Raw genomic sequence first — 111,720 nt, 5'->3', positions numbered from 1 at the left:
CCCTTGGTGAGCCTCTGGCCGACCGACAGCGCCGCATCGGTGAAGTTGTTGCTCTTCACGTCCGCGAGACTGATGTGTCCGGCAAACTGAGCAGCGTACTCACGCGCCAGAACTTCGCGGCCCTTCTTGCCGATGGTCAGAACCTTGACGGTCTTCCCTTCGGATTGAAGCTGCTGGATCTTCTGGCGGGCAAGCTTGGCCACATAGGCGTTGAAGCCGCCAGCGAGGCCGCGTTCCGCCGTCATGACCACGATCAGATGGGTCTGGTCGTTTCCGTTACCGGTCAGCAGTTTCGGGCCACCCTGGCCAGTCGTTGCGGCGAGGTTTGCGAGAACCGCGGCCAGACGCTCAGCATAGGGCCGCGCCGCCGCCGCGGCGTCCTGCGCGCGCTTCAGCTTGGCGGCAGCCACCAGCTGCATCGCCTTCGTGATCTTCTGCGTGGATTTCACGCTTCCGATCCGGTTCTTAAGGTCCTTCAAGCTGGGCATGTCAGGCCTTTACCGTCCTTGGTCCACTCAACAGATCAGGCGAATTTCGAAGTGAAATCGTCCAGCGCTTTCTTGATCTCGTCTTCGATCTCGCTGGTGAGTTCTTTCTTCTCACGAAGCTTGGCGAGAAGGTCTTTCTTCGCGCCGCGCATGTGGACGAGCAGTTCTCTCTCGTAGCGGGTCACATCTTTCAGATCGACCTTGTCGAGATAGCCGCGCGTACCGGCGTAGATGATGACGACCTGCTCTTCCATCAGCAGCGGCGAGTATTGCGGCTGTTTCAGGAGTTCCGTCAGGCGGGCACCGCGGTTCAGCAGGCGCTGGGTCGCAGCATCAAGGTCCGAACCGAACTTCGCGAAGGCAGCCATCTCGCGATACTGGGCGAGTTCACCCTTCATCGAGCCGGCAACTTTCTTCATCGCCTTCGTCTGAGCGGCCGAACCCACGCGGGACACCGACAGACCGACGTTCACGGCCGGGCGGATACCCGAGTTGAAGAGGTCGGTTTCGAGGAATATCTGACCATCGGTGATCGAGATCACGTTGGTCGGGATGTAGGCCGACACGTCGTTCGCCTGGGTCTCAATGACCGGCAGAGCCGTCAGCGAGCCATTGCCATTGTCGTCGTTCAGCTTCGCAGCGCGCTCGAGCAGGCGCGAGTGGAGGTAGAACACGTCGCCCGGATAGGCTTCGCGGCCTGGCGGGCGGCGCAGCAGCAGCGACATCTGACGATAAGCAACAGCCTGCTTGGAAAGGTCATCATAGATGATCAGGGCGTGCATGCCGTTATCGCGGAACCACTCACCCATGGCGCAGCCGGTGAACGGCGCGAGGTACTGAAGCGGAGCAGCTTCCGAAGCCGTTGCCGAAACAACGATCGTGTAGTCGAGCGCGCCGCGCTCTTCGAGCGCCTTCACAACCTGCGCAACGGTCGAACGCTTCTGACCGATAGCCACGTAGACGCAGAACAGCTTGTCCTTGTCGGATTTCGCCGCGTCGTTCGTCGGTTTCTGGTTCAGGATGGTGTCGATGCAGATCGCGGTCTTGCCGGTCTGACGGTCACCGATGATCAGCTCGCGCTGGCCACGGCCAACCGGGATCATGCCGTCGATCGCCTTGATACCCGTCATCATCGGCTCGTGAACCGATTTACGCGGGATGATGCCCGGCGCCTTCACGTCCACGCGGGCGCGGCTGGCAACGTCTTTCAGGGGGCCTTTGCCGTCGATCGGCTCACCCAGCGCGTTCACGACGCGGCCAAGGAGGCCTTTGCCAACGGGGGCAGCCACGATCTCGGACGTCCGCTTGACGGTGTCGCCCTCTTTAATGTTGCGGTCTTCGCCGAAGATCACGACGCCGACGTTATCTTTCTCGAGGTTCAGGGCCATGCCCTTGATGCCGCCATCGAACTCGACGAGTTCGCCGGCCTGCACGCTGTCGAGACCATAGATACGGGCGATACCGTCACCGACGGAAAGCACCTGGCCAACGTCCGAGACTTCAGCTTCGACGCCGAAATTCTCGATCTGAGACTTCAGGATGCCCGAAATTTCTGCAGGTGAAATGTCCATCGAGCTTCTTATGCTCCCTTCATCACGGTGTTCATGCGTTCAAGTTTCTTGGCGACGCTGGCGTCCACGAGCTTAGAGCCCAGGCGGAGCTGGATACCACCAATCAGCGAAGCATCCACTTCGCTTGTGAGTTCAACTTCGCCGCCAACCATCTTGGCAAGCAGCGATTCGATCCGGGACTTTTCAGCGCCGGTCATTTGTTGTGCGGTGCGAACAATCGCGCGCTGAACGCCGCGCTGTTTCGCATAGAATTGGTCAAAGGCGAATTCGGCGCCCAGAATGTCCCCGGCGCGGCCATTGGCGGCCATCGTGCCGAGGAACTTGCCGAAGAGAGCCGAATAGCCAGCTTTTTTGGCGATTTCTGCCAGCGCAGACACTTTCACGTCGCGGCCAAAAGCGGGGGAATCGAGCAGCTTGCGCAGATCATCCGAGGATTTGATGAGCGCGGCAAAAGCCCGGAAATCCTTGTGGACGGAGGCCAGGTCGCCCTTCTCCTGCGCCAGGTCAAAGAGCGCGCGAGCGTAGCGCTGGGCCGTTTCGCTTGTCTGGATCACGTTTGAGGCAGGCAAGGTCTTGAAATCCGTCTCAGTTAGGGGGCGGAAATGCCCTAATAAAAGTCAGGCGGGCGGCGCTCGCGAAACAGGCACCCCCCCAAGGTTGTGCGGCGCTTATCATTAGAAATTAGCGCTGACAACAGCCCCGCCGCTGACCCGTCATGCGGCGAAATGGCCGCAAACCGGAGCTCCCGCAGGGAAAGGCGCTTCAGAGAAAAGAATAAGGGTCGATATCGACCGAAATCCGAACCTGCGCCGGAAGTTTCAGGCGCGCTGTCCAGGCGGTCATATATGCCGAGAGATCCACGATTCTGGGGCTTTTGATCAGGAACCGCCGCCTGTGGCGCCCGCGCAGCACGGTGATGGGCGCCGGCGCCGGCCCGAACACCTCGATTCCCTCTCCATTGGGGGCAGCGGCAGCAATTTCGAGGGCGATTTTATCCACAAGTTCTGCCGACGGCGCAGACAGGATCATCGCGGCCAGGCGCCCGAAGGGAGGCAGCACCAATTCGGCGCGGACATCTTGTTCGATCTGGAGGAAACCGTCCCGGTCATTGGCGGCCAGCGCCTCCATGGCGGGGTTATCCGGCGCGTAAGTCTGCACCAGTGCCCGGCCCGGACGCTCCGCCCGCCCTGCCCGGCCCGCCACCTGGCTCAGTAGCTGATAGGTACGCTCGCCGGCGCGCAGATCGCCGCCCTTGAGGCCGCTATCGGCGTCAACCACGCCCACCAGCGTCAGATTCGGGAAGTTATGCCCCTTGGCGACGATCTGGGTGCCGATCATCACATCGATCTCGCCCTGCTCCATCCGCTCCACCAGGCTGCGGACAGCATCGCCGCCCTGCGCCGTATCTGAAGAAAAAATCTCGATCCGGGCGTTGGGCAGCAGAACGCGCACCTCTTCGGCGACCCGTTCCACACCGGGGCCGACGCCCATCAGCGAATCAGCTGCGCCGCAATGGGGGCATTTGGCAGGCTTCGGAATGGAATAGCCGGTAACGTGGCAAACCAGCCGGCCGGAATAGCGGTGCTCCGTCAGCCAATTTTCGGTGCCGGGTGTTTTCAGCCTTTCCCCGCAGGCTTTGCAGATGACGAGAGGGGCATAACCACGGCGGTTGAGAAACAGCAGGGATTGCTCGCCATTGGCGAGTGTCTGGATCAGCGCACGCTCCAGCACCGGCGACAGCCATTTGCCCTTTTCGGGCGGGGCCTTGCGCAGGTCTACGAGCTCAATATCCGGCAGGCGAGAAGCACCGGGCCGGGCCGACAGGCGCAGGCGCACATACCGGCCGGCCTCCGCATTTACAGCGGTTTCCAAGGCAGGTGTGGCCGAAGCGAGAATCACCTGCCCGCCTTCCGTCTTGGCCCGCATCACCGCCAGATCGCGGGCATGATAGGTAACGCCGTCTTCCTGTTTGAAGGAGGTGTCATGCTCCTCATCGACGATGATGAGGCGCAGCTTGCGGTAGGGCAGGAAAAGGGCCGAGCGGGCGCCGATCACGATGCGGGCGCGGCCATGGACAGCCTCACGCCAGGTGCGGCGGCGATCCTTGGGGTTCATGCCGGAATGCCAGGGCGCGGGCGCAGCGCCAAAACGCGCCTGAAAGCGGGCGAGGATCGCTTGCGTCAGCGCAATTTCCGGTAACAAAACAAGGATCTGCGCTTCAGGATCTGAGCGGAGTGTTTCGGCAATCGCCTCGAAATACACTTCCGTCTTGCCCGATCCCGTCACCCCATCGAGCAGGAAGGCGGAGAAACCACCCTGTTGGATAGCAGCGCGCAATTCCACCGCCGCAGTGGCCTGTTCGCCCGTCAGGCTGGCGCCAGGAAGATCCGGATCGGGGATCGCGAAGGGCGGGTCGCTGTCGATTTCCACAGGCTCCAGCGCGCCGGCCTCAACCATGCCTTTGACAACACCGGACGAGACGTTTGCCGCCGCGGCGATGTCAGCGGCGGCCAGCAGATGGTCGTTTCCGGACATTTCCGGGCAATTCCGGTAAACATCGAGCACCTTCTGGCGCGCGGGCGTCATCCGCTCGGGCAAAGTCCCTGTCAGCCGGTAGCGGGTCTCGACCGGGGACGGCAGAAGGCCGTCCCGCGCCCGCAGCGCCATTGCAAGCACCTGCCCCGGATGGGTGACGGTGTAGCGGGCGACCCATGCCAGGAACTCGCGCATCGGCGCGCCCATGGGCGGCGCCTCATAGACCGCCGTGACAGGCTTGAGCTTGCGACCGGAGCTCACCTCATCGCCCAGCACCTCAACCACCATGCCCAGCCGGTCATACGGGCCGACCGGGGCAGCGACATAGGCGCCTGGTTCCAGCCCCATCCCTTCCGGCACCGTGTAATCGAACGGTTCGGGCAGCGGCAGGGTGAAGAGGATTCGGGCAACGGCCATGCCCTCGGCTTATCGCTTTGGCCGGGGGGCGTCATCCCGTCTGCGCACCGGGAAGCTGGATCAGTTGGCGCAGGAAGTCTAAGGCGCGCGGATGATCGAGCTTGCCCCTGAACTGATTGCCTTTCTCGTGGTGGCCGCCGTGGCGGCCGGCTTCATCGACGCCATCGCGGGAGGCGGCGGGCTGATTACGCTTCCGGCGCTGCTAGCGGCTGGCATCAACCCGTTCTCGGCGCTGGCGACCAACAAGGTACAGAGCAGCTTCGGCACCGCCATGGCCACCTGGAGCTATTGGAAAGCCGGGCGGATCAACTTTGCCCTGATCCTTTGGCCACTCATCGCCACCTTCATCGGCGCGGGGCTCGGCACGGCTGCCGTGATGGTGGTGGACAGCAGCTGGCTAATGGTGGTGCTGCCGGGCCTGCTTGTGGCGATAGCGCTCTATTTCCTGTTCGGGCCGAAAGCGAGCGATGAGGATGCGCACGCCCGGATGACACCGCTGGCTTACAGCAGCGTTGCCGGCGGGATTGGCTTCTATGACGGTTTCTTCGGACCTGGCACGGGCTCGTTCTTTGCGCTCAGCCTGGTGACGCTGCTGGGGATGGGCCTGACGCGGGCAACGGCACATACAAAGGCACTGAACCTTGCCAGCAATGTCGTCTCGGTTGCCGTGTTTGCCCTGGGCGGACAGGTGCTCTGGGCGCTTGGCCTGACAATGGCGGCGGGCCAGGTGCTGGGCGGGTGGCTTGGCTCGAAGGCGGCAATGCGGTTTGGCCCGCGCCTGATCCGGCCGCTGCTGGTGATCATCTGTCTGGCGATGGTCGCGCGGCTGCTGTCCGACCCAGAAAACCCGTTGCGGGTGTGGGCGTCTTCCCTGCTCGGCTGAGGGGCGGCGCCTTACCCTAGCGTGAGCGCTTGCCAGCCTTCGCCCTGCCCCCTACCCCTTTGGCATGGCAAAAGACATGACTTCCGGCTACGAGCCGCTGACCTCGATCGAGGCGATTACCGCAGGGCTCGGCGAAGTGGGCTATATCTCCACCGCGCAGATTTCCACGGCTGTTTTCCTGGCCCATGGCCTGCGCAAGCCCATCCTGATCGAAGGCCCGGCGGGCGTTGGCAAGACGGACCTTGCCGCTTCGCTTGGCCGCTGGCTCGACCTGCCGATCATCCGCCTGCAGTGCTATGAGGGCCTCGATGAAGGCAAGGCGCTGTATGAATGGAAATACGGCAAGCAGCTGCTCTACACGCAGATCCTCAAGGAGAAGCTGAACGAGCTGATCGGGGAAGCCGACAATCTCTCCAAATCGCTGGGCAAGCTGGCCGACTTTGAAGACCTGTTCTTCTCCCCGCAATTCCTTGAGGCGCGCCCCCTGCTGAACGCCATGCAGCAGGACAAGGGCTCAATCCTGCTGATCGACGAAATCGACAAATCCGATGAGGCGTTCGAAGCCTTCCTGCTGGAAGTGCTGTCGGATTATCAGGTGTCCGTGCCCGAGATTGGCACGATACGGGCCAAGGTTCCGCCCATCGTGATCCTGACGTCGAATAATGTCCGCGAGCTGGGCGACGCGTTAAAGCGGCGCTGCCTGCACCTGCATATCGGCTTTCCTGATCATGTCCGTGAGCAGAGGATTGTGCGCGCGCGGGTGGATGGCATTTCCGATACCCTGCTCTCGCAACTCGTCCGCTTTGTTCAGTCGGTCCGCGAAGCCGACATCAAGAAGCGGCCTTCGATTGCCGAGACGGTGGATTGGGCGCGCACGCTGCTTCTGCTGCATTCCAGCAGCCTGGACGAACAATTCGTGCGCGATACGCTGAACGTGCTGCTCAAGCATGAGAGCGACATTGCGGCGATCTCTCCGCAGATCCCCAAAATGGTGCGCGAGGCGGTGGGCACCGATTCGGGCGGACGGACGGCTTCTGGCTATCCGGACCTCGGATAAGGTGGCGCGCGCATGGAGCGCCAGATCTCCAATTTCATCCGAGCACTGAGATCTGCTGATGTGAAGGTCTCAACCGGTGAAGCGCTGGACGCGGCGCGCACCGTGGCGATGATCGGCTATGGCGACCGGGGCCTGCTGAAGGATTCGCTCGCCTGCGTGTTGGCAAAATCCGAAGCGGAAAAGGACGTACACGACAAGCTGTTCGATCTTTACTTCGCCGCCAGCAACAAGCGTAGCAGCACGCAGAGCGAGGCGGAAAACCGCGACGATTGCTCAGGCGACAGCGAAAGCGGCGGGCAGGACACCGCCGACGCGGCCGAGCAGATGATCGCGCTGACCCAGCCCGGCAATGAACAGGCGCTTGCCACTGCCGTGGAACGCGCCGCAGAAGCCGCTGGCCTCAACGACATCCGCTTTTCCACGCAGACGGCCTACTACGCCCAGCAGATGGTAAAGGCCATGGGCGGAGAAGCTTTGCAGGCGCGTCTGCTGGACGCGCTGCAACGCTCTGGCGCAGAGGCTGATGCGGATGCGCAGCGCATGATCGATGCGCGCCGAGCCCTGACCATGGCCGCGCGCGAGCGGGCCGAGCGGGCATTTGAAGTGTTCGGCGCGGGCGAGACCGAAAAGTTCCGCGATGATGTGGCAGCCACCAAGCGCCTCACTGCGCTGGAAGCCCATGACATGGCACGGATGAAGCTGCTGATCGCGAAGATTGCCAAGCGGTTGGCCGTGAAGCACTCGCGCCGCCGCAAGAAAACGTCTCGCGGCATTCTGGACGTGCGCCGCACGATGCGCGCCAATGCCGGCTATGACGGCGTGCCGTTCAATGTGATCTGGCGGCAGAAGAAAAGAGACCGCCCAAAGATCGTTGCCGTTTGCGACGTATCCGGATCAGTGGCCGCCTATGTACGCTTCCTGCTGCTGCTGCTCTACTCCCTCAAGGAAGTGATCCCGGACCTGCACGCTTATGCGTTCTCCTACCGGCTGGGCGATGTCAGCGACATTCTGGAAGAGAATGAATTTGACGGCGCGATGAAGAAAATCCTGCGGGAGTTCGGCCTCGGCTCAACCAGCTATGGTCAGGCCTGGTCTGACTTCAAGACAGACCATGAAACCGTGATCGACCGGCGCACAACCATCATCGTGCTCGGCGACGGCCGCTCAAACTATGGTGATCCCCGGCTGGACCTGTTCAGCGGCTTTGCGGGCCGCGCCAAACAGACCATCTGGCTGAACCCGGAAGGCCCCGCCCTCTGGGGCACGGGCGACAGTGTGATCCCGCGCTATGCGCCCTATTGCAACCAGATGAGCCACGTGGCGACACTCAAGGATCTTGAGCGCGCCATTGACGAAATCCTGACAAGCTATTCGTGAACGGATGGCCTCAGGCGAGGCCCATCTCTTCGCGGTAACGCCGGCGCAGAAGGTCGATCGGCGCCAGGTCGCGCTTCTCGGTTTCGTAATGCCAGTAAGTCCAGCCATTGCAGGCGGGCGCCTGCTGCACCTGCGCGCCGAGGCGGTGGATGGAGCCGGTGATGGCGCCGGTGGTCAGCGAGCCGTCAACACGAATGCGCGCCTGGTGGCGGCGCTGGGGCGAGAAGAGACGGTCGCCGGGTTTCAGCCAACCGGTCTCGATCAACGCGCCGAAGGGCACGCGGGCGAGGGATTTCTTGCTGCGCTCGGTTTCCAGCACTTCCCCTTCCAGCGGCGTGATCGCCTTGATGCGGGCGCGGGAGAGGCGGGCATAGCTTTCTTCCCTCTCGATACCGATGAAATCCCGGCCAAGGCGCTTGGCGGCAGCCGCTGTGGTGCCCGTGCCGGAGAAAGGGTCGAGGATGAGATCGCCCGGATTGGAGGTGGCCAGCAGCACGCGGTGCAGCAGCGATTCCGGCTTCTGCGTCGGGTGCGCCTTGCGGCCGGCCTCATCCTTCAGGCGCTCGCCGCCCGTGCAGAGCGGGATCGTCCAGTCAGAGCGCATCTGCTTGTCTTCATTGAAAGTTTTCAGCGCGTCATAATTGAAGGTGACGCGGCTGTCCTTGGACTTGCCGGCCCAGATCAGCGTTTCATGGGCGTTTTGGAAGCGGGTGCCCTTGAAGTTCGGCATCGGATTGGATTTCAACCAGATCACGTCATTCTGGATCCAGAAGCCCTGATCCTGAAGCACCGTCCCGACACGGAAGATGTTGTGGTAGGAGCCGATAACCCAGATGGCGCCATCGTCCTTCAGGACACGGCGGCATTCTTCCAGCCATTGATGGGTAAACAGATCATAGTCGTCAAAGCTGGCGAACTTGTCCCATTCATCATCCACACCGTCGACCACGGACTGGTCCGGACGGGTCAGCCCGCCCCCAAGCTGGAGGTTATAGGGCGGATCAGCGAAGACGAGATCGACGGACTTGTCCGGAATGCGGGACAGGACCTCGATGCAATCGCCCTGGATGATCGTGTTACGCTGGATGGTCATGGATCGTTCGCCCCGCGACTCTACTGTGACTGTTACAGGCGACCCTGAATCGCGTCGGTTACCAGCGCGTGTACGAAAACCTTCCGGAAAGTTACCAACTGCCTTTTGTGGGTTAATGCGGGGTCCCTTGCCCCGCTGCCGCATTCGTCATTAGGTCAGTGGTTACAGAAGCGTGTCACCGGCGGCGCGCGAGGAGTGGATTTGCGATGATGCTGGCGCTGGAACTGCTTGGCGGAATTGGCCTGTTCCTGCTGGGCATGTCGATGCTGACAGAAGGGCTGAAGCTGGCCGCCGGAGACGGCCTGCGCGCCATCCTGCGGAACTGGACGCGCACACCGGCCCGCGGTCTCATCTCCGGCGCGCTGCTGACAGGCCTCGTCCAGTCTTCCAGCGCGGTGACCGTCGCCACCATCGGGTTCGTGAATGCCGGGCTGCTGACGCTTCGCCATGCCGTGTGGGTGATCTTCGGCGGCAATATCGGCACCACGATGACCGCCTGGCTGGTGGCGCTGGTGGGGCTGAAACTCGACATCGGCGCCTTTGCCCTGCCGATCATCGGCTTCGGGGTGCTGGCGCAGATGCTGGGCACGAAACGCCCGCGTGTTTCCGGAACCGGCCAGGCACTGGCCGGGTTTGGTCTTTTCTTCCTGGGCATCAGCATTCTGAAAGGCGCCTTCGAGACGCTGCTGCCCTGGTTCGAGACGCTTGATCTGTCGCAAGCGGGGTTTTTTGCACCTTTCGCTTTTCTTGTGTTCGGAATGGTGCTGGCCGCGCTCGCCCAATCTTCAAGCGCGGCGATTGCCATCATCCTGACGGCCACAGCCGGGGGCGGGTTGCCGCTGGAACTGGCCGCCGCCGGCATCATCGGCGCCAATATCGGCACGACCTCCACTGCCATCTTTGCCTCGGCAGGCGCCACCCCGGCGGCCAAGCGCGTTGCCCTCTCTCATATCGTGTTCAACATCTATTCTGGCGTCGCCGCCTTCCTGCTGCTCTACCCCCTGGTTGCCGCCAGCCATTGGCTCGCCGATCTTCTTCTGGTGGACAGCAAGGATGAGCCGCTGACGCTGGCGATCTTCAACACCCTGCTGAACGTGCTGGGCGTGGTGCTTATCTGGCCCTTCGCCGGGCGTCTCGTTGATTGGTTGCAGCACCGATATGTCGCCCCGGAGGAAAGCATCGGGCGCCCGGCGCATCTCGACCCGACGCTGGCCGCAGTGCCCGCACTCGCTCTGCGCGGCCTGGTGTTGGAAATCCAGCGGATGATGACGCTCGCCTTCGCGAGTACCGAAGCCCGCCTGTCTCCGGCAACGAAAAAACCCTTCAACGGAAATGGCGACGCAGGCATCCTGGCGCTTGGCCAATCCATCCGGGACTTTATCGCCGATCTCAGCCGCCAACCCCTGCCTTCCGATGTCGTCACCGCCCTGCCGGACCTGATCCGCTCCATCCACCATGTCGAGGAAACCGTGGCCGAGGGCGCCGCAATTTCTGAAGGGGCGCAGCCGCCCGAAGCCCTCACGAGCGGACCAGCCTGGGACCGGCTGAGAGCCGGCGTCCTGGCCACACTGGAAACAACGGCAGGGGACCCTGACGCCTTCAAGACTGAATTCGACACAGAAATGGATGAAGTCGATGAAGCGTATGAGGGCATCAAGAAAAACCTTCTGGCCAGTGCTGCCGCTGGGCGCATCAGTGTCGATGCGATGGAAGCGGCGCTCCTGCGGGCGCGGCGCATGCGGCGCGTGGCGGAAGCCGCGCTCAAGGCGGAGCGGCGCCTCTGCCCCTGGGCGCCGGTTGCTTCCGGCCGGGTGGAGACCGCGCCACCTGAGGAAACCTAGAAATCCAGGCTGAGCTGGCTGGAAGGCGCGCCGGGCGGACGGAAAAGATCGGTTCGCAAGGGCGGCCTTGGCTGGTTGAGCCCCAGCCGGGACGCAGCGCGGACAAACCGGTTACGGATCAATTCTGCCACCGGGCCACGCCCCGAGCCGCGCTCGAACCATTTGGCGTCATAATCCTTGCCACCGCGCATCTCCCGCAGCGTATTGATAACGCGCGCGGCCCGGTCGGGCGCATGCTGGGCCAGCCATTCATGGAAGAGATCCTTGATCTCGAAAGGCAGCCTCAGCACGACATATCCCACACCCCGCGCGCCGTGATCGGCGGCAGCCTGGATCAGGGTTTCGATCTCGTGATCATTGAGGCCGGGAATGATCGGCGCCGTCATCACAGCCACCGGAATGCCCGCCTCGGAGAGGGCCTTCACCGTTTCCAGGCGTCGCTCCGGCGTGGCGGCGCGCGGCTCCATCTTGCGGGCGAGTTTCCGGTCCATCGTGGTGATCGACACCCCCACCCGTGTCAGCCCCTTCTCCGCCATCGGTGCCAGAATATCGATGTCGCGCTGGATCAGGGCCGATTTAGTCAGGAGACTGACGGGGTGATTGTGCGCCGAAAGGATCTCCAGAAGCTGCCGGGTAAGGCCCTGCTCACGCTCGATCGGCTGGTAGGCATCGGTATTCATGCCCAGCGCAATGGGGCGCACAACATAGCCGGGGCGGGAAAGCTCCCGCACCAGCAGGTCCACCGCATTCGTCTTGCGGAACAGTTTGCTTTCAAAGTCCAGTCCAGCCGAGAGCCCGGACCAGGCATGGGTGGGCCGCGCAAAGCAATAGATGCAGCCATGCTCGCAGCCCCGATAGGGGTTCACCGTCCGGTCAAACGAAATGTCCGGCGACTTGTTGAAGGTAATGATGGAGCGGGCCACCTCGTCGAACACCTGCGTGTCCAGCCGCTCTGCCCCGTCCTCTATCGTGTCCCAGCCATCGTCAAAGGCGTGGCGCGTTTCCCGTTCATACCGTCCGGTCTGATTCGAGATGGCGCCACGCCCCCGATGCTCGAAACGCTCTGCCACGCCGTGTGTGTCGAGAAGCGTGACCCGTCCTGATTTCTTCAGTTTCTGTCCCGTACGCATACCGGCCACAAAGCCAGAGAAAAAAGAACAAATCAAGAACTTGTGAGATCACTTCCTGTGGGATTTGCCGCCGGATAGATAGGCCCCTCATCCGGAGAAGCCTTTGTTTTGCCGGAATAGAGGCTGATACTGCGCCTGCAAACACGGACACGCCTTTCATGCTCAGCATATTCAGGGTCTTCGCCGCCGGCTGCGCCGCCGTGCTGCTCGCGGGCTGTTTCCTTTCAGACAAGCCGCTGATCGGCGAAGGGGTCCACATCCATGACGGGCCTTTGACCTTTTGCCTCGATGCGAGTGAACCCTGCCATCAGACAACGCTTCAGGAAGATGTTTATCTGATCCTGCCCAATCCTGAGGATGGCGCGGACGAAAAGCCGATTGCCGTGCGCTTCCGCCCCCTGATGAAGGCGGGCGGTGAGACGATATGGCTGGGCGAGGCCGATCTGTCCGGTGAGGGCGATCAGGAGGCGTGGGGCTATGTGGTGGCCCGCAAGCTCAAGGATATCGATCTTGGCGTGCGGGAGTATGAAGTTGCCGTGCCCGATTGTAGCCAGGCGAGTTCCTCGCAGCTTATCCGCTATGGCCTGGAGAAAGAAGGCAGCTATTCCTGCCGCGTGACGGATATTGATGCCTTCGCCGAATACCTGCGCACGCGCCATGCAGAAGACTTTGCCAGCGATGCCTGGTGGGCAGAGGCGCGCTAGATCCAGCGATCCCATTTATGTGGCACGCCATGGGTGAGGCAGATGTCGCGCAGCCGGTCAGTGGCCTTGGGATCATTGGCAAGGAATTCGATGGACAGCGCCATCAGAAGCTGACCCCAGGCTTCCTTCGGCACAATCGTCCAGAACTCATAGTCGCTGTCGCCCCAGAATTCTTCGACGCTTTTGCCCATATCCTGCGTATCGATCACGAATTCGCCGTTCCGGAGCGAAGCGCGAACGGAGCGGAATTCCTCCCCATCCTGACGAAACAGCTCGATGGATTTTTCCGGGTCGCTCATCGGCCTTTTCCTTTCGCCGCAAACAGGGTGCGCCAATAACCACCGCCCGATGGCCGGGGGCGCTTCCAGCCAGACTTTTCCAGGTCTGCGGCGGAAACACGCGCCTGGGCGCTAAGCTGGATGAGCCGTTCCCTGCCCAGCCCGCGGACAAGGCCGGAGATGTCGACGGCGCTTCCGCCGGATAGTTCCTCATACAAATCTCGGGAGAGCAGCAGCCCCTGCTCCGGCAAAGGCTGGCCCAGCTTTTCCGAATAGCGGGCAGCGTCCTTTTCCAAGGCCCGGGCACGGCGGTCGTCTGATCTGTAGCGGAGTTCAAAGAAGGCCGCTTTGCCGGGGCGGGTGTCGATATGGTCGCCGGCGCGCTCGGTCCACTCCCGCGACAGGGCGGCGGTGGCCGGCAGGATCAGCAGCCAGTCGCCGCGCGCCTCTGCCACGCCCGCCCGGATCGGCTGATCTTTTGCGATGATCACGCGGGCGCCGGTGGCCTCGCCGATCTTCACCGTGGCGTCAGTCGAGCCCTGATCCACAACGATCACCTCACGGATCAGCGCTGCTTCGAGGCCGGGCATCAGGCTTTCCAGGCAAAGCGGCAGATCTGCTGCCGCGTCCAGAGCCGGAATGATGATGGAGAGCGGCGCAGGCATCAGGGTTTCCGGTGAGATTTTGAAAGGAGCGGAACGCAAGGGCCAGCTGAGGCGTTCATTCGGCAGTTTAGTCAAGGAGACCCCAGATGGCGACGATCTATGAAGAGCTGAAGTCTGATCATGACAAACATCGTAAACTGCTGGCGCAGCTGGAGGAAACCAGCGGTGATTCGGAAGAGCGGCGCGCGCTCTGGCAGACCTTTTATTACGACGTCGGCGCCCACGCGGCCGCTGAGGAAGTAAGCTTCTACAGCGGGCTGATCGCCAAATCTGACGGCCAGCCCGAAGGCCGCCATTCGGTGGCCGAGCATCACGAGCTGGACGAGATCCTCCAGGAGCTCAACGAAATGGATATGAGCTCCCCGGGCTGGCTGACGCGTTTCAAGACGCTGAAAGATCGCTACGAGCACCATATCGACGAGGAGGAAGAAGACATCTTCCCGGTGGCAAAGGATGTGATCGGCCCCGACAAGAGCGGTGAGATCGCCGCAGAATTCGTCCGGAGGAAAAAGCAGGAACGCAAGCTGGTGGACAAGAAAGCCGAAGAGGCGCTGGAGGACTAGGCTTCCAGCTCCCGCAGCCGCTTTTCAATCAACAGCAGGTCGCGCCAGGCGCGGCTCTTGTCCTGCGGGCGGCGCAGCAGATAGGCCGGGTGCAGCATTGGGATCAGCGCCGCGATGTAACCGCCAGGCGTACGGTAGGTGTATTCATTGCCCCGCAGCTTCATGATTCCGTCCCGGCTGTTCAGCAGGGAGACGGCGGGAACGCCGCCTGCGGCAACGATCAGCTTCGGGCGGGTAATCTCGATCATCCGGTCCACAAAGGGCCGGCAGACGGCCAGTTCATCCAGTTCCGGGTTCCGGTTGCCCGGCGGGCGCCAGTAATTGACGTTGGAAATCAGCGCATTTTCCGTGCGGCGGCGGCCGATCGCGGCCAGCATCTTGTCCAGCAGCTGGCCTGCCTTTCCCACGAAAGGCTTGGCCCTGCGGTCCTCTTCCGCGCCCGGCCCCTCCCCGATCACCATCAGGCTGGCGCCGGGGGTACCATCATAAACCACCGTATTCTCGCAGGTTGCCTTGAGCGGGCTGCCGCCAAAATCACCGACCGCGCGGGCCAGATCATCGATGGTGGCGCACTCTGCGGCCAGACGCTCAGCCTCCCGAATCCAGTCGGTAACACTGCGGGCGCCGCGGCGGCGCACCACCGGCACTTCGGCCTGCTGGACAGCCGCAGGGGTTTCCGCAACGGCAGGGGCCGCAGCTAGCAGAGCCTCCACCAAAGGCTCGTCGACAGCAACGCCCATTGCGGCCCACCATTCAGTGAGTGCAGTAATTGGCGCTCTTGACGCAGGGGATGACATTGCGGACAGGCTGGACCTTCGGGAAACAGGCTGTAAGTGCTACCCCGGATACAGATATAAAGCGCAAAGCGCAAACAAGGAGCAGCTTATGGCGGAGACCCCTGAGCGCGAGTCGATGGAGTTCGACCTGGTTATCGTTGGTGGCGGCCCGGCAGGCCTGTCCGCTGCGATCCGGTTCAAACAGCTCGCGAATGAAGCCGGTGAAGACCTTTCCGTGGTCGTTATCGAAAAAGGCGGCGAGATCGGCGCGCATATCCTGTCGGGCGTGGTCATGGACCCGGTTGGCCTCGATCAGCTGATTCCCGATTGGCGGACCCGCGATGACCGCCCGCTGAAAAGCGAAGTGACGGATGACAAGTTCATCTTCCTCGGCCCCAGCGGCAGCGCCGACATCTCGTGGCTGCCGATGCCCCCCTTCATGAAGAACCACGGCAACTTCACCGGTTCGCTGGCCAACGTCACCCGCTGGCTCGGCGCAGAGGCTGAAAAGCTGGGTGTGGAAGTATTCCCCGGCTTTGCCGCCTCCGAGCTCGTGTTTGACGACAAAGGCGCCGTCAAAGGCATCGTCGCCGGCGTCATGGGCATTGGCGCAGACGGCCAGCCGAAGGACGACTACCAGCCCGGCATGGAACTGCTCGGCAAATATGTCCTCTTCGCCGAAGGCGCCCGCGGCTCGCTGACCAAGCAGCTGATCCGGAAGTTCAATCTGGATGAAGGCCGCGACCCGCAGAAATACGGCATCGGCCTCAAAGAGGTCTGGTCTGTTCCGGAAGAGAATTTCAAGGAAGGCTATGTCCAGCACACGATGGGCTGGCCGCTCGACAACAAGACCGGCGGTGGCAGCTTCCTCTACCACTTCCGCGACAATGGCGAGCCGTTCATCACGGTCGGCTTCGTGGTTCACCTGAACTACGCCAACCCTTACATTTCGCCCTATGACGAGTTCCAGCGCTTCAAGCACCACGAGTCGGTCTCGCACTTCCTCAAAGGCGGCAAGCGCGTGGCCTATGGCGCGCGCGCGATCACCGAGGGTGGCTTCCAGTCGGTTCCCAAGCTCGCCTTCCCCGGCGGGGCGCTGATCGGCTGCGGCGCCGGTTTCGTCAACGTGCCGCGCATCAAGGGCAGCCACAACGCCATCCTCACCGGCATGATGGGCGCCGAAGCCGCCTTCGAAGCCATCCGTGAAGGCCGCGCGGGCGACACGCTCGACAATTACGAAGAGGCTTATGCCGGCTCCTCGGTTTACAAGGAGCTCAAGACCGTCCGGAACGTGAAGCCGCTCTGGTCGAAACTCGGCACCGCGCTCGGCATCCCGATGGGCGGGTTGGACATGTGGGTCAACAGCCTGTTCGGCTTCTCCTTCTTCGGCACGCTCAGCCACGGCAAGACCGATGCGGCTTCGCTGAAACCGGCGAAGAACTTCAAGCCGATAGAGTATCCGCGTCCGGACGGCGTGCTCAGCTTCGACAAACTGACCAACGTGTCCTTCACCAACACCTATCATGAGGAAGATCAGCCGGTTCACCTGAAAGTGGCTGACCTCGCCCTGCAGAAATCGTCCGAATACGACGTTTATGCAGGCCCTTCGGCGCGTTACTGCCCGGCCGGTGTTTATGAATGGGTGAAGGAAGACGGCGGCGCGATGCGCTTCCAGATCAACTCGCAGAACTGCATCCACTGCAAAACCTGCGACATCAAGGATCCCAACCTGAACATCAACTGGACGGTTCCGGAAGGTGGCGGTGGCCCCGCCTATTCCAACACCTGATCTGAAGAATTCCGCTGCGCCGCCTTCATTCGGGGCGGCGCAGTCACCTTACCGTCATTAGAGTTGCGCCCGCCTTGCTCTTGCCCCAAGGGACTGCTTGATTGAGCGTTCCCATTCAGGAGTGAGCGAATCCCCATGCTCGAAGCCTCCCGCGTCCCGGCCGGTATCCTTGCCGTTCTGCTGGCCCTGTCCCCAGCCGCCTGCGCCACCATCCCGCAACTGGCGCAACCGCAGCAGGATGAAGCGGCCGCTGACACGTCCGCGTCCGCCCGGCTTTCACCTGCCGCGCAAGCAACGGCCATCCCGGGCGCTGTATATGCCAGCGCTGAAGACGCGATCGGTGCAGGCGACACTGCGGGCCTGCTGACGCTGCTGGCGGCCATGCCTCAGGACGAGCGGGAGGTGGACAATTTCGCCAATGCCTATCTCGCGCTGGACCGCGCCGCAGATGGCGACTTTACCGGCGCCCGAAGCTATCTCGGCATTACGGGCGATCCGGAAGCCGAGGCGGACCTGCCCGGCTTTTATCTGTGGCTGGATGCCTGGCTGATTGCGCTGGAGGGCAATGGCGCCGCCGCCATCGAGCGCCACCGCGATGTGGCGGGCAGCATGCCCGGCATCACGGCAGACCTGTCGCTGGCCGCGCTGCTGGAAGCAGCCGGGCGCACAGACGAAGCCCTCGCCGTCTATGAAGCCCTCACCCCCTCCCGGATCGAAGCCCCCGAGCATGAGTTCGATCCGCGCAGCATCGTTTTCCAGCATGTCAGCACGGTCGTCGTGCGCCATGCGCTGCTGTTGCAGCGGCTGGGGCGCATTGATGAGGCCAAGGCCGTTTACGAACAGCTTGCTGCCGCGCAGCCTGAACAGGCCACCAGCTATGCCGCCGCCATAGAAAGCCTGGAAACCGGCAAGAACCTCGACAATCAGCCGCTCACCTTCGTGACCGGCTTTTCGCAGTCCCTCTCGGATGTTGCCACCGCGCTACAGCAGCAGCGCTACATCACCGCCGCGCTGGCCGGCCGCGACCTTGGCGGCTTGGACACTGAACGCGCCGGTTTTGATCTGGTCACTCTGGTGATTGACCCTTCCAATGAAGCTGTCCGCAGCGGCGTGGTCGATGCTCTCTATGAGCAGGCCCTGTTTGACGGCGCGGCCCATGTTGCGCTGGCCGCGCCGGAAACGACCCCTGCCCTGCAAATCTCGGCGGCCCAAGCGCTGATCATGTCTGATCATGAGGCAGAAGCGCGCGCCGCGATTTCCAAGGCGCTGAGCCTTTCCAATGACGATCAGAAGCTGCAGACCCTCTATGGCGCGCTGCAGCTCAGTGCCCTGCTGAACGACCGCGAGAAAGCGATGAAGCTGCTTCCCGAGCTGATGCAGCTGGCGGTCAATCCGGCTGAACTGGCCGCAGCCAACGGGCTTGCGAGCTCGCTCTACAACCATTTCGGGGAAATCCCGCAGGCCGTCAGCCATGCCGAAGAGGCGCGCCGGCTGGATGATACGCATGAGCGCCGGATGACGCTGGCAGACCTGCTCGGCCGCGAAGGCCGCGTCAATGACGCGCTGGTGATCCTGCGCAGCGAGCGGCTTGCCCGCCCGAATGATCCTTACACGCTGAATTCCCTCGGCTATTTCCTCGTCACACGGACAGACCGTACGGATGAGGGCTACAAGGTTCTGGCCCGCGCCATGCTGCTGGCCGACAGCGATCCCTACATCGCCGATTCGTTTGGCTGGGCGCTGTACCAGTATGGCGACCTCGACCGGGCCCAACGCCTGATCGAAGGCTCGCGGGAAGACCTTTTGCCCCACCGGCATTGGGAAATCGAAGACCATCTGGGCGACATCTACTGGCATCAGGGCAAACAGGATGAGGCGCGTGCTGCCTGGCAAGCCGCGCTGGACAATCATCCGCCCCAGCTCGAGCGGGATGCGATCGCCCAGAAGCTGGCCGATGGGCTGACGACACCGGCTCCCCAGAAGAAGCCGCTGCCGGAGATCCGCATCGATGATGGCGAGATCAACCGCCGCGACATCTGACACCGGCCCCTTTTGCCCGCCACCGGCGCGCCTTAGTATAGCCGGAAATGCGTGCGACCTCGCTCGCACGTAGAGTAGACTGTGGCCGCAGGTCCACGATTCGCCGCAAGGTTTGCAAATGACAGATGCCCCCCCAACCTTCCAACCCTCGCGGAAGCCTGATCCTTACCGCGAACCCGGCAAATATGCCGGCCTCTGGAAATGGCTCCGCCGCCTGGTCATTCTCGGCCTGGTGCTGGGGGTTATCGGCATCATTGTGGTCTGGGTGTATTTTGCGGCGCTGGGCCGGGACGTGCCCTCGATTGCCAAGCTGAAGCAATATGAACCGCCGATTACCTCGCGTGTTCACGGCGGCGATGGCGCGCTGATTGCCGAATTTGCCAGCCAGCACCGTGTGTTCGTGCCCTACGAATCGATTCCCGAGCATGTGATCCAGGCTTTCGTCGCCGCCGAAGACAAGAACTTCTTCACCCATGATGGCCTCGACTATGCCGGCATCGCCCGGGGCGGCATCAATACAGCCAAGAACAAGATCAGCGGTTCGGGCGGGATGCAGGGTGGCTCGACCATCACTCAGCAGGTCGCCAAGAACATGCTGCTGACGCGCGACCAGAATATCGAGCGCAAGGCCAAGGAAGCCATCGTCGCCCAGCGCATGGAGAAGGAGTTCACGAAGGAGCAGATCCTCGAACTCTATCTCAACGAAATCTATCTGGGCGGTCAGTCCTATGGCGTCGCCTCTGCCGCGCTGAACTACTTCAACAAGTCCCTGCCGGAACTCGACCTTTCAGAGGCAGCCATCCTGGCCTCACTGGCCAAGGCACCATCTGCCGTGAATCCCTACACCAACCCGGACCGCCTGTTGGAGCGCCGCAACTATGTGCTCGGCCGCATGGTCGAGGATGGCTACATCACACGGGAAGAGGCCAACGAGGCGCGCGAGCGTCCGCTGACCACCACCCGCCGCCTGCGCGGGCCGGAATATGCAGCCGCCACCTATTTCGTTCAGGAACTGCGCCGTGAACTGATCAAGACCTATGGCGAGGATACGCTGGAGCAGGGCGGCCTTTCGATCCGTACGACCATCGATACCCGCCTGCAGCTCGCTGCCCAGCAGGCGCTTCAGAACGGCTTGGTTGCCTATGACCGCCGCCATGGCTGGCGTGGGCCGCTGGCCACCCTGCCGGTCGATGAAAGCGCCGCAGCGGCGCTCAAGGAAGTCGAACTGCCCGGCGGCTACGGCGCCTGGGAAGCTGCGCTGGTCACATCCGTTTCGGCCAATGGTGCGGAGCTGTTGTTGACCGATGGCGCCAAGATCAAGATGCCCGCCGAAGAAGTGAAATGGGCCGCCACCTATAAACCCGCGGAGGGCAAACCTGGCCTTCAGGCAGGCTATGTCATCCTCGCGGAATTCAAGCGCGAAGCGTCCAAGGACGGCGCAACGGCTGTGGCCGAAGAAACTGCTGAAGGGGAAGGCGGCGAAGCTTCGGACGAAGCCGCACCGCCGCAGCCTGTCATGGTGCCCGTCGGCAATGCCACGCTGCGCCAGGTACCCGAAGTTGACGGCTCTCTCGTCGCGCTGGACCCGCATACGGGCCGCATCCTGGCAATGCAGGGGGGCTATTCCTTCTTCAAATCCAGCTTCAACCGCGTCACCCAGGCAAAGCGCCAGCCGGGCTCCAGCTTCAAACCCTTCGTCTACGCCGCTGCGCTGGAGAAAGGCTACACCCCCGCCAGCCGTATGCTGGACGCACCTTTCGTCTCGTTCGATGTGTCGACCCAGAAATACTGGACCCCGAAGAACTACACCGCCGGGCAGTCCTCCGGCATGGTGACGATGCGCGTGGCACTCGAGAAGTCGCTCAACATGGTCACCGCCCGTGTTGCGCAGGATATTGGCATGCCCGCCGTGTCCGACCTTTCCGAACGCCTCGGCGTCTATCAGAAACTGCCGCCCTACGCCGCCATGTCGCTGGGCGCAGGCGACACAACGATGCTCGATTTGACACGGGGCTACGCCGCCTTCGTCAATGGCGGGCGCCTCGTCACGCCAACCCTGCTGGACCGTGTGCAGGACCGTTATGGCCGCACCCTCTACAGGCATGACACACGCGCCTGCGAAGGTTGCAATGTGGACGACTGGAATGGTGGCGAGCCGCCTGCCCTGCCCGACACGCGCCAGCAGGTGCTCGATCCCATCGTGGCCTACCAGGTCACCCATATGCTCGAAGGCGTGGTTGAGCGCGGTACTGCCCGCCGGGCCCTGCGCGTTGGCAAGCCGCTCGCCGGCAAGACAGGCACCACGGATGACTATCGGGACGCCATTTTCGTCGGCTTCTCCCCGGATCTCGTTGTCGGTATCCGCATCGGCTTTGATGACAACCGCTCGCTCGGCGAAGGCGAAGCGGGTGGCTCCGTCGCCGTACCAATCTTCACAGATTTCATGGAGAAAGCGCTGGAGAAGGAACCGCCTACACCGTTCCGTATCCCGCCCGGCGTCCGCCTTGTGAAGATCGATGCGCGCACCGGCGCCCTGGCAACGCCCGGCACGGCAGTGGTCATCGACGAAGCCTTCCGCCCCGGCACCGAGCCAGGCCTGACAGCCTTCAACGGCGCCGACGATTGCCTGTCGATCTCCGGCTCCTGCGGCCCGTCGAGAGACCCGGTCTCCCCCCTCGAGGACGACACGGCCGACGCCGATCTCGGCGACGTCTTCTGACGTAGAAATCGCAGCTTTGACCCCATGCGGCAGCCCGGTTATAGGGTCTGCAAACGCTTGCTTCTTTCCATCAAAGGTTACACGAGGTTCATCATGTCCGCAGAAATTCGTTCGCTGATCGATCAGATTCGCCAGTCCGCCACTTTGCTACGGAGGCGTCTTTGACTGGGATACAGCCACAAAACGCCTTGATGAGCTGACCGCCCTTTCCGAGCGCCCCGACTTCTGGGACGATCCGCAGGAAGCCCAGGCCATGATGCGCGAGCGCCAGAAGCTCGCCGACGGCATCGCCTTGGTCCAGACGCTGGAAAAAGACATCGCCGATGCGCCCGAGCTGATGGAACTCGCCGAGGGTGATGCCGGAATGCTGGCCGATCTGGAATCCACCCTGCGCCGCTCTGCAGAGCGCGCCGCCGAAGCCGAACTCGCCGCCCTCCTTTCGGGCGAAGCCGATGGCAATGACTGCTACCTGCAGATCAACGCCGGCGAAGGCGGTACAGAAAGCCAGGACTGGGCCTCCATCCTGCGCCGCATGTATGTCCGCTGGGCCGAGAAGCGCGGCTATTCGGTGGAACTGCTGGACGAGCGCGAAGGAGAAGAGGCCGGCATCAAGTCCGCAACTCTCCAAATCAAGGGCGAGAATGCCTATGGCTGGCTAAAATCCGAACAGGGCGTCCACCGTCTGGTGCGCATTTCGCCCTTCGATTCCTCGGCCCGCCGGCACACCTCCTTCTCCTCGGTCGCGGTATCGCCCGTTATCGACGACAAGATCGATGTCGAGATCAACCCGTCGGACGTCCGTACAGATACATACCGCGCCTCTGGCGCCGGCGGTCAGCACGTCAACCGGACCGACTCTGCCGTCCGCCTGACCCACATTCCCACCAACACCGTGGTCCAGTGCCAGAGCGGCCGCTCCCAGCACCAGAACCGCGATGAAGCCTGGCGCATGCTGCGCTCGAAGCTCTACGAGCTAGAACTGCAGAAACGCAAAGCCGTCGCCGATGCTCAGTATGCAGACAAGAGCGCGATCGGCTTCGGCCACCAGATCCGCTCCTATGTGCTTCAGCCCTATCAGATGGTCAAAGACCTGCGCACGGAAGTTGAGACGTCTGATACGTCCGGCGTTCTCGATGGGGATATTGACCGCTTCCTGTCTGCCGCGCTCGCCGCGTCGGTCAACAAGGATCAGGATGCGTGACCAAGCCTGCGGAGCCTCCTTCCAGAAACAGCCAGCCCATCCGCCTGGAGGGCCGGCTTGTTCGCTGGAACGGAGACCGCGGATTCGGATTCCTCATCCCCGTAGCGGGCGGTCCTGACGCCTTCGCGCATATTCACGCTTTTGCGAAAGATGACCGTCACATCGAAGAGGGCCACCTCTATACCTATACTGCAACAACGGACGAGAAAGGCCGCGTGCGTGCCAGCGACATTCGCCCCGTGCGCCCCGATCCGCCGAAGGTTCCCCTCTGGAAAAAGATAGCTGGCCGCGGACCGCGCCTGATGGTCATTCCGGCCTTCCTTTTTATTGCCACGGCTGTTGCCCTCAGTACGCAGATATCCCCGCTGTGGTTTGCCGTTTACGGTATTGCCAGCGTGGTCACCTTCATCGGCTATGCCCTGGATAAACGGGCAGCCGAACAGAATGAGTGGCGCATCTCGGAAACGATCCTGCTGATGCTCGGGCTCGCCGGCGGGTGGCCCGGCGCCATCATCGCCCAGGAACTGTTCCGTCATAAGACGAAAAAACTGTCCTTCCGCACATTGTTCTGGATGAGCGTTGCAATCAACATCGCAGGCTTCGTGCAGATCGCAGCCTTTACCGGCGCCTGACCTTTCCGCCCGTTGCCAGCGCCAGCGCCTTGGCGAATACGGTCGGCAGGCCGGTTTCTTCCTCCGGATCAGCCCACATCCCCTCGCCTGCCGGATTGCGCGGCGTCTCCGCCTGCCAGACGCTGAGACGCAGGGTAAAATGCGTGAACACGTGGCGCACTTCGCCCAGCGCCTGCCAGTCGGCCTTTGAAGGCGGCACGGCTTCCGGCGCCTCTCCCTCCTGCCAGACCGCAGAGGGCAAAGCCAGCATCCCGCCCAGCAAGCCCTCCGGCGGGCGGCGCACCAGCCACACCTTGCCACGCCTGCGATATACCCAGGCATGACCATAGCGCACCGGCTTGGCCACCTTGGGAGGTTTCACGGGATAGCGCTCCGGCGCCCCCTCCGCCCGGGCCGCGCACATATCCGTCAGGGGACAGATCATGCAGTTGGGCGCCGCCGGCGTGCAGATCGTCGCGCCAAGGTCCATCAGCGCCTCGGCAAAATCTCCGGGCCGCTCATCGGGAACCAACCGGGCCACTTCTGCCGCGAGGCGCTTCTTCTCCTCGGCCCATTCCCCTTTCAGCGCCATCAGCCGGGCAAACACCCGGTCCACATTGCCGTCTACGGCGGCTGAGCGCTCGCCAAAGGCAATCGCCGCGATGGCGCCAGCGGTATAGGGGCCAATCCCCGGCAGCTCGCGCAGACCGGCGGATGTTCCCGGAAAACCGCCGCGCGCGGCCACTTCCCGCGCGCATTTCAGCAGGTTGCGGGCGCGGGCATAATAGCCAAGCCCGGCCCAGGCGCGCATCACGTCCTCTTCCGGCGCCGCTGCCAGGTCTTCCACGCGCGGCCAGCGCTGCGTGAATGCTTGGAAATAGGGCGCGGCATGGGGCACGGTTGTCTGCTGCAGCATGATCTCGGCCAGCCACACCCGGTAGGGGTCGCGCGCCACGCCAATCGGTGCCCGCCAAGGCAGCACGCGCGCATGCCGGTCAAACCAGGCAAGCAACCGGGCAGGCAGTTCACGGAAATCTGATCGCCGGGTCACGCGTGTAACTTCCCCTCACACCCGAAGCCGGGCAATGTGCCGCTCATGGTTCAGTTTATAAGCCTTGATCCCATTGCAGAAGCGCGCGCGCAGGTGAAGCTGCGTTATTCGCGCGCCCGGCCCGTGCGTGCGCCGATGAAGCCGCTGGGGCTGATGGCAGAGCGCGTGGGCCGCAAGGCGGGTACGGCCAAGCTTCCGCCCCTTAAGCAGATCCAGCTCAACTGGCGCCAGATCGTGGGTGAGCAGATCTGGCGCTGGTGCCAGCCGGAGAAGATCACCGCCTCCAAGGAGGGCCGTATCCTCACGCTGATGGTGGTGCCCCAGGCCGCTCCGATGATCCAGCATCAGTCGGAAATCATCCGCCAGCGCGTCTCCGTGGCCGCAGGCGGAGACATTACCGGCATCCGTCTTGTGCACGGCCAGATCCGCCGCACAGGCCCCAGTGAGTTCCGGCGCCGCTCGCGCACACTTACCCCGGCCGAGAAGGCCGAAGTCGCCGCCCATGCAGACCCTATCGACAATCCGCGTCTGCGCGCGGCAATTGTTGCGCTGGGCGAGGCTGTGCTATCCGCCACAGAGTAAACAGGATCGCCCCGGTCGGTTAACCCTTTTGAAACCGGCGCGACTCATTCCTTAACGCGAGGCTTATGATCATGCTCACCAATACCCGGCGTTTTGCAGCAGTGGCGTTCTCCGCCCTGGCACTGGTTGCCTGTGGCGCGGCGGGCGGGGGCACATCCTCCGCTGAAAACGCTGCCAGCGCCGTCAATGCAGATGGCGAACTCGGCCATGTGAAGGGCAATGTGGATGCTCCGATCACGATCATCGAATACGCCTCGCCCACCTGCCCGGCCTGCAAATACTTCCATGAAAATGTGAAGCCGGCCATCGAGGAGAAGTTCATCTCCACCGGCAAGGTGAAGTTCGTTTTCCGCGAATATCCGCTGAACGAGATCGACGTGGCCGCCTATGCCATGGCCCGCTGCGCCGGTGAGGACAAGTTCTTCGACGTGCTCGACGATCTCTTCGCGAATCAGGACGGCGTCCGCTACGCGGCCCAGAACGGCGTTGTGAAAACCACGCTCAGCGCCATCGGCCAGCGCCACGGCATCGCCGACAAGGCCGCGTTCGATGCCTGCCTCTCCAACAGCGACATCCGCAAACAGCTCGCAGATGTCTATGCCACGTCTGAAAAGTGGGGCGTCGAAGGCACGCCAACCTTCATCATCGATGGCGTGAAGCAGAATTTCCAGGGCGACTACACGACGGCTGAGGGCTTCGTGAAACAGATCGAGGCAAAGCTCGCCGCTAAAGGCGCGCAGTAGCCATGAGGGCCTGGCATGCAGATAACTGAACTCCGCATCGCCGGCTTCAAGTCGTTCGTTGACCCGCAGACTGTCCCGATCGAGCCGGGGCTGACAGGCATTGTCGGCCCCAATGGCTGCGGCAAGTCCAACCTGCTTGAAGCGCTGCGCTGGGCCATGGGGGCAAACTCCGCCAAGGCGATGCGCGGCGGCGAGATGGACGATCTCATCTTCTCCGGCTCCTCCACGCGGCCCGCGCGCGAAACCGCCGAAGTCATCCTTGTCCTGGATAATTCCAAGCGCACGGCTCCGCCCGAATTCAACGGCGCCGACCTCCTGGAGATTGAGCGCAAGCTGAAACGCGGCGCCGGTTCCAGCTACCGGATCAATGGCCGCACCGTACGCGGCAAGGACATCCAGCTCCTCTTCGCGGACGCCTCAACCGGGGCCAACTCACCCGCGCTCGTCCGCCAGGGCCAGATCTCCGAGCTGATCGGCTCAAAGCCCCAGAACCGCCGCCGCATCCTTGAGGAAGCCGCCGGCATCGCAGGCCTCAACACCCGCCGCCACGAAGCCGAACTGAAGCTGGACGCAGCCGAGGCCAACCTCCAGCGCCTCGCCGAAGTTTCCGCCGAGGTGGAACGCCAGCTCACCAGCCTCAAGCGCCAGGCCGGCAAGGCCCGCCGCTATCGCCGCCTGTCGGAAGAAATCCACGGCCTCGAAGCGCTGCTCGCCCATCTGCGCTGGGCCGATGCACGCCAGACCGCCGAAACCGGCCGGGCCCAGCTCGAAGTCTGCAAGCGCCAGGTCGAGGACCTCTCCCGTAAGGATGCCTTGTGTGAGCGCGCCCGCATCGAGGCCGGAGAAGGCGTCGGCCCGCTGCGGGAAGCGGAGATGGCCGCCGCCGGGCGCCTCTCGCAGACCCGCATCACGCTCGCAAAACTCGAAACTGAACACCGCATCGCCGCCGAAGCCGAGCAGCGCCTCGACGCCGAAGCTGCCCGCCTCGCGGAAGACCTTGAGCGCGAAACCGCCGCCCGCGCCGAGGCCGACGCCGCCCTCGCCCACGCCCGCGCCGAACTTTCCGCCCTTCCGGTGGAAGATGACGCCACCAACCAAGCACTCGAAACCGAGGCACAGCAGGCCCTCGCCGCCGCCCGTGCCCGGCTGTCGGCTGCCGAATCAGCTGCCGATGAAGCCCAGGCCCGCCTCTCCGAAGTGCGCGCCCGCCGCCGCGCTGCCGAGGAGACAGCCGCCCAGCAGGCCCGCCGCAAAACCCAACTCACCGCAGAGGTGGAGCGCCTGAAGAATGAGATGACCGGCCTTGAGGATGCCGCCATCCACGTGCTGCGCGTCCGCCAGGCCAAGAATGCCGAGGCCGAAGCCGAAGCCGCGCTGAATGATGCCGAGCGCACCGTGGAACTCGCCGAAGCCGAGATCCTGCGCGCCCGTGACTCTGAAGCCGCTGCCCAGCCGCCGCAGGAACAGGCGAGCCACAATGTCCGCGCCCTCGAAGCGGAGATTGCCGGCCTCGAAAAGCTGCTCCGCCGCGCCGATGCCGCCACCAGTGCCCCGCCCGTAGTCGAGCGCATCCGCACCCGCGATGGCTATGAAAAAGCCGTCGCCGCCGCCCTCGGCGACGAGATTGCAGCCTCGACGGACAAAGCCGCCGCGCTCTACTGGGGCGGCGCCCATGTGGCCGCCCTCAGCCTGCCCGCTGGCGCTGAAGCCCTCTCCGCCTATGTCGACGCGCCCGGCGAGCTTGCCGCCCGCCTCGCCCAGTGCGGCCTCGTCAGCGCAGCTGACGGACCGCGCCTGATGGGTCAGCTTCAACCGGGCCAGCGCCTTGTCTCCCGCGAGGGCCATCTCTGGCGCTGGGATGGTTTCACGCGCACGCCACAAGCCCCCGTCAGCGCCGCAGCACGCCTGGAGCAGCAGGCCCGCCTTGAAGCGGCCCGTGCCGACCTCGCGCCTCAGCAGGCAGAGCTGACGCGCTGCACCGAAACACTGGAGACCGCCCGCAAGGCCCGCCAGCAGGCTGAGGAGACCCTCCGCCATGTGCGCCAGCTGGTCGGCCCCGCCCAGAAAGCGCTGAGCGATGCCCGCGCCTTCGCTGCGGAGAAAGTTCAGGCCGCCGAACGCGCCAGCCTGCGCCGCGATACCGGCAATGATGCCCTCGCCCGCGCTGAAAGCGAACTTGCCGCGATTGCCGAGGCGATGTCTTTCGCCACCCCGCTCGCCGCCGGTGAGGAAGCCAGCCTCGAAGCCGCCCTCAGCGCCGCCCGCAATGAGTTGACCGCCGCCCGCGCCGCCGAAACCGAATCGCGTGGCCGCCTGACCGACCTCACCCGTGGCCGCGAACAGGCCGCTGCCCGCCGCGCCGCCTTGCAACGCGATCTCGACAGCTGGACGGCGCGCCTCGCCTCGGCTGATGAACGCCTCGCCCGGCTGACAGAGCGCCGCGCCGATGTTGCCGCCGCCGCCCTCAGCGCGCGGGAACGCCCAGCCGCTCTCACCGAAGAGATCGCCGGACTCTCCCGAGAGCTCGAAACCTTCGAGAATGAGCGCAAGGCTGCCGCAGACGCCCTCGCGGTGAAGGAAGCGGCCATCCGCGAGGCCGACACCGCCGCCCGCCGCGCCTCCGCCGCCGCTTCCCAGGCGCGCGAGGAACTCGCCGGCTGGAAGGTAAAGCTCGAAAACGCCGAAATCCGCTTGGCGGAGGCTGTTGAAGTCGCCCGCAACAACTTCCAGCGCACACCCGAAGGCCTGCTGGCGATTGCCGAGGCCAATCTTGATGCTGACACGCTGGGCGCCTTCACGCCCCGTGAGGCAGAAACACGCCTAGACGCCCTCCGCCGCGAGCGCGACCAGCTCGGCGGCGTCAACATGAATGCCGAGGAAGAAGCCGAGGAGCTCGAATCACGTCTCGGCGTCCAGCTCGCCGAGAAGGAAGACCTCACCGGCGCCATCGCCAAGCTGCGCCAGGGCGTCGAAGCCCTTAACGCCGAAGGCCGCGAGCGTCTGGTGAAGGCGTTCGAAGCCGTCAATGAGCATTTCAAGGCCCTGTTCACCGCCCTCTTTGGTGGCGGCAATGCCGAACTCCGCCTGATCGATGCCGACGATCCGCTGAATGCCGGTCTCGAAATCTTTGCCCAGCCACCCGGCAAGAAGCTCGGCACGCTCAATCTGATGTCCGGGGGCGAGCAGGCCCTGACCGCCTCGGCGCTGATCTTCGCCGTGTTCCTCTCCCGCCCCGCCCCCATCTGCGTGCTGGACGAGGTGGACGCCCCGCTGGACGACGCCAACGTCGACCGGTTCTGCAACATGCTCAACGAAATGCGCCAGCGGACCGACACCCGTTTCGTGGTCATTACCCACAACCCCGTCACCATGAGCCGGATGGACCGGCTGTTCGGCGTCACGATGCGGGAAAAGGGCGTCTCGAAGCTCGTCTCTGTAGACCTTGCTGCAGCCGAAGAACTCGTTGCGGCGGAGTAGCGCACCATGTGTGATATTTTTTCAAATAAAAACAAAGCAATATCTTTTGCCATTCCCCGTTGACTTGCCAAGGGGGCGCCCATAGTTTGCGCCGCAATCCGGGGGGCTACCCATCGGTGCGGATTCGCGTACACGGAGCGCTAAGGCCCATGTCGAGCGAGCAACCAGATGATCTGAGCGATCGTATCGCAAAGGCGCTGGAAGAACGTGAGGCAAAGGCTGCTGCGAAACGGCGAAAACAGGCATCTGATGATGTGAGCGTCTCGGCCGGAGCGTATGCGCTGCGTTTCGGGATCGAATTTGTCGCGAGTGTCTTTGTCGGGGGCTTTCTGGGCTTCTGGATCGACAAGTTCGCCGGCACCCACCCCTGGGGTCTCCTGGTGATGGGCATGTTTGGTCTCGCAGCCGGCATCCGCGCCGTCATCCGGGCCTATCATGAGCTGAATGCTCGGGCTCAAAAGATTTCACCGGGGCCGGACAAGGCCCCCGACGACGGAACGAAAGACGCATGAACCTGATGCCGGCCATCGCGCTTGACCCGATCCACCAGTTCGAAGTCACCAAATGGCTCGATCTGCGCCTGGGGAATATCGACATCTCGTTCACGAACGCTTCGGGCTTCATGCTCCTCGGCGTCGTGCTGGTCATTGCCTTCTTCGGCATGGCTTCCCGCAAGGGTGAACTCGTGCCCTCGCGCCTGCAATCGGTCGCAGAGATGGGCTATGGCTTCATCGCAGACATGGTGCGCAGCGCCGCCGGTGAAGAAGGTCTGAAATTCTTCCCCTTCGTCTTCACACTGTTCTTCTTCATCTTCTTCGCGAACATGATCGGCATGGTGCCGTATGCGTTCACCACCACCAGCCACATCATCGTCACCGGCGCCCTCGCGCTGACGGTTATCCTGATGGTCATCGTGGTGGGCCTGATGAAGAATGGCCTCGGATTCTTCAAGCTGTTCGCCCCTTCGGGCGCCCCCTGGTACATCTACATCATCCTGACGCCGATCGAGATCATCTCCTTCCTGGCGCGCCCGCTCACCCTTGGCCTGCGTCTCTTCGCAAATATGCTGGCTGGCCACATCATGCTGAAGCTGTTTGCCGGCTTCGTGGTGGCCCTGGTCGGCGCCGGCGCGGTGTATGTTCCGATTGCCGCTCTGGCCTTTGCGATGGGCGTTGCGCTCAACGCGCTGGAGTTCCTGGTCGCCGGCCTTCAGGCCTATGTCTTCGCCATTCTTACCTGCGTGTATCTCAATGATGCACTTCACGCGGACGCCCACTAGGGGGCCTCGCGGGAGTGCGTCACGATACCCCGCATCAAACTGCTTGACGGCGCTCAGCGAACACGCTTCACGGGCGTCAAAATACCCCTAACCCCTTTTCCCTCAAAGGAGATACCTGATGGAAGGTAACATCACAGACGGCCTGAAGTATGTCGGCGCTGGCCTTGCTACGCTCGGCATGATCGGTTCGGCACTCGGCGTGGGCAACATTTTCGCCAGCTTCCTGGACGCCGCCATGCGCAACCCGTCGGCTGCTCCGCAGCAGACCGGTAACCTCTTCATCGGTATGGCGCTCGCAGAAGCTCTGGGTATTTTCTCGGTGCTGATCGCCATCCTGATCCTGTTCGTCGCCTAATCATCCGCCGGATTCGGCTGGTTCTGACCGCGACGGAGATATTGCCATGATGATCGCTTTCCTTGCTGAGACTGCCGGCCACGGCGGCGAAGCGGCGGCCTTCCCGCCCTTCGAAACCTGGCACATGCCGTCCCAGCTGTTCTGGCTGGCGGTGCTGTTCACGGCGCTTTATCTCGCCCTGTCCCGGTTCATCCTGCCGAAGATGTCGGACACGATCGAGAAGCGCGCCAACCGCGTCGCTTCCGATCTCGACGAAGCAGCGCGCCTGAATAATCAGGCCGTTGAAGCCCAAAAGGCTCTGGAACTGCGCCTGGCGCAGGCCCGCGCCAAGGCCCGCGAAACGGCTGAAAAGGCCCGTGAAAAGACCGAGGCAGAACTCGCTTCGGAAACTGCACGGGTCGATGCCGATCTCGCCAAGAAGCTCGAAACCGCTGACGCCCGCATCTCCAAGCTGCGCGCCGATGCCATGACGAATGTCGAGCAGATCGCCGTGGACACCGCAGACGCCATGATCACACGTCTTGGCGTCAAGGCTTCCCCGGCAGACCTCAAGAAGGCCGTCTCGGCGGCTCTGGAACAGGCATGATGAAGAAGACAGCTTCTTTCCTGATCGCTGCCCTCGCTGCTGCGCCGCTCGCGCACGCTGCCGAAGGTGGCTTCGTCGGCGGCCTGGCATATGCCGCAAAGGATCCGGTGACGTTTGTTGCCTTCCTCTGCATGGTCACCTTCCTGCTGATCGCAGCCCGCATGGGGGCCTTCAAGGCCGTCCTGGGTGGGCTGGATAACCGGGCTGCGGCCATTCGCACCGAACTCGAGCAGGCTGCCAGCCTTCGCGAGCAGGCTGCTGAAGCCCTTGCGCTGGCCGAACGCCGCGCTCAGGACGCAGACAAGGAAGCCGAGGCCATCATCGAACAGGCCAAGCGCGACGCGAAGGAAATGCTCGAGGAGGCCCGCCGTGACCTCGCCGAGAAGATCTCCCGCCGGGAAGCTCAGGCTGCTGCGCGCATCTCCCGCGCAGAAGCAGACGCTGCCAGCGAGGTTCGCCGCGCTGCCGCTGACGCCGCCACTGCTGCTGCCCGCCGTATCCTCGCCGAGGAAAAGTCGGTCGACCAGTTTGAGGCTGCGGCCCGCGAAATCGAGCGCGCTCTGAGCTGATCTGCTCTGCGTCTCAAGGCCAAAAGAAAGCCGCCCTCAGGGGCGGCTTTTTTTTCTGGCCGGAAATGTCCGAAAGTGTCCGGATTTGTCCACGCCCTGTCCGCGCGTGTCATCATTCCGGCGTGTCTGTGCCCTCTTCTGGCGCGGTTGTGTCGTCGATAATCTGCGGCTGCGTGTCATCAATGATGGGCCCGGTTTCGAGCACCGAAAGCAATGACCGCGGCACCGTCCCGGCCGGGCACGTCACCGTCGCCATGCGGGAATTGGCAATGGCGTGGGAGGCCGCAGCCATCTCTGGGGAGCTTTCAGAACGGAATACCCAGGCCATCACCAGCATCCCCACAATCGCTGCAGAGACCGCCGCCACAGCGCCCCAGCCTGCCCCAAGTTCGGTCAGCGGATTTGGCTGCGCGCTCGCTACCGGCGCGGTCACCACCGGCATGACGGGCGCCTTGGTGCCATTGGTCTTCAGCGAGGCCGCGGCCAGAGCAGCGGCGCCGATAGCGTCGCGCGCCGGCGCGGGCTTGATGCCCAGATCCTTCTCCCGCTTCTTGCGGGCGTCTTCGGCAATCGGATCAGCCGGGTGGGCTGCAATCCAGTCGGCGCGCTTGTCATCATCCTTGGCACCGAAACTGAGCCACTGGCGCAGGTCGGTACGCCCATCCCGTCGGCCAAGTTCCTCAATTAACTGGAAAAATCCTTCTGGCGTCTTGCGGGACGTCATGCCCTCGATGGAGTACCGCTTCTCCTGCCGGAACGGCTCATAGGGGATCGTCTTGTCGATGGCCGCCTGGATAAGTGTGCCGGGACGGGAATTGCCCACAGACGCAGCTGCCCTCACCCAGTCGCTTTTCACGGCATTCTCGGACCACAATACCAGCACAGACTGCGAATTGGTCGCGTCACGGGCATCCTTGGGGTCAAAAGTCTCGTCCACCTGGCTCTGATTGAACGCCACGCGGAACTTCAGAGATCGCAAACGGCGCACCACCAGCTTGGCAATGTCCCGGTCTGCTACAGCAGACACCAGAAAGACGTCGTAACTCATCGTACTCTACCTCGCATAAGGCCTGATCGTAAGGATAGCTGCAGAACGCCTGAACACCAGTCCTGCTGCATCCTAGCGATTTTTGTGCCTGTTTTTCAGGAGCGAAAGGGGCTAAGGCGCCCTTTCAGGAATTTTAGAGGTATTCGCCCCATGGGCTTCAAATGCGGTATCGTTGGCCTGCCGAATGTTGGCAAGTCCACCCTTTTCAATGCTCTGACGCAGACGGCAGCCGCCCAGGCCGCCAACTACCCCTTCTGTACCATCGAGCCGAATGTGGGCGAAGTCGCCGTGCCAGAGCCACGCCTGACCAAGCTGGCGCAGGTTGCAGGCTCAAAAGAGATCATTCCGGCCCGCATGAACTTCGTGGACATCGCCGGCCTGGTGGAAGGCGCCAGCCAGGGCGAAGGCCTCGGCAACAAGTTCCTCGCCAATATTCGCGAGACGGACGCCGTCATCTATGTGTTGCGTTGCTTTGAGAATGACGACATCACCCATGTCCGCGGCAAGGTGGACCCGATTGCCGACTTCGAAGTGGTCGAAACCGAGCTGATGCTGGCCGATCTCGACAGCCTGGAAAAGCGCAAGGCCAACCTCATCAAGAAAGCCAATTCCGGCGACAAGGACGCCAAGGCGCAGGTCGCGCTGATGGATCTGGCGCTGAACGAGCTGAAGGAAGGCCGCCCTGCCCGCAAGGCCAAAGTGCCCGCTGACGATCTCAAAGCCTGGAACATGCTCCAGCTGCTGACGGCAAAGCCGATCCTGTTCGTGGCGAACGTGGACGAGGCGAGCGCGGCCACCGGCAATGCCTATTCCAAACAAGTCGAGGAACGCGCCAAGCAGGAAGGCGCCATCGCGGTGGTCATCTCCGCCCAGATCGAATCCGAACTGGCCATGCTGGATGATGCCGAGAGCAAGGAGTTCCTTGAAACCCTGGGCCTCGAGGAACCCGGCCTGACCCGCCTCATCCGCGCAGGCTACGAGCTGCTGGGGCTGCAAACCTATTTCACCGCCGGCCCGAAAGAGGCCCGCGCCTGGACAATCCACAAGGGCTGGACTGCCCCCAAGGCGGCCGGCGTCATCCATGGTGACTTTGAAAAGGGCTTCATCCGCGCCGAAACCATCGCGTTTGACGACTACGTGGCGTGCGGCGGCGAAGTCGGCGCCAAGGAAGCCGGCAAGATGCGCTCCGAAGGCAAGGAATACATCGTCCAGGACGGCGATGTGATGCTCTTCCGCTTCAACGTCTGAGACCCCATCACGCCCCATAAAAAAGGCCGGACCTTGCGAAGGGTCCGGCCTTTTTCTTTGTCCTGGATACCCGCCGGTTACGGCATTGCCTCAAAGCCGGGCGTGTCTTCCACCGGCTTGCGGTTGATGTCGACGCCCAGCATCAGGACGATTGCGGCAGCAAAGTAGATAGACGAATAGGTGCCGATCACGATACCCCAGATCATCGCGACGCTCATCCCCTGCAGCACCGGGCCGCCGAAAATCACGATCGCCAGAACGGCAATGATCGTCGTGCCGCCGGTCAGGAATGTGCGGGACAGTGTCTGGTTGGTGGCAATGTCGATCACCTCGGTCGCCGGCATCTGCTTGTATTTCCGCCGGATCTCGCGGATCCGGTCGAACACGACCACAGAGTCGTTCACTGAATAGCCGATGATCGTCAGCAAAGCCGCGATGGTCGTCAGGTCGAATTCCAGCTGCAGCAGCGAGAAAAGGCCAATGGTGCCGACCGCGTCGTGAACCAGCGCGGCAATGCCGCCCACGGCATAGGACCAAGTGTACCGGAAGGCGATGTAGAGGAACATCATGATTGTCGCCACACCGAGCGCAATCATCCCTTCCCGGAACAGCTCACCGGACACCTTCGGCCCCACCGAGTCATTGCGCAGGATGTCTGCATCGGTGAGATTGAATTCCTGCTTGAGCGCGTTGACGACATAGGTGTTGGACGCCGCAGACGCCCGGTCCGCCTTGTCCTCATCCGACAGCGCCTGGAATTCGGGGCCCAGCAGTGAGGGATCGAGGTCACCAAAGCGGATGACCACCAGTTCTCCATTGGCATTCGTCGCCGAGTTTACGGTCAGGCTGCCCTGAATGCGGCTACGCACTTCGGGCACCGTCACCTGCTCTGTCTGGCGCAGCTCGATCACCGAACCGCCGGCAAAGTCGACGCCGAGGTTGAGCCCTCTAGTCATCACCAGATAGACCGAGGCAATCATCATCAGAACCGACAGCACCACGCCGACATAGCGATAGCGCATGAAGGGAATTTTGGTCTCTTTAGGCCAGTATTTGATCAGCATCTGTCTGCTCCTACCCGCCTAAACCGCAAAGCTCTTGGTCTTGAATGTCTTCATCCAGAAGATCGTCAGCATCCGCGTGAACACGAAAGCGGTGAACACAGAGGTGACGATGCCGAAGGCCAGCGTCACGGCGAAGCCTTTCACTGGGCCCGAGCCGAGCGTGTAGAGGATCACCGCCGCAAACAGCGTTGTGACGTTGGCGTCCAGAATGGTGACCAGCGCGCGCTCATATCCTGCCTGAACGGATGTCCAGAGGGACCGGCCGTTGTTCTGTTCCTCGCGTATCCGCTCGAACACCAGCACGTTCGCATCCACCGCCATACCAATGGTAAGGATAATACCGGCGATGCCAGGCAAGGTCAGCGTGGCGCCAACCAGTGACAGCGCCGCGAAGATCAGGATCACGTTCGCCATAAGCGAAAACACTGCAAACATGCCCTGCAGGCCATAGGCCAACACCATGAACACGGCCACCAGTGCGAGGCCAACGATCGCCGCCCGGAAGCCGGACTCGATGGAGTCTTCCCCAAGCGTCGAGGAGACCACCCGTTGATCCAGGAACTGCACCTTGGCCGGCATCTCACCGGCCGCGATGATTGCGGCGAGATCCTGGGCCTGCTCGATGGTGAAAGAGCCGGTGATGCGCACATTGCCGCCGGGAATTGGCTCGTTGATACGCGGGGCTGACATGATCACATCATCAAGCACGATGGCGAACAGCTTGCCCGAATTGTTCCGCGTGGTTTCGTAGAACTTGCGCGCACCATTGGCGTTGAGGCGGAAGTTGATCTGCGGGCGGTTGGCCTCGTCATTGCCCTGGCTGGCCGTGGCAATGTCCGAGCCGACGACTTCAGGGATCTCGCGCACCAGCAGCGGCCCGGTCTCCGGTCCTTCCAGCAGGCGGAAGCCGGGCTTGAGAACGCCCGCCTGAGCCGAGGCGATCTCAGCGGGGCTGGATTCGACCAGGTTGAATGTCATCCGGCCGTCGCGGCTCAGAAGATCCTTCAGGCGTTCCGGGTCCGGCTCGCCCGGCGCTTCCAGAACGATGCGGTTGCTGCCCGAGGGCGTCAGCGAGATTTCGGCCACCCCGTCCGGGTCTACCCGGCGGCGCACGATGGTCATGGTCTTGTTCAGCGCGTCCTGCAGCATCGCCGTTTCGGACGCTGAGGAGACACCCACGAGGATGCTGTCCGGCCCTGCCCGGGAGATGTCGAACGTCTTCCCGCCGCCGAGACCGCCTTCAATCGGGCTGTTGATCCGGTCGAGGCGCCGCAGGGCATCCTCTACCGGAAAATTGCCGTCTGCATCGGGCCGGCTGAGCTTGATCAGCATAGTGCGGCCACGCAGTTCCGGCTGGAAGAAGATCGGATCGCGCTCCGATGTCCGCGCAAAGGCCGAGCGCACATCGCGCGCAAACACCTCAAGCCGGCTGCTGATCACCTCCGTCGCGGGGATCTCCATCTCGAGATACACGCCGCCGCGAAGATCGAGGCCAAGATTGACCGAATTCTTGGGCAGAAAGCCCGGCGCATTCGACATGTTCACGGCATTCGGAAGTGCCATGATCACACCCCAGACCAGCACCCCTAATACCAGCAGAACTTTCCACGCCGGGAATTGAAGCATTGCGCTATCCTATTGCTTGGAGAGGAGACCGGGCGATCAGTCGTTGGCGGGGACCGGCTCGGCCTTGTTGCGCACTTCGATCACCATCGACTTGATGACGCGAACGCGGACATTCTCTGCCAGATCGAGCGAAATTTCGCCCTCATTGACCTTGTTCACCTTGCCGATCAGGCCGCCGGAGGTGACCACGGTATCGCCGCGCTTGATATTGTTCACCATTTCGGTGTGCTTCTTGGCGCGCTGCTGCTGCGGGCGGATCAGCAGGAAGTAGAAGATCAGGATGAGCGGCAGGAACATCACCAGCTGCATCATCAGGCCGCCGCCGGGAGACGCGGGGGCGCCTTGCGCCATCGCAGGCATAGCCAGCGTGGCCGAAATGAAAGCGAGCGTCAGGAAGCGGGCGGACATGTCGGCATTCTCCAGATAGTTCTGCGGCGGGAAAAGGGAACTGAGGCGTATAGCGGGGCAGCCCCGCCTTGGCAAACTACCCCTGCAGGCGATTCCCTCTGCATTCAAAGCACTTGCGCGCGCCCTTCGAGAAGCCGGGGCATCCACTGAAAGAGAGGGTGGCGCCCGGCTACCTCGCCCGTTGCGGTAACGCTTACAAGGTTGGTCTGGGCTGGCCCTGCCGCCACAGGCACAACCAGCCGGCCATGGCGAGCGAGCTGCGCGGCCAGGCCTTCGGGAACGCTCTCAACCGCCCCCGCCAGCACGATGGCATCGAACGGCCCCTGCTCAGCCCAGCCATGGAGGCCGTCGCCATGGGCGATTGACACATTCGCGATGCCCAGCCGCGCCATCCGCGCGCGCCCTTCCTCAGCCAGCCGCCCGAACCGCTCCACCGCAAACACATGCCCGGCCAGCTGGGCCAGCAGCGCCGCCATATAGCCGGAGCCAAACCCCACCAGCAGCACGCGCGCATCCCTCTCCCGCTTCAGGCCCAGCGCCTGCAGCAGGTGCCCGGTCGCAGAAGGGCGCAGCATCACCTGCCCGCACGGGATGGGCAGCATCGCGTCCTCAAATGCCAGCGCCTCCAGCCCCGGCGCATCGACAAAAGCCGTCCGGCCGATGGTTTCCATCGCCGCCAGCACCAGAGGATCGGTCACCCCCTCCTGCCGCAGATGCAGGAGAAGCCGCGCAGCGCGGAAGGGGTCGGCGATCAGCTCTGCCATGACTCCTTCAGGGTTTTCAGGAACGGCTCGTGCGTCAAATCCACATGCAGCGGCGAGATGGAGACAAAGCCGTCATAGATCGCGCGGATGTCGGTGCCTTCGTCGGGCTTGGACAGCTTCCCGCGATAGCCGATCCAGTAATAGTCGTTGCCGCGCAGGTCTTCGCGCCGGTCGGTATGGATGATGGCCTCGTCGCGGAAGCCCTGCCGCGTGATCTGAATGCCGCGCACATCGCCGGGCTCAACATCCGGGAAGTTCACATTCATCACCACGTCATTGGGCCAACCCATCTCCAGCAGCGGGCGGATAGCCTTGGCGCCCCAGGCCTTGGCCGTCTCCCAGGAGAGGGAGCCGCGCTCGCGGAAGTTCTGCGCCTGGCTCAGCGCAATCGAGGGCACGCCAAGCTGCATGCCGAACATCGCCGCCGCGATGGTACCGGAAAAGCTCGTATCCTCGGCAATGTTCTGCCCGCGATTGACGCCGGAGAGCACAAGGTCGGGCATCTCCGGCATCAGGTCGCGCAGCGCCAGCAGAACCGCGTCCGAGGGCGATCCCGCAACCGCCCAGGCCTTCGCCCCCACCTTGCGCACCCGCACCGGCTGCGTCAGCGAAATCGCCCGCCCCTTGCCGGATTGTTCTTCCTCTGGCGCAGCAATCCAGATGTCGTCGGAAAGCTCCTTGGCAATCTCTTCGAGAACGGAGAGACCGGGCGCGTTGATGCCGTCGTCATTGGTCAGGAGAATTCTCATTTGATCTCCGTCACACCGCCCATATACGGCACCAGCGCTTTGGGCACCGTGATGGACCCGTCCGCGTTCTGATAATTCTCCAGCACCGCCACCAGCGTGCGGCCAACGGCCAGACCCGATCCGTTCAGCGTGTGGACATATTCGGGTTTCGCCTTGGGCTCGGGGCGATAACGCGCGTCCATGCGGCGGGCCTGGAAGTCGCCGCAGTAAGAGCAGGAGGAAATCTCGCGATAGGTGTTCTGCGAGGGCAGCCACACTTCAAGGTCATAGGTCTTGCGCGCGCCCGCGCCCATGTCGCCGGTGCAGAGCAGCATGCGGCGGAAGGGCAGCTCCAGGCGTTTGAGCACTTCCTCGGCACACCCCGTCATCCGTTCGAGTTCCTTCAGCCCCTCTTCCTCATTCGCCACAATGGAAACCAGCTCCACCTTGTTGAACTGGTGCTGGCGGATCATGCCCTTCGTGTCGCGCCCCGCGCTGCCCGCCTCGGAGCGGAAGCAGGGCGTGTGGGCGGTGAAGCGGAGGGGGAGTTGCGCAGATTCTATAATCTGCTCACGGACGAGGTTGGTCAGGGGAACTTCAGCGGTGGGAATAAGGTAATGCGCTGTCGATCGCACATTTTGTGATCCATCAAACTGAGTTTGAAACCATTTATGAGATTCTACCGTGCGTTCGAGCGACTCCGCAAACTCTTGATATATTCCTTTAGTCCAACTGGTGTCGGTGCCGTTGGTCCGCGCAGTATCCTCGGCCGTTACGAATGCTTTTAGAAGATTGTTTCGTTTTTCTGAAAGCGAAATGAACTCGTCGCTGGCGCGGCGAAGGCTATCCCGCAAAGCTGCAGATTGCATGTTGGTATGGAATAGATCCTCTTCAAACTTCGGCAACTGCCCGGTCCCCAACAGCGCCTGATCCCGCACCAGCAGCGGAGGGCTAACCTCCTCATACCCATGCTCTGTGGTCTGAAGGTCGAGCATGAAGTTGGCGAGCGCCCGCTCTAGCCGGGTCAGCTTGCCGCGCAGCGCCACGAAGCGCGCGCCGCTCATCCGGGCGGCGGCTTCAAAGTCCATCAGCGGAAATCCGCCCTGCCCTTTCAGCGCTTCGCCGAGGTCCGCATGGTCCTTCGGCGCGTTGATCCCCTTGGGGGTGCCCCATTTATGCTGCTCGACATTGCCATGCTCATCACTGCCCTCCGGCACTTCGTCCAGCGGCAGGTTCGGCAGGCCCATCAGCAGATCGTCGAGCGCCTTGCGCGCGGTCTCTTCCGCTTCGCTCGCCTGCTCGATAGTGGTCTTCGCCTCGGCCACCAGCGCCATCAGGCGCTCGGCCTCTGCCTCGTCCTTCTTGGCTTTCGCCTGGCCAATCAGCTTGGAATTGGCGTTGCGGGCGCTTTCGGCGTCCTGCTTGGCGGTGGTCGCCTCGCGCCAGGCCTTGTCCAGCTCCAGGATCTTCGCGACGGACGATGAGCCCAGACCTTCTTTCCGGCGGTTCCAGGCACGGATGAACAGGTCAGGGTTTTCGCGGATGGCGCGGATATCGAACATTGGGAAGCCTCAGGCTCTGGGGTCAGTGGGTAATGGGAAGGCTCTAATCCGCGCCGCCCCCTCCTGTCCACAGGTCACACCCGGCTGGTCATCCCCTCGGCCTCGGCGTCTTCGTCCTCGGGGTCCTCTTCGGGGGCCTCTTCTGCCGTATCCTCTACAGGATCGGGCAGGTCCACATCCTTCGCCGCCTCGGCCAGCAGCGCCAGCGGCGTGCGCTCACGCTCGCGCGGCAGCAGGCGGGCCTCGGGCTCATCATCCACCGGTGGGGGCGTCTTGGGTGTTGGCGGCGGCGCTTCTGCAGGCTCGCGCCACACAGTCTCCACCTTGTTCTTGCCCAGCGTGGTCACCTCGATGGCCGGCTGTATCTGCGACAGGCGGCGCATCATCGCGGCGAAGTTCTTGTGGCCAAACCAGGGGCGCAGGCCGGCCTGATAGGTGGGCGTGAATTCCTGAATGATGCTGAGCGCCCGCACGATCCGCGATTTCGACAGCGGCTGATCCGGCATCCGCTCGCCCAGCTCCTTGATGATCGCCGCGGCGCGCAGCAGCTCTGGCGGCGGCCCGTCCTTGGGCGCCTCGCTCGTCTCCAGCGCGGCGCGCACCCTGCCCATCAGCGGCGAGCGGCGCTCCCTCACCAGCGTCAGCGGCGCAATCTCCGGCGGCGGCGAGCGCAGGCGATACCATTTGCGCTTGGCGCGCTCATAGCTGAACGCTGCCTTCAGCGCGCCGATATGGATCGCGGCGTCGGCATACTGGCTGAACAGCTCATAGGTCGGGTCGGTTTCCTTGCCGCAGGCCACCACCCGCAGCTCGCCGGCCTGAACGCGGTTCACCACCGGCACAAAGTCTGAGTCGGTCGTCAGAATGACGAACTCCTCGACGTCCTCATTCACCAGCGCAATCTCGATCGCGTCCATCGTCAGCACGATGTCGGCCGAGCTTTTGCCCGCGCTGATCTTGCGCTTGGCCAGCGCCCGGCAATTGTAGGCAGAGAATCCCGCGCGCTCAAATTCCGGGCGATACTTGTCGAATTGCAGGTTCCAGTAGACGCGCTTGTCAATGAACCGGCGGCGGCGATTCTTCGGCGAGAAGGCGCCATCCTCCAGCCAGAGCAGCCAATTGGACAGTCCGCTGACAACCTCTTCACTGGTCGCGCCGTATATATTGTCGAAATCGACCAGCAGGACGCTTTTAACGCGCGACACTCGGGCAGGCTCCTCGTTTCTCGGGAGACGATGGGGTTTCTATCCGGCGCCTAGGTTCAACACCTCACCGCAAATTGCAACGCCGCCGCTGCAGGGAAAATCATTCGGCCGCTGCCGCCGCCTCTGCCTTTTCCGCATTCCGCTCGATCATGCGCACGCAGAAGATGGAAATCTCGTAGAGAAGGTAGACCGGCGCCGCCAGAAGAAGCTGTGAAATAGCGTCGGGCGGCGTGAACAGTGCGGCAAAGGCAAGGATGCCGACGATGGCGTATTTGCGGCCCTTGCCGAGGCCCGATGAGGATACAAGGCCAATCTTTCCCAGAAGGGTCAGGATCACCGGCAGCTGGAACGAAATGCCAAACGCCAGCATCAGCGCCATCACGAGAGACAGATAATCCCCCACGCGCGGCATCATCTTGATGGTCGTCTGCGCGGCGTCCACCTGCTCCATCGAAATAGTGAAGCGCGCCAGCATCGGCAGCATGATGAAATACACAAACGCCGCGCCCAGCGAGAAGAGGATCGGCGCGAAGACAAGATATGGCCAGAACGCCCCGCGCTCGGACTTGTAGAGCCCCGGTGCCACGAAGGCATAAATCTGCCAGGCGATCGCGGGGAAAGCCAGAAACACGCCGGCAAACAGCGCCAGCTTCAGCTTGGCGAAGAAGAATTCCATCGGCGCGGTGAAAATGAACTCCAGCTTCGAGCCGCGCACGTCTTCAGCAACCGAGGCAAACGGCGCCACCAGCAAATTGTAGATCAGGTCGGCAAAGAAGAAGGCGCCAATGGTCGCCACCCCCAGCGCCAGCAGCATCTTGATCAGCCGCCCGCGCAGCTCAATCAGATGGTCCAGCAGCGGCGCGCGGCTGGATTCCACCTCATCATCGAGGATTTCGGGTTGCTCGTCCTTGGGGGGGGCCTGGCTCATGCGGGGCCGCCCTTGCTGGCCGGTGCTGCATCCGGCAGCTCGTCCGGCTTGCTCTCCGGCTCTGCGGGCGGCGGCGGGGCTGCGGCCGGGTGTTCGCGCATGATGGCGGAGTTCACATCCGCCTCATAGGCGGCCAGGTCATCCTGCGCGGAGGTCAGCGTGTTGGATTTGCGCAGCTCCTGGATTTCCTTCTTCAGCTCGTCCAGCTCGCTCTGGCGGGCGATGTCGTCAAACGCCGCCTGGAACTCGCGCGCCATGCGCCGGCCCTTGCCCATGATCTGGCCAAGCTTGCGCATCATCATCGGCAGGTCCTTGGGACCAATGATGATCAGGGCCGCAAGGCCAATCAGCAATAATTCGGAAAACCCGATGCCGGGCAGCATGGCTATCCGCCCTCCGCTTGCGTCATCAGGACGATGTCTTCGTCTCGTCCTTCTTGGGCGTGATGTCGACCATCTCGTCCTTCGTCACCGGCTTGGCTTCCTCATCCTTGAGGCCCTTGCGGAAGGCGCCGATCCCCTTGGCCATGTCGCCCATGATGGATGAAATGCGTCCCCGGCCGCCGAACAACAGCAGGGCGATGACGACCACGATCAGAATTTGAATCCAGCTTGGCGCCATGAACGCGACTCCTCAGGTTTATGCGAGTATAGAGCCCGGCCGCTGCTGGAACAATGGCGCGAAGCTGCTTAAGAGGTTACCGCATGCGTATAGCGACCTGGAATGTCAATTCGATGAAAGCCCGCCTGCCGACTGTTCTGCAGGTGCTGAACGATATCAAGGCAGATGTGGTCTGCCTGCAGGAGTTGAAGTGCGAAACGGACGCCTTCCCCTATCTCGAAATCGAGGAAATGGGCTGGAACTGCGCCGTCCATGGCCAGAAAAGCTATAATGGCGTGGCCATCCTGTCGAAATTTCCCCTGCAAGATGTCACCCGCGAGATGTCCACCCTGAAGGACGATCAGGCCCGTTATATAGAGGCGACCGTCCTGGCAGAGCGGCCCGTGCGCGTCGGCGGGCTCTACCTGCCCAATGGCAACCCTGCGCCCGGCGAGAAATATGACTACAAGCTGGAATGGGTCGCCGCGCTGGAAGACCATGCCCGCAGCCTCCTGAAAGCGGAGGAGCCTTTCGTGCTCTGCGGGGACTATAACGCCATTCCCGCCCCGGAAGATTGCTGGGACGATACGGTCTGGAACACCGATGCGCTCGGCCTGCCGGAAACCCGCGCTGCCTGGCGCCAGCTCAAGCATCTTGGCCTCACCGATGCCTTCGAAGCCTGCGATGGCCGCGCCCACCAATACACCTTCTGGGATTATCAGGGCGGCGCGTTCCAGAAAGATCACGGCATCCGGATCGACCACATCCTCGCCTGCCCCCGCATGACAGACCGTCTCACAGGCGCCGAAATCTACCGGAAGGCCCGCGCCCTGGAGAAACCGTCAGACCATGTTCCGGTGATCGCCACGTTTGAAGACTGACCCTCGCCCGCTTTCCGGAGCCCCTCATGCCGCCGCATGTCCTGCCGATTGTCCTTCTGTCGATTTCCAACCTCTTCATGACCCTGGCCTGGTATGGTCACCTCAAATTCAAGACTGTACCGCTAATGCTGGTGATCCTCGCCAGCTGGGGCATTGCGCTGATCGAGTACATCTTCGCCGTGCCGGCCAACCGCTGGGGGCATTCGGTCTATTCGGCGGCGGAACTAAAAACGATTCAGGAGGTGATCACCCTGATCGTATTCGCCGGATTTTCGGTGTGGGTGCTGAAAGAGCCGCTCGGCTGGAACCACGCCATCGGGTTCGGCCTGATTGCGCTCGGCGCCTGGTTCATCTTCCAGGGCAAATAGGAACAGGCGGCAAGGCATCGCGCCCCGCCGCCTGCCGGAAGATCTTACTTCGTGATCTCTTCTTTGACTTCCTTGGCAGTCTCTTCAACCGCCTGGCCACCGGCCTTCACGTCTTTGCCAACGCCTTCAATCGTGTTGCAGGCTGCCAGCGCCGGCAGAGCAACGACTGCGATCAGAGCCATCATCACTTTTTTCATCTGATTTCTCCTGTGTGTGGTGAAAGGAAGATGGCCCGGAGCCGGCATTCGGGCAAGCCTCTTCCAATCCTTTCAACGCCTTATGTGGCTTTATTGCCTCACTGCGTGGGCCAGCGTCATTCCCGTTTCCAAACGCTCCGACTCTTTGCTAAAGAGCGCCCATGAAATCCGCTGTTATCGTCTTTCCCGGCTCGAACTGTGATCGTGACGCGCAAGTTGCGCTGGCCAAGCTGACCGGCAAAGCCCCGGCCATGGTCTGGCACAAGGATGGGGAGATCCCCGCAGGAACAGACCTTGTGATGGTGCCCGGCGGCTTCTCCTACGGCGACTATCTCCGCTGCGGCGCCATGGCGGGCAACTCGCCCATCATCTCGCAGCTGAAAGCCCATGCCGAGCGCGGCGGATACATCCTCGGCGTCTGCAACGGCTTCCAGATCCTCACCGAGACCGGCCTCCTGCCCGGCGCGCTGGTGCGTAATGCCTCGCTTCACTTCGTCTGCCGCCCGCAGAAACTGAAAGTCGAGAGCAGCAACACCGCCTTCACCAGCGCCTATATCGGCGGCAGCGAAGTCGTCATCCCGATCGCCCATGCCGAAGGCAACTTCTTTGCCGATGACGCGACGCTGGACCGCCTGGAAGGCGAAGGCCGGGTCGCCTTCCGCTATGCCGCAGGCGAAAATCCCAACGGCGCTGCGCGAGACATCGCCGGCATCCTCTCGGAAAACGGCCGCATCCTCGGCATGATGCCCCACCCCGAACGCGCCATCGGCGACCATGAAGGCGGCACCGACGGCATCGCCCTGTTCAAGAGCCTGATGGCGGCGGCGTGATCAGCCCCCTCTCCCCGGAGAGGTTGCAGGTTGTCTTTTGTCCATCTGCAGCGGGGATGCTGAAGCGTTGGGGCGACCTCTCAGGCATACGATTCCAGCACCTGCTGATCCTCGATCCGCTCATGGCGCAGGCCGGCCCTCTGCCCTTGCTTTATGCGGGGGAAGAAAGAACGGCATGGTGCCGGACATATGCGCCGGGATTGGAAGAGTTCGTTGCACTTGACGACGAACAACCGCGCTGCGAGACGCTTTTCCGGCAATATACGAACAAATGGGACGGACAGACGACAGTCTGGTACTGCGCGCGACGCATAAGCGAAATGTCCTCCTTGAGCGCGTTCCTTCACTCGGGGCCGGAGTTTCTAGGTGCTCAATTCATCGACACCGCACGGCAGGCGCCGGATGTGTCCGGGACGGGCGGGTTCGCGCCGGAGCTGGTGCCGGAACTGGGTACGCTTGCCAGTGAACTGGACCCGGCGCTCGCGCGGCACCTGTCGGACCTCTACGAGCTGTCCGCAAGGGACACAGCCTGTATACGGATATTCGAGGCCGGACGACTTGCAGAGCGTCCGGAAGACTGGCTGGACCCGGCAATATTGAATCATATCCCTATGTACTGGGAGAAGCTTGAGCGTCTCTTCGCGAACATATGGAACGAGTTCAACAAGGACGGCTGGCACATCGCTGATTACCACGTCCTGCTCTGGCGGCTGCGGGAACTGGCTCAATCCGGGCGCATTGCGTGGCAAGGCTTGGGCAGCGGTGCATTTTTTGACACCCATGCGGTGCCTGGAGAGCTTCGACGGCTATGCTGACCGGCGGCGGGCCTTCCTGACTCGCACCCATTGTGCCATGCTTGCAGAATGCAAACCGATCTGATCCAACGCCTACCCAAGGCTGAGCTTCACCTCCACATCGAAGGCAGCTTCGAGCCCGAACTGATGATGGCGCTGGCCGAGCGCAACAGGATCACCCTGCCCTTCAAGACGCTGGAAGACGCCAGGGCCGCCTACAACTTCTCCAACCTTCAAGAATTCCTCGACCTCTATTATCAGGGCATGCAGGTGCTGCGCACCGAGGAAGACTTCTTCGACCTGACCTGGGCCTATCTCCAGCGCGCGGAGGCCGACAATGTGCGCCATGTCGAGATGTTCTACGATCCTCAGGCTCATACCGAGCGCGGCGTGCCCTTTGGCGTCGTCACTGATGGTATCCTTGCCGCCATCAAAAAGGGCGAGCAGGAACTCGGCATCAGCTCCTATCTCATCATGAGTTTCCTGCGGCATCTCTCCGAAGAGGACGGCTTTGACCTTCTGGTTCAATCTGAACCCTGGCACGACAAGTTCATCGGCGTCGGTCTCGATTCCTCGGAAATGGGCCACCCGCCGCTGAAGTTCGAGCGCCTCTACCAGCGCTGCCGCGAGCTGGGCTTCAAGCTCTGCATGCATGCCGGCGAAGAAGGCCCGCCCTCCTATGTCCGCGAAGCCCTGCTCGACATCGGCGTGGACCGCATCGACCATGGCAACCGCTGCATGGAAGACCCCGAACTCGTCAGCATGATCCGTGAAATGCAGATCCCGCTGACCAATTGCCCCCTGTCAAACCTGTCGCTCTGCGTGATCGACGACCTGAAGCAGAGCCCCGTAAAAGCCCAGCTCGAAGCGGGCCTTCTCGTCACCGTCAATTCGGATGATCCGGCCTATTTCGGCGGCTATATCGGCCGCAACTATGAGCAGACTGCCGCCGCGCTTGGCCTCTCGGATCAGCAGCTCATCCAGCTTGCCCGCAACAGTTTCACCGCGAGCTTCCTTCCGGAGGCGAACAAACAGCGCCACCTTGCCGCAATAGAAACGGCCGCCTGATCCCAGACGGCCGTAATATTTGCGGATTGTCGCAGGCTTAGCTGTTGGGCTCGGCCTCTTCAGTTGGCTCACCGGGCGCATCTTCTGCCTCTTCCTCCGTCTCCGGAGCAGCGGCAAAGCCCGCCGCAAAGTCAGGGTAGCAATCGCGGATCACACTTTTCAGCATCGGGTCGGTCTCGAATACGATACCCCGCGCGCCAGACGTAACCTTGATTTCCCCGGCGCCGGAGGCCAGCACATAGGCCGGGTGGCTCACCGCTTCCGTAAGGCCCTCAGCCGTATCGGGCGTCATGCCGGGCGCAGCGGGAAGGCGGGCATTGCCGGCCGAAGTGAACATGTCGATGGCGCCCACCGTGTCCTCAGCGGAAACTGCCTTGATCTGCAGAATCCGGTCACCCATTTCGGTATCGGCCGTCATGCACGTCGCCGAGAAGAGTTCCTCACCGTCCGTAGACGTATAGGTCACGGTATCGCGGCCTGAGGTGGTGGCGCGGTCCCAGCTTCCCTGCGCTTCAACAACTACTGCTTCCGGCGGGGGCGGAGCTTCCTCTTCTTCCTCGGCCTGCTCGTCAACTTCTGCTTCAACCGCCTCAACCGGCTGAGGATCAGTGGCCTCCGGCTCAGTCTGGGCATAAGCAGCGCCTGCAATCAGCGCGGCGGGAATAAGGGCAATCAATGGGTTCCGCATGATTTAGCTCCTCTGGTGCGTCACTTGAAATTGCCAACGCATCAGAAAGCCGCAGGTTTCCCCCGCCGCAGAATTGCCCAGAAATGGCCTAGTTTGGCACCCAGGTCGAAAACGCCGCCCGCTCGGCCAGCGCCGCATGGCCATCAATCATGCGGGTCAATTCTTCCTCGCTCACATCCATCGAAAAATCCCCGCGCCCATGGCTGCCGCCAAGTACCAGACCTGTCTTGCGCGGGAACATGTAGAGCGCGCCGCCCGTCCCCGGCGCGGTATAGGAATAGTCAATCTCCGGCTGCGGCAGCAGATGTGACAGCTGCCCGCGGATCGGCATCAGCGTTTCATCGCCAAACAGTTTCGCGGCGCCCAGCCCCGTGCAGTTCGCCACCACCGGCTGCGGAAGGGCGAGAACTTCCTCAAGCGTTTCAAACCGCCGCGCAATAAACTTCGCCCCAGCAAGCTGGGCATCCTTCATCAGCATGTCGAGATAATAGTCCGGGTCGATCATCATCGCATGATAGCGTTCCTCATAGGGAAAGCCAAACCGCGTCTCCGTGGTGCGCACGTCAAGATCCGGATACAGATCATCCCCGCCCGGCAGCGCCCAGCGCGGATCCCGCACCCGGTTGGACACTTCCGAATGCTGCACCCAGCTGACGCCATAGCCCGGCCGGTTCACATAAGGCAGAAATCCGCGATGCGCCTCGCGCGTCACCTGCCAGTTGAGCCGCAGGAATTCCTCGCTCGCCACGTCCCGGTCATAGAGGCTTGAGGGCAGCCACAGCGCGCCGGCAATATTTGAGGTCGTGTTCGGATGCATCAGCTCGGCATACACCGTCACGGCGTGGCCCCGCCGCGCCAGGATCAGCGCGCTCGTCAGCCCCATGACCCCGCCGCCAAGGATCGCCACATCCAGCCGCCCGGTTTCCCCCGCCATCACGGCCGCGCGCTGGCTGGTGCCCCAGGAAAGGGTCACGCCGCAGCCGCCATGGCCGTAATTGTGGATCACGGTCTTGTCGCCAAAACGCTCCGCCTCCAGCCGGAACCCCTGAGGCCGGAACGGGCGCAGGCCCACCACCGTCCGCGTAATCCGGTCCCGCTGGGAAAGCACCTTCGGAAAGGGCCGCGCGAGCGGTAGCGCCGTCATCGTCACAGGCTGGCTGGCGCACGCAGCAAGCGCGCTTGCCCCCATACCCAGAAGAACAGTCCGGCGGGCAAGGTGTGGCATGGGGCACTCCGTGGTTGCCCGTCCTCTCTAGCCGTGCGCCGCGCCTTCCGCCAAGCCGCCGGAGCGTTACACTCCCGTCATCTGATCCAGCCACCACTGGTTCATCTGCCAGATCGATTTCTCCAGAGGGGATAGCCGCCCCTGCCCGGTCAGCGGCGCGCTCAGCCCGGCCCAGACGCTGTCATTGGCGGCGATGTCTTCCATATGGATGGCGGTGGCAAACTGCGCTGTGCCTTCAACGATTTCCTCAAACCCTTCGGCTTCCTGCAGCCAGAAGGGCAGGCAGATATGGATCTTGAGGCTCAGCCTGTCTGGGCCCTTGGGAAAGAGCTGATACCAGAGCACCGAGGCGCCCTGGATACCCAGCAGGAAATGCGGAAAGGCAACCGAGGCAAACAGATCTTTCGCCTGCCAATCCTCCAGCCCCGGCGGCGGCGGCAGAATGGAGGGCTCATCGGGATGGGCCGATGGCATGTGCAGGATAGACCATGGCCCATCGCTCTCCGGCACGCGGGAATCGCGGGCGTGGAAGGCCGGCTCAAACGTTTCCGGATGCACGCCGATATGGTGGTAAGCCTCCATGAAATTCTCGACCAGCACCTTCCAGTTCCAGCCATGCTCGAACTCCAGTGTCCGCGCCACGATCAGGTCAGACAGGCGGAAATTCTCGAAATAGCGCGTGTAGGTATCCACCTGCGGGGCAAAGGGTGGCGCTTCGGCGTCAAGATTGGCCAGAATGAACCCTTCCCAAATCTCGCTGCGGATTTCAGTCAGGTTGCAGGCGGCGCGGTCAAACCCTTCTGCGCCCTCCATAAGCGGCGCGCGCACCAGCGCCCCGCCCGTGTCATAGCTCCAGGAATGATAAGGGCAGGTGAAGAGTTTCCGGTTCCCCGCCCCTTCGGCCACCAGCGCCGCCCGGTGGCGGCAGACGCGCGACAGCACGCGCACTTTGCGATCATGCCCGTGCACCACCATCACCGGCTGCCCTGCCAGATCGAGCGAGAGGTAATCCCCCGGACTGCCCACCTGATCCAGCCGCGCCAGCGGCCACCAGCTGCGCCGGAAAATCCGCGCCTCCTCGCGTGCATATACCTCCCCGGAGGTGTACGCCGCCACCGGCAAGGTCCACGCCTGCGCCAACGGCGCGCGAACACGCGCGATCATCTCGCCCGCAAAGCCGGGCAAAGTTTCAACCATTTTCAATTCCTCCCGCCACAAAAGTGACGCATGCGTCACGTTTTGTCCACCCTGCCCCGCGCCGATGACACAACAAGGCTGGCCGAGCGCGCCGCCGCAGGTTAAAGCGCGCGGGTTGAACCCAGCCGCGAACCCGAATAGCGCTGCGCCAAATTTTACCTCACGGGCCAAACCGATGACTGATACCGCTGCCATTCTTTCCCATCTCAAAGCCGAGCAGGACGCCGCCTCCGGCGCCGGGCACGGCATCAAGGCCGATGAATGGGAGCGGCTGGTCAGCCGCCTGGGCCGCAATCCGAACCTTGTCGAGCTTGGCATCTATTCGGTCATGTGGTCGGAGCATTGCTCCTACAAATCCTCGCGCCGCCACCTGTCGAAATTCCCCACCAAAGGCCCGCGCGTCATCCAGGGGCCCGGCGAGAATGCCGGCGTGATCGACATCGGCGATGGCCAGGCCGCCATCTTCAAGATGGAGAGCCACAACCACCCCTCTTATATCGAGCCCTATCAGGGCGCAGCCACAGGCGTCGGCGGCATCCTGCGCGATGTGTTCACCATGGGCGCCCGCCCCGTGGCCCTCGTCAACGCCCTGCGTTTCGGTGATCCCAGCCACCCCAAGACCCGCCAGCTCGTCTCCGGCGTCGTGGCCGGCATCGGCGGCTATGGCAACTGCGTCGGCGTGCCCACAGTGGCCGGCGAAACCCAGTTCGACGAAGGCTATAACGGCAACATCCTGGTCAATGCGATGGCCGTCGGCCTCGCTGATCAGGACAAGATCTTCTACGCCCGCGGCGCGCTGCCCGGCCTGCCGATCCTCTATGTCGGCTCCAAGACCGGCCGCGACGGCATCCACGGCGCCACGATGGCCTCGGCCGAATTCACCGAAGGCGAGGAAGACAACCGCCCCACCGTTCAGGTCGGCGACCCCTTTACCGAAAAACTCCTGATCGAAGCCTGCCTTGAGTTGATGGCCACCGATGCGATCCAGTCCATCCAGGACATGGGCGCGGCCGGCCTCACCTCCTCTTCGGTGGAGATGGCCGACAAGGGCGGCGTCGGCATCGAGATGGACCTCGACAAGGTACCCCAGCGCGAAACCGGCATGACGGCCTATGAAATCATGCTGTCGGAAAGCCAGGAACGTATGCTGATGATCCTGAAGCCCGGCAAGGAAGCCGTGGCCAAGGCGATCTTCGACAAGTGGGATCTCGACGCCGAAGTGATCGGCATCACCACTGAAACCGGCCGCCTCGTGCTCAAGCAGTTCGGCGAAGTGGTGTGCGACATCCCCGTTGCGCCGCTCGGCGAAGATGCCCCGAACTATGACCGTCCGTGGACGGAGCCGCCAAAGCGTCCGGCTTTCGACATTGCAAAGCACCCCGCCCCCGCCAACTATGCAGATGTGCTGGTGAAGCTGATGTCGACACCGGACATGGCCTCCAAACGCTGGGTCTGGGAACAATATGATCGCCACGTCATGAACGACACGATCGACAGCTCCCAGTCGGGCGGCGACGCGGCAATCGTCCGCGTTCACGGCACCAACAAGGCGCTCGCCATCTGTTCGGACTGCAACCCGCATTATGTCTCCGCCGATCCCTATGAAGGCGGCAAGCAGGCCGTGGCCGAAGCCTACCGCAACCTTTCCTCGGTCGGCGCCACGCCCATCGCCATCACCGATAACCTGAACTTCGGTAACCCCGAAAAGCCCGCCACGATGGGCTATATCGTCAAGGCCATCGAAGGCATGGCCGAAGCCTGCCGTGTGCTGAACTTCCCCGTCGTTTCCGGCAACGTGTCGCTGTATAACGAGACCGATGGCAAGGCCATCCCGCCCACGCCCGTCGTCGGCGGCGTCGGCCTGATCGAAGACCTGTCAAAAATCGCCACCCTGAAAGGCGCGCAGCCGGGCGATGCCCTCGTGCTGATCGGTGAAACCGAGGCGGATTTCGGCGCCTCGCTCTATGCCCGCAAATGGCTCGGCCTGAAGGGGGACGATCTCGGCCCGCCCCCGCCGGTGGATCTGGAAACGGAAATCGCCAACGCCGCCGCCGTGCGCACCCTCATCTCCAGCGGCGCCGTCCATGCCGTCCACGATGTCAGCGATGGCGGTCTTGCCGCTGCGGCGGCCGAGATGGCCCTGGCCGGCAATGTCGGCGTCACGCTGGACCTGGGCGACCGGCTTGCGCGCATCGGCGCCCTCGCTGCCCTCTTCAGCGAAAGCCAGGGCCGCTACCTCGTCGCCGCCAAGAGCGAAGATGCCGTTTTCGATCTGATCGGCGACGTGCCTGCACTTTATGTCGGCAGCGTTGACAATACCGGCGCGATCACGCTTCTCCATGATGTCCGCAAGGGCGAGAAAACCGTCCTGCCACTGAAAACCCTGCGCGAAGTGCATGAGGGCTGGCTGCCTGGCTATATGAACGCCGTAGACTGAACGGGCCCCGCGCGATGACCCTGGCAGATCGGCTATCCCGTCTTCCTGCCTTCGGCTTCGGTGTCAGCGGCCCGCTTGCTACGCCTCTGATGCCGGATCACGCCTGTGACGCGCTCATCCATCAGATGTTGGAAGGTGGCGGCGCCATCTTCGACACCGGCCCATCCTATGGCGGCGGCCTTGGCGAAATCCGGCTGGGCCGGGCGCTGGCCCGCCGCGCGGATGCGTTCGTTATGACCAAAGCGGGTCTTCTCTCCAGCGGCCTGAAAAAACGTTCCAGAGATTTCTCGTCAGCAGGTCTGCGCGCCTCCATTGAAGGCTCGCTCCAGCGTCTCGGGCGCCCCGCCATTGACCTTCTATGGCTTCACGGGCCTGCGCGAAGCGAGATCACGGCAGAGGTCATCGGCCTACTGATGGAGCTGCGCACAAGCGGCTTGGTCCATCATTTCGGAATTGCGGGGCGCACGGAAGATGCGCTCACCGCTCTGGAGGATCCCATTTTCGAAGCCGTCATGCTGCCGTTGAACAGGATACCCGGAAATCCCGGTCCGGAATTGGCGCAGCGCGCAAGGGCTGGAGGCCGGGCGGTCTTTGCCATAGAAATACTGGGCGGCCTGCGCCCCCATGGAAAGATGACGCGCGGGCAGTTATGGCGGACCGCAAAACGCCTTGCGATGCGCGGCCCTGCGCCGAAACACGTCACCGCAAGCACACCAGATGAGGCGCTCAACTGGGCCTATGACGAAGCGGGCGCAGACATCTTGCTGATGACCACCACTTCCTCAACCCATCTGGCGGCAAACATCAACACCCTGCGCCACCGGCAGTTTCGCCCCACCTGAACGGGCAACGCCCTTTCCCAGGGAAGTGGGAAAGGGCGCCCTCGCCTGGAGTATCAGGCTACTGTTCTGATCAGAACTTGTAGCCGACACCCAGCATCACACCGCTCGTATCCGTGCTGTCGAACGAGTAATAGGTGTAGTCACCTTTGAGGTAGAGGTTGTCGGTGAGGTCATAGCTCATGCCGGCACCGAAAGCAGGACCATCGGCAGAATCTTCCACATTGATAAAATTCCCGCCGGGCGTCTCCAGTGAGGCATCAAGGTCGACATAGGCATAGCCTGCGCGTGCATAAGCGTTCAGGCGTTCCGTCAGCGGAAGATTTGCCTTGCCATAGATGCCAATAAGGTAGTTGAGGCCAATGTCGCCGGACGCCGCAATCACATCGCTGAGATCGCCATCATTGTTGTCGTCGAAATTGAACTCATCTTCATCCACATTGAAGTCAAACTCACCGTCGTCGATGCCTGTGGCGAGTTCGGTTTCAAGGCTGAAGATATTGTTGAAACGATACCCGGCGCGCGCCGCGATACCATGGGTGTCAACGCCGCTTTCTGCGCCGCCTGGCTTGATGTCGAAATACTGGTATCCGCCTTCCAGATAAGGGCCGGCTTCCTGTGCATGAGCAGCGGCGGCCAGGCCAGTCGCAGCCGTCGCGATAAGCAGGGATCTGAACATGTTTTCTCCTTCAAGAACGCTACCTGAGTTTGATGCACGCCATTCGGGCGAAGCACGCAAACAACGGCGCCGGCTGGAAAGAAGTTCCAGTGAATGTTTCGAAATCTGCAGCTGTTGCAACAGCGTCACGGTTCCTCAGAAACCTCCGATTTTATGCTATTTTCCGCGTCAGCCTTGTATCAAAACGGAAAACGGCGAACCTTTCGGCCCGCCGCTTCACAATCTGTATAATCCGCAATCTGATTAATTACGCAAACGTCACTCAACCGGCACGAGATAGTCCCGTTTCCCGATGTTCAGCCCCTGCGACCGCAGCAATGCGTAGGCAATCGCCGCATGAAAATGCAGGTTGGTGAGGATGAAGCCCGAAAGGTAGGCCTTGCCTTCCATGGGCATGGTGTTGGCGCCCATCGGGATCTGCAGGGTGACATTGGTATTGGCGTCGATCTTTGCGCTGTCCACACCGTTCACATAGGCAATCGCCTTGTCACAGCGCGCCATCAACTCGCCGAAGGTCTGTTCCGTATCGGGGAATGATGGCATCTCCAGCCCCGCCAGCCGCGCAGCGCCCCGCGTTACGGTATCGCAGGCAATCTGTACCTGGCGCGTCAGGTCAAACATGTCCGGATAAAGACGATGGGAAAGCAGCACGCTGTCCTCGACATTCAGCTGGCGGGCATAGGCCTCACCCTTGATCAGAATGCCCTTCAGGGCGCCAATGGTCTGGTGGGTCGAAGCCTTGAGGATATGGGAGACCGTGGTGGTGGTCATTGTGCGTTTCCTTCCGTTTGAAGCGTTTCGCCAGCCGGGTCCCGGCGCAGCGTGAATATCTCTGCCAGTCTTGCGTCCACCGCCCGGGCCGCCATCACCAGCGTGTCCGCCGCGCGCACGAAGAAGTCGAGCGTCAGGTTTTCGAAATCGTCTGACGGATTGTGGTAACCCGGATGATCCTCGACCCCGAAATAGAGGATCGGGATGCCCATCTGGTGAAATACCCCGTGATCTGACTGCAGCGTCCAGTCGTTAGGCCCATCCTCCGGCCGGTCATGCCCCATCAGCAGGGTCACCGGCGCATCGGTGGCAATCTCCGAAATGATCCCGGCCAGATCCGGCGTGTGATAGGTGCCCGCCACATAAAGCTCGCCGGCTTCTGAGCGGCCCACCATGTCGAAATTGAGGTTCAGCGCCACGCGCGAATGATCAAACCCCTCCATCCGCGCCAGCGCTCGCGCGCCCAGAAGGCCGATCTCTTCGGCGTCCAGCGCGGCGATCACCATGTCATGCTCTGGCCGGTGCAGCGCGAAATACTCCGCCACCGCCACCAGCGCCGAGGCGCCCGAGGCATTGTCATCCGCCCCGTTATAGATCTCCCCCTCGCGCACGCCGAGATGATCATAATGCGCCGTCACCAGCAGCGCCGGGCCCGCGCCCGGTGTCTTGCCCGGAATATAGCCGATCAGATTTGCCCCCACGATCGGCGCCGCGTCCGCCTCGCGCGGCACGATCGGAAAGGTATGCGTGTAAGCTGTAAAACCCGGCAGCGGCAGCAGGCCGATCTCCTCGAACCGCTTGTGGATGAAGCCGCGCGCCGCTTCGTTCCCCGCCGTGCCGCTCGCCCGGCCCTCCAGCGCGTCGGAGGACAGCACCTGCGCCAGATGCAGCATCTCCCCGGCATCCACATAGACAGGCCGGTAGGTCACGCCGGGCAGGTCATCCCCGCCTTTCGGCCAGAGCAGCCAGCCGCCAAGCAGGATGGCAATCGCCAGAACGGCGCCTATCAGCAGGTTTCGAGGGGAAAAAGGCCCGTGAGGTGTCGCAGGTTTCGTGTCGCTCATGCCTTGACCCATAAGGTGTGCCGCCGCATGTGCCTAGTCACCTGAATGACCCGGAGACCTGCCATGGGCATGAGCCGCGATACGCTGATGAAATACCTGACCGAAGCGTTCCCCGACGCCGAAATCACCCTCACCGACCTCGCCGGCGACGACAATCACTGGCAGGCTGAGATCGTCAGCACCGCTTTTGCCGGGGTGCCCCGCGTCCGCCAGCATCAGATGGTCTATGATGCCCTGAAGGGGGACATGGGCGGCGTTCTTCACGCCCTGGCCCTGAAAACACGGGCGCCCTGAAGCCCGCAACAGAGACAATTGACGTAAGGGCCGGTTCGCGGTCTGCTGCCGCCAGCATTGCCTGGGAGGGCTTCGTCAATGATGCGTCAATTCCTCAAACCTGCCGCCATATCCGCCAGCCTGCTGGCCCTCGCGGCTGCGCTGGCGGCCTGCGGCCCCGCGAAAACGCGGATCGACCCCGCCGCCATCGCGATGGAAGAACGTGCCATCGAGGCCCGCGCCTTCCTCAAGGATGCCGAAAGCCAGATCGCCGCGAAAAGCCATCTGGCCGCCCAGGCCTATTGGGAGCAGGCCACCAACATCACCCCGGAAACCAATGCCGCGGCCGCCCAGCAGGGCGCCGAGATGACCAAGCTGGTCGTCAGCCTCGCCAATGCCTCCAAACGGTTCGATGTGAAGACGCTGCCTCCCGAGGAAGCCCGTAAGATCCAGATCCTGCGCAGCGGCATCACCCTGCCTGCCCCCTCCCGCGAAGGCGCTGCCGAGGAACTCGCCGACATCACGACAAAGCTCGACGCGACCTATTCTACCGGCAAGTTCATGTTCCAGGGCCGCGAGATCGACCTGCTGGAAGCCTCCCGCATCATCGAGAAATCCCGCAACCCGGCCGAGCTGCAGGCCGTCTGGGAGGGCTGGCATTCCATCGCCGCTCCCATGGCGCCGGACTATGCGCGCATGGTCACCATTGCGAATGAAGGCGCCCGCGAGCTGGGCTATCCCAGCCTCGACCAGATGTGGCTGTCTAATTACGACATGAAACCCGCGCAGATGGAGGCTGAGGTCCAGCGCCTGTGGACGCAGGTGGAGCCCCTCTACAAGGAACTGCACTGCTATGCGCGTGGCCGTCTCAACACCTATTATGGCGACGCGGTCCAGCCCGCCACCGGCCCCATCCGCGCAGACCTCCTCGGCAATATGTGGGCCCAGCAATGGTCGGGCGTCTACGACATTCTGAAAACCGACACGCCCAGCCCGGCCTACGATCTCACCACCCGCCTGAACGAGCAGGGCTACACACCCTTGAAAATGGTCCAGACCGGCGAAGCCTTCTTTACCTCGCTTGGCCTGCAATCGCTCCCGCAAACCTTCTGGGAGCGTTCGATGATCACGAAGCCAGAGGGCCGTGAGGTCGTCTGCCATGCTTCGGCCTGGGATCTCGACGACTATGAAGATGTCCGTATCAAGATGTGTACGCAGGTGAACGCAGAAGACTTCCAGACCGTCCACCACGAACTGGGCCATAACTATTACCAGCTCGCCTACCGCCATCAGGATCACCTCTACAAGAACGGCGCTCATGATGGCTTCCACGAAGCCATCGGGGATTTCATCGCCCTTTCCATCACGCCGGAATATCTCGAACAGCTCGGCCTGATCTCGGCGGCCGAAAAGCCCGGCGCGGAGGCCGATACCGCGCTACTGCTGCAAACCGCGCTCGACAAGATCGCCTTCCTGCCCTTCGCCCTGTCGGTGGACAGCTGGCGCTGGGGGGTCCTCTCGGGGGAAACCCCGCCGGATCAGTATAACCAGTCGTGGACGGACATTCGCCTGAAGAACCAGGGCATCATCCCGCCCGCGCCCCGCCCGGCTGATGCATTTGATCCGGGTGCGAAATATCACATTCCGGGTAACACGCCTTACCTGCGCTATTTCCTCAGCTTCATCATGCAGTTCCAGTTCCACAAGGCCGCCTGCGAGCAGGCCGGCTGGGAAGGACCGCTCCACCGCTGCTCCATCTATGGCAACAAGGAAGTTGGGCGCCGCTTCGAGGAAATGATGGAAGCTGGCATGTCCCAGCCCTGGCCCGACACGCTGGAAAAATTCACCGGCACCCGCGAAATGGACGGCAGCGCCATCATCGAATACTTCGACCCGCTGATGGTGTATCTGAAGGACCAGAACGCCGGGCAAAGCTGCGGCTGGTAACGGCCGCAAGGTTGGATAGGCCCCCGCCCTATCCAAGGTCCCGGATCGGCCCTGCAGGCCGTCCGGGATGACACGCGGAAAGTGGAACTTATCCAACCGGGTCCCCCACCCACGCAAACTCCATGCATCCTCCCCACAGGAGCCGCGCCGGTATCGTTCGGTTTGGGGGGAGGTCGCCCGAGGATGGGAGCGGCTGGGGCTAACGGCCCACTGCATCTCTAATGACGTTGATCCGGGCAAACCAGCCCAAAACCGGATGGCACCGCCAGTCCGGATACGGCCGCATGTGCCGCCCTCTTGACCCCGCCGCCCCGCCGCCTCACATGAACGAGAAACGCGGAGACACTCTCATGACCGACCAGGCCACCCTCGACGCCATCGACAAGGCCGTCAAAAGCAACGACGTTGTCCTCTTCATGAAAGGCACGCCGACTTTCCCGCAATGCGGCTTCTCCTCGGTCGTGGTCCAGATTCTGGACTATCTGGGCGTCGAATATGTCTCCACCAACGTGCTTGAAGACCAGGCCGTCCGCGAAGGCATCAAGGCCTACACCAACTGGCCGACCATCCCGCAGCTCTACGTGAAGGGCGAGTTCGTCGGCGGCTGCGACATCCTCAAAGAGATGTTCGAAAACGGCGAACTGCGCGACCTGATGGCCGAAAAAGGCATCGAACTGGCTGATTGATGCCCCCGCGCGCAAATAATTGTGCGCGCTGCCTGACCTGAATTGAACCGAAATCGCGCCTCTCCTTGTAGGGTCACAAGGAGCCTCCGCGATGTATTTCACTGCCCCCTCCAGCGCGAAACAGGGCGACCGCATCCTCATCACCGTCAACGGGCTCCCCAACGGAACCGAAACCGTCAAATTCATCGCCGCTGGCAATTCCGGCATCGATATCGTCAATGCCTCAGGCGGCAGCGCAAATTTCATGATCTCGCTGGACCTCTCCGGCACCACGTCCATTGAGGCCATCGCCCAGGACAAGTTCGGCGGCACTCTCGCCAGCGCCAGCCACTCAATCTCGGTCCAAAGCACCGCCTTCGATAGCCCCCGCCTCGGCATGGGCGGCTCTCTCAGCGGCATCACCCAGGCAATCGTCGGCACGATGACCGACATCATCGCCCAGGGTTATGGAGAGAGCGAACAGGTCGAGTTCTCCGCGTCCAACGCCGATATGGGCTGGATGATGCCCCAGCCGATCGCGATCGGCGGGTCCATCGCCGCCTCGGTACGTCTGACAACGGAAGGCCTCGCCACCATCACCGCCACGTTCAAGGACAAGCTCGGCAATATTTTGGGCAATGCGTCCCATTCAATCCAGGTCACCGCCGATCCCGCCAAACGCCCCGCCGCCTCCGGCCCCCGCCTCGGCATGGGCGGCTCCCTCAGCGGCATCACCGAGGCCATCGTCGGCGCCATGGCCGACATTCAGGCCACCGGATATGGTGAAACCACACAGGTGGAGTTCTCCGCCTCCAACGCCGAAATGGGCTGGATGATGCCGGCACGGATATCGCCCGGCGGCTCAACCAGTGCCTCCGTCAAGCTCACCGCCGAAGGCGTCGCCACCGTATTCGCCACCTTCAAGGACAGTCTCGGCACCATCCTCGGCCAGGCCCAGCACTCCATCCGCGTGACGGCAGATCCGGCCCGCAAGCCGGGGCCCACAGACATGGCCAGCCTGATGAACGCCCGCGCTGCAGAGATCATGAAACGCATGGGCAACAAGTCCTGATCGAAGCCCAGTGCGGCAATGCCTTCCCTGAAACGCTGTTTCGCGATAGCAGGGCGCCATGACGCTCAATCTCGACCGCCCAGCGCCCGTGCGCCCGAAGACCCAGCCGAAAGTCGGCATCGTATCGCTTGGCTGCCCCAAGGCGCTGGTCGATTCCGAACGCATCATCACGCGCCTGCGGGCCGAAGGCTACCAGATCGCCCCCGATTATGCGGGCGCAGACCTCGTGCTCGTCAACACGTGCGGCTTCCTCGACTCCGCCCGCGATGAAAGCCTTTCGGCCATCGGCGAAGCCATCGAAGCCAACGGCCGTGTCATTGTCACCGGCTGCCTCGGCGCGGAGCCTGAAGTGATCGAGAAGGCTCACCCCAAGGTGCTCGCCGTCACCGGCCCCCACCAGTATGAGGCGGTGATGGAGGCGGTCCACACCCACCTCACCCCGCCGCACAATCCGCATCTGGATCTCGTGCCGGAAAGCGGCCTGCGGCTCACGCCCCGCCACTACGCCTATCTGAAAATCTCCGAAGGCTGCAACAATCGCTGCAGCTTCTGCATCATCCCGAAACTGCGCGGCGATCTCGTCTCCCGCCCCATCCATCATGTGCTGATGGAGGCGGAAAAGCTGGTCGCCGCCGGCGTGAAGGAACTCCTGGTCATCAGCCAGGACACCTCCGCCTACGGATTGGACATCAAATACAAGCCGGAAACCTGGCGCGGCAGCGAATATCAGACCCGCTTCCTCGATCTCGCCAAGGGCCTCGGCAGCCTCGGCGTCTGGACACGGATGCACTATGTCTACCCCTACCCCCACGTGGATAACGTCATCCCGCTGATGGCTGACGGCCTGATCACGCCCTATCTCGACATCCCGTTCCAGCATGCCTCCGCCAACGTCCTCAAAGCCATGAAGCGCCCCGGCAATCAGGACAAGGTATTGAGCCGCATCCAGAAATGGCGCGAACTGGTGCCAGACCTCGCGATCCGCTCCACATTCATTGTCGGCTTCCCCGGTGAGACCGAAGAAGACTTCCAGATCCTGCTGGACTTCATCCGTGAAGCTAAGATCGACCGGGCTGGCTGTTTCAAATACGAAAACGTCGCCCATGCCGAAAGCGGCAAGCTGGCAGGTCACGTTCCCGAAGAGGTGAAGGAAGATCGCTGGCACCGCTTCATGGCAGCCCAGGCAGAAGTCTCCGCCGCCCGCGCCGAAGCGCAGGTCGGTCGCACGCTGGACGTCATCATCGATGGCCCCGGCGAAGAGGCCAGCGAGATGATCGCCCGCACGCAGGCCGACGCCCCGGAAGTTGACGCCGTGGTCTATCTGGAAAATGCCAGTCATTTGAAAGCAGGCGACATCATCCGCGCAGAGATCACCGGCGCCGACGATTACGACCTTTACGGCACGCCTGCCTAGGCGTTGACGCGAGCTCGCATCCGGGCGCCTGCCTCCTGCGCCTCGGCCACGCGCCGCGCCATCGCGCCATCCATGGTTCCAGCGACCCTGGCCAGGGTCTCGCCGTCAGCCAGTTCCGGGCGCCCGCCCCTGAAAGGCGGCGCGGGCGCATATTCCAGGCCCAGCGTCAGCGCCTTGGCATAGGCCTCGCCCGCAATCTCGGCCATCATGGTGAAGGCAAAGTCGATGCCCGCCGTCACGCCGCCGCCCGTGAACACATTGCCATCGCGCACCACGCGCCCCTCATCCGGGATCGCGTCGAACTCCGGTAACAGGCCCCGCCAGGCCCAGTGGCAGGCCGCGCGCTTGCCCTGCAGCAATCCTGCAGCCCCCAGGATCAGCGACCCGGTGCAGACAGACGTGATATATTTGGCCCCCAGCGCCAGGCGGCGAACTTCGGACACAAACGCCTCGTCCAGCGCAACCGTCGTAGCGGTCATCCCGCCGGGCACGCAGATCAGATCGCACCGCTCAATGTCGGACAACTTCCGTGTGCGGCCGATGACAAGCCCGCCTTCCGCCACTATTTCCCCGCCCTCGCGGCTGGCGATGATCGTCTCTGCCCCCGGTAACCGGCACAGCACCTGATGCGGACCGGTGAAATCAAGGTGCGTAAGGTCAGGGTATATCGCGAAAACAGTTGTGAAGCGTTTCTGGCTCATCGGCGGCCTCCTTGCTGACAGGGCTTTTGTGGCGTAAAGCGGGCTTGGCAGAAAGGACAATGTTCCCATGATTTCAGCCAACCGCTCGGCCCGCGCCATCGGCATTCTGATTTTCGATGGATTCCAGTTGCTCGACGCCGCCGGCCCGATCAGCGTGTTCGAAATGCCCTCGCGCGGCCTGTCGCCGCCGCCCTACAGCCTGACGGTCTATTCGCTGACGGGCGGCGCGGTGCGCGCGTCCTCCGGCGTGCAGATGCATTCGGAAAAACTTCCCGCAGGCCTCACCCTGGATACGCTGATCGTCTCCGGCGGCGAAGGCACGCGCGCCGCAATGGCAGACGCCGCCATGTTGAGCGCCATTCGCGATCTCTCAGACCGCACGCGGCGGACCTGCTCGGTCTGCTCCGGCTCCTTCCTGCTCGCCGCCGCCGGCCTGCTGGATGGGCGCCGCGCCACAACCCATTGGCGCCGCTCGGAAGGTTTCCAGCGGCTGTTTCCGGCCATCAAACTCGATGCGGACCGCATCTATGTGCGTGATGGAAAATACTGGACCTCGGCCGGTATCACGGCAGGCATCGATCTTTCTCTGGCGCTTGTCGCCGATGACCTTGGTGATGACGTCGCCCAGGCCGCTGCGCGGGAACTCGTGGTCCACCATCGCCGCCATGGCGGGCAATCGCAGTTTTCCGTAATGCAGGACCTGAAACTGGCATCCGGCAGGTTTGATGCCCTGATCGGCTGGATACGGACGAACCTGGCAGACGACATCAATGTCGAGACCATGGCCGAAAGGGCCGGGATGAGCGCCCGCAACTTCGCGCGCGTCTTCCGCGCCGAAACGGGTACAACGCCGGCAAGGCTGGTGGAGAAGCTGCGCCTGGAAGCAGCCCGCCAATACGTCGAAACAACGGCGCTCTCTATCCAGCAAGTGGCGGAAAAGACCGGATTTTCCGATCCGGAAAGAATGCGCGTGGCCTTCGTGAAGGCCTATGGCCAACCCCCTATGGTCCTGAGACGTCAGCGGCAGGCCTCCTGAAAAATCGGATAATTATCGAAAAACAACGATTGACATATCGTATTTCGATAATCCATATGGTCTTCAACACGCTTCTAGCCCCCAAAGGAGGCCCCTATGCTGAAAACCATGACTGCGACGGCAATGATTGCCCTGCTCGCTTCCCCCCTCGCCTTCGCCGACACCAAGACCGTCAATGTCGGCGCTTTCGACCAGATTGAAGCCAAAGGCGCCATGAACGTCATCTACACCGCCGGCCCCGGCATCTCCGTGGTGATCGAAACTGACGGGAACGACTTCTCCGACGCCCAAGTGTCCGTAGACGGAGATACCCTCGTCATCACGCGCGTCAGCATCGATAAAAAGGGCATCTTCGGCAGTGGCGGCAATGTCCGGGTATCCGACGGCGGAAAAACCGTGCGCGTGAACGGCAAGAAAGTTCCCTATTACACCGTTCGCGTCACCAGCCCGAACCTGGAAGGCATCAAGGTTGCCCAATCTTCGACCGCCAACGCCAGCGGCATTGATGCGGCCTCATTCGAGGCCCGCACGTCTTCTTCCGGCAACCTCACCCTGTCCGGCCGCGCGGCCAACGCCAAGATCGACGTCTCCTCTTCGGGCGACATTGAAGCGGGCGCATTTGAAGCCGGCACACTGGACCTCAGCGCCTCATCATCCGGCGAAGTGAACGCCCTTGTGACAGGCACGGGCCCGACGAAGGTGTCGGCGTCCTCCTCCGGTGAAATCACTCTCCGCTCGCTTCGGGCAGCACAGTTCGACATCAGCGCCTCCAGCGGCGCCGATGTGGAAGCGGCCGGCGCCTGCGCCAGCGTCAGCATCAAGGCCTCCTCCGGCGCGGATGTCGATGCGGCCAAGCTGACATGCGAAACGGCAACCGTCAGCGCGTCGAGCGGCGCGGATGTCGATGCTTTCGCCTCGGTCTCCGCCAGTGCAAGCGCCTCAAGCGGCGCAGACATCTCGTTCGAAGGCCGCCCCGCGCAGCAGGATGTGAACAAATCCAGCGGCGGCGACGTGACCTTCAGATAACGGTCACGCCCCACCAGGGCCCGTCAGATATCGTAGGACCCCGGATCATGTCCGGGGTCTTTCCATTTGAGGTCCATATCTTCCAGCGCCCCGCGCACCAGACGGGCGATCATGGCATTGCGGCGCGTACGGCTGTCTGCCGGAATAACATACCAGGGCGCATGCCGCGTTGAGCAGCGGCTGACAGCGGTTTCATAGGCGCCCATGAATTGCGGCCAGAGGGACCGGTCGTCCAGGTCACCGGGATTGAACTTCCACAGCTTGTGCGGCTCCATCAGCCGCTCCTTGAGGCGGATGCCCTGCTCCGCATAGCCGATGTTCAGCATGCATTTGACGATGGTATAGCCGTTCTCGGTCAGGTGCTTCTCGAAGGCGTTGATCTGGTCATAGCGCTGCTCGATGGCTTCCGGCGGCGCAAAGCCGCGCACCTTGGCCACCAGCACATCCTCATAGTGCGAGCGGTCAAAGATACCGACATGCCCCCGGCGCGGCACGGCATTATGGACGCGCCAGAGATAGTCGCGGGCCAGTTCCTCGCCGCTCGGCGCCTTGAAGGCCTTCACCTCCATGCCCAGCGGCGTGGTGTCGGCGAACACAGATTTGATGGTGCCGGACTTGCCCGCCGTATCCATGCCCTGCAGCACCACCAGCAAGGCGCGGCGGCCCTCGGCATAGAGCATGTCCTTCATCTCGTTGATGCAGGCGGCGTCCTTCTTCAGGCTGGTCTCTGCCTCCTCCTTGTTGGGAAACAGCTCCCTGTCAGCCGTTGGCCGCTCATTCAGCGCGAACGGCTTGCCCGGGCGCGCGATCAGGGACTTGCGGACGGCAGCAATCGAAGGAATGGCCAAGAGGATCTCCCGGAAAATGAAAAGGCCGCACCAGTCTGGCGCGGCCTTCCCGAAAGTTCAAGAAATACAGGTGTCTTACGACGAGTAGAACTCGACCACCTGGGCCGGTTCCATTTTCACCGGATACGGCACGTCGGCCAGAGCCGGAACGCGCTTGTAAGTGGCGGTCATCGCTTTGGGGTCGACTTCCACATACTCCGGAATGTCACGCTCGGGGCTGCCGAGGGCTTCGAGCACCAGAGCCAGGTTACGCGACTTCTCGCGGACCTGAACCACATCGCCCGGCTTCAGGCGGGCAGAGCCGATATTGCAGCGGCGGCCGTTCACCATCACGTGACCGTGGTTGATGAACTGACGTGCTGCGAACACCGTCGGAACGAACTTGGCGCGGTAGACAACCGCGTCGAGACGCGATTCCAGCAGGCCAATCAGATTCTCAGCCGAGTTGCCCTTCATACGGGCAGCTTCGACGTAGGTTTTCGCAAACTGCTTCTCGGTGATGTCGCCGTAGTAAGCCTTCAGCTTCTGCTTCGCCATGAGCTGCATACCAAAGTCGGAGACCTTGTTACGGCGGTTCTGGCCGTGTTGGCCCGGCTTGTAGTTGCGCTTGTTGAAGGGAGACTTGGGGCGGCCCCAGATGTTTTCACCGACCCGGCGGTCGATCTTGTATTTCGCACTATGGCGACGAGACATATCAATGTCCTCTCACTCGACGCGGGCCGGTGGGCTAATGCTCAAGTATAAAGAGCCCACGATTACAACGGCGGCACCGCATCACCCCGTCATGAAGCGGCGGGTAAAACACCAATAATCCTCTCGCGTCAAGCGCAGCGGCTGCTAGTGTCCGCCGCAAAACAGGGAGGAATCAATGGCATCAGTTAAAGGTAAGGTGGCCATCGTCACAGGCGCAGCCAGCGGCATTGGCCGTTCCGCAGCGTTAATTCTGGCGCGTGAAGGCGCCGCAGTGATGGCAACTGACCTGGATGGCGCAGGCGCCAAGGCAGTGGCAAACGAGATCAACAAAGCTGGCGGCAAGGCCGCCTCCTGCCAGCAGGATGTGGTGGACGAAGCGGTCTGGGACAGCGTGTTTGCTGACACCAGGAACCTGCTCGGCACGCCATCCATCCTCGTCAACAACGCCGGGATCGCGATTGGCGGGGCCATCATGACCTATACCCTGGCCGATTGGCGCAAACAGATGGAGGTCAACACCGACAGCGTGTTCCTGGGCACCCGCGCTGCCATGCGCACGATGAAGGATACCGGCGGCTCGATCATCAACATCTCTTCCGTGGCTGGCCTGCGCGGAGCCTCAGGCGCCAGCGCCTATTGCGCCTCCAAGGGCGCTGTGCGGCTTTTCACCAAGGCAGCGGCCATGGAATGCGCCCAGCTTGGCCTCAAGATCCGGGTGAACTCGGTTCATCCCGGCATCATCGACACGCCGATCTGGCAGAAATCCCTGACCCGCATGACCGAGACGATGCAGAAGGAACAATCCGCGGCCATCACCGCCGCCTTTGGAGGCAATGGGCTGGACCCGGCCATTATTGCCGCCGGCAGCGCGCCGATGGGGCGCCCCGGCACGCCGGACGAAGTGGCTGAACTGATCCTGTTCCTGGCGTCGGATGCGTCCAGCTACATCACCGGCCAGGAGCATGTCGTCGATGGGGGCCTGACCGCGCGCTAGTAAGGCGTGCCATCCTTGCGGGTGTAGCGCGGTGGGGCATCTTCATACCGGCCGGTGTGCAAGTGCATGTCGATGTCGGGATAGTTGCACTCGTCGCGGTTGTCGCGGGAGCCGGCGATGAGCAGCTTCGCCGGCTGATCGCTTTCGTTGATGAAATGGTGCCCGTCACCAGACCCAGCCGCAAACCCGGCACAGTCACCGGCGCGCATCACTTCCCGTCCGGCATCGGTAATCATCACGACCTCTCCCTCCAGCACCCAGACGAACTCGTCTTCATGCGTGTGCCAGTGGCGCTGGGACGACCAGACACCGGGATCGAGCGTCAGCAGGTTCACACCGAACTGGGTGAGCCCGGCTGCATTGCCGAGCGCCCGCCAGCGGCGCTGCGCGCAGGGCACACCATGCGGAGAAGGATACCGCGTTCCTTGGCCTTCGGGAGCATTGGAGATGTCGATCTTCGGCATGACGGGCCCTCTTTTCTCAGACTATTCCGCTGGCGCGCAACTTGGCGACCTGTGCAGGCGAGAGATCCAGCAGCTCTGTCAGCACCTCTTCCGTATGCTGACCGATGGAGTCAGGCCCCGCCCAGCGGATTTGGCCCGGCGTGGCTGAAAGCTTCGGGAATACATTCTGCTGGCGCATGCCTGGCCAGCGCGGGCTGGGCACTTCGGTGAGGGACTGGCGCGCAGCATAGTGGGGATCAGACAGCATGTCCGCGGCGCGGTAAACCTTGCCGACGGGCACGCCATTCTCGATCATGATCTGCTCAATCTCATCAATAGGGCGCGTGGACGCCCAGGCCTGGATCAGATCATCCAGCTGCTGCTGATTGCGGCCGCGGGCGACATGCGTCTTGTAATCGGGATGGTCCTTCAGCTCCGGCCGGCCAATGGCAACGCAGAGGCGGGCGAACACCGTGTCCTGATTGGCAGCCACGATCACCATGCCGTCGCTGCCCTCATAGATGTTTGAGGGGGCAATGTTGGGCAGGATCGAGCCAGAGCGCTCGCGCGTGTATCCTTCGAACTGATATTCGGGAACGAGGGCCTCCATCACCGAGAGCACGGACTCGTAGATCGTCGCGTCGATCATCTGCCCTTCCCCCGTCTTCTCACGGTGATGCAGCGCGGCAAGAGCGCCAAGCGCTGCGTAGAGGCCCGCGAGGCTATCCCCCAGCGAGATGCCCGCGCGTGACGGGCGCCGGTCTGCCTCGCCCATCACATAGCGCAGCCCGCCCATCGCCTCGCCCACTGAAGCATAGCCCGCCCGGGAGGCATAAGGACCGGTCTGCCCATAGCCCGATACCCGGATCATGATCAGGCGCGGATTGATCTTCCGAAGGTCTTCATACCCCAGCCCCCACTTCTCCAGTGTGCCGGGGCGGAAATTCTCCAGCAGAAAGTCCGCCTGCGCCACAAGCTGGCGGACAATGTCCTGGCCTTCCTTCTCGCGCAGGTTCGCCGTGATGCAGCGCTTTCCGCGCGCAACCACCGACCACCAGAGGGGAAAGCCTTCCCGGCCCCAGTCGCGCAGCGGGTCGCCCTGGCCAGGCGGCTCCACCTTGATCACATCGGCGCCCATATCGGCAAAAATCTGTCCGCAGAAGGGCCCGGCGATCAGCTGGCCAAGTTCGATGACCCGCAGGTCCGTGAGCGGACCCGTACGGGGCTGCGATGATACCATGACATGTCTCCCGGATGCGGCCTGTTTCCAATCAGGAAATCAGGCATGCGGCAAGCCAGGGACAGATTATCAAGTGCCAACTTGCCGGGTAGGTTCGCTCGCGCTGTCGTTGGCGTGTGGTATACTCAGGCCCTCGCGCTGCCCGCGAGAACCGAACCGGCGGCGTATCGGAAGCGTCGTCACGATCGGCGCAGCCTCGCCTTCCGGAACGTCGCGGCAGAGCACCTTGTTCCTGCCGAGGCGTTTGACCTCGTAGAGGGCCCCATCCGCGCACTCGATGGCGGCATTCAACGGCGTTTCCGGCGCCATCATGCAAAGCCCGAAGCTGGCAGTAACCGACACTTCCTTGCCGGAAATCTCGATCACCGTCTCTTCGATGCGGCGGCGCAGACGTTCGCACACCAGCATCGCCTGCTCCCGGCTGACACTGCTGAGCAGAACAACGAACTCTTCCCCGCCCCAGCGGCCAAGGCGATCAAAAGGCCCGCGCAACTCGGAATGGGCAATGGCCGCAATTTCCTTCAATACCAGGTCACCCCCGGTATGGCCGTGGAGATCGTTCACCTCCTTGAAATGGTCGAGGTCGATCAGAACAATCGCAGCATTTTCCTTGGTGCGCCGCATCCGTGAGCGCTCTTCCTCGGCCGAATGCACGAAGAAACGTCGGTTCAGAAGGCCGGTCAGCGCATCGGTCCACGCCATTTCTTCAAGCCGGCGCTGATAGGCGCGCATATGGAAATCATGCAGCGAGGCGATGATCGCCGTCGGCAGCGCAACACAGCCGGAAACAAACAGGTTCAGACGAATATAAGCCCCGATATCGGCGGGCAGGCCCATCTTGTAAAAGAGCAGAGACACGCTGAACGACAGAGACAGGGCCGTTGCCGCCACAAGCACAAAGAAATTCACGGCGCTCCAGACGTCACGGCGGGAAAATGTCATGGATACCGGCTCCTGCGGACTTACCAATGCAAATCTATCGCAGGAGTTTTGAATTCGCGCTTTCACCGGACCATCAGTTGAGCAAAGCCGCGAAATCCAAAATTTACCAATGACATAGCGAAAACGCCCTGCGGCGGAGGCTGCAGAGCGATCAAAAGAGGCTGCCGGAGGCGATGGCGCCCATCCCCAGTACGCGCGTGGTCAGAAAAGGTTCATTTCGTCCCTGTTGACGACGGCAACGGGATTCCCTATCTCCGCCGCATCGTTAGCAGTCGGCTCGGGCGAGTGCTAACGATGCGCGCTTAACGCTGCGCTGGCGGAGGCCCCGTCACCTTATTCACCCGAGGAAGCTTTGATCGAAGAGGCACTGCAATGAAACTTCGTCCCCTCCACGACCGCGTTGTCGTGCGCCGCGTGAAAGAAGAAGAAAAAACCAAAGGCGGGATCATCATCCCTGATAACGCCAAGGAAAAGCCGCAGGAAGGCATCGTGGTTGCTGTCGGCAACGGCGCCATCGGCGACGACAATGAGCGCGTTCCGCTCGACGTCAAGAAAGGCGACCGCGTCCTGTTCGGCAAATGGTCCGGCACCGAAGTGAAGATCGACGGTGAAGACCTGCTGATCATGAAGGAAAGCGACATCATGGGCGTTCTGGACAAGTAAGTCCGCCCCAACCTGTCCTTCTGAACCCCAGACATAACACAAGAGGTAACTCACATGGCTGCAAAACACGTTGTTTTCGGCGCCGATGCCCGCGAGAAAATGCTCCGCGGCGTCGACATCCTCGCCAACGCAGTGAAAGTCACGCTCGGCCCGAAAGGCCGTAACGTGGTCATCGAAAAGTCTTTCGGCGCTCCGCGCACCACGAAAGACGGCGTCACCGTGGCGAAAGAGATCGAGCTGGAAGACAAGCTCGAGAATATGGGCGCCCAGATGCTGCGCGAAGTGGCATCGAAAGCCAACGACACCGCAGGTGACGGCACCACGACCGCAACGGTTCTGGCCCAGGCCATCGTCCGCGAAGGCATGAAGCGCGTTGCTGCCGGCATGAACCCGATGGACCTGAAGCGCGGCATCGACAAAGCCGTCGCTGAAGTCATCTCCGACCTCGCTCACCACTCCAAGAAGGTGAAGACGAACGAAGAGATCTCCCAGGTCGGCACCATCTCCGCCAACGGCGAGACCGAAATCGGCCAGATGATCGCTGAAGCCATGGCGAAAGTCGGCAATGAAGGCGTCATCACGGTTGAAGAAGCCAAAGCGCTCGAAACCGAACTCGACGTTGTCGAGGGCATGCAGTTCGACCGCGGCTATATTAGCCCCTACTTCATCACCAACCCGGACAAGATGATCGTCGAACTCGACGACGTCCTGATCCTGCTTCACGAAGCCAAGCTGTCGAGCCTTCAGCCGCTGCTCCCGATCCTCGAATCGGTTGTCCAGTCGCAGAAGCCGCTCCTCATCATCGCTGAAGACGTTGATGGCGAAGCGCTCGCCACCCTCGTCGTCAACAAGCTGCGCGGCGGCCTGAAAATCGCTGCCGTCAAAGCCCCTGGCTTCGGCGACCGCCGCAAGGCCATGCTGCAGGACATCGCTGTCCTCACCGGCGGCCAGGTCATCTCCGAAGACCTTGGCATCAAGCTTGAGAACGTCGGCATGGAAATGCTCGGCAAAGCCAAGCGCGTGTCGATCGACAAGGACAACACGACCATCGTCGACGGCGCCGGCAAGAAGAAAGAAATCGAAGCTCGCGTTTCGCAGATCCGCAAGCAGATCGAAGACACTTCTTCCGACTATGACCGTGAGAAACTGCAAGAGCGTCTGGCTAAACTCGCTGGCGGTGTTGCCGTGATCAAGGTTGGCGGCGCAACCGAAGTGGAAGTGAAAGAGCGTAAGGACCGCGTCGACGACGCCCTGAACGCAACCCGCGCCGCTGTTGAAGAAGGCATCGTTCCTGGCGGCGGCACCGCGCTCCTGCGTGCTTCGCGTCACATCGATGTTGTCGGCGCCAACGAAGACGAAAAAGCCGGCATCGACATCGTCCGCAAGGCCCTGGAAGCTCCGGCTCGCCAGATCGCCGAGAACGCAGGCGTTGAAGGTTCGGTGGTCGTCAACACGATCGTCAACAACAAGTCGCGCTCCTACGGCTTCAACGCCCAGACCGAAGAGTATGGTGACCTCGTCCAGATGGGCGTCATCGACCCGGTGAAGGTTGTCCGCTCGGCTCTGCAGAACGCTGCCTCGGTGGCTGGCCTGCTGATCACGACGGAAGCCGGTATCACCGAAGCTCCGAAGAAAGAGTCTGCTGGCGGCGGCATGCCGGGCGGCATGGGTGGCATGGGCGGTATGGACTTCTAAGTCCTTCCCCTTCGCATCCCAGCGAAGACATCAGACAGCCCTCCGGAGCGATCCGGGGGGCTGTTTACTTTGGGTCATGATTGCAGGCGCGCCGCCGCCTCCTTAGCATCACCAAAAAACAATGCTGCGGAGGAAACGGATGGACTGGAATTTCGGTGACATGCTCGATGCCGTGGGTGCGGCGCTCGGGCCAGATGACCTTGCCCTCGCCCATGGCGACCGCCGCATCTACTGGCCGGACTTTACCGCCCGGACCAACCGCCTGGCGCGCGCTCTGCTCAGCCTCGGCGCCGCACGCGGCGACAAGGCCGGCTTCTACATGCGCAACCAGCCCGAATACATGGAGGCGATGGCCGCCTGCTTCAAAGCCAGCCTCTCCCCGGTCAACGTCAACTACCGTTATCTGGACGATGAACTCGTCTACATCATCGACAATTCGGACTCGACAGTGGTGTTCTTCGACGCCGAGTTTCTGGCCGAAGTGGAGCGCGTGCGCGCCCGTCTGCCCCGCGTCACTGCCTGGGTGCAGATCGGTGGCGAGACAGTCGCTCCGTTCGCTCACGGATATGAGGCAATGGCCACTGAGGGCGACCCCTCCCCGCTGAAGGGCGAACGCTCAGGCGACGAGATTTTCCTGCTCTATACAGGTGGCACAACCGGTCTGCCAAAGGGCGTGATGTGGACGCATAACATCTGGCGCGAGGCCAGCATGGAAGGCGTCCGCAAGCTCGGCGGCCCGGTGCCCGAAACCATGGAAGAGCATGTCCAGAACGCGCTCACCGTGGGCCGTTTCTCCAGGCAGGTGCCCGCCTGCCCGCTGATGCACGGCACCGGCTGGTTCACGGCCATGGGCGCCATGCTGAATGGCGGCGCCGTTGTGACGCTGTCGGAGAAAACCAAATTCAGCCCGGAAAACCTCTGGGATACGGTTCACGCCAATGGCGTCACCTCCATGGCCATTGTGGGCGACGCTTTTGCAAAGCCGATGCTGCAGACGCTGGAAGAAAATCCCGGGCGCTGGAACCTTTCCAGCGTGCTGGCCATCATTTCTTCCGGCGTGATGTGGAGCGCGGAGGTGAAGCATGGCCTGCTCAAACACATGCCGCAGGCGGCGCTGAACGACAGCTTCGGCGCCTCTGAAGCTGTCGGCTTCGGCAGCTCCGTCACCACCGCCGATGGCGGCACACAGACTTCCAAATTCGAAATCGGCCCAAGCTGCAAGGTCTTCACGGAGGACGACCGCGAAGTGCAACCCGGCAGCGGCGAGCCCGGCTTCATCGCGCGCGGCGGCGCCGTGCCGCTGGGATACTACAAGGATCCAGAGAAAACGGCACGCACCTACAAGACCATCAACGGCATGCGCTACGCCATCCCTGGCGACTGGTGCACCGTCGAGAAGGACGGCACCATCACCCTGCTCGGCCGCGGCTCCAACTGCATCAATACGGCTGGCGAAAAAGTCTACCCCGAAGAGGTGGAGGAAGCGCTGAAATCCCACGCGGCCGTTACCGACGCGCTGGTCGTTGGCGTCCCGGATGACAAATGGGGACAAGCCGTGACCGCCGTGGTCTCGCTGAAAGGCAGCGCCACCGAAGACGAACTGCGCGCTTTCGTGCAGTCGAGGATCGCCCGCTACAAGGCGCCCAAACGTATTCTGTTCAAGGACAATCTGGGCCGCGCGCCCAATGGCAAGGCAGACTACAAATCCATCAAGGCATTCGCGCTGCAGGAACTGGGCCTTCCGGGCTGAAGCAGCCTGGCCGGAGCTTATTCGGCCTTGCGGCGCACCGTGCGGAACACTGCGCTGGCGCGTGCGGCAAGGCCCCCATCTTCCTTCACGATGTTCGCGCTGACATGAATGAAATCCCCGTCCACGGAGGAAACCTCCGGATGGGCTTCGATCCACTCGCCCTCGCGGGCTATCTCCATGAATTCCAGCGTCAGCCGGATCGTGACGGACATCTTGCCGGTCGCGCTCCACACAGCCCAGGCCAGCGCGCTGTCCGCAAAGGCTGACATCATCCCGCCATGCAGGAAGCCCATGCCGTTGCAGTGCCGGTCCAGCACCCAGAGACCAGTACGCATGTCGCCCGGCGCGGTCGCCCGATAGCTCGGCCCGTTATGGATCGTGAACTTCCCGCGCGAAGGCGTCAGCGCAAAGCCGTCACGCGGCAGCGGCTCTGCCGTTTGGCTATCAGCCACCGGTATTGCCGAAGAGCGGGTGAACAATCGTATCGCCCGGCTCGATACCAAGCTCCTTGGCGCGCCCGCCGGGGATCTCGAGCACAGCGCGCACCGGCACGCCGGGACCAATCGAGCGCAGAGAACCGGGCTGCGCATTGCGGGCAATCGCAATCACGCGGCCATCTTCCAGAATGAACAGCATATCCAGCGGGATGAGCGTATTCTTCATCCACATGCTGGCCTGACGGGTCATGCCGAAGTCAAACAGCATGCCGGCATCGGGGGCGAGTTCCTGGCGGAACATAAGGCCCTGCTGGATCTCTTCCGGCGTGACCGCCATCTCTACCGTAAAGGCGTGCGTTTCATCGCCCGACTTGATGCCGAGAGGTGAGGTTTCCAGCTGGGCGAAAGCGGCCTGAACGAACATGGCCGCAGCGAATACGAGGGTGAGGATGAAGCGCATCATGGCGCTGGTTTACCGGGGCCTTCTGCAGGCGGCAAGCGCCTAGCGCGGTTCTACCGGCGCTGTTTCACGAAGGAGACATGCTCGCCCTTAGCGCCAGCCTCGATCACCACCTCAATGCGCGTGCCCGGCTCGATCTCTTCATAGCCGGCCTTCCGGAGCGCCACGGCATGAACGAACACATCTGTATCGTCACCATCCCGCAGCACGAAGCCATACCCGCGCGCGCGGTTGAACCATTTCAGGGTTACCGTTTCGAAGTCCGGCCGCAGGCCATTCTCCTGAGCCAGCACGGCGCGGGGGCGTTCCATCTCGATGATATGCACCGTCTGCCAGCCACGCTCTTTGCGGACCGCATCACACACAATCTTGGCGCCTTCATCGGCATAGTTTTCGCCATAGTCCCGCAGGCAGGAGATGTGCACCATCACATCGCCCGTCATATCGGGATCAGAGCTGGATTCAGCCACGATGAAGCCATAGCCCTTCGCGCTGTCGAACCATTTGATATGGCCGATCACGCGGGCGGCAGGCTCGCTGGCAGTTGCCTCTGATTCGGTCTTGGCTGCAGTCTTAGTCATCAACCCAAATTCCCCAGCAGGGAAACCTAAAGCGAGAGGGCGCGCTTGTCACGCGATCTTAACCCGTAATGCGGGTTGGAAGTCACATGACCGTCCAGAAAGCGAGCAGTAAGGAGAAAGTCTGGTGGCAGTCCCTAGGGGAATCGAACCCCTCTTTTCAGGTTGAAAACCTGACGTCCTAACCGATAGACGAAGGGACCGCACCGGCTTGAGAACCGGGCATATAGCGGGTGATTTCTTACCCTGCAACCCGTTTCAAACGAAGTTCTGCAGAAGATTCACAGCATTGATGCATCAAGAATTTCGAGCTGCACGCGGCGGCGGCCATTCCACTGGTCAGATTTGAGGCGGCCAGCGAGGCCAAGACGCTGCCCAGTGCGTAGCAGGTCCCCTATAGGCTCGTCCGCAACACGCCAGGCAATGCATTCGATCCGGCCGGTATTGTTCTCCGCCGTAAAGCGCAGATGGTTGGCGCCGATCCGGCGCACCCCCGTTGGCATCACATCTGTCATGGCAAAAACGGGCTCCGGCGCGCCGGTGCCAAAGGGCCCGAGCGCTGCAACCTGATCATAAAGCGCGGTCGTTGCGCTGCCGGGCGAAAGAACGGCGTCAATGTGCAGGTCCAGCGCGGCGTCCCGCTCAGCCTTGAACTCCGCCATATGGGCGACCATCCAGTCGTCGAAGGCGGGGATCTGGTGCGGCTCCAGGCTGAGGCCGCCGGCCATCGCGTGGCCGCCGCCGGACAGGATCACACCTTCCCGTGCCGCCGCTGAAATCGCGTCGCCCAGGTTCACGCCGGTAACCGACCGGCCAGACCCTTTCGCCACCGGTCCGAGTCCCTCGCCCCAGCCGATAATGATGGTGGGCAGGTGGAACCTGTCCTTCAGGCGGCCCGCCACGATGCCGATGACGCCGGGGTGCCAGCCTTCGCCCGCGGCAATGATGATGCCGCGATCCGGATTGGCCGCCAGCGCGCGTTCTGCCTGCGCCGTCGCCTCTTCCTGTATGGCCGCCTCCACAGCGCGCCGCTCATCGTTCAGCGCATGCAGCCGCTCGGCCAGCGCGATGGCCTCCGCGCGATCATCCGTGGCGAGTAGCTTGGCCGCCAGCCAGGGATCGCCCACACGCCCCCCCGCATTGAGGCGCGGCCCCAGCAGGAAGGTCGCGTGATAGACGCTCTCGATCTGGCCAATCCCGCTGACATCGGCGAGCGCCCGCAAGCCGATATTCTCGCCGCGCGCCATGATGCTGAGGCCCTGACGCACAAAGGCGCGGTTCACGCCGGTCAGCGGAGACATGTCGCAGAGCGTGCCCAGCGCGCAGAGGTCGAGATAATGCAGAATATCCGGCAGCCCGCCTTTCGGGGCGAGATTGCGCTGACGCGCCAGCCGGTTCATCGCCGCGGCAAAGACGAACACCACGCCTGCCGCCGCCAGATGCCCATTGCCTGAAGGGCAGTCAGGCCGGTTCGGGTTCACCAGGGCCGCCGCCTCCGGCACATGGCCCGACATCAGGTGATGGTCGATCACCACGACCGGAAGATCAATCGCGCGGGCCTCGTCCAACGCACGCACCGCCGCCGCGCCGCAATCGACCGTGATCACAAGATCGTAGCCCTGCGCCTTCAGGAAACGGAATGCTTCCGGCGATGGGCCATAGCCCTCTTCCAGGCGGTCGGGCACATAGAGGCCGAGTTCCCTGCCCCAGGCGCGGAAATATTTCGCCAGGATGGCCGAAGACGTGCCGCCATCCACATCATAGTCGGCAAAGACGCAGACACGCTTTCCTTCCAGGATGGCATCCAGAATGAGGCCTGCTGCCTTGTCCATATCAGCAAAGCTGCTGGGATCGGGGAACAGCTCCCGCAGGGTCGGCGCCAGATAGTTTGGCGCGCTTTCCGGCGTTACGCCGCGCCCGGCCAGCAGGCGCGCAACCAGATCAGAGCCCGCCGCCACCGGCATCAGCCGCCGCACCAGCGCTTCGTCCACCTCAGCCAGCCGCCAGCGGCGCCCGCCGGCGGAGCGTTCCACGCCCAGAAACGGCGATCCGTGGACTATGGCGGGTTGGGACATGGGGCAGCCTTCGGAAGAATCAGCGCTCAGAGTAAACCAAGCCGGCCCTGGGGTGAAATCCATCGCTGCACAGGGCTGGCGAAACCCGGCCAACCGGCCTAGACGGCACGTCAGAGCACCACCCCGAAATACCACGAACGAGAGCGCACCATGATCCCCCGTTATACCCGCCCGGAAATGGCCGCCATCTGGACGCCCGAATCCCGCTTCCAGATCTGGCTCGACATTGAAACGCTGGCCGCAGAAGCCATGGAAGAGATGGGCCAGATCCCGAAGGGCACGACCGCCGCTGTCCGCGCCCGCGCCAAGTTCGAGCCCGAGCGCATCGACGAGATCGAGCGTGAAGTGAAGCATGACGTGATCGCCTTCCTCACCAACGTTGCCGAACATGTTGGCGATGAGGCGCGCTTCCTGCACATGGGCATGACTTCGTCCGACGTGCTCGACACCTGCCTCAACGTTCAGCTTGTGCGCGCCGCAGACCTGCTGCTTACGGGCATCGACCGGGTGCTGACCGCCCTCGAAAAGCGTGCCCGCGAGCACAAGTTCACCCCCACCATCGGCCGCAGCCATGGCATCCATGCCGAGCCGACCACCTTCGGCATCAAGCTCGCCACCTTCCATGCCGAGTTCCAGCGGGCGCGCCAGCGCCTGGTGATCGCGAAGGAAGAAGTGGCCACCTGCGCCATCTCCGGCGCCGTTGGCACCTTTGCGAATATCGACCCGAAGGTTGAGGAGCATGTCGCGGCCAAGCTTGGCCTGACGATTGAGCCAGTCTCCACACAGGTCATTCCGCGCGACCGCCACGCAATGTATTTCGCCGTCCTCGGCGTCATCGCCTCATCAGTCGAGCGCCTTGCCACCGAAGTGCGCCACCTGCAGCGCACGGAAGTGCTGGAAGCGGAAGAGTATTTCTCCGCCGGCCAGAAGGGCTCCTCCGCCATGCCGCACAAGCGCAATCCGGTGCTGACGGAAAACCTCACCGGCCTTGCCCGGCTCGTGCGCTCGGCGGTGACGCCGGCGCTCGAAAACGTCGCCCTCTGGCATGAGCGGGACATCTCCCACTCCTCCGTCGAGCGAGGCATCGGTCCGGACGCGACCATCCACCTCGATTTCGCGCTCCACCGCCTTGCCGGTGTTGTGGAAAACCTGGTCGTCTATCCGGAAAACATGCTGGCCACGATCAATTCGATGGGCGGCCTGCACAACTCCCAGCGCATCCTGCTGGCGCTTGTGGAGAAAGGCGTCAGCCGGGAGGACGCCTACCGTCTGGTGCAGCGCAACGCCATGCGCACCTGGAAAAAGGAAGGCCCGCTCAATGAGCTGCTGAAGGGCGACGCCGACGTTACAGCCCGCCTCTCCGGCGCGGAGATCGATGCCCTGTTCGACCTTGAATATCATTTCAAGCATGTCGACACGATTTTCGCCCGGGTTTTCGGCAAAGCCTGACGCAGGCACAACAGATCGGCTCAAATCAGGGCGGGCCTCCGGGCCTGCCCTTTCTTTGCAGGTTCTGCGGTTGACCCACGGCGCTGGCGGGTGAACATCCCGCAATCCTTGGACTCACATTGCGGGGCTTGATCGCATGAAGAAACTACTCCTGAGCGTGGCGCTGGGCGCCCTTCTGACGGCCTGCGCCCCTGATGCGCCGCAGACGGAGGGCGCCCCGCCCGCAAAGGCGGCTGAAGCTCCCGCGCGCTCTGCAAGTGACGAGATCCATTTCCGCGCGCTGGTGCTGGATACCCACCTCGACACCCCCGCCTATTTCCACACCCCCGATTACAACTTCTCCCAGCGCGGCGACTTTGATGTGGATGGCACGCATGTCGACCTGCCGCGGATGAACGAAGGCGGCCTGGATGGCGGCTTCTGGGTCATCTTCACGCCGCAGGGCCCGCTGGACGAGGCCTCCTATCTGGCCGCGCGCAACATGGCCATTCTGCGCCAGATGTCGATCCGCGAACTCGCGGCGAAATACCATGAGGATGTTGAGCTTGCCTTCTCCACCGCCGATGCGGAACGGATTGCGGCTGCGGGCAAGAAGATCGTCTTCCAGAGCATGGAAAACGCTTATCCGCTGGGCACGGACATCTCGATGCTCGACACCTTCTACATCGGCGGTCTGCGCATGATCGCGCCCGTGCATTTCCGCAACAGCCAGTTTGCCGACAGCGCGACGGATGTGAGCCCCGCTTATGGCGGCCTCAGCCCGCTTGGCGAAGCGCTGGTGCGGCGCGCCAACGAGCTGGGCCTGATCCTGGATGGCTCGCACGCTTCGGATGACACGGTGCGCGACATGCTGGAGCTGTCGACCACGCCAATCATCCTGTCCCACTCGGGCCCCAAGGCCGTCTATGATCATCCGCGCAACGTGCCGGACGACCTTCTGATCGCCATCGCGGAAGATGGCGGGGTCATCCAGATCAATGCCTACGGCTCTTATCTGGAGGCTCTGCTTGCAAGCCCCGAACGCCTCGCCGCGCTCGCCGAGCTTGAAGCGCAATATGGCCGTGACACCTCTACGATGGACGACGCGACCCGCGACGCTTACCGGGCCGCCTTCCAGGAGTTGAACAAGGCGTTTCCGCCGCCGCGCTCCACCTTCGAGAAGTTCATGGAGCACCTGCTCTATACGCTGGAGCTGGTTGGCCCCGATCATGTCGGCGTGGGCGCAGACTGGGATGGCGGCGGCGGTGTCGACGGAATGAAAGATATCGTGGACCTGCCGAAGGTGACAGCCCGCCTCGTGGAAGCTGGCTATTCCGAGGAAGACATTGTGAAAATCTGGGGCGGAAACGTTCTGCGCCTGATGTCGGAAGTGGAAGCGGCCCGCACCTCTGACCTGGCATCGCCGCAAGTCCTGAACTGAACGCGAGGGAAGATGCCCTCACCTCGCGGCAGGCAGCGGGTTTCTCTGTTGATGATGCCGGTGGCGTGAAACAAGCTCGCCGCCAGCATCAGAAACTGGAGGAACCCCGATGGCGCGCAACCTGTTCGACCTGACCGGCAAAGTGGCACTCGTAACCGGCGGCAGCCGCGGCCTTGGCTATCAGATGGTCAAGGCTTTCGCAGAGAACGGCGCCGACGTGATCATTGCCAGCCGCAAGCTGGATGCCTGCGAAGCCGCGGCCGAGGAAGTGCGCAAGATGGGCCGGAAGGCCTTTGCCTTTGCCGCTCATTGCGGCCGCTGGGATGATATCGATGCCCTCATCGAAGCATCCTATGCCCATTTCGGGCGCGTTGACGTGCTTGTGAACAATGCCGGCTCCGGCCCCCGTATGGCGAGCCATGAGGTGACGGAAAACCTGTTCGATTCCGTGCTGAACCTGAACTTCAAAGGCCCCTTCCGCCTGGCCAGCCAGGTAGCCAAGCGGATGGCCGATGGCGAGGGCGGCTCAATCATCAATATCTCGTCTTCGGGCAGCCTCGTGCCCCTGCCGCATGTGGTGCCGTATGGCTCTGCCAAGGCGGCGATCAATGCGATGAGCCTGTCGCTGGCGCATGAATATGCCCCGAAAGTACGGGTGAACACGATCTGTCCCGGCCCATTCCTGACCGACATTGCAAAGGCCTGGCCGGAGGAAATGCGCCAGTCTGCGGACAATGCGCTGGGCCGTCCTGGCTACCCCGAGGAGATCGTGACCGCCGCTCTCTATCTGGCCAGTCCGGCATCCAGCTTCACCACCGGATCGTTGCTGCGCGTGGATGGCAGCGCGGCCTGAACCTGGCTGAATAACAGCGACAGAAGGCGACAAAAGCCCGCCACTGGCGGGCTTTTTCCTGTCAAACGCGGACAATTGCCGGACAAATCCGGACAGGAATTGGACAGGGTGGGACAGTGACGCCCCTTGCGTGGAACTTTGCGCCCCGATATTGCAACATTATTACATTACTCAACCGTGAGCCTCCCAGATGAAATGCACGCTCCTGCTGACCGCGATCTCCGGTCACCTCCTCGCCGGCCTCGCCATCGCCCAGGAAACCGACTCGCCGCGCATCGAGGCGCCCATCATCGTCACCGCGCCTGGCCCCGCGCGCTCCAGCGACGAGCTGATCGGCAACGCCACCGCGCTCGACCGGGCTGACATCGTCGGCCGCCTCTCCGGCACGCTGGGTGACACGCTGTCGGGCGAGCCGGGCGTCTCCTCCACCTTCTTCGGCCAGGGCGCCAGCCGGCCTGTGCTGCGCGGCCTAGGCGCTGAACGCGTGCAGGTGCTGACCAATGGCATCGGCGTGATCGACGTCTCCGCCGCCAGCCCGGACCACCAGGTGGCCGCAGACGGCATCGATGCCGACAAGATCGAGATCCTGCGCGGCCCGGCCGCCCTTGCCTATGGCGGACAGGCGATTGGCGGCGTGGTGAACGTGATTGATGGCCTGATCGTGGACACCCTGCCCGAGCGCACGGTGAGCGGGGAAGCCTATGGCGCGTGGAACGGCGTCAACCGGGGCACCGAAGCAGGCGGCCGCGCCGCCTTCGTGGCCGGTCCGCTGGTTTTCACCCTCTCCGCCTCCCAGCGCGACTTTGGCGACTACAAGATCCCCGGCCTCGCCGAGTCCCGCCAGCTTCGCCACCGCGAGGAATTGGAGCATGAGGAGCACGATCACGACGACGAGGACGAAGATCACGATCACCATCACGAGGAAGAGGCCGCAGTTTCTGGCCGCCTTCCCAATTCCTTCCTCGATACCGAAACCTTTGGCGGCGGCGTCAGCTGGGTGGGTGAACGGGCCTTTGCAGGCTTTGCCGTGCGCCAGCAGACTTCGAAATACGGCCTGCCGGGGCATTCCCATGCGCATGAAGAACACCATGACGACGATGACCATGATGAGGACGATCACGACCATGATCACGATCATGACGACGAAGCCTCGCCCTATGTGGACCTGAAACAGACCCGCTATGACTTCCGCGCCGGGATCAACCTTGACGGCCCGATCCTCAAAGCCATCACCGGTACTCTGTCTTACTCCGACTACGAACATAGCGAGATCGAGGGCGATGAAGCCAGCTCCGTCTTCAAGACCGATGGCATCGAAGGCCGGATCGAACTTGACCATGCCCTTGCCGGATTTGAAGGCGCTGTGGGCGTTCAGTTCCTCGACAAATCCCTCGACGCGACCGGCGGCGAAGCCTTCCTGACACCGACCGATACGACCTCCTGGGCCCTGTTCCTCTATGAGACCCGCGACTGGGATAACGGCTTCGGCATCGAAGGCGGCCTGCGCGTCGAGCAACTGGAACATGACAATGCCGACGCGGGCAAGGTCGAGTTCGACCTCTACAGCGCCTCTGCCGGCGTTCACCAGCATTTCGGTGACGGATGGTTTGCCGGCGCGCAGATCGCCTATACCGAGCGCGGCCCGAACGAGAGCGAACTCTTCGCCTTCGGCCCCCACCTTGCCACGGAGCAGTTTGAAGTGGGCGACGCCTCCCTCAGCAAGGAAAAGGGCCTGAACCTGGAAGGCACCCTGCGCTGGCGGGGCGACCGGGCAAGCTTCGGCATGAACGTCTTCCACACAAGCTTCTCCGACTTCATCTATCTCGCCCCGGGCGCCATCGAGGAAGACGGCGAACTGGTGACCGAGGAAGACGGCCTGCCGGTTTTCGCCTTCGTTCAGGATGACGCAACCCTTTATGGCGGCGAAATCTATGGCGAATACTACATCAACCAGGGCCCGCTGGGCGCCAACTGGAAGTTCCGTTCCGGGATTGATTATGTTCGCGGCGAACTCGACAGCGGCGGCAACCTGCCCTTCGTTCCGCCCCTGCGCGTAACCGCCGGCGCGGATGCCGACTGGCAGCGCGTGATGGTAGGCGCGAGCGTGGAATGGGCGGACAATCAGCGCCGCGTCGGCGAAGGCCAACTGGGCACCAGCGACTATACGCTGATCAACCTCAAGACCGCCCTGAAACTCTCCGAATACGGAATTGGCCGCGAGGGCACACAGCTGTTCGTGGAAGTGCGCAATGTGACAGACGAAGAGGCGCGCCTCGCCACCTCCGTTCTGCGCGACACCGTGCCCCTGCCCGGCCGCAACGTCCGCGCGGGTCTGCGGTATACGTTCTGATCTCTCACCTGCCCTCAAACAAAAGCCGCCGCAGCAGAACGCTTCGGCGGCTTTTCATTGAACTTAGTTGAGGCTCATGGTGAGCGAAGTCGAACCACGAGCCGGGAAACACTTACGTGCACCACATTTCCGGCTCGCCCTTCGACTTCGCTCAGGGTGAGCCTGTGTCAGCGCTAGATTAAACGTGGATCACGCGGCCTTCCGCATCCAGCACCGCCTCATGCATCGTTTCTGATAGCGTGGGGTGCGGGAAGACGGTGTGGATGAGGTCTGCCTCGGTGAGCTCGCCTTGCCGGGCGATGACATAGCCCTGGATCAGCTCGGTAACTTCCGCGCCGATCATATGCGCGCCGAGAAGCTCGCCGGTCTTCTTGTCGAAGATGGTTTTCACCATCCCATTCTCCGCCCCCAGAGCAATCGCCTTGCCATTGCCGATAAAGGGGAAGCGGCCGACCTTGATGTCATAACCCTTGGTTTTTGCAGCTGCTTCCGTCAGGCCCACGCTGGCGACCTGCGGATGGGAATAGGTGCAGCCGGCAATGTTTGACGCGTCAAACGGCTCGGCATGGTTTTTTCCATGGATGCCTTCGACGCAAACGATGCCTTCATGGCTGGCCTTGTGGGCCAGCCAGGGCGGGCCGGTGAGATCGCCGATGGCATAGAGGCCGGGCACGCCCGTGCGGCCGAAGCCATCGACCACGACATGGGTTTTCTCGATTTTCACGCCGAGCGCTTCAAGGCCGAGATTCTCCACATTGCCGACAATGCCGACGGCGAGGATGGCGCGGTCGAATTCCTTCGTTTCCTTCTTGCCATCTTTTGTGGTGATTTCGGCGGTGAGCGTATCTTTTCCGGGCTTCAGGTTTTCCACCTTTGCGCCAGTGAGAATGTTCATGCCCTGCTTCTTGAAATCCTTCTCGGCGAGGCCGGAGATTTCGGCGTCCTCAACGGGAAGAATGCGCTCCATCACCTCGGCAACGGTCACTTCACTGCCCAGCTCGTTATAGAAGCTCGCAAACTCGATGCCGATGGCGCCCGAGCCGATGACCAGCAGGCGCTTAGGCATCACATCCGGCGTCATGGCTTCACGATACGTCCAGACGAGCTTGCCATCTGCCTTGAGGCCCGCCTGCGGAATATCTCGGGCGCGGGCGCCGGTCGCCAGCATGACATTCTTGGCCGTATACGGCGTATCCTTGCCATCCTTGCCCTTGACGATGACCTTGGGCGCGGGCGCCCCTTTTTCCAGACGGGCCGTGCCTTCGATGACGTCGATCTTGTTCTTCTTCATCAGGAACTTGACGCCGCCCGAAAGCTGCGCGGCCACACCGCGCGAGCGTTTCACCACCGCTTCCAGATCAAAAGACGGGTTCTCGATCTTCAGGCCGAAGGATTTGGCATGCTTGGCCAGATGCAGCACCTCGGCCGAGCGCAGCAGCGCTTTGGTGGGGATGCAGCCCCAGTTGAGACAGATGCCGCCGAGGCTTTCGCGCTCGACAATCGCTGTCTTCATGCCGAGCTGGCTGGCGCGGATCGCCGCGACATAGCCGCCGGGACCGGAGCCGATGACGATGAGATCGTATTGGGTGGACATTTGCATTCTCCTTGGCCTGACGGCTCATGGTGAGCGAAGTCGAACCATGGGGCGTCCGCGCATCCTTCGACTTCGCTCAGGATGAGCTACCCGATTACTTCACCAGCTAAAGCAGCATCGCCTCGGGCGTCTCCACATAGCGCTTGAACGCCGCGAGCCATTTGGCGCCCTCTGCCCCGCCGATGACGCGGTGGTCACAGGTCAGCGTGACGCTCATGACCGTCCGCACAACGACATTGCCCTTCTCGTCCACCACGGCGCGTTTCTCGCCGGTGCCCACCGAGAGGATCATGCCTTCGGGCGGGTTGATGATCGAGGCGAAGGATTTGATGCCGAACATGCCGAGGTTCGAGATGGAGAAGGTGCCGCCCATATATTCCTGAGGCTTCAGCTTGCGTTCGCGCGCGCGGGTGGCGAGGTCTTTCATCTCTTCGGAGATTTCAGCCAGGCCCTTCTGCTCCGCCTTGAAGATCACCGGTGTGATCAGGCCGCCCTCGACCGCGACGGCAACCGAGATATTGGCGTGCTTGTGATAGGCGATGCCTTTGTCCGTGAACGACGCATTGCAGTCGGGCTCATCGATCAGGGCGAGCGCGGCGGCCTTGATCAACAGGTCGTTGACCGAGACTTTCACGCCTTCGCGCGCGGCGTTGTTGATCGCCGTGCGGGAGGTCAGCAGATTGTCGAGCGTGATGTCCACATTCAGCGGGAAATGCGGCACCTGCATGAAGCTCTGCGTCAGGCGCCTCGCGACCGTCTTGCGCATCCCGTCGAGCGGTTTCAGCTCATAGGTATCGGGCGCGTAAACGCGGTCGTCGAGGATCTGCGGCAGGATGAGGCCATCGGGCGAGGCAGGTGCAGCGGAACCTGCCGAAGCGGCCTGGGCGCCGGGCTTGGCGGCTTCCACATCGCGCTTGATTATGCGGCCATGCGGGCCGGAGCCCTTGAGAGCCTTGAGATCAATGCCTTTGTTGGCCGCGATCCGCTTGGCCAGCGGCGAGGCCTTGAGGCGCGCGCCGTCATCAGATTTTGCCGGGGCGGCCGCTTTGGCGGGCTCTGGCTTTGCCTCTTCTTTTTTGGGCTCGGGCTTCTTCTCTTCGGCTTTCTTTTCGTCTGCCTTCGGAGCGTCTTCCTTTTTCTCTTCCTTCTTCGGCGCGGCGTCCGCCGACGGCGCCTTCACGGAGGCGGTGTCTTCACCGTCTTCGGCCAGAATGGCAATGACGGCGTTGACCTTCACGCCTTCAGAGCCCTCCGGCACGACGATCTTGGCAACCGTGCCTTCATCGACGGCTTCGACTTCCATCGTCGCCTTGTCGGTCTCGATCTCGGCAATGATGTCGCCGGACTTGACGCTGTCGCCTTCCTTGACGAGCCATTTGGCCAGCGTCCCCTCTTCCATCGTGGGGCTCAGCGCGGGCATGGTGATGTTGATGGCCATGCTAGTTGTCCTCCACAATCTTTGGTGCTCCATAGCACGCGAAGCGCAAATTCCATTCCCGAGCGTTAAGAACATACATCTCTAGTGAACGGATAGATTCTGTAATATCTGGAGCATTCTGCGCAATGTTCTCTACAAGCTGCTCCTTGCAAAAGGAGGAATCTGAAGACTGCCGCACAAACTCTTCAACATCGGCACCAAGTGCCTCAATCAACTCGTCAGCAAAGCTGAAATATATCGGGTTACAGCTAACACTTCTGATCGCCTCCCCACCGCTCTCCTGAAAGTCCATTGTCAACTCGTCGCCGTCAAACAGCCAACGCTTTGCCAGCCATAGCTTGTCCGCTGGCAGCACCGAACGAGCGTCTTGCAGGTTATCTACCTTGGCAAAGAGGCTATCCCACATAACACACCTTCTTCGCCGCCTCGACGATATCATCCGCATTCGGAAGGCTTAAGGCCTCAAGATTTGCGGCGTAGGGCAACGGGACGTCTTTCTGGTGGACGCGGACCGGGGGCGCGTCGAGATAGTCGAACGCTTCGGCGACCACGGTGGCGGCGATCTCTGCGCCGACGCCCATGAAGCGCCAGCCTTCTTCGCAGCAGACGAGGCGGTTGGTTTTCTTCACGCTCTCGACGACCGTGTCGGTGTCGAGCGGGCGCAGGGTGCGCAGGTCGATCACTTCGGCGCTGATGCCCTCTTCGGCGAGGCGCTCGGCCGCCTGCAGGGCAAAGCCGACCATGCGGGAATGGGCCACGAGGGTCACATCCGTGCCTTCCCGCTTCACCGCCGCCTTGCCGATGGGGACGATGTAATCCTCCACATCCGGCACCGGGAAGGTTTGGCCATAGAGCAGTTCATGCTCGAGGAAGACAACCGGGTTGGGATCGCGGATCGCGGCCTTCAGCAGGCCCTTGGCATCGGCCGCGTCATAGGGCGCGATGACTTTCAGGCCGGGGATTTGTGCGTACCAGGCCGAATAATCCTGGCTGTGCTGGGCGCCGACGCGGCTGGCCGCGCCATTGGGGCCCCGGAACACGATGGGGCAGCCCATCTGGCCGCCGGACATGTAAAGCGTCTTGGCGGCGGAGTTGATGATCTGGTCAATCGCCTGCATGGCGAAGTTGAAGGTCATGAATTCGACGATCGGCCGCAGGCCCGCAAAGGCGGCGCCCACGCCAAGGCCGGCAAAGCCATGCTCCGTGATCGGCGTATCGACCACGCGGCGATCCCCGAATTCCTGCAGCAATTCGCGGGTGACCTTGTAGGCGCCCTGATACTGCGCCACTTCCTCGCCCATCACGAAGACGCGCTCATCCTTGCGCATCTCCTCGGCCATCGCATCGCGCAGCGCGTCGCGCACCGTGGTGTCAGTGAAGGTAGTGCCTTCGGGCAGCGAGCTGTCTTTAACGATTGCCGCGCGCGGCTGTTCCGGCGCCTTGGGCCTGGGGTCTTCCTCTTCGGGAACGGCCTTTTTCGCCTCTTTCACTTCACCTTCTTCGGATTTGGCCTCGGCCTTGTCTTCCTTCGGCTTGGAGGGCGCAGCCTTCGACACGTCTTCACCGTCGGCGGCGAGCACCGCGATGACGGCGTTGACCTTCACCCCTTCGGTGCCTTCGGGCACGACGATCTTTGCCAGAACGCCTTCGTCCACGGCTTCGACTTCCATCGTCGCCTTGTCGGTTTCGATTTCGGCGATCACGTCACCAGACTTGATCGCATCGCCCTCTTTCTTCAGCCATTTGGAGAGCGTGCCCTCTTCCATGGTGGGCGACAGCGCAGGCATTAGGATGTCTACGGACATTAATTAACTCCGGAAAACGGAAGAACTTGAAGGAAAATCATCACGAGGCCCGCCGCGCCAACGCCATAGGCCAGCGAGCGCAGGACAGGTACGCCAAACCAGTAGAGCGGCGCGAACACGAGACGAGCGAAAAAGAAGATGGCGCAGCCCAGCGCAGTCCATTCATTGGCGCGGCCAGCCGTCTCCACGATCAGGACAAGCGGCACGAACAGGCACATCGCTTCGATCATATTGGCGGTGGCGCGCTTTGCCCTGCCATAAGCAGGGCCCGCCGGCGCCAGCGCGTCTCGCGGACCCAGCAGGTCCTTGAGCGCGTACTGACGGTTTCCGGTTACGACTTCGCCGAGAATGTAGACGAGGAAGAGCGCGACCGTGGCCGAAAGCCAGGAAAGCTCAACGCTCATCACACCGCCTCTTCGATCAGAACATCCGTCCACAGCTCGCTGGGATCGGGCTCCGGGCTCTCCAGGGAGAAGTCGGCAGCCTCTTTCACGATGGCCTTGATCTCGTTGTCGATCTTCTTGAGATCGTCCTCTGTGGCGTGGCCCAACTCGAGGATCTGGCCTTTCAGGCCCTCGATCGGATCGTGGTGCGAGCGGATGTCGTCCACCTCTTCCCGCTTGCGATACTTTGCCGGGTCCGACATCGAGTGGCCACGATAGCGGTAGGTCTTCATCTCGAGGATGTAGGGGCCCTTGCCGCTGCGCGCATGCTTGACGGCCTTCTCGCCCGCCTCACGCACCGCGAGCACGTCCATGCCGTCGACCTCTTCGCCTTCGATCTCGAAGGAGATGCCGCGCTTGAACAGTTCGGTCTCGGAGGCATGGCGCTCAACGCTCGTGCCCATCGCGTACATGTTGTTCTCGATGACGTAGACCACCGGGAGCTTCCACAGCGAGGCCATGTTGAACGCTTCGTAGACCTGGCCCTGGTTTGCCGCGCCATCGCCGAAATAGGCGAGGCTGACATTATCATTGCCGCGATACTTGTTGGCGAAGGCGAGGCCCGTGCCGAGCGGCACCTGCGCGCCGACGATGCCATGGCCGCCATAGAAGTTCTTCTCTTTCGAGAACATGTGCATGGAGCCGCCCTTGCCGCGGGAATAGCCGCCGACCCGTCCGGTCAGCTCTGCCATCACCCCATTAGGGTCCATGCCGCAGGCCAGCATATGGCCGTGGTCGCGGTAACCGGTGATGACCTGGTCACCTTCCTTCAGGCAGGCCTGCATGCCGGTAACGACTGCTTCCTGCCCGATATAGAGGTGGCAGAAGCCTGCGATCTTACCCATGCCGTAAAGCTGACCGGCCTTTTCCTCGAAACGCCGGATCAGCAGCATCTCCCGGTAGAAGGCAAGCATTTCTGCCTTGGTCGCCTTTATGGGTGCCTTTTTTGCACTCTTTGGTTTTGTTGCCATAACGATGTGCCTCCCAGAGGCCTTTATGTCGCCGCAATATTGCAACGACAAGTCAGAGCATCGTTGTCAATTTGCAGAGCTGCGCTCGGGTGTGAGGAGAACGATCTCTCCAGGATATACAAATGCAAGCTTATCACGGGCCAGCGCTTCTACATAATCAGGGTCTACCGACCCTGGCGTCAGCCGCCGGATATCGACGCGCAGGCGATCAATATCCTGTTGAATATCAGCCAGTTCCGTCTTCCGGGTTTCCAGTTCGATCTGGGCATCGGTCCAACGGCCCAGCCCCTTCTCCCCCGCGAAGGCGTGGAAGGCAAAGTAGAGCACAAGCAGACTGAGCCCGAGGGCCTGAAGCCGTGAAACCATGCCTCATCCATGCCGCGCGTTGGTTAAGGCTTGATGACCATTAATGCCGGAGCCGGTTCCATAAACAGTTCGGGGCCTCGCAGGGCCCCGAATATCAGGTGTTTTCAGGCCCGGATCAGCCGGCATTGATGCGCGCAAGGCCCGCATACATGGCGATGGGGCCGAGTTCTTCCTCGATCCGAATCAGCTGGTTGTACTTTGCGATCCGGTCAGACCGGCTGAGCGAGCCGGTTTTGATCTGGCCGCAATTGGTGGCCACGGCGAGGTCGGCAATCGTCGAATCCTCGGTTTCGCCCGAACGGTGGGACATGACGGCGGTGTAGCCATGCAGGTGGGCCAGTTCGACCGCGTCCAGCGTCTCGGAAAGCGTGCCGATCTGATTGACCTTCACGAGGATCGAGTTGGCCGCGCCGCGCTGCAGGCCGATGGCCAGGCGGTCCGGATTGGTCACGAACAGGTCATCGCCAACGAGCTGCACGCGGTCGCCCAGCATTTCGGTCAGCGCGATCCAGCCATCCCAGTCGTCTTCGGCCATGCCGTCCTCGATGGAGAGAATCGGATAGCGGCCGCAGAGATCGGCGAGATACTTGGCGAACTCGTCGGAAGAGAGCGACTTGCCCTCGCCGGCCAGCTCATACTTGCCGTTCTTGAAGAATTCGGTGGAGGCCGCATCGAGGGCGAGCGCAATGTCTTCGCCGGGGCGATAGCCTGCTTTTTCGATGGACTTCATGATGAAGCCGATGGCCTCGTCTGTGGAGGCAAGGTTGGGCGCAAAGCCGCCTTCATCGCCAACATTCGTGTTGTGGCCGGCGTCATGCAGGGTTTTCTTCAGCGCGTGGAACACTTCCGCGCCCATGCGCACGGCGTCCGAGATGCTCTCGGCGCTGACCGGCATGATCATGAATTCCTGGATGTCGATCGGGTTGTCGGCATGGGCGCCGCCATTGATGATGTTCATCATCGGGGTCGGCAGGATGCGGGCATTGGCGCCGCCGAGATAGCGATAGAGCGGCAGGGCGGACGATTCGGCCGCTGCCTTGGCCACGGCCAGCGACACGCCGAGAATCGCATTGGCGCCGAGGCGGGATTTGTTGTCCGTGCCGTCCAGATCGATCATCAGCGTGTCGATCAGGCGCTGGTCGGTCGCGTCCATGCCAGCCAGTTCGTTGCAGATCTCGCCATTGACGGCTTCAACCGCCTTCAGGACGCCCTTGCCGTTATAGCGGCTCTTATCGCCGTCGCGCTGCTCATGGGCCTCGTAGGCGCCCGTTGAAGCGCCCGAAGGCACAGCGGCGCGACCCGTCGAGCCGTCGTCCAGCGTGACATCGACTTCGACCGTCGGATTGCCGCGGCTGTCGAGAATTTCGCGGGCGTGAATGTCGATGATTTCGCTCATGGAGGAGGTCCCCTTACCGGCGTTTTACGTGCAAATGAAAAGCGCCCCCTGCGAGGTGCAGGAGGCGCCGGAACCCTTAGGCTGGTGCGCTTATCAGCGCAACCGGGGCGAACTAGATTTCGTCGCTCGGCTCGAGGATCTGTTTGCCGCGATACATGCCGGTTTTCAGGTCGATGTGGTGCGGACGGCGAAGTTCACCCGAGTTCGCGTCTTCGATGTAGGTGTTCATCGCCAGACGGTCATGCGAGCGGCGCATGCGGGTGCGCGATTTCGATTTCTTACTCTTGGGGACTGCCATGGCACTGCTTCCGGAATCTGGTGGGTCCGCGCCCAATTGGGACGGCGGGAAAGCGCGCCTGTTAACGCAGGCAAATGAGGATGGCAAGCACGAAACGGCATCAATTTCAGCGCCCGCTGGCTTATCCCCCGCAAATACAAAATGGCCGGCCAATAAGGCCGGCCAAGGTATGCAAGAAGGACGTCAGCCCTTTGCCCTGGCAATCTGCCGGATTGGCTCTGCGCTGACAGCTTCAGTTAATAAGGGATTGAGTCTGAATATTGGCGCAGCGGTGTTGTTATTTGGGGTTCACATTGGCGATCACTCGCCTGTGAGGGGCAAATGCAGCCGGTTGCCGGAGAATGGCCTGCAACCACCGGAACGGCCCGCGCAGCCATATCCCTCCGGCGCGCCCCCCGGCATCAGTCTTCCTCGGGGCGCGTGAAGATCGCCTCGAGACTGCGCAAATTCATTCCGTTTTTCAGGTAGTTGGCCGGCGTCAGGTTTACAGCCTTGATGACGCCGCGCTCCACTTCGATCCCCTGCCCGCTCTCGGCCGGCACCAGGTCGAAATCGAGAATGTTGATACAGCCGGTATCCTGCTCAAAACCGGCACTGGCGCCCAGCGGCGCGCCGATCACATCCGCCAGCAGCATCCGGTTCACGACTTCGTGTGCCACCACCAGCGCCGTCGCCCAGCCCGGCCGCAGCAGAAGCGCCGCCAGCCCCTCTCGGATGCGAATCAGTGCGTCGGCGAATCGCTCCCCGCCCGGCAGGAAGGCCGCCTCCGGCTCGCCCGCCTGCTCAAAGGTAAAGGTCATCACCGCGGCCAGATGCTCGGCTGAATGAAAATCCATGTAGCTGCCCGAGCGCAGCTCGCCGAAACGGGGGTCTTCCTCCAGCGGCGGCGCATTGGGATGCTCGGCCAGCACGAACTCCGCCGTCTGCCGCGTCCGCGCCAGGCCGGAGCAGAGGGCGAGGTCGAAATGCACTTCCGAGAGGGCAATCCCGGCGGCGCGCGCTTCCTCAATGCCGCGCTCGGTCAGCGTGGCCACCTTGGGGTCGCGCGCGGCGCGCACGGCAGCAGACGTGTAGTCCACAAAGCCGTGCCGCATCAGATAGATGCGCCGCCGCCCGGTGGTGCCGGGCAGCGCGCTCATCAACGCGAAACGCCCCAGTCTTTCAGGATCGCTTCCGTATGCTCACCCAGGCCCGGCGGGCGGCCCTGGATGGCCCCCGGCGTTTCGGAGAAGCGCGGCGCCGGCGCGGGCTGAACCACGCCTTCGATCTCGACGAAGGTACCGCGATCGACATTGTGCTTGTAGCTCGGCGCATCCGCCATCGAGAGCACGGGCGCGTAGCAGATGTCGGTGCCTTCCATGATGGCGTTCCACTCGGCCTGGGTCTTGGTCTTGATGACGGCCATGACCTTCTGCTTCAGCTCGGGCCATTTGGACTTGTCCATCTGGGCATCGAATGCCGGGTCTGTCAGGCCCGCCTTCTCGCGCAGGATCGCGTAGAATTGCGGCTCGATGGAGCCGATGGACACCCATTTGCCGTCCTTGGTTTCGTAGGTGTCGTAGAAGTGCGCCCCGCCATCGAGCATGTTGGCTTCGCGGTCGTCGGTCCACACGCCCATGGCGCGCATGCCCCAGAACATCGCCGTCAGCGACGCGGCGCCGTCAGACATCGCCACATCGATCACCTGGCCCTTGCCGCCATTCTTGACGTTGATGATCGCCGCCAGCACGCCCATCGCGAGATACAGCGCGCCGCCACCATAATCGCCGACAAGGTTGAGCGGCGGGCGCGGACGGCCATCGCCATCGCCCATCGCATGCAGAGCGCCGGTGATGGCGATATAGTTGAGGTCATGGCCGGCCGAATGGGAGAGCGCGCCGGTCTGGCCCCAGCCGGTCATGCGGCCGTAAACGAGCTTCGGATTGCGCGCGAGCGCCACATCCGGGCCCAGCCCGTTGCGCTCCATCACGCCGGGACGGAATCCCTCGATCAGGGCGTCAGCCTGCGCGATCAGCTTCAGGGCAACTTCCACGTCTGCCGGGTCTTTCAGATTCAGCCCGATCGAGCGGCGGCCACGGCCCACCACATCTTCGGCGCGGCCCGGCTTGCCATTGCCCGGACGGTCGATGCGGATCACATCCGCGCCCATATCCGACAGCAGCATACCGCAAAACGGCCCAGGCCCGATGCCGGCAAATTCCACAATTCTGACGCCCGCGAGCGGTCCCTGAGCCATGAGAGGTCTCCCTGATGTCCTGTTTGTAATGGTCGAGTTAGCGGAACTTTAAGGGGGCTCGGCGCAAAAGGAAGGGGTGCCGCAGCGTCGCTCGCGGCTATTGTGTACGAGTTTTCAGCAAGTATTCAGGCGCGTATCCGCATGCTGGATTTTTCCTTCTACGACCCGCCGATCGAGGTCGCTGCCACCAGCCCCCGTCTGGAGATGATCGTGTCGCGCCTGAAGTCCGCTGGCCTGCGTCCCTATACGGCCCCTGCCGATGTAGATTTCTCTGCGGCCGACCCGCTGCTGGTGGACATGGAAAGCGCTGCGCCGGAAACGCTGGAACGGCTGCGCCGCGCCGGAATGATCGGCGGCGTCCCGCGCCAGATCGTGCTGCTGAACACGTCCGGCCAGAGTACCCCCCGGATTGAGGGCGCCCTGCACCTGCGGCTCGACAAGGATCTCTCCACCTTGCGCAGCCGCCTCGCCGCGCTGGCTCGCCGCGCCAGTCGCCTGCGGGAAGCCGCCATCCGCCGGGCCACCGCCGAAGGGCTGGGGGCAAAGCTGCCACCGGCAGATGTCAATGCAGTGCCCGCGCTGCTCTATCTCGGCGATGGATCGCCTTTCTTCCTGTCGCTGCAGGGCGCCCTGCGTCATCGCGGCGTGGAGATCACCGCCGCCCTTTCCCGCCCCACCGCGCGCCAGCACATGACCAGCAAGCGCTTCGCCGCCGCGCTGATCGATCTCAGCATGGCGCATGAAGAAGCCAGTGGCATGGGCCGATGGATTTCCGAGGAAGACGGCCTTGCGGGCCTGCCACTGATCGTCATCAGCCGTCCGCAGGCGGAGTTTACCGAGCGTGAGCTTGCCCTGCTGAGCCACGCGACCGACATCATCGATCCGGCCACGGATGATGACGCTATCGTCACCGCAGTCGAGGCCCAATGCCACCGCCTGCACGCGAGCGCGCCGATGATGCCCCTGCCGGGCCTTTCTGCCCTGACGGTCACCGATCTTGCCACCGGCCTCTTCACGCGCGGTTTCTTCGATGCCCACCTGCCCCGCCAGATGCAGATTGCACACGAGCAGGCCGAGGCGCTTTCGGTTCTCACCATCCGCCTGGACGCCGAGGCGGCAAAATCCATTCCCGCGCAGAAAGCTGCCGGCGAAGTGATCGCCAGTCAGATCCGGGACACGGACTGCGCCGCCTTGGCAGAGCCTGGCGTATTCGTCATTTCGCTGCCCGCGACCCCCTATCGCGGCGGCGTGCGCCTTGCCGAACGCATCGGCGAAGCCATGGACCGTTCCGGAAACCCGGCAAATCTCAGCTGGCGCGTCACCGAACGGCGCAGCTACCACACGCCGCAAACGCTGATCTCAACGGCCCTGATCGGCCCTTTCGTGCGCACACGGATCGCTGCGTAAGCAGCTCGCCGCTCAGTCTTCGCTGAGCAGGCCGCTTTTCATCGGCTTCTTCCATTTGTCTTCCGGCGCGGCTGCCTGGCGTGAGGGCATGGCGGCCACGGCATCGGTCGAAGCGGGCGAGACAATGCCGCAGGCCGCTTCCAGTTCGCGCAGGAAGGCCTTGGCGCCGGAAAGCCGCCGCTCCGGCGTGCCGCCGAGGCCGGAATGTACCAGCTTGGAATCCGGGCGCAATTTCATCTGCGCGGGCCGTGTGCGGACAATCTGCATCAGCTTTTGCGGGTCCATCACGGTGTCCGGCCGGAAGGCGAACACCGCCCCCTTCTCCCCGGCATCCAGCTTGGAAATGCCGAGCGCCTTGCAGGAAACCTTGATCGCGGTGACGTCCAGCAACTGCCGCGTCTCATTCGGCAGCGGGCCAAACCGGTCAATCAGCTCCGCCGCAAAGGCTTCGCGGTCCTGCGCCGTCACGATGTCCGACAGGCGCCGGTAGAGCGACAGACGCACATTGAGATCATCCACATAATCTTCCGGGATCAGCACCGCGACGCCCAGATTGATCTGCGGTGACCAGTCGTCGGCCACATCCGCCTCATCCGTCGCCCCGGCGCGCAGCGCCTTGACCGCATCTTCCAGCATCGACTGGTAAAGCTCGACGCCCACCTCTTTCACCTGGCCCGACTGCTGATCGCCGAGCAGGTTACCTGCCCCGCGCATGTCAAGATCATGGCTCGCCAGCTGGAAGCCCGCACCAAGAGAATCGAGCGACTGCAGCACTTTGAGGCGCTTCTCCGCGCTCTCGGTGATCACCTTGTCCTTGGGCGTCGTAAAATACGCATACGCACGGAGTTTGGACCGGCCGACCCGCCCGCGCAGCTGATACAGCTGGGCAAGGCCAAACATGTCGGCGCGGTGGATGAGCAGCGTGTTCGCGCGCGGAATGTCCAGCCCGCTTTCCACAATCGTGGTCGACAGCAGCACATCATATTTGCCCTCATAGAAGGCAGTCATGATGTCTTCCAGTTCGCCCGCCGCCATCTGGCCATGCGCCACGATGAAGGACACCTCCGGCACATGCGTGCGCAGGAAATTTTCCAGCTTGTCGAGATCGGTGATGCGCGGCGCCACATAGAATGCCTGCCCGCCGCGATACTTCTCGCGCAGCAGTGCCTCGCGCAGCGTGACGGTATCTTCCTCGGTGATGTAGGTACGCACCGACAGCCGGTCCACGGGGGGCGTCGCGATGATCGAGAGATCGCGAATGCCGGTCAGCGCCATTTGCAGCGTACGCGGAATAGGCGTCGCCGAAAGCGTCAGAACGTGTACGTCCGATTTCAGCTCCTTCAGGCGTTCCTTGTGCTTCACGCCGAACCGCTGTTCCTCGTCCACGATCATCAGGCCGAGACGCTTGAACTTCATCTCCTTGGCAAGCACGGCATGGGTGCCGACCACCACATCCACGGTCCCTTCGGCAAGGCCATCGCGCGTCTCCGCCGCTTCCCGCGCGCTGACAAAGCGCGACAGCGGGCGCACATTCAGCGGCCAGCCGGCAAAGCGTTCCTGGAAGGTCTTGAAATGCTGCCGCGCGAGCAGCGTGGTCGGCGCAATCACGGCCACCTGTTTGCCATTCATCGCCGCCACGAACGCGGCGCGCAGCGCAACTTCCGTCTTGCCGAAACCTACATCGCCGCAGCCCAGCCGGTCCATCGGCTTGCCGGAGGAGAGGTCTGCCAGCACATCCTCGATGGCCGAAAGCTGGTCGTCGGTTTCCTCATAGGGGAAGCGCGCGGCAAACTCCTCATAGAGCCCCTGCCCGCCCTGCACGGCATCGGCGCGCTTCAGTTCCCGGGCCGCTGCGATCTGCATGAGCTCGGCGGCCATTTCCAGAATGCGCTTCTTGGCCTTGGCCTTGCGCGTCTGCCAGCCAGCCCCGCCCAGCTTGTCGAGGTGGCCCTCGGCATCTTCAGAGCCATACCGGCTGATAAGGTCGATATTCTCTACCGGGATGAAAATCATGTCGCCGCCGGAATATTCCAGCTGCAGACAGTCATGCGGCGCGCCGGTCACTTCCAGCGTCTTCAGGCCCACATATTTGCCCACGCCATGATCGACATGAACCACCAGATCGCCCGGCGTCAGAGAGGTGGCGTCCGTAATGAAGCTCGCCGACTTCCGCTTGCGGCGCGGAGCAGCCAGGCGATCCCCCAGCACGTCGGCCTCCGAAATCATCGCCAGATCCGGAAGGTTGAACCCCTCCTCGATGGGCACCTCAGCCACCGTGAAGTCGGTCTTCTTCGCCGCTTCCAGCGTATGCACCTGCGCCAGCCCCGTCAGCCCGTGATCGGTCAGCACATTGATCAGGCGGTCGGCAGAGCCGGTGGACCAGGCCGCAAACACAACGGGTTTGCCGCTGGCATAAAGCGCGCGCGCATGGGCGATCACGGTCTCGAAGATGTTTTCGTCCGTCCTCAGACGTTCAGGTGCAAAGTCGCGCCCCCGGCGCCCACCCATGTCAAACGTGTTGGGCGAAGGCTCTGCCGGCGAGAAACGCACAACGGCATGCGTTGCCAGCAAGTTGTCGAGTTCTTCAACGTCGAGATAAAGCCGCCCCGGCGGCAGAACGCGCGCCTTGCGGATGTCGCCGCCGCCCGCTTCCAGGCGCGCGGCGTAATAGTCGGCGGCCTGCGCCAGGCGCTCATGCGCCGCCTCGCTGGAAAGATGGCCCAGCGCGAAAAGGGCGCCCTCACCGACATAGTCAAACAGCGTATCAAGCCGCGGATGGAACAGCGCCAGCCAGGATTCCACGCCCTGCCGGCGGATCGAGGCGCGCGCGGCTTCATACATCTGATCGCCCGAAGGCGGCCCGAATGTTTCCAGAAACCGGTCGCGGAAGGCGGCCAGCACATTGTCATTGAACAGGATCTCGCTGACCGGCGCAAAGGTCACCGCCTCTGCCTTGCCGGTGGAGCGCTGGGTCTCAGTGTCGAAGGTGCGGATCGTTTCCAGCACATCGCCGAAAAAGTCGAGCCGGAAGGGCTCTCCGGCAGTCGGCGGAAAGATATCGATAATCCCTCCGCGCACGGCATATTCACCTTGTTCGCGCACCGTGCCGGCGCGGATATAGCCATTGAAGGCCAGGTATTCGGTCAGGTCATTCGCCTTCACCGTTTCGCCTGCGCGGATCGAGAGGGAGGCCTTTCTCAACGTCTCCACCGGAGCTGCCCGCTGCACCAGCGAGCCTGCCGTGGTGATCACCAGCAGGGGCCCCTGCGCCTTCTCATAGCGCGAAATACGGGCAAGCCCCGCGCAGCGCCGCGCAGCCACCGCCGGCGTGGGGCTGATCCGGTCATATGGCAGCACGTCCCAGCCCGGCAGGTCCACCTGCTCCAGCCGCGGCGCCGCAAACAGCGCCATCCGCCGCGCCGCCTGGGCGAGGCGGTCATCCCGCGCCACATAGACGCCGACCCCGCCACGCTTCTGCAGCGCCTCGCAGAATGTGATCAGGTCCGCGCCAAATGGCGCGCCAGCAAAAGCGGAAGGGCCGCTCGAGGATGAAAGGACATCAGCGGGGGTCATGGGCATCTCGTTCTGGGTGGCCGCCTGAAAGGGTCAACCACCTCTGGGGGCGTAGCGGAAGCCGATCAGCTGGTCCAGCACCGGACCCTTGTGTTTCTCAGGCACCGGCTCCTGCCCCACCAGCCAGGCAAAGATCTCCCAATCGGGCACGTCCAGCAGGCGCTCGAACTCATCGAGCCCCTCCTCGTTCATCGCGCCGAGCGCTTCGTCGGCAAAGCTGCCCATCAGAAGGTCCAGCTCCCGGAAGCCCCGTCTCCAGGCGCGGAATTTCAGCTTGCTGCGGCGGGTATCGTCCATGAAGCCTCTGGTCCTTCTGCAAGCCGGGCAAAACTCCAACGCCGTTGGAGTTTTGCTGGAGTTTTTGGCCCGCCCGTTGGAGGACGGTTGGAGTTTTTTTCGCGCCCTTATCCACGGGACAGGCGCGCGGCTATCCACCTAGTTTCGCTGCCCCCGAAAGGCAATTGAAGCGCGGCAGATTGTTCGCTGGCCCGGCGCCGCGTAAACTCTCCGGCGATGCGAGACGAGCGACTCTTTCCGCTGTTTGCCGGTCTTGAGACGCTTACGGGCGTCGGGCCCAAACTGACGCCCCTGCTGCAGAAGCTGGTGGGCGGCACGACCGTATGGGATCTGCTCCTCCACCTGCCCGACCGCTGGCTGGACCGGCGCGTGCGGGAGAGCTTTGCTGACACGGTGGCCGGCGAAATTGCCACCGTCCAGGGCGAGGTCCACGCTTACCATCAGCCCTTCAACGACCGTTCCCCGCACCGCGTCCAACTCGTTGATTCCAGTGGCTTTCTGACCCTCGCCTTCTTCCGCGCAGACCCGCGCTGGATGAAATCGCAATTCCCGGTGGGCGCCATGCGGATCGTTTCCGGCAAGGTCGAGGAGTATCGCGGCGAGCGCCAGATCACCCATCCGGACTTCGTAATCGACCCCGCCAAGGGCGAGGCCCCGCCTATCGTCGAGCCGATCTATCCGCTCACCGCCGGGCTCACCAATCGCCGCGTCCACACGCTGATCCTGCAGGCGCTGCAACACGTTCCGGCAGACCTGCCGGAATGGGCAGACAAGCATCTGGTGGCACAGAAAGGCTGGCCTGCCTTCCACGATGCCCTCGTCTGGCTGCATGACCCGCCCGCCTATGACGAAGACCGCTTCGCGCTGGCGCGGGAGCGGCTGGCCTATGACGAAGCCCTGGCGCGCGAGTCTGCTTTCGCCCTGGCCCAGGCCGCCCGCCGCCTGCGGCCTGCCCCGATCATCAAGGCGCCGCCCAGCGCGGTGAACCGCCTGATCGACGCGCTGCCCTATCGGCCCACGGGCGCCCAGATGCGCGCAGCCGCTGACATCAGCTCAGACATGACGCGCGGCTATCCGATGCGCCGCCTGCTGCAGGGCGATGTGGGCTCCGGCAAGACGCTGGTGGCCGCTTTTGCCGCTGTGGAGGCCGCCGCCGCAGGCTTCCAATCAGTCTTCATGGCGCCGACCGAAGTGCTCGCCCGCCAGCAGTTCGACACGCTCGATACCCTGCTTTCGCCCCTCGGCTACACGGTCGCCGCCCTCTCGGGCCGGGACCGCGGCGCCGCGCGGGAAGCGACTCTGATGGGCCTGGCTGACGGCTCCATCCAGATCGCGGCAGGTACCCACGCCCTCTTTCAGGAAGCGGTCAGCTTCCGCAATCTCGGCCTGATCATCGTCGATGAGCAGCACCGCTTCGGCGTGTCGGACCGGATGAAACTCGCCGGCAAGGCCGACAGCCCGCATATGCTGGTGATGAGCGCCACCCCCATTCCGCGCACGCTGGCGCAGGCTGTCCATGGGGACCTGGATGTGTCGATCCTCGACGAGAAGCCACCGGGGCGCAAACCTGTGGAAACCCGCGCGGTGCCGGATACGCGCCTGGAAGACGTGATAGAAGCCATTGGCCGCGCCCTGAAGCGCGGCGAGCGTGCCTTCTGGGTCTGCCCGCGTGTGGATGTGGACGACGATGATTCCTCTGCCGTGGCGCGCCATGCGGCGCTGGCAGATGAGCTGAACGTCAAGGCGGGCCTCGTCCATGGCCGCATGAAACCCGCCGAAAAGGATGCCGCGCTGGAAGATTTCCGCACCGGCAAAACCCGCATCCTTGTGGCCACGACCGTGATCGAGGTGGGCGTGGATGTTCCCGAGGCGACGATCATGGTGATCGAGCGTGCCGAAGGCTTCGGCCTTGCTCAGCTGCACCAGCTGCGCGGACGTGTCGGCCGCGGCGACAAGCCCGCCTTCTGCATCCTGCTCTACCGCCCGCCGCTGGGCGAGACCGCGCGCGAGCGGCTGGACACCCTGCGGCGCACCGAAGACGGCTTTGAAATTGCCGAGGCCGATTTCCGCCTGCGCGGCGCCGGTGACGTTCTCGGCGTGCGTCAGGCCGGCGCTACCGACTATCGTGTGATCGACCTCGCCAAACACGGGGCCTTGCTGGAGATTGCCCGCAAGGATGCCGAAGCGGTTCTGGCGGGCGATCCGGACCGGAAAGGCCAACGCTGGCAGGCGTTGCGGATCGCGCGGGAACTGCTGACCCCGAAACTGGCACAAGGGCCGGAAAGCAGCTCCTGACCTGTCTATTTCGCTGGCGCGGGCGACGGCCAGTCGGGCAAGACCAGACCATTCGAGATGATAGCCTTGGCCCCTTCTTCGAGGGTCATATCCAGCCGGATGACCTTGGATTCCGGAAGATAGATCAGGAACCCGCCCGTCGGGTTGGGCGTGGTGGGTACGAACACGCCGATATAATCGGACCCCAGCTTCGCCTCCAGTTCACCCCGGACCTTGCCGGCCACAAAGCCAATGCACCAGGCGCCTTCCTTGGGGTATTCGATCATCACGACTTCGCGGAACTGGCCGCTGGCATTCGTCTGGAAGACATCCCGGATCTGCTTGAACACCGAATAGATGGACCGCACGAAGGGCACGCGCGCCATCACCCTGTCGGTCGTATCGACCACATATTTGCCGAGGAAGTTTGTGGCGATTGCGCCCAGAAGCGTCAGGAAGACCAGCAGGATGATCAGGCCGAACCCTGGCACGGCATAATCAAGGTAGGTTTCAGGCCGCAGACCCGCCGGCAGGATCGGGACCACCCAGCTGTCGATCAGCTTGATGAAGAAATCGAGGATGGCAAAGGTCGCCACCATCGGCAGGGCAATCAGCATCCCCGCCACGAAACGCGCCCGCAGCCAGGCGAGCGGGCCTGGCTTGGGCGGCACGTTCACCACAACGATACCGTAGTCGGGCTTTTCGTTCTCTGACATCTTCTGACCCTGTGACGCTGCGGCCTTCCTCTGGGTTACCGCTTGGCGCGCCCCTTCTTCCGCGTAATTGTGGCGAAGATGGGAACCGCGAACGACATAGAAAAGGGCCTGAGTGATTGGGCCAGCGAGCATTATGGCGCAGCCGCTGCGATTGCCGGCCTGCGCCGGCTATCGGGAGGCGCCAGCCAGGAAACCTGGGCCTTTGAAGTGGAGGCCGGCGAGAAAAGCGAGCCGCTGATTCTGCGCCGCGCGCCCGGTGGCACGGCTGCAGCCCGCAGCTCCGAGGCCATCACGCTGGCGATCGAAGCGGCGCTGCTGGAAGCAACGGATAAGGCAGGCGTGCGGGTGCCTGGCGTGCGGCATGTATCGCCGCCCGGCTCTGCGCTCGGCGAAGCCTTCGTGATGAAGCGGGTGGCCGGCGAAACACTGGGCCGGAAGATCCTGCGGGACGCAGAGTTTGAAACAGCCCGCGCGCGGCTGACCCAGCAATGCGGTGAAGCGCTGGCACGCATCCATTCGGTGCCGCTGAGCGGCGTTCCCAAATTGCCCACCAGCCTCGGGCGAAACCAGATCGACAAGTACGAAGCCGTCTACCGCGAATTCAACCTGCCCCGTCCGGTCTTCGAACTCGCCTTCGCCTGGCTGAAGGATAATGAGCCCGAACCGGCTGATCCGGTTCTGGTGCACGGGGATTTCCGCCTGGGGAATCTCATCGTGGATGAAAACGGCCTCGCCGCCGTGCTCGACTGGGAACTCGCCCATATCGGCGATCCGCGCGAAGACATCGCCTGGCTCTGCGTCAATTCCTGGCGCTTTGGCCAGACGGAAAACCGCGTCGGCGGCTTTGGCCAGCTCGATGAGTTGCTGGATGCCTATGCTGCCGCCGGCGGCGCCCGCTATCGCCCGGCCGATATCGACTGGTGGGAAATCATGGGCAGCCTCAAATGGGGCGTCATGTGCATGACCATGTACGGCGCCTTCAAGACTGGCGCGGACCCCAGCGTCGAGCGCGCCGCCATTGGCCGCCGCGTGTCTGAAAACGAAATCGATCTCATCAACCTGTTTGAGGGACTTGGACGCCATGCATGACGCCCCCTCCGCCAAGGAACTGATCGAGGCGGTCAAGTCCTTCCTGGACAAGACCGCCATGGTCCAACTGCAGGGACACGCTGCCTTCCATGCCCGCGTCGCCTCCAACGCGCTCGCCACAGTGCTGCGCGAAATGGAGCAGCGGCCGGGCGCAGAGGCCCGCGAGCGGGATCGCCTGCAGGCGCTTTTGAAGTCGGATGAGACAGATGTCGGCGCGCTGAACCGCAAGCTCTGTGAGGAAATCCGGACCAAGCGGGTTGACCTAAGCACCCCGGGCCTGTTGACCCACCTAAAATCGACCACAATTGATCAATTGTCTGTCGATCAGCCGGGCTATTCGGGACTTCGTACCGCAGCCCGCTAACATGCGAGGTTGAGATGAATAAGTTTGTTCTGTTCGGTGGTGGCGCGCTCTTGCTGGCCGCAGGCGGCGTGGCCGCGTGGATGCTGATGTCTGCCCCGGAGCCGGAACCGGTTCATCTCGATCCCTACGATTATTCACAGGCCGAGAGCTGGGACGTGAAACCCGCCGAGCAGCCGCCCGCCGTCTGGGACAGTGGCTGGGCCATTGATGTGATACAGCTGGCAACAGATACCCGCCGCGACGCCGAAGACATCGCCGCTGCGCTGGACGCCATCGGCCCGGTCTATGCGCCCAAACTGCGCGCACCGAACTTCGCCGAGGACGCAGCCGCGGCGCTGCAGGAATATCTGGAAGTGAACAATAACGGCCGCGCCTTTGTCATTGCCAGCAACCAGCCCCTGCCTGCCAGTACGGTACCGGTCATCAATGCCGATCCCATGGTTCGCGCGCGCTTTGGCGGCTTGCTGCTGCTGGATGGCCAGGAAACCGCCTTTGCACCCGGCGTGAACCCCGCCAGCGTCTGCTCGGACCGGTTTGGCGCAGGCGAAGTCTGCGCCGCTCCGGTCGAAATCAAGCGGACGGATGGCGAATGGGTCATCGCTGGCGAGGGCCCGGCCGGCGGCGCCGTGATCGACGGCTTTGCCGACTGGCTGGACGGAAGCGCGCCAAAACTGGCCGAGCCGCTGGGCGATCTGGAGGAGGTGGAAATCATCGACATCCGCCGCCCCGGTCAGACAGACTAGGCTGGCCCGGCTAGCTCGCCTTGGCTGCAGGCTGGTTTTCCGGCGCGGCCAGCACGAAAGGCTCCAGTCCCCGGCACGCTGCATCAACTGCCAGAAGCCGCGGGAATGCGGCCAGGTCCACCTTGAACCGGCGGGCATTGGCCATCTGCGGGATGAGGGCGATTTCGGCAATGCCGGGCGCCTCGCCAAACAGGAAGTCCCTGCCCGCTGAGGCCTGCGCCATCTCCTCCAGCGCCCTGAACCCTCGGACGATCCATTCGGCATACCAGCGCGAAATGGCGGCCTCATCGGCCCCGAATTCCTTGCGCAGATAGGCAAGCGGGCTGAGATTGTTGAGCGGGTGGATATCGCAGGCGATGACATCAGCAAATGCCCGCGCCTGCAGCCGCGTCCACGGATCTTCCGGCAGCAGGGCCGGGCCTTCCAGCGCCTCGTCAATCCACTCGATGATCGCCATGGACTGCCCTGCGACCCGGCCATCTACCTCGATGGAAGGCACGCGCATCTGCGGATTCAGGCTGCGATATTCATCCGTAAGCTGTTCATCCACGCCGCCCAGAATGTTGATCGGCACAAGGTCGTAGGGCGCGCCCTTCAAATTGAGCGCAATGCGCACCCGGTAGGCGGCCGAGGAGCGCCAGTAATCATAAAGACGGATCATGCGATATCTTCCAGCTTAAGTACGCTCAGCAATTCCTCGCGGGCAATGCGGCATTCATCCGCGAATGCCGGATCAGCAAGATCAGCCGGGGACAGACGATCCCGATAGGTTTTCCGAATGACGTCCTGCAGATCGTCAATCAGTTCCTCATCGAGCAGCACGCCCGAATGGCATTCGGAGAGCTCGTCCTGCGTCATCACCACACGCAGGCGCAGGCAGGCCGGGCCGCCCCCGTTGCGCATCGACTGGCGCACATCCACGAACTCAACTCTGCCGATCGGGCCGTTGCCTGCCACCATCTGTTCACAGAAACGGCGGGTAGATTGCGTTTCCTGCGCTTCAATGGGTGCCACGAGCACCAGTCTGTCTTCGTCGGGGAACTGGAGCAGCTGGGAATTGAAGAGGTAAGACCGGATCGCGTCTTCCAGCGGCACTTCGGCTTCGGGCACCATGATGGGCTTCAACTCGAACAGGCCATCGCCTGCCCGGCGCAGCGCTTCCAGCGTGCCACGGGTATCCTCGAACGCCGCCTCATGGAAGAACAGCGTATCCAGCGCGCCGACGCAGACCACATCATTGTGAAACGCCCCCGCCTCAATCGCGCGTTTGGCCTGCCGGGCAAACACAGTCCGCCCTTCGTTCAGGCCATGCGACCGCGCGATGGACTGCGCCGCAAGCAGTGTCTGGCGGGCCGGAAAGCCGGAAACCATCTCGCCCGCTTCCCGGCCATACACAAACAGTTCCACGCCTGCGCCCCCATGCTCTGCACTCAAACGAACGTGATTTGCCGCGCCTTCGTCGGAGAAATCCGAATGGGACGGCAGGGCGCCATGAACGGCAAACCTGTGATCCCCGGAAAAGATCGAGATCAGCGTCGTCGTTGTGTCGGGATGCTCAAGGCTGCGATGGAGCATGGTGGAAAGGTTTGCGGGCGTGAAATGCAGCAAGCCATCTGCGGTGTCTGCCGAAGGCGATACTGTGGCGGCATTCGCCGTCCACATACTGCTCGCCGAATAGGCTGCTTTCAGAAGCCGCGGCGCGATCTTTCCGGCCGCCTCAATGATGTCAGCATCAGAACCGGAGAAACCGGCCGATACGAGCAGATCAAAATTCGGACGGGGCAAAGGCGGCAACACCCCCTGCACGAGCCCCGCCCGCACAAGAAAGCGCATCTTTTCCAAACCCTGGATCGCGGCCTCGCGCGGGTTTGAAACATCCCCCGCATTGCGCGAACTTGCCAGGTTTCCGTCTGACAGGCCGCCATAGTTATGGCTCGGCCCGATCAGCCCATCAAAGTTGACTTCAACCGCGAGCGTCATGCCTCAGCCTCTACAATCCAGGCTGCCGCCTTGAGCCGTGTACGGCCATCCTCTCCGGCAAGCTCCTTGAGCCGGGCGACAACAGCGCCTTTCACAACGTCCGGGTCGATCCCCTGCTCGGTAATGGCGCGCGACAGCGGCCCCATCTCCAGCATGAATTCCGCGGTATCCTCTGCTGAAGCGCCGGGCAGAACCAGATCACCGTCCCAGGGGGTAATCGAAATGTTGGACCAGCCGCTTTCCGTCAGTATACGGGTAACATAATCCGCTGCCCCAAACGCGAATGGGCCGGGGGTGCCCGGCTGAGGCGGCGCGGGCGGTGTATTCAGAAGGTGCATCGCGGCCTGCAGGGGCGCCAGGGCCCAGGTGTTTTCCGCAAGCGGCCGCCAACATGCAAACCGCAGGCGGCCTTTGGGTTTTACACCGGCGCGGATATTGGCAAACGCGGCCACCGGATCGGCAAAGAACATCACCCCGAACCGCGAGATGACCAGATCGACAGGCTGCGCCGGCCGCCACACTGCGGCATCTGCCACCACAAACTCGATCCCCGCGCCCACAGCGGCCGACCTCTGCTTGGCCAGCTCGATCAGCGGGGCGGACACGTCGACGCCGGTAACCGATACGTTCACGGCGCTGGCCGCCACATTCAACGAAAGCGCCCCCGCGCCGCAGCCGATATCGATGACGGCCTGCCCCGGCCCCGGCAGAACCGGCGAAATGATCACATCGACAAAGGGCGACAGCATCACATCCATTCTGTCTGCGTCGCGCACCCATTTGCGGCCTGCCGGGCCATTCCAGTACTCAATCTGCGAGGTGTTATCCATTTTCTTGTCTCCTCTCAGTCCGGGAAGCCCGGCGCAGTCATCCGCGCGGCCTTCGGGGCAAGTTGGCTCGCCTGCGGCCAGGCGCTGTAATCGGCAGCATAATACGCCCCCGGACGGAAATTCCCCGATAGCCCTGGCCCACCAAACGGCATGGCGCCGCTGGCCCCTGCAGTCGGCCGGTTTCTGTTGAGCACGCCCGCGCGCATCTCACTATAGGCCCGCGCCCATAGCGCGTCATCATCGCTGACAAGGCCGCCGGAGAGACCATATTTGGTGGCATTCGCGCGCAGAATGGCCTCATCGAAATTCGCCGCGCGGCTTACCTGGATCAACGGCCCGAAAAGCTCCTCATCCGGAATATCCTGAGTCTCAGTTACATCTACTATTCCCGGCGAAACAAAGCCCGTTCCCTGCGCGCCCGTTTCCAGCGGCAAGATAGCCCTGGCGCCCTTCGACAGGAGCATCTGGTAAAACTCGGCCGCCTGCGCAGCAGCCCGGTCAGAGACCAGCGGACCCATGAATATTCCGGGCTCATTCCAGGCGCCGGCGCGAATGCCCCTGGCCCGCGCGGCGACAGCGTCAATTACGGCATCCCCGAACGCGCCTTCCGGCAGGATCAGGCGGCGCGCGCAGGAGCAGCGTTGGCCGGTTGTGAGGTAGGCCGATTGAGCAGCGATATCAGCCGCTGCGTCCACATCCGCAGGATCCCAGACAATCAAAGGATTATTGCCGCCCATTTCCAGCGCCAGAATGACATCCGGCCGGCCCGCAAAATGCCGATGGAAGAACACGCCCGTGGCTGCAGACCCGGTGAACAGCAGCCCGTTGAGCGGCTGATCAATCAGCGCTGCGCCGGTGTCACGTCCTCCGTGGACGATGTTTATGCATCCTTCGGGAAGCCCGGCAGCGGCAAAGGCGTCTGCCATGATCTCGGCTACGGAAGGGGCCAGTTCAGACGGCTTGAAGACGCAGGTATTGCCCGCCAGCAATGCCGGCACGATATGCCCATTCGGCAGGTGGCCGGGGAAGTTGAAGGGTCCGAACACGGCCATCACGCCATGCGGGCGATGCGTCAGGCGGGATTGGCCAAAGGCTGCAGACTCATCCCGCTCTCCGGCGCGCTCTTTCAGAGCCGCCACGGAAACCCCGATCTTGGCTTTCATCGTGGCCGCTTCTGCCTGGGAATCCCAGAGCGCCTTGCCCATGTCGCGGCTGATCGCTTCGGCGATGCTTGCGGCGTGTTTGCCGATCTCTTCGGCGTATCGCTCCATGACGGCGATGCGCTCGTCCACCGGCGTCCTGGCCCAACCGGGAAAAGCCGCCCGCGCAGAGGCGACAGCGGCGACCACTTCGGCGGCGTCCGCCGAGCGCCCTTCCCAACTGACTTCGCCAGTCGCGGGGCAATGCTTGGTGAAGGCAGCGCCATTTCCGGGGCGCCACTTGCCATCAATATATACGCCGTTTTTCATTACTTGCTCCGTACCCAGAAGCGTGCGGGCATGCCGGGCTTCAGGTGCAATGCTTCTAGAATGTCTGCAGGCACAACCAGATTGCCTTCGCCCCGGCGCAGGAATTTTCCGATGGAAACGCGGAAATCGGGAAGCCTGTTGCTGGAAAGCAGCCCCTGACGCGCATCCGGATCGCCGTCAACGTCGCCAGCTTCCACCGTAACGACATGGCTTTCCTGAATTGTGCGGATGTGACGCCTTTGCGCCGCGACCAAGGGGCCGCCATCGAAGATGTCCACCGTCCGGTCAAACTCGAAGCCTTCCCACTGCAGCAGCTTGTAAGCCCCGACACCTTCCGAATGACACCGCCCGATTACCTCCCGGGCCTCCGGTGGCAGCAGGTCAACATACACCGGATAGCGCGGCATCAGGTCGACAATGAACTGATTATCCGTGATCGCGGAAAGCCTGTCTGCCTCGGCGAAATCCATCCGGAAAAAGTGCCGCCCGAGACACTCCCAGAAGGGCGACTCCCCGGTATCATCAACAACGCCGCGCAGCTCTGCCAGCACCTTGTCGCTGAAACGATCCGGGGCTGCGGCCATCAGAAGATAGCGCGACTGAGCCGCCAGGCGCCCGGCGCCGCCGCCCCGATGATCCGGCTTGAGGAATAATGTGCCAACTTCCGTGTAGCCGACATATTCGTTCGTCAGGACCAGTGCGTCCATGTCGAAGCGAAGGTTGCCGGCAGCGTGGCTCGCCTGCGCCAGTGTGATGATACGGTAGTTGAAGAAGGGCTGGTCGATACCCGTGCCAGCCTTGACCGCAGAACATCCGACGACCTTCCCGGTCGGCACATGCTCCATCATCATCAGATACTTTCCATACTGAAGATTTTTCTGGCGGCTGTGAAATGCCCGGTCGGATTTCTCGAGCCGCCCCATCAGGATCGGTTCATCCACCGGCAGGCTGGTAAATCCGGGTCCGGACAATTCAGCCAGCTCCATCAAGGCGTCGAGATCATCAAGCCTTGAGGGTCGCATTACATATTGAATGCTCATATTCAGCGCCCCATCAATTCCTTGATGCGCTTTCCATCCATCCGCCCATCGGCCAGCCGGTTCAGGATAAGCGCCGAGAGTGTCGCGCGCTCGGCAAAGCTGTCGACGATCACGAACTCTTCATCGGAATGGATCCGGCCCCCGCGCACACCCAGCGTATCGACGTTCGGAACGCCTGCCGCAAAGATGTTGTTTCCTTCGCAAACGCCGCCGGTATCGACGAATTCAAGTTCAAGACCGATCGCCTGGCCGGTGGCATGGATGGCATCGAACAGAGCCTGCTGCGCCGCGTTGCGGGGCTTGGGAGGGCGATAGAAACCGCCGTGCAGATGACCGTGAATGCCATCGCGCGCAGAGGCGCGCGCAAACAGGCGCTCGACCTCCCGGGTGGCCCAGGCTGAGGCCTCGGCATCGGGCGCGCGTGCGCCGAAACGAACAACGGCCAGATCCGGCACGATATTGACGGGGCTGCCGCCCTCGATGGCGCCGACATTGAAGGTTACCCCGTCGCGCTGGCCATTCAGCGCTTCCAGGCCGAGAACAAGCTCCGCCGCCGCTTCAATGGCACTGCGCCCCTCTTCCTTCGCCCGGCCAGCGTGCGCCGCTCGCCCATGCAGGACAATGTCAAATACGGCAGAGCCCTTGCGGCCGCCGGACATGGCGCCCGTTTCCATGGCAGGCTCATACGTCATGCCGATATGCGCGCCAGAACGGGCAGCCTCCGTCAGCGCCGCCGATGAGGCAAAGTTTCCGATTTCCTCATCCGGCGTGATCACGATCTGATAGCCGAGACGATCCTTGAACGGACCACTTTCAAAGGTCTTGAGCGCTTCGAGCATGAGGCTCAGGCCGCCCTTCATGTCTGCCATGCCGGGGCCATTGATCTGGCCATTACCCAGGTCTCGAATGGTTTCGAACGTGCCCGGCGGGAAAACCGTATCATAATGGCCGGACAGAACGACCTGTATCGAGGCGGCAGGCCGGGAGCTGACCTTGATAATCGGCCCGGTATGCATCTGCACCACCCGGCCATCCGCGCCGACATTGTCAAAGCCGGGCCCCTCCACAAGACGCACATCGGCCTCGAGCGCCGAGAAGGCATCTGCAAGCATGGGCGCCAGCGTTTTCAGGCCGGGGATATTGTAACTGCCGGTATTGACGGAGGACCAGGCGCGGGTCCGGGCAATCATGTCGGGGGCGGCTGCAGCGAGGCGCTCGCGCGCGGCCTCGTCTTCGCGGGAAAGGGAGCTGAGTTGGGTCATGGCCCCTTGGTTTCACAGGTGAAGGCACGCGGCAAGCCTCTGCCCTTCCCCCGGGAAAACAAAAAAACGGCCCAGCTTTCGCCGGGCCGTTTCCTTAGAGAAATCAATCGCCGTTACTGAACGATGATCGTGACTTCCGAGCGGCGGTTCAGCGGCTCGCGAACACCGTCAAGCGTTGCTTTGGCGAGGGCGGTTTCACCTTTACCGTCTTTCGCGATCAGCGTGTTGGCAATGCCGCGCTGGGTCAGAGCGGAAGCAACCACGTCAGCGCGGCGAACCGACAGACGCTGGTTGTAGTCAGCGTTACCCGAGGTGTCGGTGTGACCAACGATGGTCACCGAACCGGCCGAGCAGCCTTCAACCGAACGAATGTTGGCCACAGCCTGATCGATAACTGCCGAAGCCTGGCTCGTCAGATCCGAACGATCCCACTCGAAGTACACCACGAACTCCTGGCTGAGTGCAGAGCACTGCTGGGCCAGCGGCGGGGCGGTCTCTTCCGGCGG

106 protein-coding genes and 1 tRNA gene (1 of these 107 only partly in view) are annotated in these 111,720 nt (G+C 62.7%); 47 read left to right on the top strand and 60 right to left on the bottom strand.

Going from position 1 to position 111,720, the window contains the following annotated elements:
* The 4 genes from HPO_RS06745 to HPO_RS06730 form a co-directional block, all read right to left on the bottom strand.
* On the bottom strand, positions 1–488 hold the 5' portion of the coding sequence (locus HPO_RS06745; RefSeq protein WP_035596059.1) for a F0F1 ATP synthase subunit gamma. It extends 391 nt beyond the left edge of the window; the window shows 488 of its 879 coding nt (coding positions 1–488); its start codon is at positions 486–488; the stop codon falls past the left edge of the window.
* Positions 489–523: 35 nt separating this feature from the next.
* Positions 524–2,059: a F0F1 ATP synthase subunit alpha gene (gene atpA / locus HPO_RS06740; RefSeq protein WP_035596056.1), complete on the bottom strand. Its 1,536-nt coding sequence runs from the start codon at positions 2,057–2,059 to the stop codon at positions 524–526.
* A gap of 8 nt (positions 2,060–2,067) precedes the next feature.
* Positions 2,068–2,628: an ATP synthase F1 subunit delta gene (gene atpH, locus HPO_RS06735; protein WP_035596054.1), complete on the bottom strand. Its 561-nt coding sequence runs from the start codon at positions 2,626–2,628 to the stop codon at positions 2,068–2,070.
* Between the two features lie 193 nt (positions 2,629–2,821).
* Complete coding sequence (locus HPO_RS06730) at positions 2,822–5,011, bottom strand: primosomal protein N' (protein WP_035596051.1); 2,190 nt, start codon at positions 5,009–5,011, stop codon at positions 2,822–2,824.
* Between the two features lie 91 nt (positions 5,012–5,102).
* On the opposite strand from HPO_RS06730, the gene HPO_RS06725 reads away from it, so the two are divergent.
* From HPO_RS06725 to HPO_RS06715, 3 genes are all read left to right on the top strand, one after another.
* On the top strand, positions 5,103–5,894 hold the full coding sequence (locus HPO_RS06725; protein WP_035596048.1) for a TSUP family transporter: 792 nt from the start codon (positions 5,103–5,105) through the stop codon (positions 5,892–5,894).
* A 76-nt stretch (positions 5,895–5,970) separates the two neighbouring features.
* A complete protein-coding gene (locus HPO_RS06720) occupies positions 5,971–6,951 on the top strand; it encodes an AAA family ATPase (RefSeq protein ID WP_051612382.1) in 981 nt (326 codons plus the stop codon).
* Between the two features lie 12 nt (positions 6,952–6,963).
* Positions 6,964–8,328, top strand: coding sequence for a vWA domain-containing protein (locus HPO_RS06715; RefSeq protein ID WP_035596045.1), 1,365 nt, complete (start codon positions 6,964–6,966; stop codon positions 8,326–8,328).
* Between the two features lie 10 nt (positions 8,329–8,338).
* On the opposite strand, the gene HPO_RS06710 is transcribed toward HPO_RS06715, so the two are convergent.
* Complete coding sequence (locus tag HPO_RS06710; protein ID WP_035596042.1) at positions 8,339–9,421, bottom strand: site-specific DNA-methyltransferase; 1,083 nt, start codon at positions 9,419–9,421, stop codon at positions 8,339–8,341.
* A 206-nt stretch (positions 9,422–9,627) separates the two neighbouring features.
* Between HPO_RS06710 and HPO_RS06705 the strand changes: the two genes are divergently transcribed.
* Entirely contained in the window at positions 9,628–11,262 is a 1,635-nt protein-coding gene (locus tag HPO_RS06705) for a Na/Pi cotransporter family protein (protein WP_051612381.1), read from the top strand.
* Here HPO_RS06705 and HPO_RS06700 read toward each other — a convergent pair.
* Positions 11,259–12,392: a PA0069 family radical SAM protein gene (locus HPO_RS06700; protein ID WP_035596263.1), complete on the bottom strand. Its 1,134-nt coding sequence runs from the start codon at positions 12,390–12,392 to the stop codon at positions 11,259–11,261. The two genes, HPO_RS06705 and HPO_RS06700, sit on opposite strands and share 4 nt — an antisense overlap.
* Positions 12,393–12,550: 158 nt before the next feature.
* On the opposite strand from HPO_RS06700, the gene HPO_RS06695 reads away from it, so the two are divergent.
* Complete coding sequence (locus tag HPO_RS06695) at positions 12,551–13,096, top strand: hypothetical protein (protein ID WP_035596039.1); 546 nt, start codon at positions 12,551–12,553, stop codon at positions 13,094–13,096.
* Here HPO_RS06695 and HPO_RS06690 read toward each other — a convergent pair.
* Both HPO_RS06690 and HPO_RS06685 read right to left on the bottom strand, forming a co-directional pair.
* On the bottom strand, positions 13,093–13,395 hold the full coding sequence (locus tag HPO_RS06690) for a hypothetical protein (RefSeq protein WP_035596036.1): 303 nt from the start codon (positions 13,393–13,395) through the stop codon (positions 13,093–13,095). The two genes, HPO_RS06695 and HPO_RS06690, sit on opposite strands and share 4 nt — an antisense overlap.
* Positions 13,392–14,039 carry a glycosyltransferase gene (locus HPO_RS06685; protein ID WP_051612380.1) on the bottom strand — a complete coding sequence of 216 codons (648 nt, stop codon included), beginning with the start codon at positions 14,037–14,039 and terminating at the stop codon, positions 13,392–13,394. Before HPO_RS06685 ends, HPO_RS06690 begins: the two co-directional genes overlap by 4 nt.
* Before the next feature lie 86 nt (positions 14,040–14,125).
* Here HPO_RS06685 and HPO_RS06680 point away from each other — a divergent pair, with 86 nt between their 5' ends.
* The gene (locus HPO_RS06680) at positions 14,126–14,602 is read left to right on the top strand and encodes a hemerythrin domain-containing protein (RefSeq protein ID WP_035596033.1); all 477 of its coding nucleotides are present in this window, start codon (positions 14,126–14,128) and stop codon (positions 14,600–14,602) included.
* Here the strand turns inward: HPO_RS06680 and HPO_RS06675 are convergent.
* Positions 14,599–15,342, bottom strand: coding sequence for a uracil-DNA glycosylase (locus HPO_RS06675; RefSeq protein WP_084324204.1), 744 nt, complete (start codon positions 15,340–15,342; stop codon positions 14,599–14,601). The two genes, HPO_RS06680 and HPO_RS06675, sit on opposite strands and share 4 nt — an antisense overlap.
* A gap of 145 nt (positions 15,343–15,487) precedes the next feature.
* Here HPO_RS06675 and HPO_RS06670 point away from each other — a divergent pair, with 145 nt between their 5' ends.
* The 5 genes from HPO_RS06670 to HPO_RS06650 all read left to right on the top strand — a co-directional run bounded on the left by HPO_RS06670 (position 15,488) and on the right by HPO_RS06650 (position 23,759).
* A complete protein-coding gene (locus tag HPO_RS06670) occupies positions 15,488–17,167 on the top strand; it encodes an electron transfer flavoprotein-ubiquinone oxidoreductase (RefSeq protein ID WP_035596027.1) in 1,680 nt (559 codons plus the stop codon).
* A gap of 135 nt (positions 17,168–17,302) precedes the next feature.
* Positions 17,303–19,207 (top strand): tetratricopeptide repeat protein, encoded by a 1,905-nt coding sequence (locus tag HPO_RS06665; RefSeq protein WP_035596024.1) that lies wholly within the window; start codon positions 17,303–17,305, stop codon positions 19,205–19,207.
* A 118-nt stretch (positions 19,208–19,325) separates the two neighbouring features.
* Complete coding sequence (locus HPO_RS06660; protein ID WP_241767875.1) at positions 19,326–21,926, top strand: penicillin-binding protein 1A; 2,601 nt, start codon at positions 19,326–19,328, stop codon at positions 21,924–21,926.
* A 93-nt stretch (positions 21,927–22,019) separates the two neighbouring features.
* Positions 22,020–23,127 (top strand): peptide chain release factor 2 gene (prfB, locus tag HPO_RS06655; protein WP_114105685.1). Its coding sequence is split into 2 segments (ribosomal slippage): positions 22,020–22,088 and positions 22,090–23,127, totalling 1,107 coding nucleotides; the frame shifts between segments, so codons are not numbered across the junction.
* Positions 23,124–23,759 (top strand): DUF1294 domain-containing protein, encoded by a 636-nt coding sequence (locus HPO_RS06650; RefSeq protein WP_051612379.1) that lies wholly within the window; start codon positions 23,124–23,126, stop codon positions 23,757–23,759. The genes prfB and HPO_RS06650 overlap by 4 nt, the downstream gene beginning before the upstream one ends.
* On the opposite strand, the gene mutY is transcribed toward HPO_RS06650, so the two are convergent.
* Entirely contained in the window at positions 23,746–24,789 is a 1,044-nt protein-coding gene (mutY, locus tag HPO_RS06645; RefSeq protein ID WP_035596017.1) for an A/G-specific adenine glycosylase, read from the bottom strand. The two genes, HPO_RS06650 and mutY, sit on opposite strands and share 14 nt — an antisense overlap.
* A gap of 45 nt (positions 24,790–24,834) precedes the next feature.
* Here mutY and HPO_RS06640 point away from each other — a divergent pair, with 45 nt between their 5' ends.
* The 8 genes from HPO_RS06640 to HPO_RS06605 all read left to right on the top strand — a co-directional run bounded on the left by HPO_RS06640 (position 24,835) and on the right by HPO_RS06605 (position 32,380).
* Positions 24,835–25,371 carry a DUF721 domain-containing protein gene (locus HPO_RS06640; protein ID WP_035596015.1) on the top strand — a complete coding sequence of 179 codons (537 nt, stop codon included), beginning with the start codon at positions 24,835–24,837 and terminating at the stop codon, positions 25,369–25,371.
* Between the two features lie 71 nt (positions 25,372–25,442).
* Entirely contained in the window at positions 25,443–26,114 is a 672-nt protein-coding gene (locus HPO_RS06635; RefSeq protein ID WP_162174018.1) for a thioredoxin domain-containing protein, read from the top strand.
* Positions 26,115–26,129: 15 nt separating this feature from the next.
* Complete coding sequence (gene smc / locus HPO_RS06630; protein ID WP_035596013.1) at positions 26,130–29,591, top strand: chromosome segregation protein SMC; 3,462 nt, start codon at positions 26,130–26,132, stop codon at positions 29,589–29,591.
* A 149-nt stretch (positions 29,592–29,740) separates the two neighbouring features.
* Positions 29,741–30,103: an AtpZ/AtpI family protein gene (locus tag HPO_RS06625; protein ID WP_051612377.1), complete on the top strand. Its 363-nt coding sequence runs from the start codon at positions 29,741–29,743 to the stop codon at positions 30,101–30,103.
* Positions 30,104–30,108: 5 nt separating this feature from the next.
* Positions 30,109–30,870, top strand: coding sequence for a F0F1 ATP synthase subunit A (locus HPO_RS06620; RefSeq protein ID WP_035596250.1), 762 nt, complete (start codon positions 30,109–30,111; stop codon positions 30,868–30,870).
* A 118-nt stretch (positions 30,871–30,988) separates the two neighbouring features.
* On the top strand, positions 30,989–31,225 hold the full coding sequence (locus HPO_RS06615) for a F0F1 ATP synthase subunit C (RefSeq protein WP_011646921.1): 237 nt from the start codon (positions 30,989–30,991) through the stop codon (positions 31,223–31,225).
* A 46-nt stretch (positions 31,226–31,271) separates the two neighbouring features.
* The gene (locus HPO_RS06610) at positions 31,272–31,811 is read left to right on the top strand and encodes a F0F1 ATP synthase subunit B family protein (protein WP_035596011.1); all 540 of its coding nucleotides are present in this window, start codon (positions 31,272–31,274) and stop codon (positions 31,809–31,811) included.
* On the top strand, positions 31,808–32,380 hold the full coding sequence (locus HPO_RS06605) for a F0F1 ATP synthase subunit B family protein (protein ID WP_084324203.1): 573 nt from the start codon (positions 31,808–31,810) through the stop codon (positions 32,378–32,380). Before HPO_RS06610 ends, HPO_RS06605 begins: the two co-directional genes overlap by 4 nt.
* A 112-nt stretch (positions 32,381–32,492) precedes the next feature.
* On the opposite strand, the gene HPO_RS06600 is transcribed toward HPO_RS06605, so the two are convergent.
* Positions 32,493–33,428, bottom strand: coding sequence for a TIR domain-containing protein (locus HPO_RS06600; protein WP_035596009.1), 936 nt, complete (start codon positions 33,426–33,428; stop codon positions 32,493–32,495).
* A 150-nt stretch (positions 33,429–33,578) separates the two neighbouring features.
* On the opposite strand from HPO_RS06600, the gene ychF reads away from it, so the two are divergent.
* Entirely contained in the window at positions 33,579–34,676 is a 1,098-nt protein-coding gene (gene ychF / locus HPO_RS06595; RefSeq protein ID WP_035596007.1) for a redox-regulated ATPase YchF, read from the top strand.
* A gap of 77 nt (positions 34,677–34,753) precedes the next feature.
* On the opposite strand, the gene secF is transcribed toward ychF, so the two are convergent.
* The 10 genes from secF to tatA all read right to left on the bottom strand — a co-directional run bounded on the left by secF (position 34,754) and on the right by tatA (position 43,582).
* Positions 34,754–35,740 (bottom strand): protein translocase subunit SecF, encoded by a 987-nt coding sequence (gene secF / locus HPO_RS06590; RefSeq protein ID WP_035596005.1) that lies wholly within the window; start codon positions 35,738–35,740, stop codon positions 34,754–34,756.
* An 18-nt stretch (positions 35,741–35,758) separates the two neighbouring features.
* Positions 35,759–37,366 (bottom strand): protein translocase subunit SecD, encoded by a 1,608-nt coding sequence (gene secD, locus HPO_RS06585; RefSeq protein ID WP_035596004.1) that lies wholly within the window; start codon positions 37,364–37,366, stop codon positions 35,759–35,761.
* Positions 37,367–37,402: 36 nt separating this feature from the next.
* Positions 37,403–37,774, bottom strand: a complete 372-nt coding sequence (yajC, locus tag HPO_RS06580) for a preprotein translocase subunit YajC (RefSeq protein ID WP_084324202.1) — start codon at positions 37,772–37,774, stop codon at positions 37,403–37,405.
* 104 nt (positions 37,775–37,878) lie between these two features.
* A complete protein-coding gene (locus tag HPO_RS06575; protein WP_035596002.1) occupies positions 37,879–38,538 on the bottom strand; it encodes a protein-L-isoaspartate O-methyltransferase family protein in 660 nt (219 codons plus the stop codon).
* The gene (gene surE / locus HPO_RS06570; protein ID WP_035596000.1) at positions 38,526–39,287 is read right to left on the bottom strand and encodes a 5'/3'-nucleotidase SurE; all 762 of its coding nucleotides are present in this window, start codon (positions 39,285–39,287) and stop codon (positions 38,526–38,528) included. Before surE ends, HPO_RS06575 begins: the two co-directional genes overlap by 13 nt.
* Complete coding sequence (gene serS / locus HPO_RS20960) at positions 39,284–40,828, bottom strand: serine--tRNA ligase (protein WP_035595998.1); 1,545 nt, start codon at positions 40,826–40,828, stop codon at positions 39,284–39,286. Before serS ends, surE begins: the two co-directional genes overlap by 4 nt.
* A gap of 74 nt (positions 40,829–40,902) precedes the next feature.
* Positions 40,903–42,033, bottom strand: a complete 1,131-nt coding sequence (locus HPO_RS06560; protein WP_035595996.1) for an NYN domain-containing protein — start codon at positions 42,031–42,033, stop codon at positions 40,903–40,905.
* Between the two features lie 100 nt (positions 42,034–42,133).
* Positions 42,134–42,961 (bottom strand): twin-arginine translocase subunit TatC, encoded by an 828-nt coding sequence (tatC, locus tag HPO_RS06555; RefSeq protein WP_157532713.1) that lies wholly within the window; start codon positions 42,959–42,961, stop codon positions 42,134–42,136.
* Positions 42,958–43,344, bottom strand: coding sequence for a Sec-independent protein translocase protein TatB (gene tatB, locus HPO_RS19650; RefSeq protein WP_051612376.1), 387 nt, complete (start codon positions 43,342–43,344; stop codon positions 42,958–42,960). The genes tatC and tatB overlap by 4 nt, the downstream gene beginning before the upstream one ends.
* Before the next feature lie 25 nt (positions 43,345–43,369).
* Positions 43,370–43,582, bottom strand: coding sequence for a twin-arginine translocase TatA/TatE family subunit (tatA, locus tag HPO_RS06545; RefSeq protein ID WP_035595995.1), 213 nt, complete (start codon positions 43,580–43,582; stop codon positions 43,370–43,372).
* 83 nt (positions 43,583–43,665) lie between these two features.
* Here tatA and HPO_RS06540 point away from each other — a divergent pair, with 83 nt between their 5' ends.
* On the top strand, positions 43,666–44,442 hold the full coding sequence (locus HPO_RS06540; protein ID WP_035595993.1) for an exodeoxyribonuclease III: 777 nt from the start codon (positions 43,666–43,668) through the stop codon (positions 44,440–44,442).
* 26 nt (positions 44,443–44,468) lie between these two features.
* Entirely contained in the window at positions 44,469–44,810 is a 342-nt protein-coding gene (locus HPO_RS06535) for a DMT family protein (RefSeq protein ID WP_035595991.1), read from the top strand.
* A gap of 44 nt (positions 44,811–44,854) precedes the next feature.
* Here the strand turns inward: HPO_RS06535 and HPO_RS20215 are convergent, their stop codons facing one another.
* Complete coding sequence (locus HPO_RS20215; protein ID WP_084324201.1) at positions 44,855–45,007, bottom strand: entericidin A/B family lipoprotein; 153 nt, start codon at positions 45,005–45,007, stop codon at positions 44,855–44,857.
* Positions 45,008–45,168: 161 nt separating this feature from the next.
* Between HPO_RS20215 and purQ the strand changes: the two genes are divergently transcribed.
* Genes purQ through HPO_RS06520 form a run of 3 tightly spaced genes read left to right on the top strand, consistent with a single transcriptional unit; the run spans position 45,169 to position 47,699 of the window.
* Positions 45,169–45,837, top strand: a complete 669-nt coding sequence (purQ, locus tag HPO_RS06530; RefSeq protein ID WP_035595989.1) for a phosphoribosylformylglycinamidine synthase subunit PurQ — start codon at positions 45,169–45,171, stop codon at positions 45,835–45,837.
* Positions 45,838–45,893: 56 nt separating this feature from the next.
* On the top strand, positions 45,894–46,652 hold the full coding sequence (locus tag HPO_RS06525) for a DUF3658 domain-containing protein (RefSeq protein WP_035595987.1): 759 nt from the start codon (positions 45,894–45,896) through the stop codon (positions 46,650–46,652).
* Between the two features lie 48 nt (positions 46,653–46,700).
* Positions 46,701–47,699, top strand: a complete 999-nt coding sequence (locus tag HPO_RS06520; RefSeq protein ID WP_035595985.1) for an adenosine deaminase — start codon at positions 46,701–46,703, stop codon at positions 47,697–47,699.
* A 37-nt stretch (positions 47,700–47,736) separates the two neighbouring features.
* Here the strand turns inward: HPO_RS06520 and HPO_RS06515 are convergent, their stop codons facing one another.
* The 3 genes from HPO_RS06515 to HPO_RS19645 form a co-directional block, all read right to left on the bottom strand.
* The gene (locus HPO_RS06515; RefSeq protein ID WP_035595983.1) at positions 47,737–48,387 is read right to left on the bottom strand and encodes a hypothetical protein; all 651 of its coding nucleotides are present in this window, start codon (positions 48,385–48,387) and stop codon (positions 47,737–47,739) included.
* 88 nt (positions 48,388–48,475) lie between these two features.
* Positions 48,476–49,612: an FAD-dependent oxidoreductase gene (locus HPO_RS06510; RefSeq protein ID WP_035595981.1), complete on the bottom strand. Its 1,137-nt coding sequence runs from the start codon at positions 49,610–49,612 to the stop codon at positions 48,476–48,478.
* 66 nt (positions 49,613–49,678) lie between these two features.
* The gene (locus HPO_RS19645) at positions 49,679–50,809 is read right to left on the bottom strand and encodes an aromatic ring-hydroxylating oxygenase subunit alpha (RefSeq protein WP_051612375.1); all 1,131 of its coding nucleotides are present in this window, start codon (positions 50,807–50,809) and stop codon (positions 49,679–49,681) included.
* A gap of 175 nt (positions 50,810–50,984) precedes the next feature.
* Between HPO_RS19645 and purL the strand changes: the two genes are divergently transcribed.
* Positions 50,985–53,246, top strand: a complete 2,262-nt coding sequence (gene purL / locus HPO_RS06500; RefSeq protein ID WP_035595979.1) for a phosphoribosylformylglycinamidine synthase subunit PurL — start codon at positions 50,985–50,987, stop codon at positions 53,244–53,246.
* A 14-nt stretch (positions 53,247–53,260) separates the two neighbouring features.
* Complete coding sequence (locus HPO_RS06495) at positions 53,261–54,088, top strand: aldo/keto reductase (RefSeq protein WP_035595977.1); 828 nt, start codon at positions 53,261–53,263, stop codon at positions 54,086–54,088.
* A gap of 70 nt (positions 54,089–54,158) precedes the next feature.
* On the opposite strand, the gene HPO_RS06490 is transcribed toward HPO_RS06495, so the two are convergent.
* From HPO_RS06490 to HPO_RS06480, 3 genes are all read right to left on the bottom strand, one after another.
* A complete protein-coding gene (locus HPO_RS06490) occupies positions 54,159–54,764 on the bottom strand; it encodes a porin family protein (protein WP_035595975.1) in 606 nt (201 codons plus the stop codon).
* 258 nt (positions 54,765–55,022) lie between these two features.
* Positions 55,023–55,535, bottom strand: a complete 513-nt coding sequence (locus HPO_RS06485) for a DUF1993 domain-containing protein (RefSeq protein WP_035595973.1) — start codon at positions 55,533–55,535, stop codon at positions 55,023–55,025.
* Positions 55,532–56,599: a M28 family peptidase gene (locus HPO_RS06480; RefSeq protein WP_162174017.1), complete on the bottom strand. Its 1,068-nt coding sequence runs from the start codon at positions 56,597–56,599 to the stop codon at positions 55,532–55,534. Before HPO_RS06480 ends, HPO_RS06485 begins: the two co-directional genes overlap by 4 nt.
* A 63-nt stretch (positions 56,600–56,662) precedes the next feature.
* Here HPO_RS06480 and HPO_RS06475 point away from each other — a divergent pair, with 63 nt between their 5' ends.
* From HPO_RS06475 to rimO, 5 genes are all read left to right on the top strand, one after another.
* Positions 56,663–56,893 (top strand): BolA/IbaG family iron-sulfur metabolism protein, encoded by a 231-nt coding sequence (locus tag HPO_RS06475; RefSeq protein ID WP_035595971.1) that lies wholly within the window; start codon positions 56,663–56,665, stop codon positions 56,891–56,893.
* 78 nt (positions 56,894–56,971) lie between these two features.
* Positions 56,972–58,819, top strand: coding sequence for a M2 family metallopeptidase (locus HPO_RS06470; protein WP_035595969.1), 1,848 nt, complete (start codon positions 56,972–56,974; stop codon positions 58,817–58,819).
* Positions 58,820–59,169: 350 nt separating this feature from the next.
* Positions 59,170–59,505: a Grx4 family monothiol glutaredoxin gene (grxD, locus tag HPO_RS06465; protein WP_035595968.1), complete on the top strand. Its 336-nt coding sequence runs from the start codon at positions 59,170–59,172 to the stop codon at positions 59,503–59,505.
* A gap of 91 nt (positions 59,506–59,596) precedes the next feature.
* A complete protein-coding gene (locus HPO_RS06460; RefSeq protein ID WP_035595966.1) occupies positions 59,597–60,556 on the top strand; it encodes a hypothetical protein in 960 nt (319 codons plus the stop codon).
* Positions 60,557–60,614: 58 nt separating this feature from the next.
* Complete coding sequence (gene rimO, locus HPO_RS06455) at positions 60,615–61,970, top strand: 30S ribosomal protein S12 methylthiotransferase RimO (protein WP_035595964.1); 1,356 nt, start codon at positions 60,615–60,617, stop codon at positions 61,968–61,970.
* On the opposite strand, the gene HPO_RS06450 is transcribed toward rimO, so the two are convergent.
* The gene (locus HPO_RS06450) at positions 61,967–62,671 is read right to left on the bottom strand and encodes a DJ-1/PfpI family protein (protein WP_035595963.1); all 705 of its coding nucleotides are present in this window, start codon (positions 62,669–62,671) and stop codon (positions 61,967–61,969) included. The genes rimO and HPO_RS06450 overlap by 4 nt on opposite strands.
* A 67-nt stretch (positions 62,672–62,738) precedes the next feature.
* Between HPO_RS06450 and HPO_RS06445 the strand changes: the two genes are divergently transcribed.
* Positions 62,739–63,707, top strand: coding sequence for a GlxA family transcriptional regulator (locus tag HPO_RS06445; protein WP_035595962.1), 969 nt, complete (start codon positions 62,739–62,741; stop codon positions 63,705–63,707).
* A gap of 96 nt (positions 63,708–63,803) precedes the next feature.
* Positions 63,804–64,733, top strand: a complete 930-nt coding sequence (locus HPO_RS19640; protein ID WP_051612373.1) for a GIN domain-containing protein — start codon at positions 63,804–63,806, stop codon at positions 64,731–64,733.
* A gap of 23 nt (positions 64,734–64,756) precedes the next feature.
* On the opposite strand, the gene HPO_RS06435 is transcribed toward HPO_RS19640, so the two are convergent.
* A complete protein-coding gene (locus tag HPO_RS06435; RefSeq protein WP_035595961.1) occupies positions 64,757–65,581 on the bottom strand; it encodes a polyphosphate kinase 2 family protein in 825 nt (274 codons plus the stop codon).
* Positions 65,582–65,656: 75 nt separating this feature from the next.
* Entirely contained in the window at positions 65,657–66,274 is a 618-nt protein-coding gene (rpsD, locus tag HPO_RS06430; RefSeq protein ID WP_035595958.1) for a 30S ribosomal protein S4, read from the bottom strand.
* A 175-nt stretch (positions 66,275–66,449) separates the two neighbouring features.
* Between rpsD and HPO_RS06425 the strand changes: the two genes are divergently transcribed.
* Positions 66,450–67,268, top strand: coding sequence for an SDR family NAD(P)-dependent oxidoreductase (locus HPO_RS06425; RefSeq protein ID WP_035595956.1), 819 nt, complete (start codon positions 66,450–66,452; stop codon positions 67,266–67,268).
* Here HPO_RS06425 and HPO_RS06420 read toward each other — a convergent pair.
* From HPO_RS06420 to HPO_RS19635, 3 genes are all read right to left on the bottom strand, one after another.
* Positions 67,265–67,732: a cupin domain-containing protein gene (locus HPO_RS06420; RefSeq protein WP_035595954.1), complete on the bottom strand. Its 468-nt coding sequence runs from the start codon at positions 67,730–67,732 to the stop codon at positions 67,265–67,267. The genes HPO_RS06425 and HPO_RS06420 overlap by 4 nt on opposite strands.
* 16 nt (positions 67,733–67,748) lie before the next feature.
* Positions 67,749–68,951: a CaiB/BaiF CoA transferase family protein gene (locus tag HPO_RS06415; protein WP_035595952.1), complete on the bottom strand. Its 1,203-nt coding sequence runs from the start codon at positions 68,949–68,951 to the stop codon at positions 67,749–67,751.
* A gap of 69 nt (positions 68,952–69,020) precedes the next feature.
* On the bottom strand, positions 69,021–69,893 hold the full coding sequence (locus tag HPO_RS19635) for a GGDEF domain-containing protein (RefSeq protein WP_051612372.1): 873 nt from the start codon (positions 69,891–69,893) through the stop codon (positions 69,021–69,023).
* 372 nt (positions 69,894–70,265) lie between these two features.
* On the opposite strand from HPO_RS19635, the gene groES reads away from it, so the two are divergent.
* From groES to HPO_RS06395, 3 genes are all read left to right on the top strand, one after another.
* On the top strand, positions 70,266–70,556 hold the full coding sequence (gene groES / locus HPO_RS06405) for a co-chaperone GroES (protein WP_035595950.1): 291 nt from the start codon (positions 70,266–70,268) through the stop codon (positions 70,554–70,556).
* A gap of 54 nt (positions 70,557–70,610) precedes the next feature.
* Entirely contained in the window at positions 70,611–72,251 is a 1,641-nt protein-coding gene (groL, locus tag HPO_RS06400; protein WP_035595948.1) for a chaperonin GroEL, read from the top strand.
* A 139-nt stretch (positions 72,252–72,390) separates the two neighbouring features.
* Positions 72,391–74,001 carry an acyl-CoA synthetase gene (locus HPO_RS06395; RefSeq protein ID WP_035595946.1) on the top strand — a complete coding sequence of 537 codons (1,611 nt, stop codon included), beginning with the start codon at positions 72,391–72,393 and terminating at the stop codon, positions 73,999–74,001.
* Between the two features lie 17 nt (positions 74,002–74,018).
* On the opposite strand, the gene HPO_RS06390 is transcribed toward HPO_RS06395, so the two are convergent.
* The 5 genes from HPO_RS06390 to recJ form a co-directional block, all read right to left on the bottom strand.
* On the bottom strand, positions 74,019–74,453 hold the full coding sequence (locus HPO_RS06390; RefSeq protein WP_035595944.1) for a PaaI family thioesterase: 435 nt from the start codon (positions 74,451–74,453) through the stop codon (positions 74,019–74,021).
* Entirely contained in the window at positions 74,446–74,901 is a 456-nt protein-coding gene (locus HPO_RS06385; RefSeq protein WP_241767874.1) for a DUF192 domain-containing protein, read from the bottom strand. Before HPO_RS06385 ends, HPO_RS06390 begins: the two co-directional genes overlap by 8 nt.
* A 50-nt stretch (positions 74,902–74,951) precedes the next feature.
* Positions 74,952–75,479: a cold-shock protein gene (locus HPO_RS06380; protein WP_035595942.1), complete on the bottom strand. Its 528-nt coding sequence runs from the start codon at positions 75,477–75,479 to the stop codon at positions 74,952–74,954.
* A 125-nt stretch (positions 75,480–75,604) separates the two neighbouring features.
* Positions 75,605–75,679 (bottom strand) — tRNA-Glu (locus HPO_RS06375).
* 78 nt (positions 75,680–75,757) lie between these two features.
* On the bottom strand, positions 75,758–77,551 hold the full coding sequence (gene recJ / locus HPO_RS06370) for a single-stranded-DNA-specific exonuclease RecJ (protein ID WP_035595940.1): 1,794 nt from the start codon (positions 77,549–77,551) through the stop codon (positions 75,758–75,760).
* 150 nt (positions 77,552–77,701) lie between these two features.
* On the opposite strand from recJ, the gene purB reads away from it, so the two are divergent.
* The 4 genes from purB to HPO_RS06350 all read left to right on the top strand — a co-directional run bounded on the left by purB (position 77,702) and on the right by HPO_RS06350 (position 83,623).
* A complete protein-coding gene (gene purB, locus HPO_RS06365) occupies positions 77,702–79,000 on the top strand; it encodes an adenylosuccinate lyase (protein WP_035595938.1) in 1,299 nt (432 codons plus the stop codon).
* Positions 79,001–79,136: 136 nt separating this feature from the next.
* Positions 79,137–80,420 carry a dipeptidase gene (locus HPO_RS06360; protein WP_035595936.1) on the top strand — a complete coding sequence of 428 codons (1,284 nt, stop codon included), beginning with the start codon at positions 79,137–79,139 and terminating at the stop codon, positions 80,418–80,420.
* 109 nt (positions 80,421–80,529) lie between these two features.
* Positions 80,530–81,273, top strand: a complete 744-nt coding sequence (locus HPO_RS06355) for an SDR family NAD(P)-dependent oxidoreductase (RefSeq protein ID WP_035595934.1) — start codon at positions 80,530–80,532, stop codon at positions 81,271–81,273.
* A gap of 190 nt (positions 81,274–81,463) precedes the next feature.
* Positions 81,464–83,623, top strand: a complete 2,160-nt coding sequence (locus HPO_RS06350; RefSeq protein WP_035595932.1) for a TonB-dependent receptor — start codon at positions 81,464–81,466, stop codon at positions 83,621–83,623.
* Positions 83,624–83,801: 178 nt separating this feature from the next.
* On the opposite strand, the gene lpdA is transcribed toward HPO_RS06350, so the two are convergent.
* The 11 genes from lpdA to HPO_RS06295 all read right to left on the bottom strand — a co-directional run bounded on the left by lpdA (position 83,802) and on the right by HPO_RS06295 (position 94,170).
* Positions 83,802–85,217, bottom strand: coding sequence for a dihydrolipoyl dehydrogenase (gene lpdA, locus HPO_RS06345; protein ID WP_035595930.1), 1,416 nt, complete (start codon positions 85,215–85,217; stop codon positions 83,802–83,804).
* 106 nt (positions 85,218–85,323) lie between these two features.
* Complete coding sequence (locus tag HPO_RS06340) at positions 85,324–86,655, bottom strand: pyruvate dehydrogenase complex dihydrolipoamide acetyltransferase (protein ID WP_035595928.1); 1,332 nt, start codon at positions 86,653–86,655, stop codon at positions 85,324–85,326.
* A gap of 1 nt (position 86,656) precedes the next feature.
* Positions 86,657–87,061 (bottom strand): hypothetical protein, encoded by a 405-nt coding sequence (locus tag HPO_RS06335; RefSeq protein ID WP_035595926.1) that lies wholly within the window; start codon positions 87,059–87,061, stop codon positions 86,657–86,659.
* On the bottom strand, positions 87,051–88,460 hold the full coding sequence (locus HPO_RS06330) for a pyruvate dehydrogenase complex E1 component subunit beta (protein WP_035595923.1): 1,410 nt from the start codon (positions 88,458–88,460) through the stop codon (positions 87,051–87,053). Before HPO_RS06330 ends, HPO_RS06335 begins: the two co-directional genes overlap by 11 nt.
* Entirely contained in the window at positions 88,460–88,864 is a 405-nt protein-coding gene (locus HPO_RS06325; RefSeq protein ID WP_035595921.1) for an MAPEG family protein, read from the bottom strand. The genes HPO_RS06330 and HPO_RS06325 overlap by 1 nt, the downstream gene beginning before the upstream one ends.
* Complete coding sequence (gene pdhA, locus HPO_RS06320; protein ID WP_035595919.1) at positions 88,864–89,874, bottom strand: pyruvate dehydrogenase (acetyl-transferring) E1 component subunit alpha; 1,011 nt, start codon at positions 89,872–89,874, stop codon at positions 88,864–88,866. Before pdhA ends, HPO_RS06325 begins: the two co-directional genes overlap by 1 nt.
* A gap of 66 nt (positions 89,875–89,940) precedes the next feature.
* Positions 89,941–90,240, bottom strand: a complete 300-nt coding sequence (locus tag HPO_RS06315) for an FtsB family cell division protein (protein ID WP_035595917.1) — start codon at positions 90,238–90,240, stop codon at positions 89,941–89,943.
* Between the two features lie 115 nt (positions 90,241–90,355).
* Positions 90,356–91,636: a phosphopyruvate hydratase gene (gene eno / locus HPO_RS06310; protein ID WP_035595914.1), complete on the bottom strand. Its 1,281-nt coding sequence runs from the start codon at positions 91,634–91,636 to the stop codon at positions 90,356–90,358.
* Positions 91,637–91,748: 112 nt separating this feature from the next.
* Positions 91,749–91,934, bottom strand: coding sequence for a 50S ribosomal protein L32 (gene rpmF, locus HPO_RS06305; protein ID WP_035595912.1), 186 nt, complete (start codon positions 91,932–91,934; stop codon positions 91,749–91,751).
* A 401-nt stretch (positions 91,935–92,335) separates the two neighbouring features.
* Positions 92,336–93,073: a histidine phosphatase family protein gene (locus HPO_RS06300; protein ID WP_035595911.1), complete on the bottom strand. Its 738-nt coding sequence runs from the start codon at positions 93,071–93,073 to the stop codon at positions 92,336–92,338.
* The gene (locus HPO_RS06295) at positions 93,073–94,170 is read right to left on the bottom strand and encodes a CaiB/BaiF CoA transferase family protein (protein WP_035595909.1); all 1,098 of its coding nucleotides are present in this window, start codon (positions 94,168–94,170) and stop codon (positions 93,073–93,075) included. Before HPO_RS06295 ends, HPO_RS06300 begins: the two co-directional genes overlap by 1 nt.
* Before the next feature lie 141 nt (positions 94,171–94,311).
* Here HPO_RS06295 and HPO_RS06290 point away from each other — a divergent pair, with 141 nt between their 5' ends.
* Positions 94,312–95,577, top strand: a complete 1,266-nt coding sequence (locus tag HPO_RS06290; protein WP_035595907.1) for a nucleotidyl cyclase domain-containing protein — start codon at positions 94,312–94,314, stop codon at positions 95,575–95,577.
* 12 nt (positions 95,578–95,589) lie between these two features.
* Here the strand turns inward: HPO_RS06290 and mfd are convergent, their stop codons facing one another.
* Together mfd and HPO_RS06280 are read right to left on the bottom strand one after the other, a co-directional pair.
* A complete protein-coding gene (gene mfd / locus HPO_RS06285) occupies positions 95,590–99,150 on the bottom strand; it encodes a transcription-repair coupling factor (RefSeq protein WP_241767873.1) in 3,561 nt (1,186 codons plus the stop codon).
* 33 nt (positions 99,151–99,183) lie between these two features.
* Entirely contained in the window at positions 99,184–99,447 is a 264-nt protein-coding gene (locus HPO_RS06280; protein WP_035595905.1) for an FAD assembly factor SdhE, read from the bottom strand.
* Between the two features lie 216 nt (positions 99,448–99,663).
* Between HPO_RS06280 and recG the strand changes: the two genes are divergently transcribed.
* Positions 99,664–101,742, top strand: coding sequence for an ATP-dependent DNA helicase RecG (recG, locus tag HPO_RS06275; protein ID WP_035595903.1), 2,079 nt, complete (start codon positions 99,664–99,666; stop codon positions 101,740–101,742).
* 5 nt (positions 101,743–101,747) lie between these two features.
* Here recG and HPO_RS06270 read toward each other — a convergent pair whose 3' ends face one another.
* Positions 101,748–102,437 (bottom strand): DUF502 domain-containing protein, encoded by a 690-nt coding sequence (locus tag HPO_RS06270; protein ID WP_035595901.1) that lies wholly within the window; start codon positions 102,435–102,437, stop codon positions 101,748–101,750.
* Positions 102,438–102,479: 42 nt separating this feature from the next.
* Between HPO_RS06270 and HPO_RS06265 the strand changes: the two genes are divergently transcribed.
* From HPO_RS06265 to HPO_RS06255, 3 genes are read left to right on the top strand one after another with little or no spacing between them, the layout of a single operon-like run.
* Positions 102,480–103,526, top strand: a complete 1,047-nt coding sequence (locus tag HPO_RS06265) for a phosphotransferase family protein (protein ID WP_241767872.1) — start codon at positions 102,480–102,482, stop codon at positions 103,524–103,526.
* Positions 103,519–103,890 carry a DUF6285 domain-containing protein gene (locus HPO_RS06260; protein WP_035595899.1) on the top strand — a complete coding sequence of 124 codons (372 nt, stop codon included), beginning with the start codon at positions 103,519–103,521 and terminating at the stop codon, positions 103,888–103,890. Before HPO_RS06265 ends, HPO_RS06260 begins: the two co-directional genes overlap by 8 nt.
* A 14-nt stretch (positions 103,891–103,904) precedes the next feature.
* On the top strand, positions 103,905–104,633 hold the full coding sequence (locus HPO_RS06255; protein ID WP_035595897.1) for a hypothetical protein: 729 nt from the start codon (positions 103,905–103,907) through the stop codon (positions 104,631–104,633).
* A gap of 10 nt (positions 104,634–104,643) precedes the next feature.
* Here the strand turns inward: HPO_RS06255 and maiA are convergent, their stop codons facing one another.
* The 7 genes from maiA to HPO_RS06220 form a co-directional block, all read right to left on the bottom strand.
* Positions 104,644–105,294 carry a maleylacetoacetate isomerase gene (gene maiA, locus HPO_RS06250; RefSeq protein ID WP_035595896.1) on the bottom strand — a complete coding sequence of 217 codons (651 nt, stop codon included), beginning with the start codon at positions 105,292–105,294 and terminating at the stop codon, positions 104,644–104,646.
* On the bottom strand, positions 105,291–106,613 hold the full coding sequence (locus HPO_RS06245; RefSeq protein ID WP_035595895.1) for an N-succinylarginine dihydrolase: 1,323 nt from the start codon (positions 106,611–106,613) through the stop codon (positions 105,291–105,293). The genes maiA and HPO_RS06245 overlap by 4 nt, the downstream gene beginning before the upstream one ends.
* Complete coding sequence (locus HPO_RS06240) at positions 106,610–107,443, bottom strand: class I SAM-dependent methyltransferase (protein WP_035595894.1); 834 nt, start codon at positions 107,441–107,443, stop codon at positions 106,610–106,612. Before HPO_RS06240 ends, HPO_RS06245 begins: the two co-directional genes overlap by 4 nt.
* Positions 107,444–107,457: 14 nt before the next feature.
* A complete protein-coding gene (gene astD / locus HPO_RS06235) occupies positions 107,458–108,912 on the bottom strand; it encodes a succinylglutamate-semialdehyde dehydrogenase (protein WP_035595893.1) in 1,455 nt (484 codons plus the stop codon).
* A complete protein-coding gene (locus HPO_RS06230; RefSeq protein WP_241767871.1) occupies positions 108,912–109,934 on the bottom strand; it encodes an arginine N-succinyltransferase in 1,023 nt (340 codons plus the stop codon). Before HPO_RS06230 ends, astD begins: the two co-directional genes overlap by 1 nt.
* 20 nt (positions 109,935–109,954) lie before the next feature.
* Positions 109,955–111,214 carry a hydrolase gene (locus HPO_RS06225; protein WP_035595889.1) on the bottom strand — a complete coding sequence of 420 codons (1,260 nt, stop codon included), beginning with the start codon at positions 111,212–111,214 and terminating at the stop codon, positions 109,955–109,957.
* Between the two features lie 113 nt (positions 111,215–111,327).
* The coding region (locus HPO_RS06220; protein ID WP_035595887.1) for an OmpA family protein at positions 111,328–111,720 on the bottom strand (393 nt) is incomplete at its 5' end.

This window comes from Hyphomonas polymorpha PS728, assembly GCF_000685315.1.
Classification (GTDB): Bacteria; Pseudomonadota; Alphaproteobacteria; order Caulobacterales; family Hyphomonadaceae; genus Hyphomonas; species Hyphomonas polymorpha.
This window is presented reverse-complemented; position numbering and strand designations above follow the sequence as displayed.

What these genes read in the sequence shown, in the direction of transcription:
- HPO_RS06450 (WP_035595963.1), bottom strand. Translation starts at nt 62,671, where the DNA reads ATGAGCCAGAAACGCTTCACAACTGTTTTCGCGATATACCCTGACCTT.
- HPO_RS06360 (WP_035595936.1), top strand. Translation starts at nt 79,137, where the DNA reads ATGAAGAAACTACTCCTGAGCGTGGCGCTGGGCGCCCTTCTGACGGCC.
- mfd (WP_241767873.1), bottom strand. Translation starts at nt 99,150, where the DNA reads ATGACCCCCGCTGATGTCCTTTCATCCTCGAGCGGCCCTTCCGCTTTT.
- rpsD (WP_035595958.1), bottom strand. Translation starts at nt 66,274, where the DNA reads ATGTCTCGTCGCCATAGTGCGAAATACAAGATCGACCGCCGGGTCGGT.
- HPO_RS06460 (WP_035595966.1), top strand. Translation starts at nt 59,597, where the DNA reads ATGTATTTCACTGCCCCCTCCAGCGCGAAACAGGGCGACCGCATCCTC.
- HPO_RS06665 (WP_035596024.1), top strand. Translation starts at nt 17,303, where the DNA reads ATGCTCGAAGCCTCCCGCGTCCCGGCCGGTATCCTTGCCGTTCTGCTG.
- secD (WP_035596004.1), bottom strand. Translation starts at nt 37,366, where the DNA reads ATGCTTCAATTCCCGGCGTGGAAAGTTCTGCTGGTATTAGGGGTGCTG.
- HPO_RS06315 (WP_035595917.1), bottom strand. Translation starts at nt 90,240, where the DNA reads ATGGTTTCACGGCTTCAGGCCCTCGGGCTCAGTCTGCTTGTGCTCTAC.
- ychF (WP_035596007.1), top strand. Translation starts at nt 33,579, where the DNA reads ATGGGCTTCAAATGCGGTATCGTTGGCCTGCCGAATGTTGGCAAGTCC.
- HPO_RS06525 (WP_035595987.1), top strand. Translation starts at nt 45,894, where the DNA reads ATGCTGAAGCGTTGGGGCGACCTCTCAGGCATACGATTCCAGCACCTG.
- HPO_RS06685 (WP_051612380.1), bottom strand. Translation starts at nt 14,039, where the DNA reads ATGCCTGCGCCGCTCTCCATCATCATTCCGGCTCTGGACGCGGCAGCA.
- HPO_RS06425 (WP_035595956.1), top strand. Translation starts at nt 66,450, where the DNA reads ATGGCATCAGTTAAAGGTAAGGTGGCCATCGTCACAGGCGCAGCCAGC.
- HPO_RS06260 (WP_035595899.1), top strand. Translation starts at nt 103,519, where the DNA reads ATGCATGACGCCCCCTCCGCCAAGGAACTGATCGAGGCGGTCAAGTCC.
- HPO_RS06535 (WP_035595991.1), top strand. Translation starts at nt 44,469, where the DNA reads ATGCCGCCGCATGTCCTGCCGATTGTCCTTCTGTCGATTTCCAACCTC.
- HPO_RS06420 (WP_035595954.1), bottom strand. Translation starts at nt 67,732, where the DNA reads ATGCCGAAGATCGACATCTCCAATGCTCCCGAAGGCCAAGGAACGCGG.
- HPO_RS06325 (WP_035595921.1), bottom strand. Translation starts at nt 88,864, where the DNA reads ATGAGCGTTGAGCTTTCCTGGCTTTCGGCCACGGTCGCGCTCTTCCTC.
- HPO_RS06615 (WP_011646921.1), top strand. Translation starts at nt 30,989, where the DNA reads ATGGAAGGTAACATCACAGACGGCCTGAAGTATGTCGGCGCTGGCCTT.
- HPO_RS06700 (WP_035596263.1), bottom strand. Translation starts at nt 12,392, where the DNA reads ATGCGTACGGGACAGAAACTGAAGAAATCAGGACGGGTCACGCTTCTC.
- HPO_RS06675 (WP_084324204.1), bottom strand. Translation starts at nt 15,342, where the DNA reads ATGGGCGTTGCTGTCGACGAGCCTTTGGTGGAGGCTCTGCTAGCTGCG.
- HPO_RS06395 (WP_035595946.1), top strand. Translation starts at nt 72,391, where the DNA reads ATGGACTGGAATTTCGGTGACATGCTCGATGCCGTGGGTGCGGCGCTC.
- HPO_RS06640 (WP_035596015.1), top strand. Translation starts at nt 24,835, where the DNA reads ATGGTTCAGTTTATAAGCCTTGATCCCATTGCAGAAGCGCGCGCGCAG.
- HPO_RS06335 (WP_035595926.1), bottom strand. Translation starts at nt 87,061, where the DNA reads ATGTGGGATAGCCTCTTTGCCAAGGTAGATAACCTGCAAGACGCTCGT.
- HPO_RS06225 (WP_035595889.1), bottom strand. Translation starts at nt 111,214, where the DNA reads ATGACCCAACTCAGCTCCCTTTCCCGCGAAGACGAGGCCGCGCGCGAG.
- HPO_RS06240 (WP_035595894.1), bottom strand. Translation starts at nt 107,443, where the DNA reads ATGGATAACACCTCGCAGATTGAGTACTGGAATGGCCCGGCAGGCCGC.
- HPO_RS06610 (WP_035596011.1), top strand. Translation starts at nt 31,272, where the DNA reads ATGATGATCGCTTTCCTTGCTGAGACTGCCGGCCACGGCGGCGAAGCG.
- atpA (WP_035596056.1), bottom strand. Translation starts at nt 2,059, where the DNA reads ATGGACATTTCACCTGCAGAAATTTCGGGCATCCTGAAGTCTCAGATC.
- serS (WP_035595998.1), bottom strand. Translation starts at nt 40,828, where the DNA reads ATGTTCGATATCCGCGCCATCCGCGAAAACCCTGACCTGTTCATCCGT.
- HPO_RS06290 (WP_035595907.1), top strand. Translation starts at nt 94,312, where the DNA reads ATGCTGGATTTTTCCTTCTACGACCCGCCGATCGAGGTCGCTGCCACC.
- HPO_RS06680 (WP_035596033.1), top strand. Translation starts at nt 14,126, where the DNA reads ATGGCGACGATCTATGAAGAGCTGAAGTCTGATCATGACAAACATCGT.
- HPO_RS06515 (WP_035595983.1), bottom strand. Translation starts at nt 48,387, where the DNA reads ATGCGGAACCCATTGATTGCCCTTATTCCCGCCGCGCTGATTGCAGGC.
- purB (WP_035595938.1), top strand. Translation starts at nt 77,702, where the DNA reads ATGATCCCCCGTTATACCCGCCCGGAAATGGCCGCCATCTGGACGCCC.
- HPO_RS06635 (WP_162174018.1), top strand. Translation starts at nt 25,443, where the DNA reads ATGCTCACCAATACCCGGCGTTTTGCAGCAGTGGCGTTCTCCGCCCTG.
- eno (WP_035595914.1), bottom strand. Translation starts at nt 91,636, where the DNA reads ATGAGCGAAATCATCGACATTCACGCCCGCGAAATTCTCGACAGCCGC.
- yajC (WP_084324202.1), bottom strand. Translation starts at nt 37,774, where the DNA reads ATGTCCGCCCGCTTCCTGACGCTCGCTTTCATTTCGGCCACGCTGGCT.
- HPO_RS06625 (WP_051612377.1), top strand. Translation starts at nt 29,741, where the DNA reads ATGTCGAGCGAGCAACCAGATGATCTGAGCGATCGTATCGCAAAGGCG.
- HPO_RS06690 (WP_035596036.1), bottom strand. Translation starts at nt 13,395, where the DNA reads ATGAGCGACCCGGAAAAATCCATCGAGCTGTTTCGTCAGGATGGGGAG.
- HPO_RS06270 (WP_035595901.1), bottom strand. Translation starts at nt 102,437, where the DNA reads ATGTCAGAGAACGAAAAGCCCGACTACGGTATCGTTGTGGTGAACGTG.
- HPO_RS06255 (WP_035595897.1), top strand. Translation starts at nt 103,905, where the DNA reads ATGAATAAGTTTGTTCTGTTCGGTGGTGGCGCGCTCTTGCTGGCCGCA.
- HPO_RS06380 (WP_035595942.1), bottom strand. Translation starts at nt 75,479, where the DNA reads ATGACTAAGACTGCAGCCAAGACCGAATCAGAGGCAACTGCCAGCGAG.
- HPO_RS06245 (WP_035595895.1), bottom strand. Translation starts at nt 106,613, where the DNA reads ATGACGCTCGCGGTTGAAGTCAACTTTGATGGGCTGATCGGGCCGAGC.
- HPO_RS06350 (WP_035595932.1), top strand. Translation starts at nt 81,464, where the DNA reads ATGAAATGCACGCTCCTGCTGACCGCGATCTCCGGTCACCTCCTCGCC.
- recG (WP_035595903.1), top strand. Translation starts at nt 99,664, where the DNA reads ATGCGAGACGAGCGACTCTTTCCGCTGTTTGCCGGTCTTGAGACGCTT.
- tatC (WP_157532713.1), bottom strand. Translation starts at nt 42,961, where the DNA reads ATGAGCCAGGCCCCCCCCAAGGACGAGCAACCCGAAATCCTCGATGAT.
- pdhA (WP_035595919.1), bottom strand. Translation starts at nt 89,874, where the DNA reads ATGGCAACAAAACCAAAGAGTGCAAAAAAGGCACCCATAAAGGCGACC.
- HPO_RS06340 (WP_035595928.1), bottom strand. Translation starts at nt 86,655, where the DNA reads ATGGCCATCAACATCACCATGCCCGCGCTGAGCCCCACGATGGAAGAG.
- grxD (WP_035595968.1), top strand. Translation starts at nt 59,170, where the DNA reads ATGACCGACCAGGCCACCCTCGACGCCATCGACAAGGCCGTCAAAAGC.
- HPO_RS19645 (WP_051612375.1), bottom strand. Translation starts at nt 50,809, where the DNA reads ATGGTTGAAACTTTGCCCGGCTTTGCGGGCGAGATGATCGCGCGTGTT.
- HPO_RS06470 (WP_035595969.1), top strand. Translation starts at nt 56,972, where the DNA reads ATGATGCGTCAATTCCTCAAACCTGCCGCCATATCCGCCAGCCTGCTG.
- secF (WP_035596005.1), bottom strand. Translation starts at nt 35,740, where the DNA reads ATGCTGATCAAATACTGGCCTAAAGAGACCAAAATTCCCTTCATGCGC.
- smc (WP_035596013.1), top strand. Translation starts at nt 26,130, where the DNA reads ATGCAGATAACTGAACTCCGCATCGCCGGCTTCAAGTCGTTCGTTGAC.
- rpmF (WP_035595912.1), bottom strand. Translation starts at nt 91,934, where the DNA reads ATGGCAGTCCCCAAGAGTAAGAAATCGAAATCGCGCACCCGCATGCGC.
- HPO_RS06230 (WP_241767871.1), bottom strand. Translation starts at nt 109,934, where the DNA reads ATGCGACCCTCAAGGCTTGATGATCTCGACGCCTTGATGGAGCTGGCT.
- purQ (WP_035595989.1), top strand. Translation starts at nt 45,169, where the DNA reads ATGAAATCCGCTGTTATCGTCTTTCCCGGCTCGAACTGTGATCGTGAC.
- HPO_RS06355 (WP_035595934.1), top strand. Translation starts at nt 80,530, where the DNA reads ATGGCGCGCAACCTGTTCGACCTGACCGGCAAAGTGGCACTCGTAACC.
- HPO_RS06730 (WP_035596051.1), bottom strand. Translation starts at nt 5,011, where the DNA reads ATGGCCGTTGCCCGAATCCTCTTCACCCTGCCGCTGCCCGAACCGTTC.
- surE (WP_035596000.1), bottom strand. Translation starts at nt 39,287, where the DNA reads ATGAGAATTCTCCTGACCAATGACGACGGCATCAACGCGCCCGGTCTC.
- HPO_RS06725 (WP_035596048.1), top strand. Translation starts at nt 5,103, where the DNA reads ATGATCGAGCTTGCCCCTGAACTGATTGCCTTTCTCGTGGTGGCCGCC.
- HPO_RS06295 (WP_035595909.1), bottom strand. Translation starts at nt 94,170, where the DNA reads ATGGCTCAGGGACCGCTCGCGGGCGTCAGAATTGTGGAATTTGCCGGC.
- groL (WP_035595948.1), top strand. Translation starts at nt 70,611, where the DNA reads ATGGCTGCAAAACACGTTGTTTTCGGCGCCGATGCCCGCGAGAAAATG.
- HPO_RS06600 (WP_035596009.1), bottom strand. Translation starts at nt 33,428, where the DNA reads ATGAGTTACGACGTCTTTCTGGTGTCTGCTGTAGCAGACCGGGACATT.
- HPO_RS06705 (WP_051612381.1), top strand. Translation starts at nt 9,628, where the DNA reads ATGATGCTGGCGCTGGAACTGCTTGGCGGAATTGGCCTGTTCCTGCTG.
- HPO_RS20215 (WP_084324201.1), bottom strand. Translation starts at nt 45,007, where the DNA reads ATGAAAAAAGTGATGATGGCTCTGATCGCAGTCGTTGCTCTGCCGGCG.
- HPO_RS06445 (WP_035595962.1), top strand. Translation starts at nt 62,739, where the DNA reads ATGATTTCAGCCAACCGCTCGGCCCGCGCCATCGGCATTCTGATTTTC.
- HPO_RS06670 (WP_035596027.1), top strand. Translation starts at nt 15,488, where the DNA reads ATGGCGGAGACCCCTGAGCGCGAGTCGATGGAGTTCGACCTGGTTATC.
- rimO (WP_035595964.1), top strand. Translation starts at nt 60,615, where the DNA reads ATGACGCTCAATCTCGACCGCCCAGCGCCCGTGCGCCCGAAGACCCAG.
- HPO_RS06695 (WP_035596039.1), top strand. Translation starts at nt 12,551, where the DNA reads ATGCTCAGCATATTCAGGGTCTTCGCCGCCGGCTGCGCCGCCGTGCTG.
- tatA (WP_035595995.1), bottom strand. Translation starts at nt 43,582, where the DNA reads ATGGCGCCAAGCTGGATTCAAATTCTGATCGTGGTCGTCATCGCCCTG.
- HPO_RS19635 (WP_051612372.1), bottom strand. Translation starts at nt 69,893, where the DNA reads ATGACATTTTCCCGCCGTGACGTCTGGAGCGCCGTGAATTTCTTTGTG.
- lpdA (WP_035595930.1), bottom strand. Translation starts at nt 85,217, where the DNA reads ATGTCCACCCAATACGATCTCATCGTCATCGGCTCCGGTCCCGGCGGC.
- HPO_RS06490 (WP_035595975.1), bottom strand. Translation starts at nt 54,764, where the DNA reads ATGTTCAGATCCCTGCTTATCGCGACGGCTGCGACTGGCCTGGCCGCC.
- HPO_RS06605 (WP_084324203.1), top strand. Translation starts at nt 31,808, where the DNA reads ATGATGAAGAAGACAGCTTCTTTCCTGATCGCTGCCCTCGCTGCTGCG.
- HPO_RS06720 (WP_051612382.1), top strand. Translation starts at nt 5,971, where the DNA reads ATGACTTCCGGCTACGAGCCGCTGACCTCGATCGAGGCGATTACCGCA.
- HPO_RS06280 (WP_035595905.1), bottom strand. Translation starts at nt 99,447, where the DNA reads ATGGACGATACCCGCCGCAGCAAGCTGAAATTCCGCGCCTGGAGACGG.
- HPO_RS06385 (WP_241767874.1), bottom strand. Translation starts at nt 74,901, where the DNA reads ATGATGCGCTTCATCCTCACCCTCGTATTCGCTGCGGCCATGTTCGTT.
- HPO_RS06510 (WP_035595981.1), bottom strand. Translation starts at nt 49,612, where the DNA reads ATGCCACACCTTGCCCGCCGGACTGTTCTTCTGGGTATGGGGGCAAGC.
- HPO_RS06300 (WP_035595911.1), bottom strand. Translation starts at nt 93,073, where the DNA reads ATGAGCGCGCTGCCCGGCACCACCGGGCGGCGGCGCATCTATCTGATG.
- astD (WP_035595893.1), bottom strand. Translation starts at nt 108,912, where the DNA reads ATGAAAAACGGCGTATATATTGATGGCAAGTGGCGCCCCGGAAATGGC.
- HPO_RS06480 (WP_162174017.1), bottom strand. Translation starts at nt 56,599, where the DNA reads ATGAGCGACACGAAACCTGCGACACCTCACGGGCCTTTTTCCCCTCGA.
- maiA (WP_035595896.1), bottom strand. Translation starts at nt 105,294, where the DNA reads ATGATCCGTCTTTATGATTACTGGCGCTCCTCGGCCGCCTACCGGGTG.
- HPO_RS06575 (WP_035596002.1), bottom strand. Translation starts at nt 38,538, where the DNA reads ATGGCAGAGCTGATCGCCGACCCCTTCCGCGCTGCGCGGCTTCTCCTG.
- HPO_RS06540 (WP_035595993.1), top strand. Translation starts at nt 43,666, where the DNA reads ATGCGTATAGCGACCTGGAATGTCAATTCGATGAAAGCCCGCCTGCCG.
- HPO_RS06495 (WP_035595977.1), top strand. Translation starts at nt 53,261, where the DNA reads ATGACCCTGGCAGATCGGCTATCCCGTCTTCCTGCCTTCGGCTTCGGT.
- HPO_RS06475 (WP_035595971.1), top strand. Translation starts at nt 56,663, where the DNA reads ATGGGCATGAGCCGCGATACGCTGATGAAATACCTGACCGAAGCGTTC.
- HPO_RS06520 (WP_035595985.1), top strand. Translation starts at nt 46,701, where the DNA reads ATGCAAACCGATCTGATCCAACGCCTACCCAAGGCTGAGCTTCACCTC.
- HPO_RS06710 (WP_035596042.1), bottom strand. Translation starts at nt 9,421, where the DNA reads ATGACCATCCAGCGTAACACGATCATCCAGGGCGATTGCATCGAGGTC.
- groES (WP_035595950.1), top strand. Translation starts at nt 70,266, where the DNA reads ATGAAACTTCGTCCCCTCCACGACCGCGTTGTCGTGCGCCGCGTGAAA.
- HPO_RS06485 (WP_035595973.1), bottom strand. Translation starts at nt 55,535, where the DNA reads ATGACCACCACCACGGTCTCCCATATCCTCAAGGCTTCGACCCACCAG.
- HPO_RS06715 (WP_035596045.1), top strand. Translation starts at nt 6,964, where the DNA reads ATGGAGCGCCAGATCTCCAATTTCATCCGAGCACTGAGATCTGCTGAT.
- purL (WP_035595979.1), top strand. Translation starts at nt 50,985, where the DNA reads ATGACTGATACCGCTGCCATTCTTTCCCATCTCAAAGCCGAGCAGGAC.
- recJ (WP_035595940.1), bottom strand. Translation starts at nt 77,551, where the DNA reads ATGTCCCAACCCGCCATAGTCCACGGATCGCCGTTTCTGGGCGTGGAA.
- HPO_RS06620 (WP_035596250.1), top strand. Translation starts at nt 30,109, where the DNA reads ATGCCGGCCATCGCGCTTGACCCGATCCACCAGTTCGAAGTCACCAAA.
- HPO_RS06330 (WP_035595923.1), bottom strand. Translation starts at nt 88,460, where the DNA reads ATGTCCGTAGACATCCTAATGCCTGCGCTGTCGCCCACCATGGAAGAG.
- HPO_RS19640 (WP_051612373.1), top strand. Translation starts at nt 63,804, where the DNA reads ATGCTGAAAACCATGACTGCGACGGCAATGATTGCCCTGCTCGCTTCC.
- HPO_RS06660 (WP_241767875.1), top strand. Translation starts at nt 19,326, where the DNA reads ATGACAGATGCCCCCCCAACCTTCCAACCCTCGCGGAAGCCTGATCCT.
- tatB (WP_051612376.1), bottom strand. Translation starts at nt 43,344, where the DNA reads ATGCTGCCCGGCATCGGGTTTTCCGAATTATTGCTGATTGGCCTTGCG.
- HPO_RS06415 (WP_035595952.1), bottom strand. Translation starts at nt 68,951, where the DNA reads ATGGTATCATCGCAGCCCCGTACGGGTCCGCTCACGGACCTGCGGGTC.